We start from the raw sequence: 114,591 nt of genomic DNA, 5'->3' as shown, positions 1-114,591 counted from the left end.
TACGAGCTGCGCGATCCCGGTGACCAGGGCCCCTCGGCCGCCTCGCGGGACGCGATCGACGTCCCCGCCGGCGCGCCGCTGACCCGGTTCAAGCCCTCGCCGGACGGCACCCGCGCGGTGCTGGTGGCGGGTCCGGACAGCGGAGGCCAGGGCGGGAGCCAGGGCACGACCGGCCAGCCGGCGTCCGGCGCGCCGAGCCCCTCGCCCGCCGCCATGGTCTCGATCATCCGGGGCAGCGGCTTGCCGAAGGTGTCGTCGGACCCGTCCGCGCTGCTGTCCGACACCCTGGCCTCCGCCACCGACGCGGCTTGGGCGGACGGCCGCACCGTGGTGGTGCTCGGCGTCTCGTCGCGGAACTCGAACACGCTGAGGCTGTACAAGGTGTACTCGGACGGTTCGCAGGACTCGGTGATCAGCGATCCCGAGGACGCCCAGTCCGCCGCCAAGCACATCTCCGCCAGCACCAGCCTGATCAACGGGCGGTCCTCGTTGTGGGAGTTCAGCGACGGCGGCGACGCGAACACCAGCTACGTGTACTTCAAGGGGCGCGGCGGGGCCGAGAGCTACCAGGAGGTCGGGTCGAGTCCGGTCATCGCGACGGTGTTGCCGGACTGAGCCGGTTTTGGAGCCGGTTTTGGAGCCGGTTTTGGAGCCGGTTTTGGAGCCGGGTGGGTGCCGGGCGGGTGCCGGGTGGGCCGCGGCTTCCACTGGCGTGATCAACCGGACATACCCGATAATTCGTCCGCGCCGTCGCACGACGGGAGCCGACCGGCCGGGAGACGCGTCCGGTCGTACGAACGAATCTACGACCGGGGGGCCGATGGCGCTTGTCCGCCCGCTGTGGGCCGCACTGCTGGATCTCGCCGCGGAACGCGACTGCGGCGGCTGTGGACGCCTCCAGCCGTCCGGACGCCCGCTGTGCGGGCCGTGCGGCCGTCTGCTGGCCCACGGGGGACCCTGGCGGGCGCTGGCCGCCGTGCCTGGGACGCCGCGTACGCACGCGGTGGCGCGCTACGAGGATCCGGTGCGCACGATGCTGATCGCGTACAAGGAGCGCGGACGGTGCGACCTGCGGCGGGCTTTGGGTGGGGCCCTGGCCCGCGCCGTGGCGGCGACTGTCGACGGTGCCGGGAGGCCTCCCGCCGGGCCCTTGGCGCTCGTCCCGATGCCTTCGCGTCGTCAAGCGGTCCGCGAGCGGGGCGAGGACACCACCGCGCGCTTGGCGCGGGCCGCGGCGCGGGTGCTGCGCGAGGCCGGCGCCCCGGTCCGGGCGGTGCCGGCGCTGTGCCACGCTCGTGCGGTCGCCGACCAGGCCGGGCTGACGCGTGAGCAGCGGCGGGCCAACCTCGCCGGGGCGCTGCGGGTCCGCCGGGCGGTCCCCGGACCGGTCGCCGCCCGGTGCGGCGTGGTCCTCGTCGACGACATCAGCACCAGCGGCGCGAGCCTCGCCGAGGCCGCGCGGGCGCTGCGGGCGGCCGGGGTCCCGGTGCTCGGCGCGGCGACGGTCGCCGCGGCTCGCGTACGCGAATAGAGTAGAAATTCTGTAATTCATGACCGGCGGGTGTCCAGGATGTGAACATCCGTGGAATCCCGCCACCACCGGGTCCGAACTCCGGTCGAACGCCCTTCCGATCACTCGAATGGTCCAACAGCCCGCTCCGCGTCTTCCCTCCGGGCCGCAGCCGGACTAGCTTTCACCCATAGGCACTGGCCCGCGACAAGTGAGCAGGCGTGATGCGTAAGTTCCCGCACATATCCGGCCTCCCGCCGAGACGGCCCGTCCCTCGATGACGGCGACATCGTCCCCCTGACCTCCTTCTGTCGCAGCCGCGCCATCCGCAACTTCCGCCGGTTCCGCACCGGCTGTGACTTCCTCCCCTCCCATCGCCGGGCACGATCCGTCTCCGGCGTACGTTGGAGATCGACAAGAGAGCAGTACTCCGATCCACCCTCCCCGGAGGCGCCGCTGGACATATCACCTCCCCGACGCCGAAGCCGCAGGCCGCAGAGCCCGGCAGCAGATCTGGACGCGAGATTGGAGAACGCGCGTGGACATCGTCGTCAAGAGCCGCCATCACGAGGTGACCGACCGGTTCCGTCGGCATGTGATGGAGAAGCTGGCCAAGGTGCAGGAGATGGACGGCAAGGCCATCAGCCTCACCGTGGTGCTGGGAGAGGAGAAGAACCCCCGCCAGGCCGAGCAGAAGGACCGGATCGAGCTGACCCTGGACTGCCCGGGGCCGGTGATCCGCGCCGAGGCTTGCGCCGGCGATCCGTACTCGGCCCTCGACCTGGCCGCGGCGAAACTCCAGACGCAGATCCGCAAGGCGAAGGACCGGCGCAAGATCCACCGCAAGAGCAAGGCGGTCGCCGAGTCGATCAAGCATCTGCCCGCGATGGCGGACCTCCCGCCCGGCACCGAGCCGCTGCTCACGGCGGACGGCGCGTCCACGGACAACCCCGAGGTCGACCTCAAGCCCTACTCCGTCTCCGGCCCCTCGCAGGAGGGTCCCATGGTGGTGCGCGAGAAGACGCACTCCGCCTCGCCGATGACGCTGGACCAGGCGCTGTACGAGATGGAGCTCGTGGGCCACGACTTCTACCTGTACGTGGACAAGGACTCCGGCCTGCCGGCGGTGGTCTACCGCCGCCACGCGTACGACTACGGCGTGATCCGGCTGGAGCCTGGCGAGGTGAGCAGCGAGCTGGTCGGCGAGCCCTCGCTCATGAACGCCGAGGTGCGCAGCGCCGCGGCCAGTTCGCCGTCGGACCGGATGGCCGGCGCGCGACGCTGAGGATTCTCCGGCATTTTCTGTGGTTTTCGCGGCCGGAACCCCGGCCTTGATCCACAGCAGTACAGGACTCTGATCTCCTGGGACTCGTCGCGGGACCGGGGCCGTCCCGGTCCCGCGGGGGTTCCTCCGAGTGGCGATCACCCGTCCGGGTAATGTCAGGCCACCTCGCGAGGTGCCATCATGGTCCTGTGTCGGAAGCCATAAGAGTCCTCATAGCCGACGACCACACGCTTCTGCGCCGAGGCCTGGCGGTCGTCCTCGACACCGAGGACGACATCGAGGTGGTGGGCGAGGCGTCGGACGGCGCCGAGGCCGTGGTCAAGGCCGAGGAACTGGCCCCGGACGTGGTGATCCTCGACGTCCGGATGCCCGACACCGACGGCCTGGCGGCCTGTGCCGCGATCAAGCGCTCGGTCCCGGACGCCAAGGTCATCATGCTCACCTCCAGCGACGAGGAGGCCGACCTCTACGAGGCGGTCAAGAGCGGCGCCTCCGGCTACCTGCTCAAGAGTGTGCTCCCGCACACCATCCCGGACGCGCTGCGCGCCGTACAGCGGGGCGAGTCCCAGGTCAGCCCGTCGATGGCGGCCAAGCTGCTGACCGGGTTCGCGGCCCTGGCCCGCGGCGCCGAGGCGCCGTCGGCGCCGGTCCCGGCGGCCGCGCCCAAGCTCACCGACCGCGAGATGGAAGTGCTGAAGCTGGTCGCCACCGGCCGCAACAACCGGGAGATCGCCAAGGAGCTGTTCATCACCGAGAACACGGTGAAGAACCACGTCCGCAACATCCTGGAGAAGCTCCAGCTGCACTCCCGGATGGAAGCCGTGGTCTACGCGGTGCGCGAGAAGCTGCTGGAGATCACTTGAGATCCGCTGCTTGACATCGCGGGCACGGCCGCGCGTAGGTTCGAAGGCATGGACATCTCCGTGACGCTGCGGGACGCCGCCGACGGCGGAGTGATCGCGCGCACGGTGGTGGCCTCGGAGACCCTGCCTCCGGCCTTCGACGGCACGCAGATGCTGGAGGCGGCCGGCACGGTCTGGCGCGTGGTGCGCGCCGAGCCGGCCTTCCGCGAGGAGTACGAGCTGGTCGGCGGGCTGGAGCTGACGCTGCGCCGGGTGGAGCGGGTGGACGGCGACGGCTTCGCCCCGGCCGGCGACATCCCCTTCAGCATGTCCAGCATCAGCGACCGGCTCCCGGACCTCGCCGGCCCGTTGGACGGACGCTCGGTGCTGCTGGTCAAGGACGATCTGTGGCGCGACGTGGAGCTGGTCGGCCCGTTCGCCGCCGAGGCGGTCGCGGCCAATCTGGCGGCCATCCACCGGGTCCAGACCGAGTTCCGCTCCGGCCCCGGCTTCACGGAGATCCACCTGCGCGTGGACCCCGCCGAGCCGCTGGAGGGTGTCACCCTGACCGTGGAGGACCTGGCCGCGACGCTGGGCACCACCACCCATTTCGTCCGCCCGGTGGCCATCGAGGGCCAGGGCGTGGTCCGCGGCGGCTACGCCCTGTCCGTCACCGACGGCGTGCACGTCTACGGCCTCGTCGATCACGCGAGCCGGGTCACGGTGGCGGGCGTGCACCGCACCGGCATCGCCGACGCCGCGGTCGCGGAGGCGTTCGCGGAGCTGGCGCGGACGCGCGGGCTGCACCTGGTCGACTGGCGCGGCGGACTGCGGACGGATGACGCGGCGGTGCTGGCCGAGTGGTTCGGGGCGCCGCCGCAGCCCTTGTGGCGGTAGGGCCCGCGCCGGTCGGCCGAAGCCGGCAGCCGGGCCGTCAGGCCAACTCGGCCCGCAGTTCGGCCTCTCCGGTACCCGTCACCAGCTCGACCACCACGTTGTCGCATCCGACCCACGACGCCGCCTCGCGGAGCGCCTCGGCCATCGGCCGGGCGGCGGTCGGGGAGTCGAGGGACACCTTCTTGGCGATGAGCGTCTTGCCCTCGCGCTTGGGGTCCACCCGGCCGAGCAGCTTGCCCCCGGCCAGCAGGGGCATCGCGAAGTAGCCGTGCACGCGTTCGGCGGCCGGGGTGTAGGCCTCGATGCGGTGGACCATGCCGAAGATGCGCTCCATCCGGCCGCGTTCCCAGATCAGGGAGTCGAACGGGGACAGCAGAGTGGTCCGGTGGCGGCCGCGGGGGCCTCCGGAGGCGAGCAGGTCGAGGGCTGCCGGGTCCGCCCAGGCCGGCTGGGTCCAGCCCCGCACGGTCACCGGGACCAGACCGGTGCGGTCCATCAGCGGCTTCGCATCGGGGATCTTGAGGCGGTAGTAATCCGCCAAGTCGCCTATCGTGCCGACGCCCAAGCGCGCCCCGGCCAGGGCCAGCAGGCGGATGTGCGCCTCCTCGACGGTCAGCTCCGGGGCGTCGAGCACCGGCTTCGGCAGCGCCCGTTCGGGCAGGTCGTAGACCCGGCGCCAGCCGCGGCGTTCCACGCACACCACGTCGCCGGTGGCGAGCAGCTTCTCGACGGCGATCTTGGTGTCCGACCAGTCCCACCACTCGGCGCTCTTGCGCGCTCCTCCGAAGTCCGCCGTCGTGCACGGCCCCAGGTCGCGCAGCTTGCCGAGGACCGTCGCCGTGGTCTCGGACGAGGTCGCCATGCCCCAGCCGCCGTTCTCCCGCCTTCGGTAGTCCGCGCGGCGGTAGGCGAAGGTGGGCCACTCCTCGACCGGCAGGATGCAGGCCGCGTGCGCCCAGTACTCGAACGTCGACGCCCCGTGTGCCTCGTGGTTCCAGTACGCCTTCTCGACCGCTTCGCGGCCGACCGCGCCGAGCCGCGCGTACGGCACCAGTTCGTGGGAGCGGGCCAGGACGCTGATGGTGTCCAGCTGCACCGCCCCCAGACCGTGCAGCATCCCCTTCACCCCGGCTCGGCGGTCCGGCACGCCGATCATCCCCTGCGCGTGCAGGGCCAGGCGGCGGGCCTCGGCGGCGGAGAGTTCGGTGCGGGGCTGTGTCCTGCCCCCGAGCGGTACGGACGTCACCTTGGTCACGCTAGCGGTCGGCACCGACAAGTACGGAGGCCGGAATCCGCTAGCGCAGCTCTCCGGGCAGCACGTCGGCCAGCCACATGTCGGCCCGCCGTCCCCGGTGCTCGTGCGAGCCGCGCTGCTTCCCGACGATCGTGAAGCCGAGCTTCTCGACCACCCGCCGGGAGGCCGCGTTCCCGTCGAACGCCTGCCAGGTGACCCGGCCCAGCTCCAGATCCTCGAACCCCCACCGGACCACCTCGCGCACGGCCTCGGTGATGTAGCCGCGCCCGCGGGTCTCGGGGTTGGCCCAGTACCCGATCTCCGCAGTCCGCACCCCGCGGCCTTCGGAGAGCCTGCCGATCCCGCCGAGTCCGACCGCGCCGGCGATCCGGCCGGTCTCCTTCACGAGGGCGGCGAAGGTCGCCTCGTCCCCGGTGGCGAACCCCTGGGGGGTGAACTCGCGGACGAACCACTCCGCATCGCCGATCTCGTACGGTGACGGGATCGTCGTCCAGCGTTGGATGTCGGGGTCCTGGCAGATCTTGAAGACGGCGGGTATGTCGTCCTCGCGCCAGGGCCGAAGTACGAGCCGCGCGGTCTGCAAAGGGCCCTGGGGCAGCGGCGGAGCCGTCGGCCGGGAGGCCGGCGCGGGAACCGGCAAAGACCTTTCGCGCGTTTCCGGTACGTCCATCGCCCCACCGTAGGCGACCCGCGGCGGCCGTCTCCAGGGAATATGCCGATGATCATTACGGCGCGCTCTTCCCTTGGAGTGCAGCCCGTCGCATAACATGTTGGAAAAGGCGGGGCGGAGTCCTGCCTGCCAGGATTTCCACCCGGGCTTGGATCCGTAATCGAGGAGTTGTCTGCCGTGGCGCGTCTGTTCGACAAGGTCTTGCGGGCCGGTGAGGGGAAGATCCTGCGCCGCCTGGAGGCCATCGCCGACCTCGTCGAGGAGATCGAGGAGGACTACGTCCAGATGAGCGACGCGGAGCTGCGCGCTCAGACCGACGAGTTCCGCGCCCGCCTGGAGGACGGCGAGACGCTCGACGACCTGATGCCCGAGGCGTTCGCGGTGGTCCGCGAGGCCGCCAAGCGCACGCTGGGGCAGCGGCACTACAAGGTGCAGCTGATGGGCGGCGCGGCCCTGCACCTCGGCAACATCGCCGAGATGCGCACCGGCGAGGGCAAGACCCTGGTCGGCACCCTGCCCGCCTACCTGAACGCGCTGGCCGGCCAGGGCGTGCACATCGTCACCACCAACGACTACCTGGCCGAGCGCGACTCGTCCTGGATGGGCCGGGTGCACCGCTTCCTGGGCCTGAAGGTCGGCGTGATCCTGGCCAACATGACCCCGGCCGAGCGCCGCGAGCAGTACAACTGCGACATCACGTACGGCACCAACAACGAGTTCGGCTTCGACTACCTGCGCGACAACATGGCGTGGTCGCGCGACGAGATGGTGCAGCGCGGCCACTTCTTCGCCTGCGTCGACGAGGTGGACTCGATCCTCATCGACGAGGCCCGGACCCCGCTGATCATCTCCGGCCCGGCGGACCAGGCCACCAAGTGGTACACCGACTTCTCCAAGATCGTGGAGCGGCTGGCGCCGGACGTCGACTACGAGGTGGACGAGAAGAAGCGCACCGTCGGCATCCTGGAGCGCGGTGTGGAGCGGGTCGAGGACCTGCTCGGCATCGACAACCTCTACGAGTCCGTGAACACCCCGCTGGTCGGCTACCTGAACAACGCCATCAAGGCCAAGGAGCTGTTCAAGAAGGACAAGGACTACGTCGTGATGAACGGCGAGGTCATGATCGTCGACGAGCACACCGGCCGCATCCTGGCCGGCCGCCGCTACAACGAGGGCATGCACCAGGCCATCGAGGCCAAGGAGAACGTCGAGATCAAGGACGAGAACCAGACCCTCGCCACGATCACGCTGCAGAACTACTTCCGGCTCTACGACAAGCTGGCCGGCATGACCGGTACCGCGATGACCGAGGCCGCGGAGTTCCAGCAGATCTACAAGCTGGGCGTGGTGCCGATCCCGACGAACAAGCCGCTGATCCGCAAGGACCAGCAGGACCTGATCTACGTCTCCGAGGAGGCGAAGTTCGAGGCCGTGGTCGAGGACATCGCCGAGCGCAGCGCCACCGGCCAGCCGGTGCTGGTCGGCACCACCTCGGTGGAGAAGTCCGAGTACCTCTCGACGATGCTGCGCAAGCGCGGCATCCCGCACGAGGTGCTGAACGCCAAGTACCACGAGCGCGAGGCGGCGATCGTCGCCCAGGCCGGCCGCAAGGGCGCGGTCACCGTGGCCACCAACATGGCCGGCCGCGGCACCGACATCCAGCTCGGCGGCAACCCCGAGGACCTGGCCACCGCCGAGCTGTACCAGCGCGGCCTGGACCCGGAGGGCACGCCGGAGGAGTGGGTGGCGGCGCTGCCGGACGCCCTGGAGAACGCCAAGCGCAAGGTGAAGGCCGAGCACGACGAGGTCCAGGACCTCGGCGGGCTGTACGTCCTGGGCACCGAGCGCCACGAGTCCCGCCGCATCGACAACCAGCTGCGCGGTCGTGCCGGCCGCCAGGGCGACCCCGGTGAGACCAGGTTCTACCTGTCGCTGGGCGACGACCTGATGCGGATGTTCAAGGCCGGCATGGTCGAGCGCGTGCTGTCGATGGCCAACGTGCCGAAGGACGTGCCGATCGAGCACAAGATGGTGACCCGGGCCATCGCCTCCGCGCAGACCCAGATCGAGCAGCAGAACTTCGAGATCCGCAAGAACGTCCTGAAGTACGACGAGGTGCTCAACCGCCAGCGCCTGGTGGTCTACGAAGAGCGCCGCAAGGTGCTGGACGGCGCGGACCTCGAGGACCAGGTGCGGCTGATGATGGACGACACCATCGCCGGCTACGTCGACGCCGCCACCTCCGAGGGCTACGCCGAGGAGTGGGACCTCGACAAGCTGTGGACCGCGCTGGAGACGCTGTACCCGCTGTCGGTGACGGTGGAGGAGATCGAGGACGCCGCCGGCGGCCGCGACCGCGTCACCCGCGACGTGCTGGTGGAGGAGCTGACCGCGGACATCCGCGCCGGCTACGACGCCCGCGAGGCCCAGCTCGGCGAGCAGATCACCCGCGAGCTGGAGCGCCGCGTGGTGCTCTCGGTCCTGGACCGCAAGTGGCGCGAGCACCTCTACGAGATGGACTACCTCCAGGAGGGCATCGGCCTGCGGGCCATGGCGCAGCGTGACCCGCTGGTCGAGTACCAGCGCGAGGGCTACGCGATGTTCCAGGCGATGATGGACGCCATCAAGGAGGAGTCCGTCGGCTACCTGTTCAACCTCAAGGTCGAGGTCGAGGCGGTGAACCAGGAACCGCAGGCGCAGGCCCAGGCGCAGGCCACGGCCGACGCCCTGGGGGCGGCGGGCGGCCAGACCGTCCGGGGACAGGACACTGCGCCGCACCTGCACGCCAAGGGCCTGGACGCCCCGCGCCGCCCGGACCACCTGAGCTACACCGCCCCGACGGTAGACGGCGAGGGCGGCGTGATGCAGCGCGTGGAGTCGTACGCGGACTACCGCGGCGACGCCGCCCCGGCCGAGGACGCGGTCCAGGACGAGACCCCGCGCCGCCGCTCGTCGGGCAAGCGCAAGAAGCGCTGACCGCGGCAGCATGCTGAGCTGAATGGCTGACTTCCCCCGGGAAGTCAGCCATTTCGCTGTGCCCTGTGATCTTCTAAGGACTCGGTCAGTTCCTTCAGGGGAGGCGGTGGCGTGGCACCGGTGCGGTCGGTTCGGGCGGTCGGCACGGCCCAGGTCGGCACCCGCTGGCGCCGTGATAACAGGCCGGACTTCTCCGGTATCGCGGTGTGGCTGGACGCCGTGGCCGAGTTCGAGGTCGAAGACGAGACCCACCCCGCTCACGAAGAACCCGAAGACGAGCCGCATGCCGAGCCGGTGCCGTGGGTGGTGGACGCCGGCTCGCCGGAGTACGCGCAGGTGTGGCGGCCGCTGGCGGGAACCGGCCGGGAGCCGCGCCCCGGACTGTTGGTGTCGGTGGTGCGCGCCGGCGAGGTGGTCGCGTACCCGACGCCCTTGGCCGACCCGCCGGCCGGCGCCGTCGCCCGGGCGATGGCCCGGCTGAAGCGGCCGGAGCCGGAACCACGCCGTCCCGAGGTGCTGGCCGCCGAGCCCGAGTCGGCACCGGCGCCGCCCTCGGCGCCGCGTCGGCCGGCCGCACCCCGCAAGGATTACGGCGAAGTCAGGGCCCTGGTCGGCATGCTGGTCGAAGTCCTGGCCGGCCGCCGCGCCCCGGCCCACGCCGCCACCTGGGCCACGCCCGAAGTCCGCGGCAAGCTCCGCCTCCCGCGCTTCCGCCGGAACGCGACGCTCAAGTCGGTCCGCCTGTCCGACGGCGGCACCGGCATCGAGGCCCTGGCCCTCGTCCGCGACGGCGGCCGGACGCGGGTGGTGGCGCTGCGCTTCGATCGGGCGGACAACGGCCGGTGGCAGTGCACGGCGCTGCAGACGGGGTGACCGTCACCCAGCCCGCCGACGCACCGCGCCACCGATCGCGTCCTCGTCGCCGATCCCGTCCCCGACCTCGTCGTGCACCGTCCCGTGGCGTCGTCCGCGGCCGCGCACGCGGTCGCCGACCGGGGCGACCCGGTGCCGGTCCAAGGGCATTGAGAACTCCATCGCCAAGGCGGCCACGGCGAGCCAGGCGACTTCCCCCCAGCTGCGGAACAGGACCGAGCGGGGCTGCCAGCCGGGTCGGAACTTGGCGTTGAAGCGGTAGAGGGACTCCAGCATGATCCACGGGTCGAGGAGGTGGATCGCGCGGTAGGCGAGCCGTTCCAGCGGAGTGCGGCGGGAGCCGGCGTCCATGACGGGGCGGAAGGCCGCGAAGTTCAGGGAGATCTCGGTGACGCCGCGGTCGCGGGCCCAAGCCACCAGGTCGACGATCAGCCGTTCGTTCACGCCGTTGGGGCTGGTGGGGTCGCGGGGCATGACATCCAGGGACAGGGCCGTCGGGGTGCCCGAGGGGCGGTCGGCGCCGACCGGGTGGTAGCGCTGGAAGCCGACCGCCGTGCCGGCGGCGTCGTACGCGACGATCAGCAGGGCGTCCGGGTGGCGGGCCGAGGTGATGGCGTCCAGGTTCATCGCGAAGCCGTGCTCGGCGTGGCCCTTCAGCCAGCGCTGGTGGATGGCCAGCAGTTGGTCGGCCGCTTCGCCGTCGAGTGCGGTCTCCCGCAGGACCTTCGTGGTGATCCCGGCCTTGTGCGTGCGCCGCACCGCCTGCCGGACGTTCCGGATCGACCGTCCCTCCAGGGAGAAGCCCGCCACGTCCAGCATGACCTCGTCGCCGATGCCGATCTCACGCATCCCGTGCTCCCGCCACAGCGGCAGCAGCGCCTCGCGCGCGCCCAGCACGGCCGGGCGCCATCCACGCCGCCGGCACAGGGCCAGGAACTCGGCGACCGCCGCCTCCCGCGCGTCCGCCGCGCCGACCGGGTCGCCGCCGACGACGGCGGTGCCCAGGAACACGCGGTAGCCGATGGCGGCGCGGCCGTCGGGGGAGAAGACATAGGACTTGTCGTGCCGCAGGGCGAACGGTGCCAGCGTGTCGGAGTCGGGGTGCTGTACCAGGCGCCGCACCCGGTCGCGCTCGGTCTCGCCGCCCGGCCGCGGCGCGGGCGCCGGGGCCAGCACGCACGCCAGCACCGCAAGCAGCGTGATCCCGCCGAGCAGCGTCAGCCCGTGCAGGAACCACGACCGCCCTTCCAGGGTCATCGGCCCCGGGTTCGCTGTCAGCCCGTCGAACAGCTCCCGCCCCAGCCCCACCGGTGTCAGGGACCCGCTCAGGCGTCCGCGTTGCAGGAACAGCCCACCGCCCCCGACCACGAACGCCACGACGACCAGGCCCACGAACAGGTGGAACGCGGTCCGCAGCCGCGCCGGATCCGGCAGGGCGCTGAAGCGTGTCCGCGCCCCCCACAACGCCCACGCGAAGGCCGCCATCGGCACCAGCCGCCACGGCTGGTCCCAGGTGAGCAGTGACATGAGCGCCGACCACAGCACGGCCGCGGCGGTCAGGTACAGCGCCATCAGACGCCGTACGTGCAGGCCGCGGGCCAGCAGCAGGAGGGCCAGGCCGATGTGCACGGCGTGGCCGCCCGAGGGCGTCGCGCCGACGATCACGATGACCGTCCGCGTCAGCCAGGCCGGGGGACCGTCCATCGCGGCGTACCCGAACAGCGTCACGGCCGCCGCCAGAACCAGGGCGGCGAACGGCCACACGGCGAGCCGGTCCTCCGGGACCGTCACCCCGCTCCCGTGCCTCTCAGCCATGGGCAACAACCTCCCGTGACACACGAACGGCCCTCTCATGTCACGGTATTCCCGTCAGAAACACCGGCGCATCCGACATTCGGCTGTACTCGCCAGGAGGCGGGCGCTCTTCCGCCGTTAGAGTCGGACCGACGGACCACCCGGAGGGGAGTGACGCGATGGCCTCCACGGCGGTGCGCCGCGGCCTGGTGCTGGGCGGCGGCGGCATGCTCGGCGCGGCCTGGATGACCGGCGCGCTGACGGTGCTGTCCGAAGCCGTGGCCTGGGACCCGCGCGAGGCCGAGATGCTGGTCGGGACCTCGGCCGGGGCGGTGCTGGCGGCGCTGGTCGGCGCCGGCGCGTCCCCGGCGCACCTGCACGAGCACCAGCTCACCGGCCGCATCTCCGACGGCCCGCTGGCCGGCCTGGAGTTCGACTACGCGACCGCGGCCGGCGGCGCGCACCCCGAGCGCCCGCGCCTGCGCCTGGGCTCCGGGCCCCTGCTGGCGCGCACCGCTCGGCATCCGCGCTCGGTGCCTCCGACCGCGGTCATGGCCGCCGCCCTGCCGCCCGGGCGCGGCTCGCTCGGCGGCGTCGGCGACCTCGTCAGGACCCTGCCGGCCGACGGCGAGGGCTGGTCGCCGCACAAGGCGCTGCGGGTGGTCGCCCTGGACTTCACCACCGGCGAGCGGGTCGTGTTCGGCAGTCCCCGGGCGACCCGCACCCCGCTGGCCGACGCCGTCACCGCCTCCTGCGCGATCCCCGGGTGGTTCGCCCCGGTGGTCATCGACGGCCGCCGCTACGTCGACGGCGGCATGTGGTCCGCGACGAACGTCGACGTGGCCGCCAAGGTCGGCTTCCAGGAACTCGGCGAGCCGCCGCTCGACGAGCTCTACGTGCTGGCGCCCATGGCGGTCCGCGGCTACGACGGGCCGCCGCGCACCATGCTCGAGCGCGCCGTCCGCCGCTACCGCCGGGCGGTGACCCGGCGGATGCTCGCCGAGGTGCAGCGGGTCCGCGCCGAAGGCACCAAGGTCATCGTGTTCTGCCCCACGCCCGAGGACATCCGCGCCATCGGCTACAACCTGATGGACGGCGACCGGCGGCCGCACGTCCTGGAGACCTCTTTCAGAACCACCCTGGAACAGGTCGAGGCACAACGCACGATCCTCTGAGCCGGGCTCGGCCGCCGCGTCGCGGCCCGGGTCCGGCAGACGCCGAACCGCACGCGCGGAGGGGATAATGGCGCAATGCGCGTCTACCTTCCCGCGACCCTGTCCGCGCTCGCCGAGCTCCACAAGACCGGCCGTCTCAGCCCCGCGCCGCTGACGGCGTACGCGGTCACCCCGGCGCTGCGCGAGTGGTACACCGAAGGGGACAGCGAGGAGCTGGAGTACGCCGCCATGACCGACGCCGCGCGGGCGTCGCTGCGGCTGCTGGCCGACGCCCCGGACGCGCCGCGGCGCCGGGTCGTGATCGCCGCCGAGGTGCCGGACGCCCAGGCCGTGCCCCTGTACCACGGCTCCGAGCCCGGCCTGGTCCGGGTGTCCGCCGAGGTGCCGCTGTCCTGGGTGGCCTCGCTGCATGTCGACGACCCGGCGGTGCTCGACGAGGTGGCGCTGGCGGTGGTGCTGCTCGGCGCGGCCGAGGCCGGGGACGAGGACGCGGTGTTCACGGTGGACGGGATCGACGACCACGAACTGCTCTGGTACGCCACCCAGGAGCTGCCTGACCTGCTGGGTTGAGGCTCCGGCCGCACGCTCGCGGCAAAACCGGTTGGCGGTCGCCGATACCCTGGTGGGGTGACAGTGCCGAATGACCGCAAGCCTCTCCACCTCGTCTGGGACTGGAACGGCACCGTTCTGAACGACTTCGAGATCATCCTGCGCTCGACCAACGCCTCGTTCGGCGACCACGGCCTGCCCGCGATCACCGCCGAGCAGTACCGCACCCAGATCAAGATGCCGATCCGGGCCTTCTACACCGACATCCTCGGCCACGCGCCGACGGACGAGGAGTGGGAGGCGATGGACGCCACCTTCCACAAGTACTACGTCGCCTACGAGCGCGAGGCGCGGCTCTCCACCGGCCTGCCGGACCTGTTCCGGGAGTGGGCCGGCCGCGGCCACTCCCAGTCGCTGCTGTCGATGTACCACGACGACAAGCTGGTGCCGGTGGTCGAGCACCACGGGATCGCCCACCACTTCTCCCTCGTGCAGGGCACCAAGCCGCCCCGGCCGGCCCGCAAGGCCGAGCACCTGGCCGACCACCTGCGGCGCCTGGACGCCGAACCGTCCCGCGTGGTGCTGATCGGCGACTCCCCGGACGACGCCGCCGCGGCCCACAGTGTCGGCGCCCGCGTGATCCTCTACTCCGGCGGCTTCGCCGCCGCCGCGTCCCTGCGGGCCACCGGAGCCCCGATCGCGGACACCCTCACAGCCGCCGTGGCCATGATCGAGGAGCTCGCGGCCGAAGGCTGATGCGCGCGGGTACGTCGATCGGCGCAATGATCGGCGCAATGGTGTGGCGGCGGCATCCGCGCCGCGATGAGATGCGGATAACCCGGGCAGGCGATGCCGCCCACCCGCCACCCACCACCGCCCGTTGAGGAGACGCCACGCGTCGCAGTACCGAACGGGAGAGGAGCCTGCCGAGATCATGGCCGCGAACCAGCACGTCACCGGTGTCACCGTCGTCCCCGTCCCGTACAACGAACCGGTGCTCGCGTACCCGCCCGGCAGCCCCGACCGCGCCGCCCTGACCGCGAAGCTGGCCGAGCTGAGCGGCCTGCGGCACGACCTCACGGCGACCATCGGCGGGCACCAGCGGCCCGGCGGCGGCCGGCCGATCGACGTGGTCCAGCCGCACCACCACAAGGCTGTGCTCGGCACCCTGCACAACGCCACCCAGGACGACGCCCGCGCGGCCGCCGAGGCGGCCCGCGAGGCGGCCCCGGCCTGGCGGGCGCTGTCCTTCGACGACCGCGCCGCGATCCTGCTCCGGGCCGCCGACCTGCTCTCCGGCCCCTGGCGCGCGACGCTGAACGCCGCGACGATGCTGGGCCAGTCCAAGACGGTCGTGCAGGCCGAGATCGACAGCGCCTGCGAGCTGATCGACTTCTGGCGCTTCAACGTGCACTTCGCCCGGCAGATCCTGGCCGACCAGCCGCCCGAGAACTCGCCCGGCGTCTGGAACCGCGTGGACTACCGGCCGCTGGACGGGTTCGTCTACGCGATCACCCCGTTCAACTTCACCGCCATCGCCGGCAACCTGCCGACCGCCCCGGCCCTGATGGGCAACACGGTGATCTGGAAGCCCGCGCCCACGCAGCAGCTGGCGGCGCACTTCACGATGCGCCTGCTGGAGGCCGCCGGGCTGCCGCCCGGAGTGATCAACATGCTGCCCGGCGACGGCCTCGCGGTCTCCGAGGTGGTCCTCGCCGACCCGCACCTGGCCGGGATCCACTTCACCGGCTCGACCGCGACCTTCCAGCACCTGTGGCGGACCGTCGGCGAGAACATCGCCGCCTACCACGCCTACCCGCGGATCGTGGGGGAGACCGGCGGCAAGGACTTCGTGCTGGCGCACCCCTCGGCCGACAAGGCGGTGCTCAAGACCGCCCTGACCCGCGGCGCCTTCGAGTACCAGGGCCAGAAGTGCTCAGCCGCCTCGCGGGCCTACATCCCGCGTTCGCTCTGGGACGGCGCGGGTCTGCGCGAGGAGTTCTCGGCCGAGGTCGACGGCCTGAGCATGGGGGACGTCGCCGACCTGACCAACTTCCTCGGCGCGGTGATCGACGATCGGGCCTTCGCCAAGCACCGCCGGGTGCTGGACATCGCGCACAGCGACGACTCGATCCGGATCACCGCCGGCGGCACCGCCGACGACTCGGTCGGCTACTTCGTGCGGCCCACGGTGCTGGTCTGTTCGAACCCCGAGCACGAGATCTTCTCCACCGAGTACTTCGGCCCGCTGCTGTCGGTGTACGTGTATGACGACGCCGACTACGAGCGGGTGCTGCACGGCGTGGAGCACGTCACCCGCTACGCCCTCACCGGCTCGATCATCGCGCGGGACCGCGCGGCGGTGGCCGAGGCGATGAGCGTGCTGCGGTTCGCGGCCGGCAACTTCTACGTCAACGACAAGCCGACGGGCGCGGTCGTCGGCCAGCAGCCGTTCGGCGGGTCGAAGGGCTCGGGCACCAACGACAAGGCGGGCTCGCTGCTGAACCTGCTGCGGTGGACCTCGAAGCGGTCGATCAAGGAGACGTTCGTGCCGCCGACCGACTACCGGTACCCGTCGATGGGCTGAGCCGGTCCACGCCGCCGGCCACGGTCCGGCCGGCAGCCGCCTCCGAAGGGATCCGCGAAGTCCCTCACCGCCAGGCCGTGGAAGCCTGCTTCGCCAGGCCGACCACCGAGCCCAGGAAGTCGGCGATGGTCTCCAGCTGCCCGGTGTCGTATTTGTCGAGCATGGCGGTCGCGGACGTGTTCATCCCGGCGAACAGGCGGATGATCTCGCCGACCCGCTCGCGCACCGGCTGGATCAGCACCACGCGGCGGTCGTCGGGGTCGCGCTCGCGGGTGACCCAGCCCGCCTTCTCCAGCTTGTCCAGGATCCCGGTCATGGTGGCGGGGTGCATGCCCAGGCGCTGACCGAGCGCCTTGGCGCTCATCGCGCCGTCGCGCATCAGCACGTCCAGCGCCTTCATCTCCACGTCCCGCAGCCCCACCTGCTCGCCGGCCCGCAGGTTGAGCACCGTCATCACCACGCCCAGCTCCCGGATGCCGTCGGTGATCCGGTTCATGGTCCGGCGTCGCTCGCGGGAGGCCGCGGCGTCGGTGGATGATACGGAACTCATATGATACCTTCTTCGTATCGTACGGAACTCAAAGTAATCGTACCCGAGGGGGTCTGGCGTGTCTGCGTCCTTCCTATCAACCGGCAGGGGAAAGCTCATCCTGCTGCTGCTCTGCGGCGTCGCGTTCCTGGACCTGGTCGACGCGTCGATCGTGAACGTCGCGCTGCCCTCCATCCGCAAGGACCTTGACTTCGACACCCAGGGACTGCAGTGGGTGCCCAGCGGCTACCTGCTGACGTACGGGGGTTTCATGCTGTTGGGCGGCCGGGCCGCGGACCTGTTCGGCCGGCGCCGGGTGCTGGTCGCCGGGACCACGGTGTTCGGCGTCGCCTCCCTGGCCGGCGGCTTCGCGAACACCGCCGGGCTGCTCGTCGGGGCCCGGCTGGTGCAGGGCGTCGGGGCGGCGCTCATGATGCCCGCCGCGTTGTCGCTGCTCACCACCACGTTCAAGGAGGGTTCGGACCGCACCAAGGCGTTCGGTGCGTGGGGCGCGGTGGCCGGGCTGGCCTCGGCGGTCGGCGTGCTGGCCGGCGGTCTGCTCACCGACGGGCCGGGGTGGCGCTGGGTGATGTTCGTGAACCCGCCGGTCTGTGTCCTGATCCTGGCCGGCGCGTACCGGATGTTCGAGCCCGAGGACAAGCGCGTGTCGCTGAAGGGGCTGGACCTGTTCGGTGCGTTCCTGGCCACGGCCGGGATGCTGCTCCTGGTCTTCGCCCTGGTCAAGGCGCCGGATCAGGGCTGGGGATCGAGCCGGACGGTGCTGGAGCTGGCCGCGGCGGGCGTGCTGCTGGTGGTGTTCGTGGTCAACGAGCGCTTCACCGGCGACCCGCTGCTGCCGCTGTCGATCTTCCGGATCCGCGGTCTGGCCGCGGCGGACGTCACCCAGCTGGTCAGCGTCGCCGGCTTCATCTCCATGTTCTTCTTCCTCACCCTCTACATGCAGAACGTGCTCGGCTACTCGCCGATCCGCACCGGCCTGGCCTACCTGCCCGTCACCGGCGCGGTCGGGATCGGCGCGGGCATGGCGCCGAAGCTGGTGGCCAAGGTCGGCACCCGGCCGGTGGTGGTCGTCGGCTCGGTGATCGCCTCCACCGGCATCTTCCTGCTGTCGCGGCTGAAGGTGGACGGCGGCTTCGTCAGCGGCCTGCTGCCCGGGATGGTGGTCATGGCGATCGGCCTCGGATTCGTCTTCGTGGCGATCACGACGGCGGCCAACGCCGGCGTGCCGCACCACCAGGCCGGCCTGGCGGCGGCGCTGCTGAACGCCTCCCAGCAGGTCGGCGGCGCGCTGGGGCTGGCGATCTTCTCGGCGGTCTCCACGGCGCGGGTGAACCACCGGCTGGCGCACGGTGCGACTCCGCCGGCGGCGTTCACGTCAGGGCTTTCCCGGGCGTTGTTCGCCTGCGCGGTGGCGGTGATGTGCGGCGCGGTGATCGCCCTGCGGACTCGCAACGTGCACAGCGAGGCCGAGGCCGAAGGGCTGGCCGAAGTGGAGAAGCTCGTCGCGGTCGGCTGAGGCCGGAGAAGTCGCGGTAAGACGGTGAGGTCGACGGCGAAACGCAAGAGCCCGAAGTCCCTGCGGTAGCGTCTGCTATCGTAGAGATTTCGGGCACACAGATATAACCACCTGATGGTTATGCCCCGAATCTAGAATGTCGGGAGGCGTTTTGTCAAGGGGTACGGACGAAATCTTTCATGAGCAGCAGTACCTGAACCTCTTGTACGCCCGCCTCGACGCCCTGCGCGTGCGGGCCGGGGACCAGCTCGCCGGAGTCCTGCGGACCGAGCACGGCGGCACCCAGCAGGCCCGGACCGAGCGCGACACGTTCGCCACGGCCGGCGCCGGGCGGCTGGCGCAGCTGGACGCCGCCGAGGAAGGGCTCTGCTTCGGGAGGCTCGATCTGGACTCCGGCGAGCGCCGCTACATCGGCCGGATCGGGATCCTCGACGACGACGGCGACTTCGAGCCCCTGCTGCTGGACTGGCGCGCCCCGGCGGCGCGGCCGTTCTACGTGGCGACCTCCGCCGCGCCCCAGGGCGTGCGGCGGCGGCGCAGCATCCGCACGCGGTTCCGGACCGTCGTCGGGCTCGACGACGACGTGCTGGACCTGGACGTGGCGGTCGACGGCGAGGACTCCGGGCTGGTCGGCGAGGGCGCGCTGCTGGCCGCGCTGACCGCCGGGCGCACCGGCCGGATGCGCGACGTGGTGGAGACCATCCAGGCCGAGCAGGACCACGCGATCCGGTCGGAGCTGCGCGGTGTGCTGGTGGTCCAGGGCGGTCCCGGGACCGGCAAGACCGCGGTCGCGCTGCACCGGGCCGCGTACCTGCTCTACACCTACCGCGAGCGGCTGGTGAAGCGCGGGGTGCTGATCGTCGGGCCGAACCCGACGTTCCTGCGGTACGTCTCGCACGTGCTGCCGGCGCTGGGGGAGACGAGCGCCGTGCTGGCGACCGTCGGCGAGCTGTTCCCGGGCGTGCGGGCCTCCCGCGTGGACGCGCCGGAGGTCGCCGAGGTGAAGGGCCGCGCGGTGATGGCGGACCTGATCGCCGGCGCGGTGCGGGCCCGCCAGCGGGTGCCGGAGGACGCGCTGGAGGTCGTGTACGAGGGCGTGAAGTACCGGCTGGAGCGGGAGACCTGCGTCGCGGCGCGGGAGGCCGGGCGGACCGCGCACCGGCTGCCGAACTTCGGGCGCCGGGCCTTCGCCGAGCACATCATCGACGCGCTGGCCGGACAGGTCGTGGACCGGCTGAACGACGACCCGCACCGGCAGGAGACGCTCGCGCTGGTCAACCTGATCGCCGCCGAGCTCGGCGAGGAGCCGGCGGACATGGCCGACGGCGTGTTCCTGGGCCGCGAGGACCGGACCCGGGTCGCGGAGGCGCTGGCCGAGGAGCCGAGCGTGCAGGAGGCGCTGGACTGGCTGTGGCCGCAGCTGACGCCGCAGCGGCTGCTCGCCGAGCTGTTCGCGACGCCGGAGCTGCTGCGTGAGGCCGCCGACGAGGCGGCCGGGCTCGCGGGGGCCGCGGACGGCGCCCCGGTGCTGACGGACGCCGAGCTCGATCTGCTGCTGCGCACCCCCGGCGGCTGGTCCGCGGCCGACATCCCGCTCCTGGACGAGGCCGCGGAGCTGCTCGGCGACGTCGACACCGCGGCGGCCGCGCGGCGCGCCGAGGCGGCGCGGCGGGCCCGGATCGCCTACGCGCAGGGCGCGCTGGAGGTGGCCGAGGGCTCGCGGTCGATCGACCTGGAGGACCCGCGCGAGGAGATCGTCACCGCCGTGGACCTGGTCTCGGCCGAGATGCTGGCCGAGCGGTTCGAGGAGGAGGACGCGCGCAGCGTGGCCGAGCGGGCCATGGCCGACCGGACCTGGACCTTCGGGCACGTCATCGTGGACGAGGCGCAGGAGCTGTCGCCGATGGCCTGGCGGCTGCTGATGCGGCGCTGCCCGGCCCGGTCGATGACGCTGGTCGGGGACGTGGCGCAGACCGGCGACCCGGCCGGCGCGGCGTCCTGGGCGGAGATGCTGGCCCCGCACGTCGAGGACCGGTGGCGGCTGGCGGAGCTGACGGTCAACTACCGCACGCCCGCGGAGATCATGGCGGTGGCGGCCGAGGTGCTGCGCCGGATCGATCCGGGCCTGACGCCGCCGCGTTCGGTGCGGTCCAGCGGTGAGGAGCCGCGCAGGGTTCCGGTGCCGGCGGCTGAGCTCGTCGAGCGGGTCGCCGAGCTGGCGGCCCGGGAGGACGCGGCGCTGGCCGCCGGGACCGGCACCGACGGGGGCGACACCGGGCGGCTGGCGGTGCTGGCCCCGGCCGAGCTGGCGGCGGACGTGGCGGCGGCGGTCGCCGCGAAGCTGCCGGACGCCGGGTTCGGCCAGGACCCGGACCTGGAGCGGCGCACGGTCGTGCTGCCGGTGCGGCAGGCCAAGGGCCTGGAGTTCGACACGGTGCTGGTGGTCGAGCCGGACGCCGTCGCCGCCGCCGATCCGCACGGTGAGAACGACCTGTACGTCGCGCTGACCCGGGCCACGCGCCGACTCGTGATCGTGGAGTCCGAGGACTGACACGAGGACTGACGCGAGGACTGACACCCGTTCGCTGTGCGCGCCGCCGCTCGGTCCGTGACGGCGCGCACAGCACCACGGCCGGCGGCCTCCCCGGCGTCTATGCTCGGCGGCATGTTCGCTGTGAGCGCCGTGCGCATCGACCCCAAGGACCCGCTCTCCGGCCTCGAACTCGGGGAGCGCCCCGAGCCCGCGCCGCGGCCCGGCTGGACCGTCGTCACGGTGAAGGCGGCGGCCCTGAACCACCACGACCTGTGGACCCTGCGCGGCGTCGGCATCACCGAGGACAAGCTCCCGATGATCCTGGGCTGCGACGGCGCCGGCGTCACCGAGGACGGCACCGAGGTCCTGATCCACTCGGTGATCGACCCCCGGGACGGCGAGCCCTCGATCCTCACCGAGGCCTACGACGGCACCTTCGCCGAGCGGGTGCTGGTCCCGACCGCCAACCTGGTGCCCAAGCCCGCCGCGCTGAGCTGGGAGCAGGCGGCGTGCCTGCCGACGGCCTGGCTGACCGCGTACCGGATGCTGTTCCGCAACTCCGGCCTGCGCCCCGGCGACACGGTCCTGGTCCAGGGCGCCGGCGGCGGTGTGGCGACGGCGCTGATCGTGCTGGCCCGCGCGGCCGGGTTCCGGGTGTGGGCGACGTCCCGCAGCGAGGAGAAGCGCGCCCGGGCCCTGGAGCTCGGAGCGCACGCGGTGTTCGAGTCCGGTGCGCGCCTGCCGGAGCGCGTGGACGCGGTGATGGAGACGGTCGGCGCCGCGACCTGGGCGCACTCGGTGAAGTCGCTGCGCCCGGAGGGCACCATCGTGATCTCCGGCGCCACCTCCGGCGCGATGCCCCCGGCCGAGCTGACGCGCATCTTCTTCCTGCAGCTGCGCGTGGTCGGTTCCACGATGGGCTCGCTGGACGAGCTGAAAGCGCTGGTGCGGATGTGCGAGGCGACCGGCGTGCGGCCGGTGGTCGACTCGGTGTCCCCGCTGGCGCAGGCGCGGGCCGGGTTCGAGCGGATGGAAGAGGGCGAGGCGTTCGGCAAGATCGTCTTCACGCTCTGAGACGCGACGGCTAGGCGGGCGGGGCGGTCCGGTAGACGCTGCGGATCGCCCTGATGTCCGGCGCGACCTCGAACACTGAGGCCGGGACGTCGACGGCGAGGGCGGACAGCTCCCGCTTGACGCGCTTCGCGATACCGTTGCCGAGCATGAAGCGGGTCGGGGTGGCGGCACGCTGGGCGCCGTCGAGCAGGCGGAGCGCGCCGCGGCTGCCGATCTCGGTGTGGCGCAGGTCGAGGTAGCCGAGGCGGTGCCGGCCGGTGAGTGCTTCGGCGACGACAGCGGCGCCCGCCTCATCGAGCAGGTTGTCCGCGGCGCCCAGCACCGCGGCGGCCTTCACCCGCGCCGCGTCGAAGAGCTCGACACCCGCACCGGCGGCCGCCGCTATCAGCTCGGCCAGGGCCGCCGGACCGATGCCGTTGCTCGCGACCGACAGCCGCCGCAGGACACCCGCCGGTGCCCCCCGCAGAGCCTCGGCCAGCACGCGCGCGCCCGGATCGCCGAGGAACGCCGCCGACATGTAGAGCTCTGTGACCGCGCCGGCCGCCAGCAGCCGCGCCACCTCGCGGGCGCCGTCGGGCCCGAGCCGGTTGCCGCTCAGGTACAGCCGCTCGACGGCGTGGGCCCCGTCGCCCGCCTCGATCATCGCGTCCACCAGCACGGCGACGTCCCCGACCGCCATCCCGGTCTGCGTCAGGTCGATCGTCCGCAGCGCGGCTCCGGCGCGCACCGTCTCGGCGACCGCACGCACGCCGTCCGGGCCGACGGGGTTCCGTTTCAGCCAGAGCGCCTTCACCACCCCGGGCGACGCGATCAGCCGGCCCGCGATCTCGCAGACCCCGCCGCCGCCGATGTCGTTGCAGCCCAGGTACAGCGTCTCCACCTTCGCGGCCACCGCCTTGGGCGCGACCGCCGCCGCGCCGCCGTCCCCGAGGCCGTCGGTGCCGAGCAGCAGATGCTTCACCGGCCCGCCGCCCTCGGGCAGGGCCTCGGCGACCGCGGCGGCGCCGAGCGGCCCGAGGTCCTGCTTGCACATGTCCAGGCGGCCGTCCGGCAGGGCGGTGCCGGACGGGAAGTCGGTGCGGGCACGGACCGCCTCGCCGCGGCGGAGCCAGGCCAGGACCGGCGCCAGCTCCTCGGGCGGCCGCGGCTCGAAGCCGGTCACCACGCCACCGCCCGGTAGTCCTTGAGGAACACGCCGAACAGCGGTGCGCCGCCCTCGCCGCTGACGATCGGGTGGTAGATCCGGGCCGCGCCGTCGACGATGTCCAGCGGCGTGCGCCAGCCGGTCCGGGCGTGGCGGGCCTTGGCCGGCAGCGGCTTCTCGTCGGTGATCCAACCGGTGTCGACGCTGCTCAGGTAGACGCCGCGGGCCGCCAGCGCCTCGGCGCTGGTGCGGGTCAGCATGTTGAGAGCGGCCTTCGCCATGTTGGTGTGCGGGTGCCCCGCTGTCTTGTTCCGCACCTCGAAGCGGCCCTCCACGGCCGTGACGTTGACGATGTACCGCCGCGGGAAGGGCGAGCCGGTCAGCAGCGGCAGCAGCCGGTCGGCCAGCAGCGTGGGCGCGATCGCGTTCACGAGGTGGACCTCGAGCAGCTCGACCGGGTCCAGGTCGCCGAGTTCGGCCGACCACGAGTTGCGCGGCGAGGGATCGGGCAGCAGCCCGTTCTCGTCGACCCCCGCGAGCGACTCGGAGCTCTGCGAAGCGGGGGAGGCGCGCACCTCGCGGTACCCGGCGATCGGCGCCAGCTCGCGCGGCGGGCCGACCGCGCCCAGCTCCGCCGCCGCCCGCCGCTCGGCCGCGACCAGCGGCGCGTAGGAGGCCTCGGGCCGCCGCACCGTCTGGGCGGCGTTGTTGATCAGGATGTCCAGCGGCTCCCCGGCGGCGAGCAGGTCATCGCAGAGTTCGACCACCTGCCGCGGATCGCGCAGATCGAGGCCGGTGACGGTGAGCCGGTCCAGCCACTTCGGGCTGTCCTCGACCGCCCGGAAGCGGCGCACGGCGTCGTGCGGGAACCGCGTCACCACCCGCACCGCCGCCCCGTCGCGCAGCAGCATCAGCGCCACCTGGAAGCCGATCTTCACCCGGCCGCCGGTGACCAGCGCGCGCCGGCCGTCCAGCGGCGTGCGCGCCGAGCGCCACGCCAGGTTCTCGGCCGCGCACTCCGGGCACAGCTGGTGGTAGAACGCGGACACCTCGCCGTATTTCCGCTTGCAGACGTAGCAGCGCCGCTGGCGGGACAGGACACCGACCGCCCCGGTGTTCTCCGGGAGCGGGGTGTCCTCCCGGCGGTCGGGCGCCCCGGTCGTCGTGGCCGCCAGCAGCTCGCGGTCCGCCGCCTCCCGCCCCAGCCGCCGCTCGCGCTGGCGCTGCTTCCGGCCGTCGCGGATCAGGGACTCGGCGACCCGCTCCACTCGCAGCCGCACCGGATCGTCGGCGGGCAGCGTGGCGAGCGCGGACAGCGCGCGGCTCAGCTCGTCCGCGTTCATGTCTCAGCCCCCTGTCCCGCTCCCGCCCCGTCCATCGTGACAGTGGCGGTGGCGGTGGCGGTGACATCGGTGGCCCCGGCCGGATTCGAACCGGCGTTCCCCGCGTCGCTTGTGTCGTTCAGAGCGGTGCGCCTGCCTCTGCGCTACGGGGCCGCTCACGGAATCCTGGCGGAAGCCTGGCGTGCCCGGCAAGCCGCGAGGATGCCGACCCAGAACGCCTGCGCCTCCTCGGAGGCCCCGACCAGGTAGGTGGCGCGCAGCTTCGGCGGCAGATGCGCGGCGAGCCGGATCACCACCTCGCGCTGTTTCTGCAGCTGCGACAGCTCGGCGTTGGCGAACACCTGGTGCACCACGTCCGAGGCGTCGTCGCCCTCCGCGTTGCCGGCCAGGGCCCGGGCCAGCCGCTCCTCCCAGACGCCGACGTCGGCGGCCAGCTCCTTCAGGCCGGTGCGCTGCGATCCGGCCAGCCGCGCGGTCAGCGCGCCCAACGGCACCGGCGCGTACTCGCCGTCGCCGAGGTAGACCAGGCCGTGCTGCAGCGGCAGGCCGCGGCCGTGCAGCCGGATCAGCCGCTCCAGGGTGCGCTTGGTGATCCAGGCGCGGCCCTCGTCGTCGATGTCGTTCTTCCACCACTCCAGCACGGTCTCGGCGACCGAGCCGTAGCGGGCGATCAGCCACTCGTTGGCCGGGATGTCCTCCGGCGTGATGTCCAGCGAGGCGGTGAACCGGGTGGCCTGCGCGATGTTGTTGCGCGAGACCAGCAGTTTGCGGCCCACGTGGTAGGGCGGGTTCTGCAGGGCTATCTGGGCCCGCAGGTTCCGGATCGGCCGGCCGGCCACCGACCACTCCTGGGTGATCTCCATCAGCCGGGCGAACGCCGCCTTGTCCTTCGGCCGGTTGTACTCGTCCCAGACCACGACCTTCGGCTCGTCGCCGGTGAAGCCGGCGGCCAGCAGGTTGTCGAGGGTGCCGTCGGGGGAGGGGACCGGCGCGCACAGGTCCTCGACGCTGGTCACCGGCAGCGAGAAGTACAGCGGGTCGCGGCGCAGGCCCTCCTGCACCATGGCGCGCACCAGCTCGGTCTTGCCGCAGCCGGGCGGGCCCTGGACCAGCACCGCCCAGCGGTTCTTCAGCGCGGCCCGCACCAGGCGCCGCACCGGGTCGGCGACGGTGGCGCGGTTCGGCACGCCCAGGGCCGCGGCGATCGCGTCCAGGATCTCCGCGGTGCGGTCCACCTCCTTGGTGCGGCCGCCCTCGCCGGCCGGCAGCGCGAGCCGCAGCCGCGCGCCGTTGAGCAGCGGCAGGCCCCAGACCAGCGGGAAGCCCTCGGCGGCGTTGGCCAGGATGTGCTCCAGGGTGCGCGGCGACAGCAGCCGCCGGATCTCCGGGGGCTGCGACGCCCACACCCGGAACACCCCGGTCAGGTCGAACTGCCCGAACCGGCGCCGCAGCGCGTCCCGCCAGGCGGTGTCGTTGGCGGTGACCCGGATCGTCACCATCCGGTCCAGGATCGCGAAGTCGCTGCGGCGCGCCGCGGTCTCGGCCAGCGACTCGTTGTCGGCCAGGAACACGCCGATGCAGCCCAGCGCCCGCAGGTCGTGCTCGCCCAGGGTCCAGTTGCAGGCGATCTGCATCAGCTGCGACTGGATCGCCGGGCCGGCCTGCAGCGAGTCGTCGATCAGCAGCACGAACCGGCGGCCCGGCTTCAGCTGGCGCATCACCAGCTGCCGCAGCACCAGCTCGCCGCTGCGCGGGTCCCGCACCGGCGCGTTCACCAGCAGGTCGTCGGGCGCCAGGTTGGCCGCCGGGACGTAGACCAGCTCGGTGTCCTCGTAGGCGCGCCTGATGTGCGAGGCGAAGGTGGCGGTCTTGCCGATGCCGTGCTCGCCGAAGACCTGCCCGGTCTGGCCCAGGTCGATCATCGCGTCGATGAACGCCTCCAGCGCCGAGGGCCGCGCCGCGCCCTTCCCGTCGCCGCCGCGCGCGCCGGGCACCGCGGCCTCGGCGGGGTCGAGGCCGAGGTCCTCGTCCCCCGCGCGGGTGTGGTGCGCGGCGTGGTTCACGGTGTGCTCGCTCAACGGTCCCCCGTTCGTACCTTGTGACAGGCCATCTGCGGCGTGTGGTGCTCGGGCCAGTCGTCACCGTGTTCGGTGATCAGCCAGATCCACTTGTCCGGTTCGGCCGGCGTGATGTGCGGGGCGAAACCGTCGGTCACCATGATGACGGCGTCCAGCGTCTCGTCGAACACCTCCCCGTCCCGGTCCGCCGGCGTGCGGCCCTCCAGATAGTCCGCGACGACCTGGAAGCTGGTCCCGCCGCCGCCGACCAGCGACTGGCCGGGCTCGAACGGCGCCACCACGCCGTCGAACGACAGCCAGTGCGCCTCCACCCCGTCCAGCTGGCCGACCAGCGAGGAGATCCAGTCCAGGACCGGGTCCGGCATGGATCCGGAGGCGTCGACGGCGATCGCCACCACCCGCTTGTGCTCCCGGCCGCGCCGGGACAGGGTCGGGTCCTCGCCGAGCGCGGCCAGCACCGCCCCGCGCTTCTTCGGGTAGATCAGCCGCTCGCCCTCGGCCAGTTTGGAGGCCAGCACGTCCACCAGCCAGCGCTGCCACCAGTCCACCCGCCGGGTGCGCTGGGTCTGGCCGCGGATGATCCCGGCGCCCAGGTCGCCCCACAGCTTGGACAGCCGGTCGGTGGCGCCGTCGGTGCGGTCGATGAGGTCCAGCAGCTCCTCGCGCGCCGCCCGCACCCCGCGCTTGCCGGCCAGCAGCACGTTCGCCAGCACCTCGTTGCCGATCCGCTCGATGGTCTCCGGGTCGGCGAGCTCGTCCTGCAGCTCCTGGAGCAGCTCGTGGACGCACAGCGGCGGCGGCGCCGGCGGATCCTTCATCCGGCTCAGCTCGGTGTAGCAGCCCATGTCGGTCCGGATGAAGTCCTCGTAGTCGAACGGCTTCAGGCCCTGCTCGGTGAGGTCGGCGTGGTAGCGCCGGAACACGTCGCGCGGATCGATGCCGGTGGACTCGCCGTCCACCCGCGGCAGCGCGTCGCGGCGCAGCCGGGTCAGCGCGACGTGGTTGATGGTGGACTCGATGGCGATGTCGAAGACCGGGTCCTCACGCAGCTCCGGCTCGGTGAACAGGTGCCGCTGGATCAGGTGCCGCGCCTCGTGGAAGAGCACGAACTTCACGCCGTCCAGCCCGAGCTTGACGAAGAACTCGGGGTTGAACAGCAGCAGGCAGGAACCGTCGCCGGAGGCCATGACCGCCGCCGTCTCGATGGCCGTCGTGGGGATCTGGTGGGCGCACTTGGAGTAGATCCAGCCGGCGATCGCCGAGGACTCCATCCCGAAGTCGACGAGCGCGGCCTCCTTCAGCCGGACCGCCTCGGCGATCGTCGCCGGGTCGGCGGGCCGCCAGTCGGCCAGCGCCCGGCGGTCGGTGGCGTTCACCGGCAGGCGGCGGGAGCGGCGGTCGGAATCGCCGGACTTCATGCGTCGTCGCCCTCCTGCGCGGTACCCTCGCGGACCGGACGGCCGACCGGTCCCCGGTGCAAGTCTCGTACGCCGCGCTCCGCCGGTCGAACCGTTTGGTCCACAGTCTCATTCCCGAGCCGGTGAACGAAGCCGTTCATAGGGCTGCCCCGGCCTCCAGCTCGTCGAGCAGGCCGTACAGCGACGCGCCGGTCTCCAGCATCCGCAGCCAGCGCCCGGGGTGCCCGTCGAGGAGCGCCCGGACCCGCTCGGCGGTGTCGGGCCGGGTGGGGTGGAAGGCGGCGTCCCAGGCCCTTGTGACGCGCTCGGGGTGCCGCGTCTCGACTCCCGCGGCCGCCGCCTGGAGCGGGGCGTCGTCGTGGGCGGCCATCGAGGCGCGGACGGCGTCGTGCATGCGCTCCAGGCTGCCGGCGCGCTCCAGCTCCAGCGCCCACACCGGCTCGGGCCCCGCGGCCTCGGCGAGCCGGGCGTACGCGGCGATCCGGCGATCGGTCTCGATCACGCGGCCGCCTCGCCGCAACACGGTGTGCAGCACCTCCGGCGACCGCGACTCCAGCGCGGGGAGCAACAGGCCGGGCTCGGCGTCGCGGGTCACCAGCCGCCGTATCAGCCCCGGATAGAGCCCTCCGGCCGCCTCCGACCGCACCACCGCCGCAACCCGCAGCTCCCGCGACGCCAGCGGATGCAGATACACCGCCGCCAGCACCTGCGGCTCCGCCGGCTCCCGGTCCGCGAGCCGCCACAGCGTCCCCCCGGTCGCCGCCGGGTTGCGGGCCGCGGCCAGCCGCATCGCCGGCGTGCCGTGCGGACCGAGGGCGTGGTCGAGGAGGCGGCGGGGAACCGGGCCGCGGTCGAGGATGCGGGTGAGGACGCCGAGGAGGGCTCGGGTCTCCCGATCGGGAGATGCAGCAGGCCGCTCGGCGCCGTCCGCCGGCCCGCCGGCCACCGCGGCGGCCGCCAGCAGCCGATCGACCACTCCCTCCGGCGCGATCTCCAGCAACACCGCGGCCGGATCGACCCCGCGCGGCCAGCGGTCGGCGCGCCGGGCCGGCAGGCCCACGCCGTCGTCGACCGCGCGGACCAGCTCGGTCAGGCTGTCCTCCCAGGCGCCGACGCGGGTCAGCACCTTGAGCCAACGCGCCGGATCCGGGCCGATCGCCTCGGCGGCCGCAGCGCGCAGGTCCGCCTGATAGCGCTCCTCGGCTTCGGAGGGAATCCGGGAGTTGTGCGGGGCGAAGCTGTTGTCACCCTTCGCCGTGTAGTACTCCGTCAGACCCGGCGGGACGGGGGTCGCCAGGGCCAGCACGGCCGACGCCGGGGCCGCGTACTCCATCACGTCGCGCGCGCTCAGGGAGCCGTGCAGCAGGCCGCGGCGCAGCAGCTCGCGCAGACCGAAGTGGCGGGCCGGGGGGTTCAGCTCGCGGGTGTCGACCGCGGCGCAGATCACGGCCGCGACACCCGGCCGCGCCGTCCAGTACACGGCCCGCGGATAGTGCTCCTCAAGCAGGACGCGCGCGCTCTCGGGGATGTCCTCGCGGGCGGACGCCTCATCCAGCCCGCGTGACGTCATCTGGGCGGCCTGCGTGCCCTCGTCACCGTCGCCGAGCACCTTCGCGAAGGACAGGACGCTGTCCCAGTCCAGGTCATAGTGCTGCGACGCGACGTTCGGGGCGGTCCACCGGTCCGCGTCGTCGGCCGGCGGCGGCAGGGCGTTCGACTGGGAGCGCTGGAGGAGATAGCGGAGGTTCGCGGAGGTGCCCTCGTCACCGAGGAGGAGAACCGCCTGCCACTGGCTGTACCGGTACTGCGAGTCGTCGGAGGCCGCCTCGGCCACCATCGCCCGCAGCCCGCCGGTCCACACATCGTCCAGCCGCCGGTGATCGCGCAGTGTCTGCAACGCCCTCGCGACGCCGGTCAGGCTGCGCAGCCGGATGCCCAGCGGCAGGGCGAACGCGGCCAGGTCCGGATCGTCGGCGAACAGCGCGGCGTCCAGCAGCAGCCGCTCGATCCGCGCCGGATGCGGATGGTCGTAGCCGGCCAGACGGCGCTCGATGCGGTGCACCTGCCTCCGTACGAACCGGTCGACGCCCGGCGCGATCATTGGCCGGCCGTCCGCACCCCGGCGGTCCCGCAGCACCGCGCGCAGAACCCAGTCCCGCGGACGCGGCGCCAGGTCGTCCCGGAACAGCAGCTCGTCCACCGCCGGATCGGCCAACCGGATCAGCGCCCGCAGCACGGCGTCGGGGTCCGCGACCGTCTCGTCCGCGAGCGCCCGACGCGTCAGGGCGAGCAGCGCGGCCGAGCCCTTGTCCTCCACCGCGCCGGTACCGCCGCCGTCCGCGGCCCGCGCCAGGACGAAGTCGCTCACCGCGACCCCGATGGGCAGCGCCGCACTCGCGACCCCCGCAGCCAGCTCCGCGTCCCCGAGGGCGCCGAGCACCGTTGGCACGTCGTCCCACCCCGCGTAATGCAGCGCGTCGATCAACCCTGCGACGATCACCATGGCTCCCTCCCGCACGCCATGATGCCGCACGGATACGACGGAGCGCGCCGGGGCATCGTGTCCCCGGCGCGCGCCGCCACCCCCTCGCAACCGGGACCGTCAGCCCCGGAAGATGTCCCGCAGCTCCCGCGCGGCGCGCTCCAGCACCTCACGGGCCGCGGCCAGCTGGTCCTGCGTCACCGGGATGTCCGGCCGCCGCTCCCGCGCCATGGTCCGGATCTCGTCGCGGAAGTGCAGGAACGTCGAGCGCAGCTCGTCCAGCTGCTCCCGGTCCGCCCGGTCGCGGCTGCGCCGGCCGGTCCAGTCGTCGACGCTGTCCTGCGCCACCCGCTGCCAGCGCGCGGCCTCGTCCTGCCAGTGCTCGCGCCACTGCGCGGCCCACTGGTCCTTCCACTGTTCCTTCCAGTCGTGCTGGGCGCGCTTCCACTCCCGCCACTCGTCCTTGCTCCACTGCGAGCGGTCGGCCGGGGGGTGCGTCGATGCCCTTTCGGAACCGTGGCGCTCGCCCTGGTGGCCTCTGCCCATGCTGCCGGCGTCGTAAGTGGGGCGCTTCGACGACTCCGAGCGGGCCTCCGCGGCGGCGGCGCGCAGTTCCTCCTGGATGTGGCGGGCGGACTCCTTGACCTCGTCGCGGATCTCCTCGGCGAGGCTGCTCACGGACTCCCGGATCTCGGCCTCCAGCGCCGCCATGTCGTCGGCGCGGGACTCCAGCTCGGCGCGGCCGGCGTCGGTGATGTGGTACACCTTGCGCCCGCGCTCGTCGGTCTCGTGCCGGATCAGGCCCTCGCTCTCCAGACGCGACAGCCGCGGGTAGACCGTGCCGGCGCTGGGCGCGTACAGGCCCTGGAACCGTTCCTTGAGCTGCTGGATGATCTCGTACCCGTGCTTGGGGCTCTCGGCGAGCAGCTTCAACAGGTACAACCGCAGCCGTCCGTGTCCGAAGACGGGTGCCATCTAAAGGTCCTCTCCAGCAGTGTCGTGTCCCCCGACGGCGTCGTCCGCGCCCGAGTCCTTCAGGCCGGGGTCGACGGCCCTCCTCAGCAGCGTCATGTCCCCCGACACGGCCCGGGCCCGCAGCCGGCCCGCCCCGGTGCCCAGCCGGCCGGACAGCTGCCGGGGCTTGGCGAACGGGATCTGCCGGCTGCCGAACCGCGCCTGGTCCTGCAGGCCGTCGAAGGTGGTGACGGTGCGTCCGCTCATGGTGGACATGTCCACGTCCAGGTTGGCGTCCTCGGGGGCCCGGACGATGACCGCGCCGGAGACCACGTTCAGGTCCAGCCGCGGGGCGTCGGTGCCGTCCTCCAGGTCCACGGTGATCGCGCCGGAGGTGGTGCCGGCCTTGATCGTGTTGCCGGCGCCGAGCGCCATCACGGTGATCGCGCCGGAGACGGTGTGCGCGCTCAGGTCGTCGGTGACGCTCTCCGCGGTGATCGGCCCGGACACGGTCTTGACGTCGGTCGGGCCGTGCAGCTGGGCCAGCGTGATCTCCCCGGAGACCCCCTGCACCCGGGTGCGCTCGTGCAGGTTCGAGACCACCAGCGGCCCGGAGACCACGGTGACGTCCACCAGGCAGTCCGGCGGCACCTGGATCGAGATGTCGGCCTCGATCCTGCGTCCGTGCATCAGCCAGCCCAGCACGTTGGGCTTGAACTCGCCGTGCCGCACGACCAGCTCGCCGTCCTCGTCCTCGACGACGACCGGCTCGTCACCCTTGATCCGGGTCACGTCGACCAGGGCCGCCCCGTCCTGGCCGGCCCCCACGACGTCGACCTTGCCGGAGGTGCTGACCACCTTCAGCCGGTGGACGCCCTCGAAGGCGAGCCGCTCCGGCTCGCGCAGCTCGTGTCTCGTCATCGCCTTCGGCCCTTTCACGATGTATCGCGTCTCTGTTGGAGACGATATATCGCGTTGCTGGACTAAGCAAGCGACGTGCGCCCGGCGCTAATCCTCCTCGTCGTCCAACCGCGCCAGCCAGGTGGCCAGCCGGTCCACCGCGGCCTCGAACTCCGGGTTCAGGTCGGTGAACGTGCGCAGTTGTTCGGCGAGCCAGCCCAGCGACACCTCCTCGTCCCCGCGCCGCTTCTCCAGCTCCTCGATCCCCCGGTCAGTGAAGTACATCGCGTCTTCCTCCTAGACGAAAGGGTGGGATCCGCGCCACGGCGCGGATCCCACCCAGAACCCTGCTATGCGATCACGGATGTCAGCCGGTGAAAGCGTCCTCGACCAGCTGCGCCTGCTCCACGTTGTGCCGCTTGGCCGAGCCCACGGCCGGCGAGGACGCCGCCGCCCGGGAGACCACGGTCAGGCCCCGGCCCAGCGCCGCCGGCAGGTTCATCGCGATGAACGGCCACATGCCCTGGTTGGCCGGCTCCTCCTGGACCCAGCGCAGGTCCACGTCCGGGCCGTAGGAGGCGAGCGCCGCGGCGATCTCGGCGGCCGGCAGCGGGTGCAGCCGCTCCACCCGGATGATCGCGGTGTCGGTGATGCCGTCCTTGCGCCGCTTGGCCGCCAGCTCCCAGTAGAGCTTGCCGGAGACCAGCAGCACTCGGCGCACGCCGGCCGGGTCGACCGTGACGTCCGGCAGCACCGGCTCGAAGCGGCCCGAGGTGAAGTCGGACACCGGCGAGACCGCGTCCTTCAGCCGCAGCATCGACTTCGGGGTGAACACCACCAGCGGCTTGTGCGCCGGGTTGTGCACCTGCCAGCGCAGCAGGTGGAAGTAGGACGCCGGGGTGGAGGGCATCGCCACCGTCATGTTGTTCTGCGCGCACAGCTGCAGGAACCGCTCCGGGCGGGCCGAGGAGTGGTCCGGGCCCTGGCCCTCGTAGCCGTGCGGCAGCAGCAGCACCACGCCGGAGCGCTGGCCCCACTTCTGCTCGCCGGAGGAGATGTACTCGTCGATCACCGACTGCGCGCCGTTGACGAAGTCGCCGAACTGCGCCTCCCACAGCACCAGGGCGTTGGGCCGGGCCACCGAGTAGCCGTACTCGAAGCCCAGCGCCGCGTACTCGCTCAGCAGCGAGTCGTAGACCGTGTACTTGGCCTGGTCCGGGGTCAGGTTGGACAGCGGGGTGTACTCCGAGGCGTTCTCCCGGTCCACCAGGACGTGCTGGCGCTGCACGAAGGTGCCGCGCCGGGAGTCCTGGCCGGCCAGCCGCACCGGCACGCCCTCCATCAGCAGCGAGCCGAAGGCCAGGGTCTCGCCCATGCCCCAGTCGATGGTGTTGTCGGTGACCATCTGCGCCCGCTTCTGCAGCGGCTGCAGCACCTTGGTGTGCGGGGTGAAGCCGTCCGGCAGCGAGACCTGGGAGTCGGCGATGACCTTGACCGTCTGCTCGGTGATCGCGGTCTCCACCTGCGCCGGGTAGGGCTGCACGTCCACCGCGAAGGTCGCCGACACCGGGGCCTTGGAGACCTCCTTGGTCTCCGCGAAAACCCGCTCCAGCTGGCCCTGGTAGTTGCGCAGGGCCTCCTCGGCCTCTTCCAGGGTGATGTCGCCGCGCCCGATCAGGGCCTCGGTGTAGAGCTTGCGGACGCTGCGCTTGGCCTCGATGAGGTTGTACATCAGCGGCTGCGTCATCGACGGGTCGTCGCCCTCGTTGTGGCCGCGGCGGCGGTAGCAGATCATGTCGATGACGACGTCCTTGTTGAACGCCTGGCGGTAGTCGAACGCCAGCTGCGCCACCCGCACGCAGGCCTCGGGGTCGTCGCCGTTCACGTGGAAGATCGGCGCCTCGATCATCCGCGCCACGTCGGTGGCGTAGATCGAGGACCGCGAGGAGGTCGGCGAGGTGGTGAACCCGACCTGGTTGTTGATCACCAGGTGCACGGTGCCGCCGGTGCGGTAGCCGCGCAGCTGCGACAGGTTCAGGGTCTCGGCCACCACGCCCTGGCCGGCGAAGGCGGCGTCGCCGTGGATCAGCAGCGGCAGCACCGTGAACCCGGCCGAGGCCTTGTCGATGATGTCCTGCTTGGCCCGGACGGTGCCCTCCAGCACCGGGTCCACGGTCTCCAGGTGCGACGGGTTGGCCGCCAGCGAGACCGTGATCGTCGAGCCGTCCAGCGCGGTGTAGGTGCCGGTGGCGCCCAGGTGGTACTTCACGTCGCCGGAGCCGTGCATGCTCTTGGGGTCCAGGTTGCCCTCGAACTCCCGGAACACCTCGGCGTACTCCTTGCCGACGATGTTCGTCAGCACGTTGAGCCGGCCGCGGTGCGCCATGCCGATCGCGACCTCGTCCAGGCCGGTCCGGGCGGCGTCGGAGAGGATCTCGCCGAGCAGCGGGATGGCGGACTCGCCGCCCTCCAGCGAGAACCGCTTCTGGCCCATGAACTTGACCTGCAGGAAGGTCTCGAACGCCTCGGCGGCGTTCAGCCGCTCCAGGATCCGCAGCTGCTCGGCGCGCTCCGGCTTGGCGTAGCCGTGCTCCACCCGGTCCTGGATCCACTTGCGCTCGTCCGGGGACTGGATGTGCATGTACTCGATGCCGATGGTGCGGCAGTAGGAGTCGCGCAGCACGCCCAGCACGTCCCGCAGCTTCATCAGCTTCTTGCCGCCGAAGCCGCCGGTGGCGAACTCGCGCTCCAGGTCCCACAGGGTCAGGCCGTGGCTGACCACGTCCAGGTCCGGGTGCCGGCGCTGCTTGTACTCCAGCGGGTCGGTGTCCGCCATCAGGTGGCCGCGGGTGCGGTAGGACTCGATGAGCTCCTGCACGCGCGCGGTCTTGTTGATGTCGTCCTCGTGCGAGGCGCTGATGTCCTGGACCCAGCGGACCGGCTCGTACGGGATCCGCAGCGACTCGAAGACCTTGTCGTAGAACCCGTCCTCGCCCAGCAGCAGCTGGTGGATGATCCGCAGGAAGTCGCCGGACTGCGCGCCCTGGATGATCCGGTGGTCGTAGGTCGAGGTCAGGGTCATGATCTTGCTGACCGCGAGCCGGGCCAGGGTCTCCTCGGAGGAGCCGGCGTACTCGGCCGGGTACTCCATGGCGCCCACGCCCAGGATCGTGCCCTGGCCCTTCATCAGGCGCGGCACCGAGTGCACGGTGCCGATGGTGCCCGGGTTGGTCAGCGAGACCGTGGTGCCGGCGAAGTCGTCCGGGGTCAGCTTGTTGCCCCGGGCCCGGCGCACCACGTCCTCGTAGGCCTGCCAGAACTCGCGGAAGTCCATGAGCTCGGCGCCCTTGATGCTCGGCACCAGCAGCTGCCGGGTGCCGTCCGGCTTCACCTGGTCGATGGCCAGGCCCACGTTGACGTGCGCCGGGGTCACCACCGCGGGCTTGCCGTTCTCGGTGGTGTACGAGTTGTTCATCGACGGCATCGCCTTGAGCGCCTGCACCAGGGCGTAGCCGATGATGTGGGTGAACGAGACCTTGCCGCCGCGGGCCCGCTTCAGGTGGTTGTTGATCACCACGCGGTTGTCGATCAGCAGCTTGGCCGGCACGGCCCGCACGCTGGTCGCGGTCGGCACCTCCAGCGAGGCCTCCATGTTCGTGACCACGCGGGCCGCCGGGCCCTTCAGCACCGCCGTGGTGGCGGCCGCGGTGCCGGCCACCGCCGGGGCGGCGGTGGTGGCCGCGTCCCGCGGGACCTGCACCGGGGCGGCCGGCGCGGCCGGGGCCGCGGGGGTCTCGGAGGAGGCGGCCGGGGCCGGTCGCGCGGGTGCGGCGGGCGCCGGAACGGCCGCGGCGGGTGTGGTGGCCGACGTGTCGGAGGTCACAGTCACTTCGGGGTTATCAACCTTCGCAACGGGGGCAAGAGCCTGCGCGGCGGCAGAGCTGTCCGTGGGCTGGTAGTCGTTGAAGAAGTCCCACCACGCACGGTCCACACTCTCCGGGTCGCGCAGGAACTGCTGGTAGATCTCGTCCACCAGCCACTCGTTCGGGCCGAACTCGGCCAGGGTGTGTCCCGGCGTCGAACCCGGGGTACCGGCAGTCTGATCGGTGGGTGCCTGCTGCGACGGCTGTGGCGACACGGCGGTTTCCGCCCTCTTCCGCGTGGGTGCGTATAGGAGTGCACAGCGTCCACGAACGGGTCGGAACGTGGACGTCATAGCGGTCATCCAGGGTACGCCGGTATAGGGGGTTCGTGCAGGCGCGCCTCGGGTTAGAGGCACTGATCACACCGGTGAACGACGGAAAATCCCTCCATCTGACTACGCCGCCTGGTCCGGAGTGACCAGATTCACATCCCTTCGGGTACCCGGATTCCCCCGGGTTACGGCAGATCGACGCGGATGACACATCCCGGCGAACCGGACGCCCCCGCCCCCGCCCCCGGCGCCCCGCCCGGGACCGCCGGCCCCGCGCCGCACTCGGCGGGTTCGGCCACCGAGATCCGGCCGCCGTGCAGATCCACCACCCAGCGGGCGATCGCCAGCCCCAGTCCGGTGCCGCCGTCGGCGGCCTGCCGCGAGCCTCGGTCGAAACGGTCGAAGACCCGGACCCGCTCGCCGGGCGGGATGCCCGGGCCCTGGTCGCAGACCTCGACCCGGACGCCCCCGGCCTCCAGCCGCCGGGCCCGCAGCGTCACGGTGCCGTCCGGCGGGGAGTGCCGCACCGCGTTGTCCAGCAGGTTGGCCGCCACCTGGTGCAGACGCTCCCGGTCGGCGCGGACCGTCAGCGAGGCCGGGACGACGTCGACCACCGTCTTCGGGCGCGCGCCGCCGCCCGCGCCGCTCCCGCCCGCGCCGTCGCCGCGGGCCAGCATCTTCACCGTGGCCTCCCGCGCCACGGTGCCCAGGAACTCCTCCAGCCCCACGTCCTCCCGGTCCAGCGCGACCGCGCCGGCGTCGATCCGCGACAGGTCCAGCAGCGTGGTCACCAGCCGGCCCAGCCGCTCGGCCTGCTCCAGGGCCAGGCGCATGGTCGGCGGATCCGGCTCGGTGACGCCGTCGACCACGTTCTCCAGCACCGCCCGCAGCGCCGAGATCGGGGTGCGCAGCTCGTGCGAGACGTTGGCGATCAGCTCCTTGCGCTGCCGGTCCACCGCCTCCAGGTCGGCGGCCATCAGGTTGAAGGCGGCGGCCAGCTGGCCCACCTCGTCCCGGGAGGTGGCGGTGGTGACGCGGCGGCTGTAGTCACCGCGGGCGATGCGCTCGACGGCGTCGGCCATGGACCGCAGGGGGCTGGTCATACCGTGCGCCAGGATCTGGGTCACGATCAGCGACAGGATCACCGCGACGCTGACCACGTAGCGCGCCTGGATGCCGGCCGACACGCCGATCGCGGTGAAACAGCCGGCCACCGACACCGAGGCGACGACCAGCACGCCGAGCTTGACCTTGATGCTGTGGAACCGGTCCAGCGGCCGGACCTCGCGCGCCCGGTCGATGACGGTGCCGCCGACCTTGCGGGCGCCGACGGTCATCTGGGCGCGCCGGCCGTGCAGGCGGTTGACGAGCGAGGGGAGGGGCCAGCGGCGGCGGGGCCGATCGCGGGGCGGCTGCCGGCCGGGACGGTCAGCTTGGTTTTGGTGATCCGGGTGATCCGTGTGATCCCGGTGATCCGGGTGGTTCTGGTGATCCGGGTGATCCTGGCCCTGGTGGCCCTGGTGGCCCTGGTAGTCCTGGTGATCCTGCCGTTCGCCTTGGTTCGGCGAGACCGCCTGGTAGCCGCCGCGGGCCGCCGCGGCCTGCTCGTGCTGGTGGCCGGTGTTCGTGCTCATGCTCGTCCGCTCATCCGGTCATCGCCCGGCCGGTTCCAGCGGCTCCTCGGCCGCGGGCTCGGCCTCCAGCGCGTACCCGACCCCGTGCACGGTGCGGATCCAGTCCGCGCCGATCTTGCGCCGTACCGCCTTCACGTGGCTGTCCACGGTGCGGGTGCCGGAGGCGTCCATCCAGTCCCACACCTCGGCCAGCAGCTTCTCACGGCTCAGAACCGTGCGGGGCTGGCCCGCCAGGCAGGCGAGCAGGTCGAACTCGGTCGGCGTCAGGTGTGCCTCGTCCTGCTCCCGGCCCGCCCCGGTCCGGACCCGGCGCTGTGCCGGGTCGATCTCCAGGACGCGGGGCCCGGAGCCGCCGACCGCCACGAAGCGCAGCGGGCGGGGCGCGCGCGGCGTGGAAGTGCCGGGCCCGAAGCCGGTGCCGACGGCGCTCTCGCCGTGGGCCGCGGTGGCCCCGAGCTCGGTGGCCCGCTCCACCCGGCGCAGCAGCGCGTGCACGCGCGCGATCAGCTCCCGCATGGAGAACGGCTTGGTCAGATAGTCGTCGGCGCCGGTGCGCAGCCCTTCGATCAGGTCGCTCTCGTCGTCCCGCGCGGTGACCATCAGCACCGGCACGGCCCGCTCGGCCTGGATGCGGCGGCAGACCTCCAGCCCGTCGAATCCCGGCAGCATCACGTCCAGCACGATCAGATCCGGAGCCTGCTCCTGCGCGATCCGCACGGCGGACGGCCCGTCCCCGGCCAGATGAGTGGCGAAGCCCTCGGCCCGCAGCCGCGCGGCGATCGCCTCGCCCAAGGTCGGTTCGTCCTCGACGACGAGAATGCCCACCCGTCTCCCGCCACCGCTCGTCGAGGAGACGCTTCGCGCCGCTGAATCACTGGTCACCGGATCAGAATAGGCAAGGGCCGGTCGAGGCCCCCGAGAGGTGACGCAACGCGCACATTTTCGGCACACGAGTGACGGGTGTGACAGATGCGACCGAGGTGACGAGCTTCAGCCCACCGCGTCCAGATCCCGGGCGTAGTGCTCGATCGCCGGCCGGTAGCGCTGGATCCACGGATCGGCGCTCGTCGCGGCGAGCGTCTCCAGCAGCGTCCGCATCGCCTCGTGGTGCTCGCCGACGTTGTACAGCGCCATCGCCAGGAAAGTCCGCAGAGCGTTGTCGTCGGGGAACTCGGCGAGCCCGGCGCGGAACGCCTCGACCGCCTCCGGATACCGGCCCAGGCTCCGCAGGGTGCTGGCATGCCCGAGCCGGGCGCCGCGTCGGTCGGGTTCGGGCAGGCCGGAGCCGGCGAGTGCGCGTTCGTAGAACGGCACGGCCTCAGCCTCCAGGCCCAGCACGTCGTGGACCCACGCGGTCTGATACGCGACCTCGGCGTCGTCCGGCAGCTCGGCCGACAGCGCGATCAGCAGCTCCCTGGCGTGCCGCCGCTTCGCCTCGTCGCCGCTCGCCCGCAGGGCCACGGCCTCGGCCAGGCGCGCGTCCCGGTCGCCCGCGGAGGTGGTCATGGCTGCGGGACGGTCGCGAGCTGGCCGGCGATTGCCTCGCGGTCCTCGGGAGGCAGGGCCGCCAGCGCCTCGCGGCACTTCGCCGCGTACTCCTCGCGCCCGGCCGCGTCGCCGAGCGCCGCGTAGGCGCGGGCGACGCCCTCGTAAGCCGAGGCCAGCGTGAAGTCGGTCCAGCCGTGCGCCTCGACCGTGGCCAGGGCCTGGCGGGCGAACGACAGGGACAGCGCGCCGTCGCCGAGCAGAGCCAGGACGTGGCCGACCTGCCAGTCGCCGATGGCGTGTTCGCGCGCGCCCCCGGCCTCACCCCAATGGACGCGGGAGGCGCAGGCGAGCAGCAACATCCGGCGGTCCTCCTCGGGGCTGCGGACCGGCTGGTCGATCAGGGCCCACGTCGCGTTGTAGGTGCGCTTCGCCATGTCGCGATGCCAGGCCGCCTGTTCGAGCTCTGCCGTCTCGTCGTCGGAGAAGACCGTCATGGGCAATATTCTCGCGACGCCCGGTGTTCACCGCAGCCGCGAGGCCCGGAGCCGTGCGCGGCGATAGGGTCTCGGAGGGACGACAGGCACGTCGCTAGGAGGACGCCCGATGACCGAGAAGCTCACCGAACTGCCGCAGTGGAAGGCGCTGGAGGCGCACCGCGCGGAGTTCGACAAGGTGGACCTGCGGGAGCTGTTCGACGCCGATCCGGGCCGGGCCGAGCGGTACTTCGCGCAGGCCGGCGACCTGTCGGTGGACTACTCCAAGCACCTGGTGAGCGACGAGACGCTGCGGCTGCTGCTGGACCTGGCCCGGGCCCGGGGCGTGTTCGAGCTGCGCGACCGGATGTTCGCCGGAGACAAGATCAACCTCACCGAGGACCGCGCGGTGCTGCACGTCGCCCTGCGCGCGCCGGCCACCGAGCGCATCGAGGTGGACGGCGAGGACGTGGTCCCGGGCGTGCACGAGGTCCTGCACCGCATGGCGGCGTTCGCCTCGCGGGTGCGCAGCGGGGAGTGGACCGGCGCCACCGGCAAGCGGATCAAGACCGTGGTGAACATCGGCATCGGCGGCTCGGACCTGGGGCCGGCGATGGCGTACGAGGCACTGCGCGCCTACACCAAGCGCGACATGCAGTTCCGCTTCGTCTCCAACGTCGACGGCGCCGACCTGTACGAGGCCACGTACGACCTGGACCCGGAGGAGACGCTGTTCGTCATCTCCTCGAAGACCTTCACCACGGTCGAGACCATCACCAACGCGACGTCGGCCAAGAAGTGGCTGCTCGCGGGCCTGGGCGGCGACGAGACGGCGATCGCCAGGCACTTCGTGGCGGTGTCGACCAACGGCGAGGCCGTGGCCGCGTTCGGCATCGACACCGCCAACATGTTCGGGTTCTGGGACTGGGTCGGCGGCCGCTACTCCTACGACTCGGCGATCGGCCTGTCCCTGATGATCGCCATCGGCCCGGAGCGCTTCGAGGAGATGCTCCACGGCTTCCACACCGTCGACGAGCACTTCCGCACCGCGCCGGCGGAGCGGAACCTTCCGCTGCTGATGGGCCTGATCGGCATCTGGTACCGCGACTTCTGGGACGCGCAGACCCTCGCGGTCCTGCCCTACTCGCACTACCTGTCGAAGTTCACCGCGTACCTGCAGCAGCTGGACATGGAGTCCAACGGCAAGTCCACGCGCCGCGACGGCGAGCCGGTGGAGTGGCAGACCGGCCCGGTCGTCTGGGGCACCCCCGGCACCAACGGCCAGCACGCCTACTACCAGCTCATCCACCAGGGCACCGCGCTGATCCCGGCCGACTTCATCGGCTTCGACCGGGCGGTCGAGGGCACCGACCCGTTCGGTCAGCAGGACGCGCTGATGGCCAACTTCTTCGCCCAGACCGAGGCCCTGGCCTTCGGCAAGACCCGCGAGCAGGTCGAGGCCGAGGGCGTCCCCGCCGCCCAGGTCCCGCACCGCACCTTCCGCGGCAACCACCCGACCACCACCCTCACCGCGCCCCGCCTCACCCCCTCGGTGCTGGGGCAGCTGGTCGCGCTCTACGAGCACAAGGTGTTCGTCCAGGGAGCGGTGTGGGACATCGACTCGTTCGACCAGTGGGGCGTCGAGCTCGGCAAGGTGCTGGCGAAGAAGATCGAGCCGGAGCTGTCCTCGGAAGCGGAGCTGCACCACGACTCGTCGACGAACGCGGCGATCGAGCGGTACCGGGCGGACCGGGTCGCCGGGAAGTAGCCGGAGCTTCCCCAGGGCTGTTCACACCGGGCCCGTCGGCGCCTTCGGGCGGCGGCGGGCCCGGTCGCGTCACATCAGTGTTCGAGGGCGTAGATCCGCACCGTCCTGCGGTCCGGCAGCGCCACCGCGAGGTGCTTCCCGGTCGGGTCGAACGCGGGCCGCACCGTCGGGCACACCTCGTCGGGCAACCGGCCCAGGTCGATGTCCGGCCACGCGACGTCCCAGAAGCTCGCGGCGCCCGCGTCGCCGTAAAACGGCGTGCCGACCGCCAGGCCGCTCGGCGCGAGCGACCACACCGGGCGCTGGTCGGCCAGCGCCGGCAGCGCACAGGGCGTGGACCGCTCGGTGGCGAGGTCGCAGCGGATCAGCCCGGACCGGGTGTGCGAGGCGAACAGCGAGCCGCTGTCCGGGCTGAACTGGATGCCCAGCTCCAGGCGGGCCTCCGGGGCGGGGAACGACACGGCCACTTCGCCGTTGAACGCGCTCCACACCAGGATCCGGTGGTCGCCGATCGCCGCGACGTACCGGCCGTCGGGGCTGACGGCGACGTCGCCGATCTCGACGAGCCCGCGGTAGGGCATGACGGGCGAGAACGGCGCCTCGTAGCGCCGCAGGCTCAGGTCGTGGCCGCCCGAGCCCGCGACGAACATCTGCCGGGGGTGGAAGGCGAAGTGGCTGGCGATCACGCCGTCCTGGGACATCGGCACGCCGGCCGCCGTCCAGAACCGGAGCCGGTCCGGCCGGTCGCCGTAGCCGAGCAGGCAGACCACGTTCTGCTCGGTGGGACTGATCACGACCTGCCGCACGGGCCGCTGCGGACCGTTCGCGAACGTCCGGACGTCGCGCCCGTTCTCGACGATGTGCGCGAACCCCTCGCCGTCGCCGACCCCGAGGAGCCGCGACGAGAAGGTCAGGCACACGATGTCCGCGCCGATCGTGAACTCGGCGGACGGCGTGGCCACCACCGCCTTCGAGCTGCGCGGGGCCCGGCTGGGGCGCTCGCCGGCGCCACGGCGGGTGGTCTTGCTGCGCCAGTGGTCCTCCGAGTCCTCGGCCGTGTCTTCGGCGGCCGGAGCCGGGGCCGGGCTCGGCGGGGTGGGCGGCGTTTCGGAGGGACGGGAGCCGGCCAGTTTCGTCTGCGCGGTGAGCAGCGTCTTCTGTGCCGAGACGGTGGAGGGATGATCGGGACCGAGCAGGCCGACATACCCCGCGACGATCCGCTCCAGGTCCGCGACCAGCTCCGCCGAATAGTGCCGGCCGAGAACCTTGTCCGTGGCCTCCAGCAGGTCCATACCGATCTGCTGGAGAAGGGCGCGGTCGACGCCCAGCGGCTGGTCGGCGGGCTGCCGGGGCTCCGGCCGGGGCTCGGGCTCCGGGTCGGGGCGCCAGGGCTCGGCATCGGTCGGCGGGTCCGCGGTGTGCCAGGGCTCGACGACCCGGGTCCGGATCGTCTCGCCGGCCGCGTGCTCGGCGGTGCCGGGCACGGTGAACAACAGCCCGTCCGAGCTGCGCAGGTGCAGGACCGGCGTGCCCCACTCCAGGCTCGCGTCATTGGCCAGCGTGATCGCCGCCCGCCCGGCGCGCACGCACCGGTCCACCGGCTCTCCGGCGGCCAGCGCGCCGTAGAACTCGCGGCCGAAGACCGGAGCGGCGTCGTCGGTGATCGGGAACTGCATCGCCACCACCGCCGCCAGGCCCGCGTGCACCAGGGCCGCCGCCAGGCCCGCCTGGCCGTCCTCGGCGCTGCCCGCCGACGACTGGCAGGCGTTCAGCACCACCAGGCGCAGCGTGGGGTGCGCGCCCAGGATCGTGGCCAGCTGGCGCGCCGTCACCCAGTCGGTGCCGGCGCCGTCCTCGGCGGCGAAGGCCAGGCGGCCCGCGCCGGTCGCGGCGTCGAAGTCGCCATGGCCGATGTAGTGCACGATGTGCCAGTGGCGGCGCTGTGTCTCGGCCAGCAGCGCCTGCTTCGTCGCCGGGACCCAGGTCAGCTCCAGGAGGCCGGCGGCGCGCATCGGCGCCAGCGCCTCCTCCAGGTACGCCCGCTCGCGCTCGACGTCCAGCGCGGCCTGGTCGCCCGGCGTCGCCGCCATCGCCAGCACCCGCAACGGGCCGGTCACCGCCAGCGGCGGCACCGTGCGCAGGTCGCCCGAGCTGCGCGTCACCATGCACGCGCGGCCCAGGAACTCGCGGCGGTCCTCGCGGGCGTCGAACAGGAACTCCCACGGCAGTGCGGCCAGCTCCGGCGGGCGGATGCGCAGCGCGATCCGCACGTCGGCGCCCGCGGCCAGGGCCCGGCGCCGCAGCCGGGCCAGCTCGCCCAGGGTCTCGCCACCGGTCAGGGCGCGGAACAGGTGGTCGCCGACGGTGCGCGCGGCCTGCTCCATCGGGCTCACCGCGAGCCGGGAGCGTGCCGCCGAGGCCAGCACCATGGTGGGCAGCATCGCCAGCTGGGCGCGCAGTGCCGCGTCGGCCGGGTCCAGCGCCGCGACGGCGGTGTGGCTGCCGGTGCCGGTGGGGGAGTCGGGGTCGGGGTAGCCGACGGTGAGCCGGTAGCCGTCCGCGATCGGGTCGCCGACGTCGATCAGGAACTCGAAGGTGCCCGGTGCTGCTGTGCCGTGTGTCACTGCGCCCTGTGTCGCCACGGAGTGTGCCCCCCTCGAACGCGCCGTGAGCGCGATGATATCGGCGGGTCTCAGCGCTCGGGAGCGGGGTTGGGCCGCGAGCCGGGATGAATATCATGGGGACATGCGTTCTCCCGGCATGGACCCGACGGTGTTGCTCGTCGCGCGCCGCCATGTCGACTTCGGCCGGCTGGCCAGCGCGCTGTGTCGCCGGAGTGTTTGAGCTTCCCTCCCTGTTTTCCGCGAGCTCAGTACGCTCCCGTCCGCCCCGTTCCGCCTTTCCCTCCCAAGGAGAAGACCGGCCATGTCCGTCTCTGTGTCGATCCCGACCATCCTGCGCACCTACACCGACGGCGCCAAGCGCGTCGAGGCCTCCGGCGCCACCCTGTCCGAGCTCATCACCGACCTCGACGCCCGCCACCCGGGCCTGGGGGACCGTCTGCTCGACAACGGCGAGCTGCGGCGCTTCGTGAACGTCTACAAGAACGACGAGGACGTGCGCTTCATCGGCGGCCTGGCCACGCCGCTGGAGGACGGCGACGCGGTCACGGTCCTGCCGGCCGTCGCCGGCGGCTGAGCCGCGGCCATGCGCTACGACTCACTGCTGGACTCCGTGGGCCGCACCCCGCTGGTCGGGCTGCCCCGCCTTTCCCCGGCGCCGGACGTGCGGTTGTGGGCCAAGCTGGAGGACCGCAACCCCACCGGATCGGTGAAGGACCGCGTGGCCCTGGCGCTGATCGAGAGCGCCGAGAAGGAGGGCCGGCTCAAGCCCGGTGACACCATCCTGGAGCCGACCTCGGGCAACACCGGGATCGGCCTGGCGATGGTGGCCAAGCTCAAGGGCTACCGGCTGGTCTGCGTGATGCCGGAGAACACCTCCGAGGAGCGCCGTCAGCTGCTGCGGATGTGGGGGGCCGAGATCATCTCCTCCAACGCCGCCGGCGGCTCCAACGAGGCGGTGCGGGTGGCCAAGGAACTGGCCGCCGAGCACCCGGACTGGGTCATGCCCTACCAGTACGGCAACCCGGCCAACGCCCTGGCGCACTACCACGGCACCGGCCCCGAGCTGCTCGCCGACCTGCCGACGCTCACCCACTTCGTGGCCGGCCTCGGCACCACCGGCACGCTCATGGGCGTCGGGCGCTACCTGCGCGAGCAGAAGCCGGACGTGAAGATCGTCGCCGCCGAGCCCCGGTACGACGAGTTGATCTACGGCCTGCGCAACCTCGACGAGGGCTTCGTCCCGGAGCTCTACGACGAGTCGGTGCTGACCACCCGCTACTCGGTCGGCGCCCACGACGCGCTGCGCCGCACCCGCGAGCTGCTGGCCGCGGAGGGCATCTTCGCGGGCATCTCCACCGGCTGCGCGCTGCACGCCGCCCTCGGCATCGCCGCCCAGGCGGCGAAGGCCGGCGAGACCGCGGACATCGCGTTCGTCGTCGCCGACGGCGGGTGGAAGTACCTGTCCACCGGCGCGTACGAGGGCACCCTCGACGAGGCCGAGGACCGGATCGAGGGGCAGCTGTGGGCCTGACCTGACCGCTGGCTAGGATCGTCGCGTCCTGACTTAGACGGGGGTGGGGATCCATGAGCGGTATGGCACGGGCCATGAAGCTTTTCACGGCGGCGGCGACGGTCCTCGTCGCCGCCGCCTGCTCGTCGTCGGGGACGGTGGGCGTCGGCGGGGGCGGGAAGATCAATCTGGACAGGGTGAGCGCCGCCGACGCGATCAAGGACGCCAGCGCGGCGCAGATCGCGAAGCACAGCGTGAAGGAGCACCTCACCTACACCAGCCAGCGCCTCACCCAGTCGGTCGACTCCCTGCAGCGCACCGATCGGGCCACGCTGGAGTCCACGGTGGTCGACCAGGTCACCGGTGCGACGCAGTCCACGCACGGCGAGGTCCGCCTCGACGGCTCGGTCGCCTATGTCGACAATCCGGAGATCCCGGCCGCCATGCGGCAGAACAAGCAGTGGATCAAGCTGGATCTCGATCACCTGCCGCCGCGGGACTCCTCGGACAAGAACCTGGCTCTCTTCGCCGCGCTCGGCGCTTCGTACCGTGGTGCGGACCCTGTGCAGGGCTCACTGTTCGCTCTGGCCTATCCGGATCTGCACCGGGTCGGCGTCGAGACCCGGGACGGGCGCCGGTTGCTGCACCTGGCCGCCAGCGTCACCCCGGACACCCTGCCGGCGACCCCGCCGCCGGGGTCCGGGATCACCCAGGCGTACCTGGACCTGCGCCGCACTCAGTGGAAGGACCAGGGGCTCACCAAGATGAGCGTCGACTTCTGGATGGGTGAGGACGGGCTGGCGGTCGAGGTCAAGCAGGCCGAGTCCGGCACGTCGGGGGACAGCACCGGCGACATGACCCAGAGCGACTGGGGCGTGCCGGTCACGATCGTCGCCCCGCCGGCCGACCAGACGTACACCGTTCCCGCGCAGTGACGCGGCGTCGTCCGCAGCGCCCCGGCGCCGGGGCTGATCTGCGGCGCCGTTAAGATCACTGGGCTCTTACGCATTCACTATCAAGGGTGGGAAAGTTCATGCCCCGCAAGCAGATATGGTCCGGCGTCGCGCTCGCGGCCGCCGCGGCCGCCTCGCTCTCCGGCTGCTCCCTGAAGGCTTCCAGCGGCACGCCGCAGTCCTTCGCGCAGCTGTCCGCGCTCAGTGCGCAGGACGCGGTCAAGGCGGCGGGCCGCGCGGTGGCCGCGCACCCCAGCGCCAAGGTCCACGCCGTGCTCACGGCGCCGGACGCGTCGGAGGTCTCCGACGTCACCGCGACCTTCGACGAGCACCCGGTGCTGCGGGGCACGTTGACCATGGGCCCGGCCGACCCGTCGGCCGGCGGCGGGCAGGCCGTCCAGATCCGCTACGCGCACGACATCATGTTCATGAACGTGAGCGCCGACCCGTCGATGGCCGCCGCGATGGGCGGCAAGCAGTGGCTGCGCATGGACCTGGAGGCCCTGGCCAAGGACCCGCGTACCCGCGCCGTCGGCAGCGACGTGCTGGAGAACACCTCCCCGACCAAGGGCCTGACCCTGCTCACCGCGGCCAATGACCTGCACAAGGTGGGAGAGGAGCAGCGCGGAGGCGTGCAGACCGTGCACTACGCGGGCACCGTGTCCGGCGCCGACGCCATGGACCCGAACCTGGTCGGCCGCGGTCTGACCCAGGAGGCCGCGGACTCCGTCAGCGGCGCGCTGGCCGGCGGCGCGGTCACCACGCTCGGCTACGACCTGTGGCTGCGCGCCGACGGCCTGCCCGTCGCGCAGACCTTCACCGAGGTCACTCCGGTCGGCTCGCTGAAGGGCGAGATCGACTACAGCGACTGGGGCACCGACGTGACGGTGGAGGGCGTGCCGGACAGCCAGAGCGTGGACTTCCTGGACCTGGTGAACAAGACCTCCGGCGGCACCGGGAGCCAGGACGCGTCGGGTTCCGGCGGGGCGCCGGAGCCGGGCGCGCCGACGAGCGCGCCGAGCCCATCCGAGGCGCCGGCCGCGCCGAGCCCGACCCAGACGCCGACCGCGCCGAGCACGCCGAGCGTTCCGGCCACGCCGACCAGCCCGAAGCCCACCGGTACTCCGGCCACGCCCGCGACTCCGGCGACTCCGGCCACGCCGCGCTCCACCGCCACGTCGAGCTCCTCGGCCTGACGATCGCCTCCCACCCATGGGGCCGGATCGCGAAGCCGATTCGGCCCCATGACCTTTGCCGGGTACCGTCGAAGTGTGAGCGTGGATCAGACGGAGCAGGGCGCGGCGATAAGGACCGCGGGCCTCACAGCGTCGTCGCCTCGTCACCGCGCCGAAGCCGCCGAAGCCGCCGAAGCGGCCGAAGCCGCCGGGGACAGCGGGTCGCGCACCCATCTGATCCTCCCCGAGCCCGCCTGGCGCGCCCGCGAAGCCGCCCACGAAGCCCGCGTCGCCGCCTGGGTCGACCCGCACCTGCGCCGCCGCGCCGACAACGAGGCGCACCCGGTGATGGACTTCCTCTTCACCTACTACTCCCACCGCCCCGCGCGCCTGCGGCGCTGGCATCCGGGCGCGGGGGTGGTCCTGGCCGGTCCGGCCGCGCGGGAGCGCCTCGCGTGGCGCGGCTACGTCGAGACCGCCGACGGTGTCACCCTCGACAGGGCCGAGTTCACCGACGCCCGGCGCCGGACCGCCGAGTTCGTCCGCGCCCTGCTGACCGCCACCGCCGGACGGGAGCCGCGGCTGGCCTGTTTCGGCCTGCACGAGTGGGCCATGGTCTACCGCCTTGATCCCGGCCAGGTGCGGCACGCCGCGCGCCGCCTGCGGCTGGGGTCGGCCGGCACCGACGAGGTGGTCGAGACCCAGCGCATCCGCTGCTCGCACTACGACGCCTACCGCTTCTTCACCCCCGACGCCGAGCCGCTCAACACCCTGCGCCCCACCCGCGACGCGCAGGTCGCCAACGAGCAGCCCGGCTGCCTGCACGCCGGCATGGACCTCTACAAGTGGGCCTACAAGCTGGACCCCTTCGTCCCCTCCGAGCTGATCGCCGACTGCTTCGCGCTGGCTTCCGAGATCCGCGAGATGGACATGCGCGCCAGTCCCTACGACCTCGCCGAGCTCGGCTACCAGCCGATCCCGATCGAGACCGCCGCCGGGCGCGCCGAGTACGCCGCCGCCCAGGCCGACTTCGCGCGCCGTTCGGCGCCGGTGCGGCAGCGGCTCATCGATGTCTGCGACAGTCTCCTCGCCTGGGCCGGCCCCTGACCGGTTCCTGACCGCCACCGGCCTGTTCCGGAGCGCATCCACGCAGGTCAGGAGCATGTGTACGGGGCCGGGGCCGCACGTGAGGGAAAGCACCGTTGAGACAGTGGCCACATCTCCGGGCCCAATCGTCGGCCCGGTGAGCCCGGAGCCGTACTCTTTCACCTCATGGCCGCACCACCGCCTCCGCCCGCTCCCGCCGCCGACCGAGCACTCCGGGACGCCCCGATCGGGATCTTCGACTCCGGCTTCGGCGGGCTCACCGTCGTCCGGGCCCTGCTCGACCAGCTGCCGCACGAGGCGGTCAGCTACTTCGGCGACACCGCGCGCCAGCCCTACGGGCCCCGGCCCATCGCCCAGGTCCGGGCCTACGCCCTGGAGTGCATGGACCGGCTGGTCGAATCCGGTGTGAAGATGCTGGTCATCGCCTGCAACTCGGCCTCCGGCGCGGTGCTCCGGGACGCCCGCGAGCGCTACGAGATCCCCGTCGTCGAGGTGATCCGGCCGGCGGTGCGGCTGGCCGTGGCCGCCACCCGCAACCAGCACGTCGGTGTGATCAGCACCCGCTCCACCCGGCGCTCCATGGCCTACGTCGACGCCTTCGCCGCCGCCCCCCACATCCAGCTCACCACGCAGGAGTGCCCGCGCTTCGTGGAGTTCGTCGAGGCCGGCGTCACCGGCGGCGACGAGCTGCTCAAGGCCGCGCACGAGTACCTCGACCCGGTCGCCGCGGCCGGCGTCGACACCCTGATCCTGGGCTGCACCCACTACCCGCTGCTCACCGGCGTCATCTCCTACGTCATGGGCGAGGACGTCGTCCTGATCAACAGCGCCGAGGAGACCGCCAAGGACGTCTACCGCGTCCTCGCCGAGAACGCGCTGATGCGCTCCGACGACCTCCCCGAGCCGGTGCACTGCTTCACCAGCACCGGCGACGCCGACCAGTTCCTGCAGATCGGACAGCGCTTCCTGGGGCCGGAGATCGGCCACGTCCACCAGGGGCTGCTGCCCGCCGTGCCCCAAGATGCGGAGACCCCATGAAGCTCACCGTCATCGGCTCCTCCGGGTCCTTCGGAGGCCCCGGCAACCCCTGCTCGAGCTACCTGGTGGAGCACGACGGCCACCGCCTCCTGCTGGACTTCGGCAACGGCGCGCTGGGCGAACTGCAGCGCCACGGCGACATCTACGCCATCGACGCGGTGATCCTCTCCCACCTGCACGCCGACCATTGCGTCGACATGTGCGGGTACTACGTCGCGCGCAAGTACCGGCCCGGCGGCGACGGCCCGCTCCCGCTGCTGCCGGTCTGGGGACCCTCCGGCACCCGCGAGCGCATCGCCCAGGCCTACGACACCGACGACGCCGAGTGCGACTCCGTGTTCTCCTTCCGCAACGTGCTGGAAGGCGCCCCTGCCGGCGCGACCGGCAACACCTTCCGGAGCGGGCCGTTCACCGTGCGGGTGGACCGCGTCGACCACCCCGTCGAGGCCTACGCCATCCGCCTCGAAGCCGGCGGCCGCACCCTCGTCTACTCCGGCGACACCGGACCCTGCGCCGCCCTCGACCGGCTCGCCGACGGCGCCGACCTGCTGCTCGCCGAGGCCTCCTTCCAGGAGCCCCGCGACAACGGCCTGCTCGGGCTGCACCTCAACGGCCGCGAGGCCGGCGAGTGCGCCGCCCGCGCCGCCGCCGGCCGGCTCGTGCTCACCCACATCCCGCCGTGGACCGATGCCGAGCTCAACCTCGCCGCCGCCCGCGCCGCCTACGAAGGCCCCGTGAACCTGGCCACACCGGGCGCCGTCTTCCAGATCTGAGACCATGGAAGGGGAGCGGCGCACCCCGCCGCCCCCGCCCGGCCGCATCGGAAAGGAAACCACCGTGCCGACCACCATGCTCATCGTCGAGAAGGCGATCACCCAGCACGACCTGGACTACGTCGTCAGCCTCCACGAGGAGAACTCCGAGGACGGCCTGGCCCCGGAGAACTACGTGGTCGTGGTCCCGGTCGGCAAGGAGAACGGCAAGGTCCTGGCCACCCTCGACGACCTCGCCCTCGGCAACTTCAAGGGCGCCGAGGAGGACGGCCACGACGAGCCGCTCAACGAGGCCGTCGTCGAGGCCCGGGACATCATGACCGTCACCGTCGACGCCTTCCAGAAGGCCGGCAAGCGGGCCACCGGCGAACTGCTCGTCGGCCCCGCCGTCGACGGCCTGAAATCCATCGCCGCCAAGTACGGCGTGGACGAGATCATCGTGCTCACCGTGCCGCACCTGGTCGAGGAGTTCTTCCACCGGGACCTCGCCACCAAGCTGCGCAAGGCCACCGACCTGCCGACCCTGCGCCTGATGGCGCACGTCGCCCTCGACTAGCAGGACGACCGGCCCCGCCCCCCCCGGCCGGCGCGGTCCCGCACCGGGACCGCGCGGCCCCGGGCCGGTGGGCTAGGGTCTACACATGTCAGCAGCACGCGTCGACGGCCGCAAGGCCGACCAGCTCCGTCCGGTCACCCTGACCCGCAAGTGGTCGATCCACCCCGAGGGCAGCGTCCTCGTCGAGTTCGGCCAGACCAAGGTGCTCTGCACCGCCAGTGTCACCGAGGGCGTCCCGCGCTGGCTGCGCGGCAGCGGCAAGGGCTGGGTCACCGCCGAGTACGCGATGCTGCCCCGCGCCACCAACACCCGCGGCGACCGCGAGTCGGTCAAGGGCAAGGTCGGCGGCCGCACCCAGGAGATCTCCCGGCTCATCGGGCGCGCGCTGCGGGCCGTGGTGGACACCAAGGCGCTCGGCGAGAACACCATCATCGTGGACTGCGACGTGCTCCAGGCCGACGGCGGCACCCGCACCGCCGCGATCACCGGCGCCTACGTGGCGCTGCAGGACGCCGTGACCTGGATGCGCGACAAGAAGCTGATCAAGGCCTCCAAGGACCCGCTCACCGGCTCGGTGTCCGCGGTCAGCGTCGGCATCATCGACGGCGTCCCGATGCTCGACCTCTGCTACGAGGAGGACGTGCGCGCCGAGACCGACATGAACGTGGTCTGCACCGCCGACGGCAAGTTCGTCGAGGTCCAGGGCACCGCCGAGGGCGCGCCGTTCGACCGCGCGGAGCTCGACGCGCTGCTGGACCTCGCCGCCGGCGGCTGCAAGGAACTGGCCTCGCACCAGGTCAAGGCGCTGCTGAGCTGAGGCCGCCCGCGCCCGGCCACAAGCGTTGATCCACCCCCTGTGGAATTCTGCGCACCGCTCGCCTGCGCTACGGTGTGCTCCGATCGTCTTCCACAGGGGGTGGCTCATGCCGGCACGATTTCGGTCACCGGTCGCGCTCGCGGCCGTCTGCGTCTCGGGAACGCTCGCCCTGGGGATCGCGGGCTGCGCGTCGGAGGGGGTCGTCGGGGGCGGGGCGCCCGGCAACTCGCTGAGCCTGCCGGGGACCTCCGCGCCCACCGGGCCCGGATCCTCCGGCGCGTCGGCCTCGGGCCGGCCTTCCGACTCGGCGCCGTCCTCGAACCCCGGCGCGACGACTCCCGAGTCGTCCTCGGCAGCCGCGCCGTCCTCCTCCTCGGCGCAGCCGGCCGACCCCTCCGCCCTGGCCTCGTCGCTGAAGAAGCTGGACGAACTCTGGACGGACCCCGGCTGCAAGCTCGGACTCCGCGGCTTCGGCAACTACCTGACCGCCGCCCAGGAGAGCCCGGCCAAGGGCGACGACGCCATCCCCGCCGCCATCCGCGACCTGCGGGCCGGAGCCACCTCCTCGAAGCGCCCGGACGCCACCCTGGCCATGAACAACATGACCAAGGACCTGCAGGCCATGGCCGACGCCGCCAAGGCCGGCCAGACCCCGGACAAGGGCAAGCTCAGCACGGACTGGCAGATCATGGGCAACGCCTGCATGGGGTGAGAACCCCGGCCCCGGCTCCCTAGACTGGCCGCCATGCGCCAGATCGTCCTCGCCACCCGCAACGCCAAGAAGATCCGCGAACTCGAGCGGATCCTGCTGGCCGCCGACCTCACCGACATCACCCTCGCCGGCCCCGAGCTCTACGCGGCGCTGCCCGACATCCCCGAGACCGGCCTGACCTTCGCCGAGAACGCGCTGATCAAGGCCCGCGCGGTGGCCGCCGCCACCGGCCTGCCCGCGGTCGCCGACGACTCCGGCCTGTGCGTCGACGCCCTGAACGGCATGCCCGGCGTCCTCTCCGCCCGCTGGTCGGGACGCTTCGGCGCCCTCCCCGACGGCCCGGAACGCGACGTCGCCAACCTCCAGCTGGTCCTGGACCAGGTCGGCGACGTCCCGGACGAGGCCCTCGGCGCCGCCTTCACCTGCGCCGCCGCCCTCGTCCACCCGGACGGCACCGAGCACGTCGTCGAGGGCGTGATGACCGGCCACCTGGTCCGGGCACCGCGCGGCGAGGGCGGATTCGGCTACGACCCGATCTTCGTCCCGGAGGGCGAGACCCGCACCACCGCCGAGATGAGCGCGGAGGAGAAGGACGCGATCAGCCACCGCGGGCGCGCCTTCCGAGCGCTGGTGCCGCTGCTGAAGGGCTGAACACCTGGCGCGAACGCGACGGCCGCGCGCCGGATCCGGGAAGGATCCGGCGCGCGGGCGCTGTTCGAACCCCGGACTCCGGCTAACTACCGATCGTGCAGAGGTGGTCGACCTGGTTCAGGTCGGCCTCCAACTTCGGCTCGTCGAACTTCCCGCCCTCGATCGCGGTGTAGTCGTCGAGCACGGCCTGCATCGCGGACCGGACATCGTCCCGCTTCGAATCCGCGACGGCCTTCTTGAGCTCGTCGAGCATCCGCTGCACGTCGGCCTGCACCGCGCTGTCGTCCCCCTTGCCGTGGTCGGTCTCGATCTTCTTGCTCTGATCGACGATCGCCCGCTTCCCGTTGGTGCACCCCGGGTCCAACGCCGACGGCTTCGACCCGATCGCCACCCCGACCAGCACGGCACCCGCGGTCACGAGGATCGACAGCACCAGCGCGGTGATCGCGATCCCCCGCCCCCGCGCCTTCCCCCGCGCCGTCTTCACCATGCCGATGATGCTCAGCACCAAGCCCACCAACGGCACCCAGAACAGGCACACCGCGACGATCGCGACGCTGCTGGTCCCGGCGGGCTCCGACGGCGGGGACCCGTAGCCGTAGCCGTAGCCGTACCCATAAGGAACCGGCTCCGGCGCGGGACCCACGCCCGGCTGCCCCGGGTACCCGAGCTGCCCCGGCAACGGCGCCTGGCCGGGCGCCCCGGGCGTTCCGTCACCCGCGTTGGGACCCGGCTCCTGTGAAGGTGTGGACATTGCTCCCGCCCCTGACGTCGTTAGTCGACCTTCGGTCGTTGACGGACGGAGCATAGCGGGTGGCCACGCGGGGTGGCATGAAAGTGTGGTGGGGCTGACGAGACTCGAACTCGCACTGTCAGGACCCTAAAACCTGCCCCTCTACCAATTGGGGTACAGCCCCGCCACAGGCTATCGTGCGTCGTTCCAGCCGTCCAAAGCGTCGGACCCGGCTGCCACGTCGCCTAGGCCGCGTCCAGCCCCAGGTCCCGCCGCAGCTTCGCCACATGGCCCGTGGCCTTCACGCTGTACTGCGCCACCTCGATCGTTCCCGCGCCCTCGGCGTCGACGTCGATCACGAACGTCGAGCGGATCACGCCGATCATCGTCTTGCCGTACAGCTTCTTCTCGCCGTAGGCGCCGTAGGCCTGGAGGACTTCCTTCTCCGGGTCGGACAGGAGAGGGAAGGTCAGGGCGTCGCGCTCACGGAACTTGGCCAGCTTCTCCGGCTTGTCGGGGGAGAGGCCCAGGACCGTGTAGCCCTCCTTCTGGAAGGAGGCGATGTTGTCGCGGAAGTCGCAGGCCTGCTTGGTGCAGCCCGGGGTCATCGCCGCCGGGTAGACGTACAGGATCACCTTGCGGCCCGGGTAGTCGGTCAGGCTCACCGTCTTGCCGTGGTCGTCGGTGAGGGTGAAGGCGGGGGCGGTGTCTCCGGGGTTGAGTTTCACGGTGTCCAGGCTAGTTCCCCGGACGGACGGTGGGCTGTCAGTGCGATAACGTCACAAGAGTGAGTTCAGGAGAGAAGCTTCCGATCCGCATGCTGCACGACCGCGTGCTGGTGCGCGAGGACCCGGAGGCCGGGGACCGGCGTTCCTCCGGGGGCATCCTCATCCCGGCGACCGCGCGGGTGGGGAACCGCCTGGCATGGGCGGAGGTCGTGGCGATCGGGGCGAACGTGCGCACGATCCAGGTCGGCGACCGGGTGCTCTTCGACCCCGCCGACCGGGGCGAGGTCGAGGTGCGCGGCACCGACTACGTGCTGCTCCGGGAGCGTGATGTGCACGCCGTCGCCGCTGAGCGACTCGCCGAGGGTGACGGCTCCACCGGCCTGTATCTCTGACGCTCGAGACCCGGCACCGCCACGTCACGACCCGACCGCTCCCCGCCCGTTTCCGGCCCGCGACGAGTTACCCGTAGTCCGCCCTCGTCCCCTAAGGTCGAGGGCATGGCCGGTGTTCTCAGAGACGGTGCTGATCAGGCGACCGCGACGCGCACGCCGCAGTCCGCATCGGCCGGCGCCGCGCCGGACGGCAACGGCGCTCCCTCGCCGTACATCGGCGCCGCCTCCGCCGCTCCGGCCGAGCCCTCCTCGCTCTCGGCCATGCCCGCGGGCAGCTGGTTCGCCTTCGCCTTCTGGCTCGCCGCCGGCGCCATCTCCGCCTATGCCCTGGTGCGCGTGGTCTCCGGTCTCGGCAGCCTGCTGTCCATTCTGCTGCTCGCCGTCTTCTTCGCCACCGCCCTGGACCCGATGGTCACCAGCCTGGTGAACCGCGGCCTGCGCCGGAGCGTCGCGGTCACCCTGGTGGCGCTGGCGGTGCTCGCCGTGCTCGCCGGGTTCGTGGCGGTGATCTTCCCGCCGGTGGACCGCGAGATCAACTCCCTGATCGACGCCACGCCCGGCTACCTGGACGACCTCCGCAACAAGTCCACCTACCTGGGCCGGCTGGAGGACAAGTACCACCTGGTGGAGAAGGCCAAGTCCTGGATCGAGGCCAACAAGGCCGGCACCCTGGACCTGAACGGCATCCTCGGCGCCGGCAAGGCGGTCTTCTCGATCCTCACCGGCACGCTGACCGCGATCGCGCTGACCCTGTACTTCGTCGCGAACATGCCCGGCATCAAGCGCTTCTCCTACCACCTGGTGCCGGTGCGCCGCCGGCCCCGGGTCGCCGAGCTCACCGACCGGATCCTGGCCCAGGTCGGCAAGTACGTCATCGGGCAGATGATCATCGCCTCGATCGGCGGCGTGTGCACCTGGGTGTGGGCGATGGCGTGGGGCATCCCCTATCCCGCGGCGCTCGGGATCGTGGTCGCGGTGTTCGGCCTGGTGCCGGTGATCGGCTCCTCGATCGGCGGCGCGGTGGTGACGCTGGTGGCGCTGACGGTCTCGGTGAAGGTCGCCATCGCGACCCTCGTCTACTACGTCGCCGCCCGCCTCGCCGAGGACTACCTGGTCGCGCCGCGGGTGAACCGCCGCACCGTGGACGTGCACCCGATGGTGACGATCCTCGCGGTGCTGGTCGGCGGCGCTCTGTTCGGCGTGGTCGGCGCGCTGGTGGCGATCCCGGCCGCGGTCGCGATAAAACTCATCGCGACCGAAGTCCTGTTGCCGCGCATCGACGAGATGTGAGTCCGGCCTCGGATGAGGCATGATCTCCCCTATCGGGTGAGACCCGCGCCGCGGCTCGCGTGCCGCGTTCCGGGAGTCGGGTGGGACTACTAGTGTGGGCTTTCTAATGGGTATCAGACATGGCCGGTAAGGCCGATCTCGTCGTCCTCGGCGCCGGCCCCGCGGGCCTGGCCGCCGCCTGGCGCGCGGCGCGCCGCGGGCTGTCCGTGGACGTGCTCGAACGCGCGGAGACCGTGGGCGGCATGGCGGCCTCCTTCGACGTCGCCGGGTTCCGCGTGGATCTGGGCAGCCACCGGCTGAACCCGGACCTGCCGGAGCACATCGTCGCCGATCTCAGGTCCCTGATGGGCTCGGACCTGCAGACCCGCTACCGCAACGGCCGGCTGCTGATCGGCGACCGCTGGGTCACCTACCCGTTCAAGCCGCGTGAGCTGGCCAAGTCGATGCCGGCGGTGCCGATGGCCCGGGCCGCGTTCGACGCGCTGGCCACCACGTGGCGCGGCAAGAAGCAGACCGCCGCCGCCGAGAACTACGCCGAGCTCATGCGGGCCGGCTTCGGCCCGACCATGTACAAGCAGGTCTACGAGCCGTACGCGGCCAAGCTGTGGGGCCTGTCCGGCGAGGAGATCGACCTCGACCAGGCCCGCCGCAAGGCCGGGTCGCAGAACATGTGGGGCGCGCTGGTGCGCAGCGTCCGCACCTCGATCGCCAGCGAGTCGCTGGCCTACCTGTACCCGCGCCGCGGCTTCGGGCAGCTCTGCGAGGCGCTGGCGGACGCGGCGATGCAGGCCGGCGCCCGGATCCGGCTGGGCGCCGCGGCCGAGCACCTGGCGGTGGACGCCGACGGTGTGAACGTCACCCTGGCCCGCTCGGAGTTCCACAGCGCGGCCGCGGAGCGCGGCGGCTGGTCCGGCCAGCAACACTGGGCCGAGGGCGGCACCGACATCCGGGCCGGGCACGTGTTCTCCACCATCCCGGTGCCGCTGCTGGCCCGCCTGACCTCGCCGGGCGCGCCCTACGAGGCCGTGGAGGCCAGCGGCAAGCTGCGCTTCCGCGCGATCCTGCTGGTGTACGCGGTGCACCAGGGCGGCCGCTGGACCGAGTGCGACGTCCACTACCTCCCGGACGGCGACACCCCGGTGACCCGCATCTCCGAGCCGGCCAACCACCGCTTCTCGCCGGACGATCCGACCGAGCGCACCGTCCTGTGCTTCGAGATCCCCTGCGACATAGGCGACGATCTGTGGGCCGCTGACGAGGACCAGCTGGCGAACCTGATCCGGCAGACGGTGCGCCGTCTCGGCCTGCCGCAGCTGCGGCTGGAGTGGGTACAGGTCAAGCGGATGCGCCAGGTGTACCCGATCTACCACCGGGGCTACCGGGAGGCGCTGGCCGACCTGGAGAACTGGGTGGAGTCGCTGCCGCACGTGACGACCTTCGGCCGCCTCGGCCTGTTCACGCCGGACAACACGCACCACGCGCTGATGATGGGCTATGAGGCCGCGGACGCGCTGGGCAACGGCGAGTGGGACGAGCGGATGTGGCGGGAGGCCCGCGACCGCTTCGCGCAGCACGTCGTCGAGAGCTGACGCGCATGCCGTCCCGGGCTTTGTGATACGCATCACAAACCCCCGATGTCACAGCGCATTGTGAGGCATTAGACGGTATTCACCTCGTCGTTCTGTCAGTGCGTCCCTCTAGCCTGGACTCAATCTAAGGAGTCCTGAGTCTCAGCCTGAGGGGGCGCACGAGGCATGACGAGCACCACGAATCCGGGCGGTGACAGCCCGGTCGAGCATGACGGGGAGATGACGACCCCCGATCCCAAGCGCTGGCTGGCCTTGGCGGTGATCCTGTCCGCGGCCTTCATGGACCTGCTGGACGTGACCATCGTCAACGTGGCCATCCCGTCGATCCAGAACCAGATGAAGGCCGGCTACTCGGCGATCCAGTGGATCACCGCCGGCTACGCGCTGGCCTTCGCCGTCGTCCTCATCACCGGCGGCCGTCTCGGCGACATCTACGGCCGCAAGCGCCTGTTCCTCATCGGCATGACCGGCTTCACCATCGCCTCGGCGCTGTGCGGCTTCGCGGCCACGCCGGGCATGCTGATCGGCGCGCGGGTCCTCCAGGGCGGGATGGCGGCGCTGATGGTGCCGCAGGTCATGGCGATCATCCACGTGACGTTCCCGGCGAACGAGCGCGGCAAGGTCATGGGCATGTTCGGCGGCATCGTCGGCTCGGCCGCGGTCGCCGGCCCGATCCTGGGCGGCCTGCTGGTCCAGTGGGACCTGTTCGGCCTGCACTGGCGCCCGATCTTCCTGGTGAACCTGCCGGTCGGCGTCTTCGGCCTGATCGTCGCGTTCCGCGTGATCTCCGAGTCCCGCGCCCCGCACGCCACCAAGCTGGACCTGCCCGGCGTCGGGCTGTCGGTGGTCGGCCTGTTCATGCTGGTCTTCCCGCTGATGCAGGGCCGTGATCTGGACTGGCCGGTCTGGGGCTGGGTCATGATGGCCGCCGCGGTGCCGGTGCTGGCCCTGTTCGTGCTCTACGAGCGCCGCAAGGGCGAGCGCGCCGACTCGCCGCTGGTCGAGCTGAGCCTGTTCCAGTTCCGCTCGTTCGCCTCCGGCATCCTGACCAACCTCACCTTCGCCACCACGCTGGGCGTGTTCTTCCTGGTGTGGGCGCTGTACATGCAGCTGGGTCTGGGCTGGACGCCGCTGCACGCCGGCCTGACCGGCATCCCGTTCTCCATCGGCGTCTCGGCCGCGGCCGGCATGTCGGTGCAGTTCCTGGTGCCGCGGTTCGGCCGCAAGGTCGTGCAGTTCGGCGTGCTGCTGATGGGCGGCGGCATGGTGCTGTACATCGAGATGGCCAAGAGCCTGGACCTGTCCTTCGCGTCCTGGCAGATGGCGCTGCCGCTGCTGGTCACCGGGATCGGCATGGGCCTGGTGGTGGCCCCGATCTTCGACCTGATCCTGACCGACGTGCCGATGAGGGACGCGGGCTCGGCCTCGGGCCTGCTGAACACCAGCCAGCAGCTGGGCCAGGCGTTCGGCATAGCGCTGACCGCCCTGGTCTTCTTCAACATGATGGGTTCGCACGCCACCAAGGCCGTGGACGACATGAAGCCGGACGTCACCAAGGCGCTGGTGGCCGCCGGGGTGCCGGCGGCGCAGACCGACCAGGTCTTCGCCGGGTTCAAGCAGTGCACCGTGGACCACGCCAAGGAGAAGGACCCGAGTGACACGCCGGCGTCGTGCCGGCCGCAGCCGGGACAGGACCCGAAGGTGGGTGCGGTGTTGCAGGCGCAGGGTGCCAAGGCCGCGCAGCACACCATGGTCGACGGGTACGAGACCACGCTGTGGTTCGTGGCCGGCGGACAGTTCGTTGTCTTCCTGTTGATGTTCTTCCTGCCGAAGAACGTCCGGGCCAAGGGACCGGAGGACGGCGCGGACGGTGCGCCGAGCGAGTCCTCCGAGGATTCCGCACCGGTGTTCGCCCTCTGATAAACCCGGCTCAACCGTGTCATCCCGCCCCGGTGGACATCCCGGATTCCCGGAATGTTCACCGGGGCTTCTCGTCGGTCGGCCAGACTCGGGGCATGGCGCGACAGTTCCGCCCGGAGCGGGTCGAGTACGACGTTCTCACCGCGCACCCCGACGCCGGTGAGGCCGCCTCAGGGGCGACGAAGTGGGCCACGGCCGCGGTGGACGCCGTCGCGCCCGAACCGCTGGCCGGCCTGCCGGCGCTGAAGAACTACGCGCTCGGCGTGGTGCCGCGGCTGCGGGACTTCGCCGAGCACGTCGTCGACCCCGGCGGGACCGCCGACTCCCCGGCGCTGCGCTACGGCGCCTATCACAGTGTGCGCGCGATGATCCGGGACGGCCGGGGCCGGGCGCTGGCCGAGGTGCACGCCGACGGCCGCGCGCTGCTGCCCGGCGAACTCGACGCCGACCTGCGCGGCCGGCTCAACGGCCTGGTGAACGTGGGCCTGCCGATGGTCACCCGGGCCGTGGACCAGGGCTCGTACGAGAGCGCGCTGGAGTCGCTGGTGAAGGCGCGCGCCACCCTGAACGCGATGCTGCAGGCGGTGCTGAACATGGCCGTCTCCGGCCCGGAGCCGGTGTCCCGGGAGAAGCTGGCGCAGGCGCTGCGGGTGCAGCCCTCGGATCTCGACGGCTGGTATTCCGGGCGGACGCCGTAGGCTTGCGCGCGGGAACCCGGTGCTTCACAGTAGTGCCGTGCTACAGCCTGTAGCACTGGTGGGGGGAGAGTTCGAGGCGCTGCGGCTTTGCCGCACGTTCACCATCCGTTTCCCTACGCCGCCCGCGCCGCGCGTATTCTCCGCGCGTCGCCCGCATCGTCCATCCTCGGAGGGGAACGCGCCTTGTCCGGCCTCAACTATCTCGAAGCCTGCTCGATCGGGCTGCTGCAAGGCGTCACCGAGCTGTTCCCGATATCCAGCCTCGGCCACTCGATCCTGGTGCCGGCTCTGATCGGCGGCAGCTGGAAGACCGATCTGGACATGACCGCCAAGGACTCGCCGTACCTGGCGTTCCTGGTGCTGGCGCACGTGGCGACCGCGCTGGCCCTGGTGGCCTTCTTCTGGCGGGACTGGGTGCGCATCATCGGGGCCTTGTTCTCCTCGATCCGGGACCGCCGGGTGGAGACCCCGGACCAGCAGCTGGCGTGGCTGCTGATCGTCGGCACCATCCCCGTGGGCCTGATCGGCCTGGCCGCGGACAAGGCCCTGCGCACCCATCTGGGCAAACCCCAGCCCGCCGCGGCGTTCCTGCTCCTCAACGGCTTCGTCATCTTCGCCGCCAACTACCTGCTCAAGAGCGCGGGCAAGGGCCGCCACGCGGCCGACGACGACGCGCTCGCGCCGCACCGCGGCGAGTCCCCGGAGGTCGTCGCCGACCGGCGCCTGGCCCGGCTGGGCTGGAAGTCCGCGGCCGGGATCGGCGGCGCACAGGCCTTCGCCCTGCTGCCCGGCATCAGCCGCTCCGGCATCACGATCGTCGCCGGCCTGGCCCGCGGCCTGAAGACCGAGGACGCCGCCCGCTTCGCGTTCCTGCTCGCCACCCCGGTGATCCTGGCCGCCGGCCTGTTCAAGGCGCCGGAGCTGGCCAAGCCCGAGAACCACTCGATCCTCGGGCCGGCCGTCGTCGGCTCGCTGCTGGCCGGGGTCGCGGCCTACCTGTCGGTGAAGTTCCTGACCAAGTACTTCGAGAACCGCGACCTCAAGCCGTTCGGCATCTACTGCATCGTGGCCGGTCTGTTCTGCCTGATCTGGTTCACCGTCCACAAGTGAGCCGGTGTCCCCGGCGCGGCTCAACGGAACTCGTTGAGCCGGGTCCGGACGCCCAGCGCGGTCAAGCCGATGACGAGCACCGCCAGCGGATACGGCAGCCACGTGCACGACCCGATCCGGTCGCGGGCGGCGGGCATCAGCTTGTCGAACTGGGCCTGGTTGAGGTCGATGACCGCGTCGAGGTCCTTGGCGTAGGCGGTGAACGCCTGGTCCGACGTCCCGGGGGTGTCGGCGTTGGTGTCGAAGTCGACGGCGGCCTTCAGGTCCTGCGGCGTGGCCAGCGGCAGCGTGCGCAGACGGGCGTCGTCCTGGAGGTAACGGTCGTAGTCGTCGAAGGCGTTGACGGCCAGGACGCCCTCCGACGGGTATGTGATGTTCCGGAACTCCCGGCCGAAGCCGCTGGCGCGGTCCAGGGTCTCGGCGAAGAGGCCCTGTTCGTCCACGGCGGCCGCCTCGGCGTGGATCAGCGACTCGTAGCCGGCGAGGTCCGTCGCCGGCTCCCCGGCCACCCCCTGCGAAGCGGCCAGGAACGACGCCTCGAACCGCGCCTGCTGTCCGGGCTGGTCGTGGACCAGCAGCCAGCGGCTCTCGTCGGCGTTGGCGCCGGAACTCAGGGCCTTGGCCCGGCCCAGGGCCAGCACCGAGTCGAAGGCGTCGGACTTGGCGCTGTGGAAGTCCTTCGCGGCGCCGGCCGCCGCCGACGCGCCGCCGATCATGAACACCAGGGCGGCGACGGCGGCCGCGGCCAGCGCCGGGCTCACCATGCGCTGGAATCGGGCGGACAGGAACAGCTGCAGAGCCACGACGCCGCCCAGCAGCAGGACGCCGAACAGGATGAACCCGAGCCGTACCGAGGACAGCGAGTCCTGGGCCGAGGACGCGGAGTCGTCGATGGCGGCGGCGCTGCTCTGCTCGAGGCCGAGCGCCGTGCGCATCAGCCCGCCCTTGTCGTCGCCGCCGAACAGGATCTCGTGGGCGGCCAGGTAGTCGGCGACGACGATGCCCGGCGCCTTCCCGGCCTCCGTCTGGCCCTCGTCGTCGGCCAGCGTGCGGACGGCCTGCGCCTGGTACTGCCCGAATACGTCGGCCACCGAGTGCAGCTGGTCGAGCGCGTCCTTGTCGCCCGCGAGCGCCGTGGTGGCGGCCTCCAGGTCCCCGTCGGCGGCACGCCGGTCCCTCTCATAGAGGCTCTCGCTGTTCGCCTGCGGCACGTGCACCGTGGCGTCGCCGTTGGCCAGCAGGGCATTGAGAAGCTGCGCGTCCATGTCCTGAAGCTGGAACAGGAAATCCTCTGTGGCCCGTACGCTGGGCGCGTCGGTACCCGCGACGGCGGTGATCCGGGACCGGGCGTCCGAGGCCGCCCCGGCCGTCACCACGGCGGCGATCAGCGCGGCCGCGCCGACCGCGGCCGCCGCCGTGCGCAGGATGTTCGGCGTCGTCCAGCGCGGTGCGCGCGGGATGTGGATGAGATGATCGCTGGAGGTTGGTGCTGCTGCGGCTGCCCGGTGCGACATGCTGTGCTTGGGCGCCTGAGTGAGAGTCCCCGACACGCTCCGAACATAAATCCGGACCATGTGTGCGGGCAGGCTGGGACGCTTGTTTCAAACGAGATGCAAACGCCCGGCGCCCGGACCGCGTTTGCCGCTGTGGGCGCGGTCCTGGATGATCGTGCGGTTGTGCTGTTCCAGGAGACGATGAGAGGTCGCGGGGTGTCACCTCAGCAGGACGGTTCGGCGCCGGTCAAGGAGCGCGAGATCGAGGTCGAGCAGGCCGCGGTGGACGCCGCCTACGCGCGGCTGGCGCAGATGCGCGAGCAGGCCGCGCGCCGGGTGCGGGACAGTTACAAGGTGGCGCAGGGCGGGACCTTCTCGGCGCTGGTCGACCGGGACGTGCAGGTGATGGAGGCCGCGATCTGGGAGCGGTCCCTGGAGAACGCCTACAACGAGCTGGTGTTCGGCCGCCTGGATCTGAAGCCCGAGACGCCCGGCGGTGAGCTGGAGTCCTACCGCATCGGCCGGCTCGGCGTGCGCACCGAGGATCTGGAGCCGCTGGTCGTGGACTGGCGCGCGCCCGCCGCTGCGGCCTTCTACCAGGCCGCGCCGGAGGACCCGAAGGGCGTCGTGCGCCGCCGGGTGCTGCACTGCCGCGGCGACCGCGTGCTGGACATCGAGGACGACCTGCTGGACCCGGACGCGGCCCCGGAGGGGCTGCCGGTGGTCGGCGACGGCGCGTTCATCGCGGCCCTGTCCCGCACCCGCACCGGCCGCATGCGCGACATCGTCGCGACCATCCAGCGCGAGCAGGACCTGGTGATCCGCGCGCCCGCCGACATCAGCGTGGTGGTGACCGGCGGCCCGGGCACCGGCAAGACCGCGGTGGCGCTGCACCGCGTGGCCTGGCTGCTGTTCCAGCACCGGCGGCGCTTCGGGTCGCGCGGCGTGCTGGTCGTGGGGCCGAACCGGCGCTTCACCGAGTACATCGAGCGGGTGCTGCCCTCGCTCGGCGAGGGCGGCGCGGCGCTGCGCTCGCTGGGCGACGTGGTGCACGGCGTCGAGGCGGTCCGGCACGAGGACCCGGTGCGGGCCAAGCTCAAGGGCTCGCCGCGGATGGTGCGGATCCTGCGCAAGGCCGCGAACGACGCGCCGTGGGGTGCGCCGAAGGACGTGCGGCTGGTCTACCAGGGCACGTTCTTCACCCTGGAGGCGGGACAGCTGGCCGCGCTGCGCGAGCGGATGCTGCGCGGCAGCCGGCGGCCGAACGCGGTGCGCGCCGACGTGATCCGGGCGCTGCAGGAGGCGGCGTGGACCGCCTACCAGAACGCCAAGCGCGCCGCCGGCGACGCCTCACCGTACGACGAGTACCCCGACCTGTTCGAGGACGACAAGCGGACGTTCGTCTCCGAACTGCGCTCGCAGCGGCCGTTCGCGGACTTCGTGACCGCCTGGTGGCCGCAGCGCACGCCGCTGGAGGTGCTGCGCTCGCTCGGGGACCCGGCGTACCTGGCCGAGGTGTCGCGCGGCGTGCTCAGCGCCCACGACGCGCGGGTGCTGGCCGAGTCCTGGCGCGCCGTCGGCGAGGCCGGCGGCGGCCTGTCGTACTCCGACGTGGCGCTGCTGGACGAGTTGGACGCGTTGCTGGGCGACGGCCCGCGCAGCAGCCGTGCCGCCGCCGCGGCGAACCCGTACGTCGTCGACGGCGTCAACATGCTGACCGGCGAGGAGGTCGACGACGGGTCGGACCCGGAGTCCGGAGGCTTCCGGGAGCTGTCGACGTTCGGCGACCGCGCCGCGCACCGCGGCGCCTACGTGGAGGAGCCCGACCCGGACGAGTTCGGGCACATCGTCGTCGACGAGGCGCAGGACCTGTCGCCGATGCAGTGGCGGATGCTGGCCCGCCGAGGCCGGCACGCGACCTGGACCGTGGTCGCCGACGAGGCCCAGAGCTCGTGGGAGGACCTGGACGAGGCCCGGCGCTCGATGGAGCTGGCCCTGGGTGACTCACGGGAGCGCAAGCGCTTCGAGCTGACCACGAACTACCGGAACCCGGTGGAGATCGCCGACCACGCCGCGACGCTGCTGCACCGCTTCCTGCCGGACGCGCCGCTGCCGCGCGCGGTCCGCTCCACCGGCCGTCCGCCCGTTTTCTCGGCGAGCACCGAGGACCGCCTGTCCGCCACCGTGGAGGAGGCCGCACGGCGGCTGGCCGGCGAGGTCGAGGGCACCGTCGGCGTGATCGTGCCGATGACCCGGCTCGGCGGGTTCACTCTGGAGGACACGCCGGAGCGGGTGCAGGTGCTGGGCGCGCTGGAGTCCAAGGGGCTGGAGTTCGACGCGGTGGTGCTGGTCGACCCGGACCGGATCGCCTCCGAGTCGCCGATGGGACCGCGCACGCACTACGTCACCGCCACCCGCGCCACCCAGGCGCTGGTCACCGTTTCGGTCGAATGAGCGGACGGGGGGAACCGCAGGTGGGGGATCAGGCGTCCTCGATGTCGGAGGGGTCTGCGCGGACGGGGTCTGCTCGGGCGCGGCACGGCCGGGCACGGCAGAGGATTTAGGGGAGCACGGAAACGATGAGCGGCGACACGCCCGGCATAGCCGAGGTACCGAAGCACGCACCGGATGCCGGGCCGGACGGAGGGGGACCGGCTCTCGGGGGCACCGCGCCGGTCCGGGTGGCGCGGCGCCGCGCCCGGCGCATCCTGATGGTCCTGTCCGGGATGATGGTGCTGGTCATCGGCAGCACGGTGGCCTACGCCGGCTACTGGTACTACCGGATCAACCACAACATCAAGGGCGCTCCGCTGCACGGTGCCGTCGTGCCCCCGGAGCAGCTGGCCTCCGGCGGCGTCATCCAGCCGACCCCGGACGCCTACGGCAACCTGCCGATCAACATCCTGCTGATCGGCACCGACACCCGGCTGCCGGGCAAGGACGCGGACCTGGGCGGTTTCGTCGACGCCTCCGGGCGCGCCGACGTGGAGATGCTGGTCCACGTCTCGGCCGACCGCAGCAACGCCACCGTGGTGTCGCTGCCCCGCGACCTGATGGTGCCGATCCCGGAGTGCGTGGACGCCAAGGGCGACCACTACGGCGCCCAGAACGTGGGGATGATCAACTCGGCGCTGGCCGCCGGCCCCGGCTGCCAGGTCGACACCGTGGAGATGTTCACCCACGTCAAGATCGACCACTTCATGATGGTCGACTTCTCCGGCGTGGTGGACCTGACCAACGCCGTCGGCGGCGTCGACGTCTGCGTCACCAAGGCCGTGCACGACCCGGACTCGCACCTGGACCTGCCGGCCGGCACCTCCCAGGTCGAGGGCACGCAGGCGCTGGCGTTCCTGCGCACCCGCGAGGGCTTCGCCGACGGCTCGGACCTGTACCGGACCCAGGCGCAGCACCAGTACCTGGGCTCGCTGATCCGCAAGATGAAGTCCCAGGCGACGCTCGACGACCCGCTGCAGGCCACGCACCTGATGGACATCGCCTCCAAGTCGCTGACCGTGGACGACCCGATAGCCAGCGTCAACAAGCTGCTGGACCTGTCGAACACGCTCAAGAAGGTGCCGACCGAGAACATCACGTTCCTGACCCTGCCGACCGTCGCCTACCGGCCGGACCCCAACCGGGTGGCTCCGGACCAGGAGCTGGACGACCAGATCTTCTCCCTGATCGCCCACGACCGCTCGGTCACGGAACCGTCGTCGCAGAGCGGCCCGGCCTCGCCGACGACCGGCGGACCGACCGTCTCGCAGCCCGCGAAGCCCACCGGGAGCGGCGCGCCGACCAGTCTGGCGCCGAGCGCGGTGAAGGACGCGATCGTGGTGGAGAACGGCACCACCGCCGACGGCCGCTCCAAGCAGCTGGCCGAGACCCTGCGCGCGGACGGCTTCAAGAACGCCACCGGCGTCGGCTACTCCTCCAGCGACGTCGCCATCACCGAGGTCTTCTACAGCAAGGACCAGTACGAGGGCGCCGCCCAGGCCGTCGCGGCCGCGCTTCAGCTGCCGCCCGGCTCCGTCCGCCCCGGCGGCGACGGCAGCGCCCCGGTCGTGCTCCGGGTCGGCGCCGACTTCGCCAGCGGCGACGTGTTCAACCCGGCCGCACCGACCTCTCCGCCGCCGTCGGCTCTGCCGTCGGACGCCGCGTCGAGCGCCGACGTGGAGAGCGCGGGGGACCAGAACCTCTGCGTGACGGCGGCGCACTAGGTGGGAACGCGGAGTGCGCCCGGGCCGACTCGGCCCGGGCGCACTCGCTCGTCTCAGGCCGCCGGGCCCAACGGCCGACCGTTCACGGGGGACGACATGACGATCGACGTCGCCGTCCGGCCGACCGTCGACACGTCTTCCAGAAGCTCCTCCAGATGCGCGACGTCGCGCGCCGCCACCTTGAGGATCCAGCCGTCCACACCGACGAGATGGTGCGCCTCCAGCACCTCCGGCCGCTCCGTGATCCGGACCACCCGCGGATCCCGGAACCCGATGCCGCGGTCGGTGTCCAGCCGCACGAACGCCAGGATTCCGTAGCCGAGCCGAGTCGGGTCCACGGTCGCGGTGTAGCCGGTGACGACCCCGGTCTCCTCAAGCCTCCGCACACGCTCGGACACCGCGGCAGGGCTGAGGTTCACCCGGCGGCCGAGCTCGCTCAGCGACAGGCGGCCGTCGGCCTGGAGTTCCCCCAGGATCCCGACATCCACTTTGTCCAGCTTCGTCCGGCCCGCCGTGGAATCCACGGCGCCGCCGCCGGAACGCCGCGCATCCTTCGGCGGAACGGCCGGAACACCCATGATCGCCCCTTCGGTCGAAGATCGGCCGACTGTAACACTGAAGCATGCTTGGAACAGTGCACCTGCCGGCCTTCCTGCTCGGAGCAGTACTCATAGTCCTGCTGCCAGGGCCGAACTCGCTCTACGTCCTGTCCGTGGCCGCGCGCAAGGGCGTCCGCCGCGGCTACACCGCCGCCGCGGGTGTCTTCCTCGGCGACACCGTGTTGCTGACGGTCACCGCGTTGGGCGGCGCCTCGCTGCTCGGTCGCTCGCCCGCGCTGTTCGACGTCGTCAAGTACGTCGGTGCCGCGTATCTCGCCTACCTGGGCTTCGGGATGATCCGGTCGGCGGTCCGCGAACTGCGGGCCCGAGGGGCGGCCCGCGGATCGGCGTCGGCCGACGCCGTCGAGGCGACGCCGCCGGTCACGAGCGAACGCCCCTTCCGCAAGGCCCTGATCGTCAGCCTGCTGAACCCCAAGGCGATCCTGTTCGACCTCGCCTTCCTCAGCCAGTTCGTGGACCCGCACGCGGCCCACCCGACCGCGGCGTTCGCCGTCCTCGGCGTCATCGTCCAGACCCTGTCGGTCTGCTACTTGTCGGCGCTGATCCTCGGCGGCGACCATCTCGCCACCCGCTTCCGCCGTCGTCGGCGGCTCGCCGCCTCGCTCACCGGCGGCGTCGGCTCGCTCTTCCTCGGCTTCGCCACCAAGCTCGCCACCGCCTCGCTGGGGTGATCCGCCCTACCTGCGGAAGAAGTCCCGCACGTTCACCAGCAACAGCAGCAGTGCCGCGACCCCCATCGTGATCAGGAACGCGTCCCGGGCGTGCCGGGCCGCCCACTCCAGCGCGGTGATCAGGATCCCGCCGCCAACCAGGATCACCGCCACGCTCACCGCGGTGGTCATCAGCCGGCGGCGGGCCAGCGACTCCAGGCCCGCGAAGGCGACCAGGATCGCCAGCAGCGACGGGATCTTCGCACTGTCCTCCGGCAGCAGCAGGACCGTCGCCACCGTCAGGAACAGCAGCGGGACGCTGACGGCGGCCCAGATCTGCAGCAGGATGCCGTGGTGCTTGTGGTCGTCCGGGGTGTAGGGCTTGTGGGCGCGGGTCACGTGCGCCTGCGGATCCTGCGGGGGCACCCCGCCGCGGGCCAGGACGTCCTCGTGCACCGCCCGCTCCTCGGCCAGAGCGGTGCGCTCCCGGATCACGCTCATCACCGAGTTCTCGGCCACCCGCGCCTCGCCCGCCCGCTCCGCCGCGGTCCGTGCCGCCTGCGACTCCGTCCGCAGCGACAACACCTCCGCGTGCCGGTCGCGCGCCCCCCGCTGCAACAGCCCGATCTGTTCGTCGGCCTCGGCGATGCGGTCGTCCAGCTCGGCGATCCGGGCCTTCAGGCTGCGCTCCAGGCCGCCGTCGTCCGGCGCCACCTTGTGCAGCCCGGCCCAGCCCAGCGGGTCGGCCCAGGAGAAGCGGACGGTGCCGTCGCGCTCGTAGCGCGGCCCGGCCGGCGCCCGCTCGCCCCCGGCCCAGTCCCGCGTGTCCACGCCCCACAGGCCGCGGAAACCGCGCACCCAGGGCGTGTGGTCGTCGATCAGCACCGCCTGCCACTCGCGGTCCTGCCCCGGGCCGACCCGCACGCCGTCGCCGCGCGCGTAGTCGATGAACGGGATGCCGAACCCGTGGTCGTCGCTCCGGGTACGGCGCAGCAGCAGCTCCGCGCCGCGCTTCCACCAGCGGGCCGCCGTGCCGAGGAACCGCGGGTTCACGGTGACCAGGTAGTCGCCCGCGAGGAACGCCCCCGAGTGCGACCCCGCGCCGGCGAACACCACCGGATGCGTGCCGTCGACCAGCGTCAGCTCCGGGTCGTCCCACCGGCGCCGCAGATCGTCGCCGGTGTAGTCGTGCGACGAGAACGCCACCCAGCGCGGCGTGACCGTCCCGGCCTCGGCGTCCTCGACCAGGTAGACGGTGACCATCTCCCAGTCGGCCTCGTGGTCGTTGACACCGCCGAAGGTCGAGCGCCAGTCGTTGGCCGAGTAGAAGTACCAGTACTGCAGGATGACGTACCCACCACGCCGCAGCACCCGCCCGTAGTAAGGAGAAGCCTGCGCACCCCCGCCTTCGTGGTACTGCTCGGCGGCCTTGGTCATCACACCGCCCGGCACCGTCCCCCGGATCAGCAGGCTCAACCGCAGCAGCACGTCGATCAACCGGGCCACCAACCCGACCGCCGCCAACCGCCCGGTCCGCCGGATCCCCGTCGGATGTCCCTTCCGCCACCGCCGCACCTCCCGCCCCGACGCGGCCTTCAGCACATACCGCAGGAACAACGGCCGCTCCGGATGCTCGGCCGCCGCCGCGAGCAGGGCGGCCAGATCCAGCTCCCCGGCCGGCACCACCTCGGTCGGCTTCTCCGCCCCGACCCGCCACAGACTCGCCGCCGCGACATACCGCTCGATGTCGGTCGGCAGGAAGTACTCACCCTTGGTGTACGCCAACACGGGCTCATGGGCGCGCAGCAGCGCCAGATCATCCGCCGGACCGGCGGTGGCGGAAGCATCGACGGCAGTCATCGATGCGACGATATTCCGCCATGATCCCCGGCGCGCGCCGGGCCCCACCGAACGGGCAGCCTCCCCGCGACGGCCGACAGGCCCGGCCGCACCCCCTCGGCCGCCGGACCCGCCGCACCGCGTCTCAGGCGGCTCCTATCAGCCTTATGGCCAGCCGCCGTGCCGAGCGCCCGACCGTCCCGAGCCCGTGCGGGCCGTGTCCGGTCGCGCCGTGCATGGTTGCGCCGTGTCCGGTCGCATTGCGCCCGTCCGCACCGTGTCCGGTCGTGCTGAGCGCCCTGAACCCGCCGCCCACTCCGCTCGCCGGAACCGCGCCGAGACCGAGCTCGGTGCTGACCCCGGGCAGGTCGACGTCGCCGGTCGAGGCGCCGCCCGCGACCGCGGGCTTGTCGTTCCCGAGCCGGCGCTTGCCGTCAGCGGCGGCTGCGACCGCCGTGATCCCGCCGTAGCCCCGACCACCGGCCGCGCCCACGGCCCCGCCGCCGCTACCGCTCACGTTCGCACCGCGCCTTCGCCCTCACGCCGCCGCCAGCACCCGGCGCCCGCCGCGCTGCGCGTGCTGTGCCAGCCGCTGCCCGCGCTCCGCGCGCTCGGCCAGCGCCGCGAACGACGCCGCGGAGTGCTGCGCGGCGGGGGCCAGCGGCTGCTCGGCCGGCTCCAGGGTCTCCAGCTCGTCGCAGCCGTAGGCGCGGCAGAGCTGCAGTTCGGCCACGTGGACCACGTACCAGCGGGCGTGGGAGCCGTCCTCCTCCAGGGAGACCAGCACCTGCTGGACCACGCCGGTGCGCTCCTCGCCGACCACCTCGACCTTGGCTCCGACCGGGTGGCCGGCGGCGCGGACCGCCACGGCGACCTCGGGGGCCACACGCTCGGCGGCCAGGGCGCGGGCCGCGTGGTCGGCGGCGTCGTACTCGTCGCTCCAGGTGCGCCTCAGGTGGATCAGCACCCGGCCGATCGCGGCGGCTCGGGCGCCGGCCTGGGCGCGTTGTTCAGGATTGGCGTTCGGGCTTGTCGACGCGGCGTGCCAGCGGGCGCGGGCCACGCAGGCGCGCTGCTCGATCTCGTAGCGCTCCAGGCCGTCCAGCTCGGTGCGGACGGCGTCGTAGATCAGTTCCAGGCGGCGGGGGTCCATCGGGGGTGCTCCTCAGCGGGTTCGCGAAGCTCTCGGGTCGGGGGGAATCGCACCGGGAAGGGCGTACGCAGACGGCGTTGGCTGGTACGCCCCAGCGCATTCGGCGACACGGTTTATGGCGTCCGTGCGCGCCGGGATGCGTTACTCGTCGCGTGGAGTGAGGAGTCTTGTGACGAAGGGTGGCGATGAGGCTGAGGCTGGACCTCGAAGCATCAATACAGCGCCGCGAAGCGGCACCATGACGGGCGGTGGTGGGTGACGGGAGGGCTGTCATCAGAGTTACCTCTACATGTGTACGGCGGCTGGAAGGTGCCCTCCGGGTGAAGCGAGGGAGAACCCTCGTCCATCCGTACTGGCGGGCGATCGGACGTCAGCGGCCGCACATTCGGTGCATGCGGCATACGCGGCCGGCCAGATGGGATTTCGTCGTCCCAAGGCAGGTCGCGCAGCACGTGAAGCATGCGCCGGTCATGGCGCTATTAAACCATCCCGACCCCGGGGGGTTGTCAAGCGACGCACGTCACACCTGTTGGGAACCCTCGTGTCACACCCTCCAGGCGGTCCCGGCCATGACCTCGCCTCGCGCCTTGGCAACGGTGTGCCGCCTCACGGGCTGTTCACCGCGGCGCTACCGGCAATACGTCTAAGAGTATTGATTCAGGCTACTGAGTGCCGTTAGAGTGACTTGCCGGTTCCGTCGTATTTAGTGGCGACGGAGAGAGGTATGAGAGGTCATGGCAGGGACTGTCTCGAACATGGGCATCAGACTCGCGATCGTTTCCACGTATCCGCCGCGACGGTGCGGCATCGCCACGTTCTCGCGCGACCTGGCCGTCGCGCTCGCCGATGCCGCCCCGGACGTCCGCGTGGAGATCTGCGCGCTGGACCGGGACGGACTGGCCTACCCCGCAACGGTGCGGACGGTGATCCGCCAGGACGAGCGCCCCGACTACCGGCGAGCCGCCGCCGAACTGGCCGCCTCCGGGGTGGGCGCCGTCGTCATCCAGCACGAGTACGGCATCTTCGGAGGAGTCGACGGTGCGTGGGTCACCGACTTCGCCGCCGAGTTGCACCGCCTCGGCGTCCCGTATCTGGTGACGTTGCACACCGTGCTCTCCAAGCCGAGCCCTTCGCAGGCCGGCACCCTTTTCCGCCTGTGCCGCGACGCCGCGGCCGTGACCGTGTTCACCGAGACCGCACGCCGGCTGGCCGTCGATACCGGCATAGCGCCACCGGACCGGATCGTCCACGTCCCGCATGGAGCGCCGCCGCCTGGGAGCGGCGGCGACGTGCGCCCGGAGGTGAACGCGACTCTGGAGGCCCTGCGCGGCCGCCGGCTGCTGTCCACGTTCGGCCTGCTCTCGCCCGGCAAGGGGCTGGAGACCGCCATCGCCGCCCTCGGCCGGATCGCCGAGCGGCATCCCGACGTCACCTACCTGATCGCCGGCTCGACCCATCCGGAGATCGCCCGCCAGGAGGGCGAGAACTACCGCGACCTCCTGGTCCTCGCGGTCAAGGGCGCCGGCCTGGAGGACCGCGTGGTCTTCCTGGACACCTTCCTGTCCGACGCCGAGATCTCCGCGGTCCTGGCCCGCACCGAGGTCTTCTGCACGCCCTACCGCTCCCGCGAGCAGATCTCGTCGGGCGCCCTCACCTTCGCGCTGGCCGCCGGCTGCCCGGTGGTGTCGACCTCCTACTTCTACGCCGAGGACATGCTCGGCGGCGGCGCCGGCATCACCGTGCCGCCGGAGGATCCGGAGGCCTTCGCCGAAGCCCTGCACACGCTGCTGTCCGACCCGGCGCGCATGGAGCGCGCCCGGGAGGCCGCCCGGACCCTGGGGTCCGCGCTGCACTGGACCGCCGTCGCCCGCCGTTTCGCGGGCATCGCCCGGGCGGCCGCCGCCCGCCGCCCGCGTCCGCTGACCGACGCGATCCGCACCGACGCCGCCGGGGAGGCGCACGTGGACGTCCCGAAGCTGAAGCTCACCCACCTCAACCGGATCACCGACTCCGGCGGCATCGTCCAGTTCAGCGAGAACGCCCAGCCGGATCTGGGATCCGGCTATTGCGTGGACGACGTGGCCCGGCTGGCGATTGTGGCAGCCGGGCTTTGCACGATCCCGGTCCGGGATCTGCAGGGCACCGACCCCCACGCGTGGCTCGACACCTCCCTGGACTTCCTGGAGGCCGGCTACGACAAGGACGCCCTCGGCTCCCGCAACATGCGCGACGCGGCAGGGACCTGGCTGGACCAGCCGCATCGCGGCGACCACGTCGGACGGATGCTGTGGGCGCTGGGCGACGTCGCCTCCGGCGGCTCGGTCCCGGACAAGCTGCGCGAGCGCGCGGCCGGGCTGCTGGACGGGGCCCGCTCGGCGTTGCCGGTGCTGACCACCGTCCGCTCCACCGCCTACGGCCTGCTGGGCCTGGTGCGGGCGCCGGAGCCCACGGCCGAGCTGAAGCTCGGCGTGGCCCGGTTGGACGCGGCCCTCACCGCCACCGCGACCGACGACTGGCCGTGGTTCGAGGACGAGCTCACCTACGACAACGCCCGGCTGCCGCAAGCCCTGCTGCTCGGCGGCGAGCGGGCCGGGGACGCGGCGGTGATGGACCGGGCGCTGCGGGCCCTGGACTGGTACCTCGGGCAGGTCGGCATCGGCGCCGACGCGCCCGACGGCACCCTGCGGCTGGTCGGGAACCTGTGGCGGCGCAAGGGGGAGCCGCGGCCCGCGTACGAGGGCGACGAGCAGCCGATCGACGCCGCGGCGGTGGTCGAGGCGTGCGTGGAGGCCTGGCGGGTGACCGGCCGCGAGTTCTACGCCCGGCGCGCCCGGCGGGCGTTCGACTGGTTCCTCGGCGCCAACCGGCTCGGGATCCCGTTGTACGACGCGGCCAGCGGCGGCGGGCGCGACGGGCTGCGCGAGACCGACGCCAACCAGAATCAGGGTGCTGAATCGACGCTGGCGTACTACCAGGCGCTGCTGGCCCTGCGGCGGGCCGCGCTGGTGTGAGAGAGGGGCTCCGGGAGCCGTAGGGCCTTCCGGAGGACCCGGGCGCCCCGAGCGCGCCAGCGCGCCGTGCGCGTGCGTCCGGCACGGCCTGTGTGGCCCGCATGGCCTACGGCGTACAGGAAAACGGCCCCGTGCCGCCCTCCCCTGAGCAGGGAGCGGCACGGGGCCGTCTCGCGTCGTCTCGTCGACCGCGGGGTCATCGCCGCGACCGCAGCGCCAGCGACATCTGCGCCGCCCGCCGCTCCTCGTGCAGCTCGCGCTCGGTCGGCGCCATCGCCACCACCAGAAGCATCACCGTGGTGGTCACGCTGATGCCGACCACCAGTGGGGTCAGCAGCTGCGAGGGCGACATCCCGCCGGACACCGCCACGGAGGTCACCGGCATACCCGGCATCCAGCCGCTCGGGTCGGTCGCGGCGGTCGCCGTCACGTGCAGCGCCGTCATCCCGAGATAGTGCATGCCGGTCACCGCGACGCCCATGATGCCGGCCGCGCCGATGGTGGCCGGCAGGCCGCGCACGTGCAGCGCGAACCACAGCGCGGCGGTGGCCGCCCCCACCGCGACCACCTCGGAGGCGGCGACCAGCTTCACGTCGAAGTGCATCGACGGCGCCATGTGCAGCGCGGCCATGCCCAGGTAGTGCATGCCGGCCACGCCGGAGCCGGTGATGAGGCCGCCCACCAGCAGCGAACCGGCCGAGCCGCCGCGCGCCACGGCCAGCGAAAGGCCCACCGCCACGATCAGCACCGCCACCGCCAGGCTGACGATTGTGAGCAGCGGGTCGTAGCGGATCTCGGCGCCCGGCACCGTGAAACCGAGCATGGCTATGAAGTGCATGACCCAGATGGCGGTGCCTCCGATGGCCAATGAGGCCATGGCCAGCCAGCGGTACCGGGATGGGCCAACGGCGACGCGGGCGCGCGAGGCGCTCTGTAGTCCGATCGCCGAGCCTAGGAAGGACATGAAGTAGGCCAGCAACGGGGTCAGGGGACCGTAGGTGAAACCGTTGACGTGCACAGCGCGCATCCATTTCGGACGAAGGCGGACAGCCGGGGTACAGAGGGCCGCTGTCTTGGCTTCGCAGGCGCTTGAACTGCGTGCAGTCCGTCAACAGCCGAGCAATCATAGAGGTGGCGAAGGCGCGGCGCGCCGGGCGGCCCCCGCCAGCCCCACGTTGTGGCCTTCGTCACACAAACGGCCCTGGCGCCGCCCTGGCCCGCAATACGCAGTGCGTAGCGGGTCGTGGCGAAAAGACCCGGAGCTGCGACAGCCCGCCGTCATATGGAAACCCCATGTGGCGCCCGCGTTTAGCGTGTTGTCCAGACACGGTGTGATCACGGGCGCTACAGTCGGTGCTTTCCAGCGGCGAACTGTGCCGTTTGCGAAGATCGAAACCTGTTCGCAACCAGACCCCCTGTGAGGCAAAAGATGTCGACACCGCTCGGCACCACCAGCCCCCATGGCGAACTGTTCCGCCGGGAACCCGCCAACCCGATCCTGACGGCGAATGACTGGCCCTACCAGATCAACACCGTCTTCAACCCCGGCGCCACCACTCACGACGGTGAGACGGTGCTGCTGTGCCGCGTCGAGGACCGCCGCGGCCTGTCCCACCTGACCGTCGCCCGCTCGCCGGACGGCGTGCTCGGCTGGCGCGTGGACCCCAAGCCGCTGCTGGCCGACGACCCGGCCGACCAGACCAGCATGTGGGGGGTCGAGGACTGCCGGATCACCTACGTGGCCGAACTCGAGACCTACGTCATCTCCTACACCGCCTACGGTCCCTCGGGCCCGTGCGTGGCGCTGGCCACCACCGACGACTTCCAGTCGGTGGAGAAGCTCGGCGTCGTGATGCCCCCGGAGGACAAGAACGCCTCGCTGCTGCCCCGGCGGGTGGGCGGCGACTTCATCCTGTACCACCGGCCGTACTCGGCCCATGTCGGCGGCGCGGACGTGTGGCTGTCCCGGTCCAAGGACCTGCGCACCTGGAGCTCCCCGGAGCCGGTGATGGCCAGTCGCGAGGGCGCCTGGTGGGACGCCGCCCGCATGGGTCTGGGCCCGGCGCCGATCGAGACCGAGCACGGCTGGCTCGGCGTCTACCACGGCGTGAAGCAGATGGCCGCGGGGCCGCTGTACCGCGCCGGCCTCGTCCTTTTCGACATCGACAACCCGGCCAAGGTGGTGCGCCGCTCCCCGCAGTGGGTGCTGGGTCCGGCGGCCGACTACGAGACGCACGGCGACGTGCCGAACGTGGTCTTCCCGACCGGCCTGATCCACGATGCGGAGACCGGTGAACTGCGGCTCTACTACGGTGCCGGCGACTCGGTCATCGCCGTGGCCACCGCCACCATGTCCGAGGTCATGGATTACTTGCTGCAGTACGGCTGAATGAGACCTAGGGGGCCTGGGTCCTTTCCGCCCAGGCCATCCCGACGAACGCCAGCCCCAGCAGGATCCCGAAGGCCTGCCACGGGTTGAAGTGCTCCAGCAGCGTCCGCTGCTTGTCGACGAGGTCGGCGAACCACTTCGGGAAGTCGTAGGTCGGCAGGTGCAGCCACCAGTTGTTCTCCACGATCCCGGCCGCGAACGCCACCAGGACCGCCTGGTAGGGCCGCGCCAGCGCGGCGGTACCCACCGCGACGATCATGATCCACGGCAGCAGCCGGAACTCCTCGAACACGGCGTGGAACAGGTACGCCTCCCCGCCCAGATCCCACGGCCGGTAGCCGAGCGCCCGGAACACCGGCCAGGCCTTCCCGTGGTGCTGCGCGTGGTCCCCGATCCAGAACGCGGCCAGCTGCGCGGCGCTGATCGCGAACAGCAGCGCCAGGAACGTCAGCACGATCGACAGCAGCGCCAGCACGAATTCGCCCGGGGTCTGCGGCGCGGGCCGCAGATGCGGCCGGTGGCTCTTGTTCCGCCGGATGACGCGCACCGCGCGGCCGTGCTCCTCGGCGATCGCGCCGCGGATCTTCTCGATGTCGTGGTTCGCCATCTATGTCTGCTCCCAGTGGATCGCGACGGCGCCGCGGTGCAGCTGCTCGACGGCCGCGCGCCAGCCCTCCAGCCGCGCCATGACGAGATCCGGGTCGGCGGCGGGGTCGACGGTCAGGAGTGCGGCGTGGAGGCCGCGGTGGTCTTCTCGCAGGCTCGCCCGGAGCACGCCCACGTGCGGCAGGATGCGTGCCAAGGCCGCGCGGGCGGCGTCGAGCGGCTCGGCGGCGGGGACCGCGCACAGCCAGACGTCGTCGCGGTCCGGCCAGGCCACCCGCACCGGGCCGGCCGGCGGTCCGACGGTGGTGGCGGCGACGAGCGTGGTGGTGCGGCCGTCCTTCTCGACGGTGACGGTTCCGGATGAAGTCAGAGAACTGATTTCCGGCACGTGCTCCAAGGCCCGGGCGACCACCGGATCGAGTTCGCCGAGCGGCTGGCCCCGCCCCAGAGCGGTGACGATCGCGGCGGGCCGGATGCCGAACGCCGCCGTCAGGCCGCCGATGGTCGACCCGAACTCGCGCAGCGTCGCCTGGAGCACCTCGCTTCCGACTTCGGCGGCTTCGGGAGCGACGCTTTCCACATGCGCGGCAAGGGTTTCCGGATCGATCGGCTCGGCCGGGGCGACCTCGCCGCGGAGCTCCGTGAGGGTGTTCCGGAGCGTCGCCAGCCAAGCGGTGGCGGTCGGCGAAGGCGTGGGATAGAGGGCGCTCACGGCGAGTCCGTCAGGGCTCTGATGACGTCCACGTCGGGCTCCTGGAAGGCGCCCGGATCGGTGCGGCCTTCGGCTTCCCCGCACACCGGGCAGCCCGGCCGGCCCTCGACCGAGAGCCACAGCGACTGGTACGCGTACTGAGCCGGTGCCCCGCGCATCAGGTCGGCGAAGATCCAGTAGTCGGGCTCGTGACCGAAGACCGCGTACGTGGTCCCGGCCTTGAGGACGCCCTGCGCGAACCGCGCGGCGGCGGCTTCGTCGTCGGCGTCGTGCAGCAGCCCGAGCGCGATCTTCACGGCCGCGGCCGACACCTGGTGGATGTCGGTCAGCAGCCCCGGCTCGGCGATCAGGCGCCCGGTGCCGTAATCGGTGGCGGCGGCCACCGAACCGCTGGCCGTCTCCTGCAGATCCGCGCGGACGCCGCCGGTAGCGCAAGTGAAGCAGGGTGTTCCGGGCGTGGCGATGATGACCTCGCCGCCCTGAGCACCCTGATAAAGGCCGGGGAAGACCGCCGGCCGCCCGAGGTGGTGGGCGAAGTGGCCGAGGCGGGCCTGGGCCTGCGGATCGTCGGTCGCGGCGATCACGAGGTCCGCCTCGGCCACCAGCGCCGCCAGGTCCAGGTCCTCGTGCCGTGCCGTGTGCCGCGCGACCCGCGCCCGCGGGTTGATCGACAGCACGAGATCGGCCAGCGCCCGCGCCTTCGCCAGCCCCACGTCGGCGACGCGGTAGGCGCTGCGTCCCACGTTGGCCGGTTCGACGACGTCCGGGTCGACGATCGTGAACGCGCCGACCCCGCTGCGGGCCATCGTCTCGGCGACGTAGGAGCCCACCGAGCCGGCACCGACGATCAGGACCCTGCGTCGGGCCAGCGTCGGGGAGAGGAGGCCCCCGGTCCGGGCGAAGAGGGGCGCCGAGGCCGCATCGTGCGAGGCATCGTGCGATTCCCTCGGCCTGGGCCGTCGTGCGGTGCGCAGCGTCGGCACGGCTCCGGCCATCCGCTCCAGCGGCGGCAGGCTGAGATCCCACACCAGGGACAGCGGTCCGTCGCCGTCCTCCGCCAGCAGCGTGGGCGCCGTCGCCGGGAAGTCCGTGCCGAACAGGATCGTCACGCCGCCGAACCCGGGGATCCGCGCATGGGTGGCCAGCAGCGCCGCGCCCTCCACCTCCACCGCGGCCGGATCCGCCTCCGGCTGCACACCGGCTCTTCGCAGCATCCTGACGATCGGTACCACGACCGGCCGCACCGGCGCCACCTGCACGCCCTCCGCCGTCCGTTCCGCGCCGTAGAACGAGATCCGCGCCGGTCCGAGCCGCAGTTCGTGTCCGGCCAGCGGCGTGTCGACGTCGTGGGTGACGATCGGCGCCAGGTAGCGCGCCAGGTGCGGATTGAGCCGCAGCGACTCGGCGTACTCGGACCGGTCCTGCCCCGACGGCACCGGCATCCCGGCCGGATGCGAGTGCACGATCCCCTTGAACCGCGCCGCCGTGGCGGCCTCCCGCTCGGCGACCGCCGCGATGAGCCAGTCCGTGTTCTGATACCGGGTACCGGTCGTGGCCGCCCCGGCGTCGTGCAGGAAGCCGGTGACGTAGTCCAGCCCGGGCAGGCCCAGCAGCGCGCCGCCCTGTTCCGGCGCGACCGCACCGATCCGCGCGGTGATCGCGTCCAGCACGTAGTCCGCGACCCGTACCGGCGTCAGCATCCGCACCCCCTGCTCAGAGGTCGTATTCGACCTCGTTGTTCACCGAGAACGGGAACGGATACCCGGCCAGCACCACATCCATGCCCGTGGCCCACAACACCGACTTGGAGTAGGCCTCCTCCAGACTCGGCTGCCCGGAACCCCCATGCTGGCTCAGGCACAGCTTCCCGTTGGCGAACAGATGCGAGGAGTGCACCCCGAGCAGCCCTTCCAGCCGCGGCTCGACCAGCTTCACCTGATAGCTCATGCCGTCGAAGTACGCGAACATGGTGTACGGCCGCCCCATCTGCGACCGGAAGCTGTAACACCACCCGCGCGCATCCCGATGATCGATGAACCGCGTGTTCCGCGGCATGTGCTGCGCGGCCCACTGCAGGTCCTCGACTTCCCGCCCACGTACCCGCGCCGCGAACGTCCCGTGCTGCACCTTGCTCAAAGGACGCCCTGTGGGGGCGTCGCCGGTGTAGATCTCACCCTCCGACCCGACCGCGACCCGCGCCTTCGGATCCACCGGATACTGATCGCCCGACTGCTGCGCGCTCCGGATGATGTCGCGCAACCGGTTCAGGTCGGTACGTTCGACGTCCGTCATCGACTTCCCCTTATCGCACTGTTCTGCCGTGCGTTCTTCAGGGTAGGTCGGTCCGGCTCAGCCCGCCACCAGCCGCAATCCGTTCCGCCGCTCGTCCTCGGCCAGCAGCCGCTCCAGCTTCACCGCCGTGTCCGTGCCGGCCTGCGGATTGTGCAGGACGACCCGCAGGTCCGCGCGGTTCGGCACGGCCAGGACCACCGACTCGAAGTGCAGGGCTCCGACCTTGGAACTCAGGGTCTTACTACGCGCGCTGTTGTGGGCCACGTCCTGGCGCTCCCACAAGGCGGCGAACTCCGGGCTCTGCGGGATCAGGGCTTCCACCACTTCCTGGAAGCCCTCGTCGCCGGGGTTGGCGGTCATCTCCGAGCGGTAGCTCGCCACGACGTGCGGGGCCAGCTCCTCCCAGTTGGTCACGCTTTCGCGGTAGATGTCGTCGAGGAAGTACTGGTGCAGGCAGTTCACGCCCGGGTCGGTCATGCGCAGGGCCAGTTGCGCGGTGCGGTTGGCGACGACCATGTTCCAGTAGCAGTCGACGATGTGGCCGGGATTGGGCAGCCAGGCGTCGACGAGACGGACCAGGGCCTCGTCGACCGGCTGTTCGGCCTGGTGGGGGCAGATGGCGCCGAGCGGCGGCGGGTTCAGGCCGGCCAGAGCGTACAGGTGGCGGGTCTCGGCCTCGTTCAGTTTCAGCACGCGGCCGACGGCGTCGAGGACGTGCGACGACACCGTGATGTCGCGGCCCTGCTCCAGCCACTGGTACCAGGAGGAGCCGACGCCGGCCAGGACGGCGACCTCCTCGCGGCGCAGCCCCGGGGTGCGGCGCCGGCCGCCCGGGGCCAGGCCCACTTCCTCGGGCGTGATCTGGGCCCGCCGGGCGACCAGGAACTCACGCAGGTTCGCCCGTCGGACGGTGTCGGGATCCACCTGGACCGGGCCCGTCATCGACACAGCTCTCTCCCCTCGAGCAGACAGTGCACTCTATGCCCCGTGCGCTGCTTCCGCTGCTGCACAGCCTGGTGTAAGGACCACCAGGATAACTACGCGCTACCTTCGTTCTCTTCCCCGGCCGAATCCTGGATGCATGACAGACGTCCTCGACCGCCCGGCCACCGCCGGATCCGGCTCCGCGAACGGCGCGGCAGCCACCGCGAACGACACCCGCACCCCGAACCAGCAGGGCATGTCCACCCGCGCCAAGCTGGTGCTGTTCCTGCTCTGCGCGGCCAACTTCATGGTCGCCGTCGACTTCTCCATCCTGAACATCGCCGTCCCGAGCATCGGCGAGGACCTCGGAATCAGCGAGGCGAACCTGCAGTGGGTCTCCACCGCCTTCGCGCTGCCCTCCGGCGGCTTCCTGCTGCTGTCCGGCCGGATCGGCGACCTGGCCGGCCGCAAGAAGGTGTTCGTCACCGGCACCGTGCTGTTCACCGCCGCCAGCCTGATCGCGGCTCTCGCGTGGGTCCCCGCGATCCTGTTCGCGGCCCGCGCGCTGCAGGGGGTCGGCGCGGCGATGATCGTGCCGACCGGCATGGCGCTGCTGACCACCTCCTTCGCCGAGGGCCCGCAGCGGGAGCGGGCGCTGGGCATCAACGGCACCCTGATGACCGTCGGCTTCACCTTCGGCATGGTCCTCGGCGGGGTCCTGACCCAGGCCTTCACCTGGCGCTCGACGATGGTCCTGAACACGGTGATGGGCGCGCTGGTGCTGCTCGGCGCCCCGCGGCTGCTCAGCGAGAGCCGCAACGCGCACAGCTCCAAGCTCGACATCCCCGGCGCGATCACCGTCACCACCGCGCTGCTGGCCCTGATCTACGCGCTGTCCACCGCCGCGCAGGTCGGCTTCGGCCGCGCCGACGTCGTCGTCGGCCTGGTCGCCGGAGTCGCGCTGCTCGCCGCGTTCGTCGTCATCGAGGCCCGCACCGAGGAGCCGCTGGTCTCGCTGCGGATCCTGCGCCGCCGCAGCGTCGCGGTCGGCAACCTGGGCGGCCTGGTCACCTTCGCCACGATGAGCTCGGTGGTCTTCCTCGGCACCCTGTTCCTGCAGCAGGTGAACGGCATGTCCCCGACGCTGACCGGCCTGGTGTTCGGCGTGATGGGCGTGGTCGCCGCCCTCGGCGGGATGGTCGCCCCCAAGGCGATCGCCCGCTTCGGCGCCCGCGCCACCCTGGTCGGCGGGATGGTGTGGCAGGGCGTGCTGATCGCCCCGCTGGCCCTGATCGACTCCTCGAACGGCACCCTCCTGCTGCTGACCATCGCCGCGATCGCGGCGTTCGGCCACCTCGGTGCGATCGTCGCCTACGGCGTCACCGCCACCAGCGGCCTCAGCGACGCCGAGCAGGGCCTGGCCACCGGCCTGGTGACCACCTCCCAGCAGGTCGGCCTGACCATCGGCATCCCGCTGTTCAGCGCCCTGGCCTCGGCCCGCGCCGACAGCCTGCGGGAGGCCGGGCACACCGCCAAGGACGCCCTCACCGGCGGCATCCGCCTCGGCCTGGGTGCCGACGGTCTGGTGGTCCTGGTGGTCGCGGTCCTGGTCGGGCTGGGCCTGCGGACCGGCCGCAAGGTGAAGTCCCGGGCGGCGGGGATCTGAGGCAGCAGAAAGCAGAACGGCCCCGCTTCGGCGGGGCCTTTCGCCTTCCCCGACCGGGGAATCAGGCGTCCACCGACAGGATCCGCCCCTCCTTGATCGCCTTCAGCAGCGCCTGGTGGTCCGCCCGGGTCTGGTCCGCGTACGCCACCGCCCACCGCGCCATCGCCCGGTCGAACGAGTCCGCGTGGCCCAGATACGCGGAGATCGCCACGCGGTCCCCGGACCGCGCATGCGCCCGCGCCAAGACCTGCCCGCACAGTCCGGCGTAATTGCGCAGCATCTTCTGGTCGAGGCCGGCGACCACGGCCGACCCCTTCATGTCCCGAAGCTGCCGGATATAGAAGAACCGGCCCTCGGGCCCGGTCGCCCACCCCAGGAAGATGTCGCTGCTGGCCTGCATCAGCCGCTGCCCGCTCACCACCCGCTGCCCCTGGTGCTCGTGGCGGCCGGCCTTCAGATACGGCGCCAGCACCGATTCCTCGGCCTCCTTCACCTGCAGGAACAAGGGTGCCGACGTGGTGTCCCCGAGCATGAGCGCCATCGCGCACCTGGTTCCGACGCTCCCGACCCCGACCACCTTCAGCGCCGACTCCACGTAGCGGAACCGGTCCAGGAGGACTCTGCGATCCTCCTGGAGCGTCGCCCGATAGTCGGTGAACACCCGCCGGACGATCTCCTCCTCGGTGATCCGGTCGAAACCCAGCTCCGCGTACGGCACCAGTAGCGGCGGCTGGTAGCGGATCCGCGGCGTCCCGTCCGGACCCGGCTCGGTCAGCTTGCGCAGCGCCTGCACGCTGGTGTGCCGCTCGGCGGCGGCGAACGCCGACTCCAGCGCCTTGCGCCCGCGTGGGCGCTTCGCCTGCTTCAGCAGGGACGAGGCGTCCACGCCCTGGTACCAGACGTCCAGCTCGTCGGTCCGGGTCAGCTCCGCCATCATCGTCCGGTACGCCCACGCCGCGGCCTTGGCGGTGTCGTGGGCGCACGTGTCCGTGAACCCGTTCTCCCGCGCCGCCACCGCGACGCTCGCCGTCAGCCGCTTCACGTCCCACTCGAACGGCCCGGGCAGCGTCTCGTCGAAGTCGTTCAGGTCGAACACCAGCCGCCGCTCCGGGGAGGCGTAGAGCCCGAAGTTCGACAGGTGCGCGTCCCCGCACAGCTGCACCGTCAGCCCGCTGTTCGGCGACCGGGCCAGGTCCGCCGCCATGATCGCCGGCGCTCCGCGCAGGAAGGCGAACTCCGAGGCCGCCATCCTTCCGTACCGAATCGGCACCAGGGCCGGCACCCGGGTCTCCGCCTGCTGCTCCAGGATCGCCACCGGATCGCGCCGGTCGGCCGGAGGCGACCACTCCCCGGTCGCCGACCGGGAGATCTGCTTACGCGCCGCGCGTCCCACCGCCACCCGCGAGGACAGGCTCGATTCCGTCATGCGATCCAGGGTGCGTCGCCGGACCCCGCCCGGCATGCCGGTGGCCGGCCGGATCGGCTAATGGAGCGATCCGGTCGGCCACGGGAGTCGAGACGAGGCGGGGAAGCCGCGGCCCTGTGCCGCGGGACTCCCTCAGCGCTTGGCCGCCATCCCCGCCGCCTGCTTCGGGAGCAGGAAGGCCAGGCCCAGGATGGCCGCGATGACGATCACGTCCACCGCGTCCACCCACCGCATCGCGGTGACGAAGTCCCCGAACCCGCTCGGGTGCGACCCCAGCGCGGAGAAGAACACCGTGCCCAGCACCGTCACGCCGGTGGCGCCGCCGAACTGCTGCGCCGTGACCAGCATCCCGGACGCGGCGCCGGCGTTCTTGGACCGGATCCCGGCCAGCACCGAGCCCACCAGCGACGGCAGCACGAAGCCGTTCCCGGCGCCGACCAGCATCATCGACGGCAGCAGCTGCCAGGACGCCAGGTCCGTGCCGCGCCAGGCCAGTACCGCGCCCAGCAGCACCAGGCCGGTGGCGCTCATGGACGCCCCGATGGCGATCACCCGGGCCCCGTAGCGGCCCGACACCCGCCGGGCCAGCATCGAGCTGCCGGCGAAGGCCAGCCCCAGCGGTCCGAACAACAGTCCGGCGCGCACCGGGCTCATGTGCATCCCGCCCTGCAGGAACAAGGTCATGGCCAGCATGAACCCGCCGAACATGGCCAGCATCAGGCCGGACAGCGCCAGGCCCACGCTGAAGGTGCGCTCCTTGAACAGCACCAGGTCCACCATCGGCGACCCGCCGGCCCGGGCCAGCCGGGACTCCCAGCGCAGCGCCGCGATCAGCACCGGCACCGAGGCGATCAGCGAGATCCACGTCCACAGCGGCCAGCCCTCGGCCCGGCCCAGGATCAGCGGCGCCAGCGCCAGCCCGATGCCGGCCGCGATCCCGACCGCGCCGACCGGGTCGAACCGCGGCCGCTGCGCGCCGCGGGTGTCCGGCAGCCAGCGCAGCGCCAGCACCACCGCGACCGCCCCGATCGGCACGTTCACCAGGAAGATCGGGCGCCACGTCCAGTGGAACAGGTTCGCCTCCAGCAGCACGCCGCCGAGCACCTGCCCGGCCACCGAGCCGGTGCCGATGGTGGCGCCGAACCACGCCATCGCCCGCGGCCGCTCGTGCAGCGGGTAGATCACGTTGATCAGGGCCAGCAGCTGCGGCACCATCGCCGCCGCGGTCGCGCCCTGCACCAGGCGCGCCGTGATCAGCAGCGCCGAGGAGGTGGCGACGCCGCAGGCCAGACTGGCGGCGGTGAACGCGGCCATGCCGTAGACGAACATCCGCTTGTAGCCCAGCAGGTCGCCGAGCCGGCCGCCGGTGATCAGCCCGGCCGCGTAGGCGAAGCCGTAGCCGCCGACCACGAGCTCCAGACCGGCGTCGGAGGTGTGCAGGTCGTGCTGGAACGACGGGGCGGCGACGTTGACGACGAAGTAATCGAACATGGCCATGAACATGGCCGAGAGGATCACCGGCAGCATGCGCCAGCGGCGCGCGTCCGGTTCCGGGGAAGATTCCGCCGCTGACGGTGTTGAACCCGGTAGGGCGGTCGCGGTTATCACGCGTTCCGTGATGGCTGACACGGGCTGGCTCCATCGCATTCGCTCGAGGCCATCGGTTCGACGTTCATCGAACCGTTCGACTAACATCGAACTGTACGACCACTATCGAACTCAAGGCAAGCGGGTTTAGGCTGTGGCAATGGAATCCCAGGTCGAGCGCGACGAACTGGCGCACGCGGATCCGGACGCCGTGGACCTCACGGCGGTCCTGGCGGCGCTGGCCGAGCCGGCGCGGCTGAAGATCGTGCGCACGGTGGCGGCCTACGGCGGCGACGACGGCATCGCATGCCTGGACGTCTGGGAGAAGAGCGGGCTCACCGCCACCAAGTCGACGATGTCCCACCACTACAAGGTGCTGCGCGAGGCCGGCCTGGTGGTCATGTGGTGGGTCGGCGCCAAGAAGCACGTCCGGCTGCGGCGCGAACTGGTCGACGTCCGGTGGCCCGGGCTGCTGGACGCCGTGCTCGCCGACCAGGCGCCGGCGCACGGCTGAGCGGCCACGGGCCGCCGCGGTCCGGCATGGTTCGTCACGGTCCGTCATGGTCCGTCATGGCCCGTCATGGTCCGTGCCGAGCCGTCACGGGCCGTCGCGGTCCGTCATGGTCGGCCCGCGCCGCTACGGGTGCTTCGCGGCACCCTTGAGGGCCTTGTCGACCGCGTTCTTGGCGCCGTACACCGCGATCCCGACCAGGTCGAGGTCGGCGCCGAGCACCGCGCGCACCGCCGCGCGGTTGTCCGCGTCGTTGCCGGTCGCGAACATGTCCGCGGTGAACACCGCCACGTCCAGCCCGCGGGTCAGGGCCTTGGCGCGCGCCGAGGCCAGCGTCTCCTTGCCGCCCTCGAACACCATCACCGGCTGGCGGAACTCCCGCAGGTAGCGCTGCCCGTCGCCGTCTTCGTACGGCTCGCCGATCACCTCGGGACGCGCGGCGCCGATGCCGCTCACCAGGAACGCGGTGACGTTCAAGCGCTGCCACACCGCGAGGTCGTCCCGCAGCACCACGGCGATCTTGGTTTCGAACTTTTCCATATGCCGAGCATCCCGACCTGCGGCGACGCCCGTCTTGTACATTCCTGACATGGAGCGGGTCACGGCTTGGCGGCCGCCGGTGCCGGGTGTCGCGGAGGTCTTCCACGCGCACTTCACCGAGCACGTCTACCCGATGCACGCGCACGCCACCTGGACCCTGCTCATCGTCGACGACGGCGCCGTGCGCTACGACCTGGACCGGCACGAGCACGGCGCACCGACCGGCGTGGTGACGCTGTTGCCGCCGGACGTGCCGCACAACGGCCGCTCGGCGGACCCCGGGAACCCCGACGGCTTCCGCAAACGGGTGCTGTACCTGGAGCGGGACAGTCTCGGCCTGGACCTGATCGGCGCGGCCGTCGACCATCCGGCGTTCGTGGATCCCCTGCTGCGGCAGCGGATCCACCAGCTGCACGGCGCCCTGCGCCTGCCGGGGGAGGAGCTGGAAGCCGAGAGCCGCCTCACGCTGGTCCGTGAGCGCCTCCGCGAGCGGCTGGCCCCGGCCGTGACCACGCCGTCCGAGACGCCGTCCCCGACCGCCGCGCGTCTTCTCAGGGACCTGATCGACGCGCGGATCGTCGACGGCGTCGGCCTGGAGGCGGCGGCCGAGGAGCTGCACTTCCACCCCGCGCACCTGATCCGCAGCTTCACCCGCGAATACGGCATGGCCCCGCACCGGTATCTGACGTCGCGACGCGTCGACCTGGCGCGGGGCCTGCTGCTGGCCGGGATGCCGCCGGCGGAGGCGGCGACGGCCTCAGGATTCTGGGATCAGTCCCACCTCGCCCGGCACTTCAAGCGAGTCGTCGGGGTCAGCCCCGGCCGGTACGCCGGCGACGGCCGGGCCCCCCGCGGCTCCGCCCGGCTCGCCGTGCCGTAGGTCGCGCTCGATCTGTTCCAGGCTGCGGCCCTTGGTCTCCGGGATGAAGAACCGGGCCAGGAGCAACAGCACCACGTTGACCCCGGCGAACACCCACATCGCGCCGCCGATGCCGAGGTGGTTCTTCGCGGACATGGTCGGGAACACCGCGGTCACGATGCCGGTGGCGGACCACAGCACGGTGGTGGCCAGCCCGGTCCCGGCGGCGCGGGCCCGCAGCGGGAAGATCTCGCCGATCATCACCCACACCGTGGCGCCCCAGCCGAGCTCGTATCCGGCCAGGTACAGGATCAGGAAGATCAGGGTCAGAGTCCCCAGGGTGTCCTTGTCGTGCACGTTCTTGATGACCAGGCCCGCCGCGAACAGCGAGACCACCATGACCGCCGCGCCGATGGTCAGCAGCGGCTTGCGGCCCCAGCGGTCGACGACGAACAGCTCCCACACCGTGAACAGGAACTTCACCACGCCGAGCACGACCGCCGACAGCAGCGCGGTGCGCGTCGCGAAGCCCAGCGACTTCAGCATGGTCGGGAAGTAGGCGTTGATCGCGTTGACGCCGGAGAACTGCTGTCCGATCGCCAGGATCAGCGCCACGACCACCATCGGCCGCACCCACGGCTGCCACAGGTCCCTGATGCGCCCCCGCTCCTCGGTGTCGCGGCGGATGATGTCGCGGATCTCGCCGATCTCGGTGTCCAGGGCGTCCGCGCCGGCGCCGGGCCGCGCCGCGGCCAGGACCGCCCGGGCCTCGGCGTCCCGTCCCTTGCTCAGCAGCCAGCGCGGCGTCTCCGGGAGCACGGCCAGCCCGGCCAGCAGGATGGCCGCGGGGATCAGGGCCCCGAGGAACATCCCCTTCCAGTTGTCGTGGCCGCTCAGCGCGTAGTCCACGAGGAACGCGATCAGGATGCCGGTCACGATGAACAGCTGGTTCAGCGAGCCCAGCGCCCCGCGGGTCCGCGCCGGCGCCAGCTCGGCCAGGTAGGTCGGCACGGTCGCGGAGGACAGCCCGACCCCGATGCCGATCACGCCGCGGGTCGCCATCATCACCGGCCAGCTCCCGGCCAGCGCACACCCGAGGGTGCCGACGATGACCACACTCGCCGCCAGCATGATGGTCCGCTTGCGCCCGATCAGGTTGCACAGCCGCCCGGCCAGCATCGCGCCGGCCATGGCGCCGACTGACAGGCTGGCGGTGATCACGCCTTTCTGGAACGCGGACAGCTGCCACTGCTTCGCCAGCAGCACCAGCACCCCGGCGATGACCCCCAGGTCGTAGCCGAACAGGATGCCGCCGAAAGCTCCGAACGTGTAAAGGGTCGCGCGGTTCACCGGCCTGCGGGCGGCCGGAGCTGCGGGGGACGCGGAAGTCGCCATGGCGGAGACCGTGGCACCGGCCAAGGACCCTGACAAGGTGGCATCCCGTAACGATTCAGTAACATGGATGCCGTTCACATACATGAACATCATCGGAAACGGCCGCACCCTGGTCGGGGCACCAAGGCGCGCCGATCGGCCGCCTCCGCGAGACGGCCAGATCAGAGGCTTGTTTCAGAAACGCGCTCAGTGGCTCGGTAACTCAGTGGCTTGAGTTCGGCAGCACGCCGGCTCGGTGCGTCAGTGCGTCAGTGCGTTCGCGCGTCGGTGCGTCCGTGTGTCAGCGGATCCCGGCCCGCCGCAGCTGTTGGCTCAAGTCCTCAGCCACCTCCCGCAGCAGGGAGCCGACTCGCTGCAGCTCGGCGTCGGTGACCCGGTCGGCCGGCATCGAGCAGCTCATCGCGTCGGTGCCGGGGATGCGGAACGGCACCACCGCGGCGACGCAGGCCACGTCCGCGGAGCTCTGCCCGCGCTCCGTGGCGTACCCGCGCTCGCGGATGAACGCCAGCTCCGAGCGCAGCGCCTCGCGGTCGGTGATGGTCAGGTCGGTCAGGGCCGTGAGGTGCTTGGGGAGCACCGCGGTCAGCTCGTCGTCGGCGAGTTCGGCGAGCAGGACCTTGCCCAGGGCGGTGGCGTGGGCCGGCAGCGTGCGGCCGACCCGGGAGACCAGGTGCGCCGAGGTGCGCGACTCGCGGGTCTGGAGATAGACGATGTCCGCGCCGTTGAGCCGAGCGTAGTGGCAGGTGTAGCCGACCTGGTCGCGCAGGCGTTCCAGGGCGTCGGTGGCGTACGGCATCACCGGGTCGCGGTCCAGGTACGCGGTCCCGCAGATCAGGGCCCGCACCCCCAGCCGGAACCGGGTGCCGGCGTCGTCGGACTCGATCCAGCCCACGTCGCGCAGCGTGCGCAGCAGTCCGTGCAGCGACGAGCGCGGGATGCCGGTGTGGTGGTGCAGGTCGGTCAGCGACAGCCAGGCGTGGTTGGCGCCGAACGCCTCCAGCAGCTCCACGGCCCTCCGGGCCGACTTCACGCCCGCGGCGTCCGTCGTCGTCTGGATCGCAGTGTCGGTGTCCGCCATGAGGCCCCTTCGTCGACAGGTCTGGGGCCTCACATTACCGTCTGTGGCGACTTTCAGGTATATGGAAGTTGTTCACATATCTGAAGCACAGGCCTTCGGCACCGGCGGATCCCCTTCCCCTTGACCGCATGGGGCGCCGCCACTACCGTTCCAGCAGCCGAGCACGTTCACTCATCTGTCTTCGTTCACATATGTGAAACTCGTTGAAGCCGAGGCCCTCATGCGAACAGCGACACCCAGAACGGCCAGATCCGCCGCCGCCGCGCTCGCGGCCGTGGCGCTGCTGGCGTCCGGTACCGCGTGCGGTTCCAGCAAGTCCTCCGGAGCGGCCACCTCGAAGAACGCGAAGGCCACCGGAACGCTGAACGTCTGGATCCGGGGGGCGGGCGACTCGCCGAAGGCCTACCAGAAGATCTTCGACGCCTTCACCGCCCAGACCGGGATCAAGGTCTCGATCGGCAAGGCCACGCTCACCGACTTCGAGACCGCCCTCACCGCCGCGGCGTCCGCCCACCAGCTCCCCGACATGGTCCTCGACGACGCCGCGCAGCTGGGAAACTTCGTCTCCCAGGGCATCGTGCTGCCGGTCGACAAGAGCACGTTCACCGGCGCCGACCAGCTCACCGACCAGGCGTGGGCCTCCGCCGCCGACCTCAAGGGACAGACTTACGCCGTGCCCTTCTCGGCCCAGGCGAACGTGCTGCTCGTGCGCCAGGACTGGCTGGACAAGCTGGGCCTGCAGCCGCCGAAGACGTGGGACGACCTGGCCAAGGTGGCCCAGGCGTTCACCACCCAGGACCCTGACGGCGACGGCAAGAACGACACCTACGGGCTGGCCGTCCCCGGTTCCACCTCCCGCGGCTACACCTCCTGGTTCTGGTCCTCGTTCCTGTACTCGGCCGGCGGCGACTTCCTCAAGGCCGGCGGCGGCAAGTTCACCGCGACCCTGAACTCGCCGCAGGCGGTGTCGTCCGCGAAGTTCCTGGAGGACCAGGTGTGCACGAACAAGGACGTGCAGCCCTCGGCCCTCGGGGACGACACCACCGCCACCAACAAGGCCTTCCAGACCGGTGTCGCCGGCATGTACCTGACCGGGCCCTACGCCTACGCGACCATGGACGCCACCGCGGTCAAGGGCAAGTACACCGCCGTCGCGCCGCCCACCGGGCCGACCGGCACCGCCGGCACCCTCGCCGAGGGCACCGACATCTTCACCATGGCCGACAGCAAGCAGGACGAGGTGACCAAGCTCGAGGAGTTCATGGTCACCGCCGAGGCCCAGAAGCTCGGCATGACCGCGGTCCCGACCGCGACCATCGTCCGCCTGCCGGTGAACAAGAGCGTCGACGCGGCCCAGGCGCACGCCGGCGACTCCCGCTGGCAGCTGGCGCAGCAGGTCTACACCACCTCCGGCCACTACGAGTACGACAACGCCCCGAACTGGACCCAGCTGCGGCAGAAGATGTCCGACGACCTCAACAAGCTGCTGTCCTCCTGCGGGGACCCGAAGGCGGCGCTGGACGGCATGAACTCCGACGTCTCGGCGCTTCTGAAGCAGCAGGGCGTGGGATGACCGTCGGAACACGGAGCCCTGTGGCGGCGGATGGGGACGTGACCGTCCGCCGCCACAGGTCGGCGCCCGCGAAACCGCTGTTGCGCCGCCTGGGGCCGTGGCTCTACCTGGCGCCGCTGTTGCTGTTCATCGGCGTGTTCAAGATGTGGCCGCTGATCTGGGGCGTCTACCTGAGCTTCTTCCACGTGCGGCCGTATCTGGGCAACGAGTACGTCGGTACGGACAACTACAACAAGCTCTTCTCCGACCCGGATCTGCGCTCGGCCGTCGTCCATACGGTGTTCGACGCCTTCCTCGCGGTCGCCGGGTCCATCCTCGTCGGCTTCGGCCTGGCCCTGTTGTTGCAGGGCCCCGCGCGCCACGTCCGGATCCTGCGGACGGCCGTGTTCCTCCCGACGGTGATCGCGATGGTCGCCGCGGCCGAGCTGTGGACCACGCTGCTCTATCCGTCCCGCTACGGCGCCGTGAACTCGATGCTCGGCCGCGTGGGCATCGGGCCGGAGCCGTTCTTCTCCAGCCCGCACTCCTCGCTGGTCTCGGTGATCGCGATGCAGGTCTGGAAGCACGCGCCCTACGACATGGTGATCTTCGTCGCCGGCCTGGCCTCGATCGACCGGGAGATGTACGAGGCCTGCCAGATCGACGGAGCCACCCGGTGGCAGCGGCTCCGGTACGTGACCCTGCCCTCGCTGCGGCCGATCACCACGATCGTGCTCGTGCTGGGTGTCATCCGGGGGCTGCGCGTGTTCACCGACATCTGGGTGGCCACCAACGGCGGCCCGGCCGGGTCGTCGGAGTCGGTGGTGACCTATCTGTACCGGCAGTTCAGCCAGAACGACGACACCGGCTACGCCGCCGCGCTCGGCACCGCGCTGCTGGTCGTCACCGTCGTGCTGACCTGCCTGATGCTGCTGTGGCGGAGGCGCGAGGAGACATGAGGGCTCGTACCAGAACGGGCGTGTGGCTGCTCTACGCCCTGGTCCTGTTCGTGTTCGTCTACCCGCTGTGGACGCTGGTCGCGACCGTGTTCTCGAAGCGGCAGGCCCGCCTGGGCGAACTGATGACCGTGCCGCACGGGTTCACCGGCGCCAACGTCGCGCAGGCGTGGCACCTCGGCGTTGCCCGGGGCCTGGTCAACTCGTTGATCGTGGTGGCGGTCGGGCTGACCCTCCAGCTGGCGGTGTCCTCGCTGGCCGCCTACGCCCTGGCCCGTAAGCGGTTCACGGGCGCGGGCCTGGTCATGCTGGCGATCCTGGCCACGATGATGATGCCGGAGGAGGTGATCGCGATCCCGCTGTTCCAGGTGCTGGGCAAGATCCACCAGCCGTTCACCGGCGGCTCGCTGGTGAACTCCTACGGCGGGCTCATCCTGCCGCTGGTCGGCTGGGCGCTGCCGGTCTACGTGCTGACCGGGTTCATGAAGCGGGTTCCGATGGAGCTGGAGGAGGCCGCGCGCATCGACGGCGCGGGCGACTTCCGGATCTTCTGGCGGATCGTGCTGCCGGTGTGCCGGCCGGCACTGGGGACCTGCGCGGTGTTCGGGTTCCTGATGATCTGGGACCAGTACCTGCTGCCACTGCTGGTGTCGCAGACGCCGAAGATGGACACCCTGACCGTGGTCGTCACCAGCCTGCAGGCGTCGCAGGAACAGGGCGAGGGGGTGCGGCTGGCCGCCGTGCTGATCCTGGCGGTGCCCGGCGTGCTGGTCTACCTGGCTTTGCAGAGACTGTTCGAACGCGGCCTGCTCAGCGGTTCGCTCAAGGGATAAGGGAACTGATGCAATCACTGGTGGAGCGACTGGACGGGCTGCTGTACTTCCCCGTCACCCCCTTCGCGCGCGGCGCGGGCGACCGCGCCGGACGCGTCGACCTGGCCGCCTACCGCGAGCACCTCGGCTCGCGGCTGGCGTTCCTCGACGCGCCCGAGCGGCCGGGGCCGGCGGCGGTGTTCGCGTGCTGCGGCACCGGGGAGTTCTTCTCCCTGGACCTGGACGAGTACGCCGACTGCGTCCGGGTCGCCGCCGAGGCCGCGGCCGGCCGGGTGCCGGTGGTGGCGGGCATCGGCTACGGGGCCGCGCTGGCCGCCCCGTTCGCCGCCGCGGCCAAGGAGGCCGGCGCCGACGGGCTGCTGGTGATGCCGCCCTACCTGGTGGCCGGGGGAGCGGCGGGGCTCCGCGACCACTACGCCGCGGTGGCCGAGAACACCGACCTGGACCTGATCATCTACCAGCGGGACAACGTCACCTTCACCCCGGAGGTGGTGGCCGAGCTGGCGGCGGTGCCGAACATCGTCGGCTTCAAGGACGGCAAGGGCGACCTGGACCTGATGCAGCGCATCGTCTCGGCGGTCCGGGACCGGCACGGCGAGGGCGCGCTGCTCTACCTCAACGGCCTGCCCACCGCCGAGATGTCGCAGCTGGCCTACCGCGGCGTCGGCGTCCCGGGCTACTCGTCGGCGGTGTTCTGCTTCGCGCCCGACATCGCGCTGGCCTTCTACCACGCCTACCGCGACGACGACTCCGCGCTGGTCACGGCGCTGCTGGACCGCTTCTACCGGCCGTTGGTCGAGCTCCGCCACAAGGCCCCCGGCTATGCGGTGTCGCTGGTGAAGACCGGCGTCCGCCTGGACGGGCTGGACGCCGGACCGGTGCGCCCGCCGCTGACGGAACCGGCTCCGGAGCACGTCGAGCGGCTGGCGGAGTTGGTGGTCGAGGGCCGCCGGGTACTGGTCGAACACGGGATCGGCCCGGCGGTATGACCGCGCGTCGTGGAAGGGGCGGGACAGCACATGGCTGAGAGCGAGCACGGCAGGATCCTCATAACGGGAGCCGCCGGGGGAGTGGGCACGTTCCTGCGCACCGGGCTGCCGGAACAGGGCTGGACCGTACGGGGCTTCGACCTGGTGACCCCGCCCGATCCGGGCCCGGTGGAGTGGCGGACCGGCGACGTCGGCGACCCCGCGGCCCTGGACGAGGCGATGCAGGACGTCGACGTGGTCATCCACCTGGCGGGCATCCCGGTCGAGGACCGCTTCGAGCGCATCCTGAAGACCAACATCGACGGCACCTACCAGGTCTTCGACGCCGCCGTCCGCAACGGGGTGCCTCGGGTGCTCGCCGCGAGCAGCAACCACGCGGTGGGCTACTACGAGCGGGCGGACTTCCGCGACGCCCCGATCGGCGTCGACGTCCGTCCCCGCCCGGACACGTTCTACGGCGTCTCCAAGGTGTTCATGGAGGCGATCGGTTCCTTCTACGCCGACCGCCACGGTCTGCGGGTCGCCTGCGTCCGCATCGGGTCCTGCTTCGCGGAGCCGCGTTCCCGCCGGATGCTCGACACGTGGCTGAGCCCTGCCGACGGGGTGCGGTTGTTCCACGCCCTGGCCACGGCACCCGACCTGCGTTACGAGATCGTCTACGGCGTGTCCGCGAACAAGACCGCGTGGTGGGACATGGAGCCGGCACGCCGCCTCGGCTTCGAGCCGCAGGACGACTCGGACGTGTTCGCCGCGCAGGTCGAGGCCGCCGCCACCGACCTTCCCGACCCTGAGGACCCCGAGTACAAGTATCTCGGCGGGAGGTTCACGACCTTCGTGCCGCCGGAGGACTGAGGGCCGGGGGCTGGAGATCCGCCTGGAGCTCCGTCGCGTACGCCACGAGTAGCGCGCAGTTCGCGTCGGCCGGGATCAGCGGCCTGATCTGCGCCGTCAGAGAAGAACCCGCTGTCAGAGAGGAACCGGCTGTCAGAGGAGAACCGGCCGTCAGAGGAGAACCGGACTCGGACCGGGCGCCGTCCAGCACCACCAGGATCCGGCGCCCGGCCAGCTCGCTGCGGAACGCCGCAGCGAGCTCGTCGGTCGCGAACGGCGAGGTGTCGCCGGGCCGCTCGGCCGCGTCCAGGGAACGCAGGAACCTGCGGAGGATCGCGGCGGGCGGGATGGCCGGCGTGCCAACGAGGCGGGCATAGAGCTGACCATCGGGGAACTTCGCTGAAACCTGGTGCGCGGCACGGATCGCCAGCTCCGAGGCGTGCGGATCCTCGATGGTCACCACCACGCCCCGATACGGCTCGCTCGGCGGCGCGACGAGCGCGGCCACCACCTCGCGCGCGTCCAACGTCGCGTCGGCGAGATCGGGCGGCAGTTCCCGGGGAGCCCCGACCGCGCCTTCGCCGCCGGGCACCGTCTCCGACTCCGGGTCGCCGTCGGCCGTCGCCCGGCGCATCGTCCCCATCAGCCGGGCCTTCGGAACCTGCAGCGCGTCCGCGAGCATCTGCACCGTGGTCCGCCGCGGGCTCAGCGTCCGGCCGCGCTCCAGGCTGCGGATCGCCCGCGTGCTCAGACCGCTGGCGTGCGACAGCTCCTCCTGCGTCCAGCCCCGGCGCTGGCGCCACGCCCGGACCGCCTCGGCGAACCCGGAGTGGCCGTCCCCCTCTTCCACAGCGGCAGTCTGCCCGCGTGACGTGCGGCTAATCGTCCGCGCAACTTCCTCCGCACCTTCCTGGTCTCCGCCGACGCCGCGCGGTTACCTGGATGGCACGGGTTCCGCGACGTGGGACGGGAGGCGGCCATGATGGTGGTCATCGCGGGCATCGGGGCGGCGGTCGCCGTCGCGTTGGCGGGGCGGGCGGCGGTCGGCACCGCCCAGCGGATGCGGGCGTGGTACCGGGACAGCCTGGCCGGCTCCGCGATCGAGCTCGTCGTGCTGGCCGGCCTGGTCGGCGGCCTGCTCGGCGAGCTCTACCGGCGTATGCACTCCTGACCGGGCCGGGCGGCTGGGGAGCACTACCGGGGCTGCGACACCGAGTGCGCGGGCCCCTGGGAGTCGTTCATGTTCCAGGAGCCGTTGTTCCAGGAACCGCTCCAGATCCACGCGATCGCGCCGAGCACGATCATGATGATCAGCAGCACGCGCGCTCCGCTGCTCAGCAGCAGCGGACGCGTGGGCGAGACCCGCTCGGCGGCCCCGGGCACCTCGCCGAACAGCCCCTTCGGATAGGTCGGCGTCAGCATCCCGGCGTAGCCGAGGAAGCGCGTCTCGAAGCGCAGCGCGGCGCTGGTCGCGCCGAACACCGGCTCCGGCTGCCGGCCCTTGAACAGCATGATCACCCAGACGAAGAACGCGATGACGCCCCAGCCCTCCATCACGATCACGCTGAGGACCCAGGCGGGGATCATCAGGATGATGCGGAACAGCACCGCGGCCGGATTCAGCGCGGTCGCCGCCGGCACCTCGATCTGGATCGGGTAGCCGGGCGCGTCGAAGAACATGAACGGCGGGTACTCGTCCACCAGCAGCAGCACATAGCCGTGCACCCGGACCTGGTACCTCAGGACGCCGATCAGGAAGTCGCGGATCCCCTCCGGCAGCCTCCCGGTGAACAGCGCCGCGAACCAGCCGACGATGATCACGAAGAAGCCGGCCACCATCAGGAAGTAGGCGATGATCAGCTGCGGGATCGCCAGGATGAGACGGATCAGCACGGTCCAGCGCTTCTGGTCGCGCAGCCCGTGCACGTCCAGCTGCAGCTGCGGCTCGATCCGCATGCCGGCGTACGGGTCGCCGCCGCCCGGGTACCGCGGGTATCCGGGCTGCTGGCCGTACGGATTGCCCGGCTGCCCGTAGGGTGGCTGGCCGTACGGCGGCTGGTTCGGCGAGTCCGGCGGCGGCGGGGGAGCCGGCGGCAGCTGGTCGCTCATGGTGCCTCCTGGGGCTCGGCGTGCGGCAGGCGCTACCGCCCCATGATCACTCCGGCTCCGCGTCCTCACCCGTGGTACGGACCGAACGGATGACGGCGCGCCCACGCCGCCGCGTCGGCCGCACCCGCGGCGGCGTCTCCACCAGACCCAGCGCTTCCATCAGGTGCCGCGCGTCCTCGGCGTCCCGGGCCCGCGCCGCCAGCGCCCGCAGGGCCCGCTCCCGGATCTCCGGCGGGCACTCGGCACTGGAGGCGAGCTCGACGACCGTCCCACCGGACGGGAAGGCGAAGCTGTCCGTTCCTTTCGTCACAACCGGCCCATACCCGGCTCCGCGCCCCGTGAACGACCCAAGCCTCCGACCGGGGAGCCGGATGCCAGGCGTCTGGTCTAATCATCCCAATGAAAGCTGCCCTGCTGCGCCTGTCCGACCGCCTCTACGACGACGGCGCCGCCGAATACAACACCCTCCCCGCGGCCCTGATCGTCGCCACCCTGGTCACCGGCACCGTCGACGCGGTCAGCTACCTGGCCCTGGGGCACATCTTCGTCGCGAACATGACGGGCAACGTGGTCTTCCTCGGCTTCGCCGTGGCGGGAGCCAAGGGCCTGACGGTCTGGGCGCCGATCCTGGCTGCCGGCTGCTTCGCGGCAGGTGCCTGGACCGAGACCCGGCTGGGACGGCGTTCCGCGGGGGACGATCGGCGGCGCTTGTCGGCGGCGGTGGGGGCGCACGCCGCGTTCGTGACGGTCGCGCTGCTGATCGCGGCGTTCGAGGACGATGCGAAGACGTCGACGCACGCGCAGCTGACGGCGATCCTCGCGTTCGGCTTCGGGGTGCAGAACGCGGTGGTGCGGAAGCTGGCCGTGCCGGATCTCACGACCACGGTGCTGACGATGACGGTGACGGGGCTGGCTGCTGATCCGCTGGGGAAGGCGACGTGGCGGCGGGTGATCTCGTTGGTGTGCATGTTCGTCGGGGCGTTGGCGGGCGGGGTGCTGGTGCTGCACGTGGGTGTTTCTGCGGCGCTCGGGTTGGCGGTCGGGTTGCTGGTGATCGCGGGCGGGGTGGCGCGGGCTGGTTGCTGATCCGGCGGCTGTCAGCCCACACCGACCGACATTCAGGCCAACCCCGCCACAACACTCTGCATCTCCACGGGCATCTCGAACGAGAACTCCCCGCCGACCACCCCCGCCCGCAAGTCATGCACCGTCCACCCTCGCACCCACAACAACCGCGGCGGCAGCGCCCGCGGCGTGTCCCGCGCCAGCGCTCCGTTCAGCTCCCACAACGCGGCGGTGGCGCGCAGTGTCGCGTTCGACTCCAGCGGCAGCGTCACGAAGGCGTTGTCGTTCGTCAGCGTCACCAGGGCGCCGTTCGGCAGCGGGCGGCCGAGGGCGCGGTCCAAGCGGAAGACGTGCGCGGCGCCGGGCCAGCCCTGGCCGTTGACGGCGAAGGCCGGGGCGTTGGCGGTGGAGAGGTGGAAGCCCTGGACGTTCAGGGGTTCCACACCGAGGGCGTCCAGGGCGTCGTCCCATAGGCGCGCCGGGGGGACCGGCCAGGTGGCGGCCAGGTGGCGGGTGAGGACCAGGGCCTCGTCCTGCTGTCCCTTCACCACCAGTGCTGCGACCAGGTCCGGGTGGAAGTCCGCGGTGAGCGGGTCCTCACCCAGTGGTGTGCCGGAGGCCTGCACCACGATCCTCAGCCTGGACGGCAGCAGGCTCGGCGGGATGCCCGCCACCGTGCGGCATGCCGGATCAGAGCACGGCAGAACCCCCAACATGATCTTCCCCCCACCGAAAGAGCCCCCTGCGCCCCATCCCGAGCGCCGGGAGAGCTTACAGCACTCGGTGACCCGTCGACCGATCCGTGGAGCGGCCACTTGATCGAGCTGTGGCCGAACGCTTGGCCGACCATTGACCGACCCCTGACACGGTGAGACATTCACCGCTAGCCGACTGACTGAATCGCTTTATGCCCGGTCTCGTCACTCGCCAGGGAGGATCATGGGAATCGACCACGTCCAGCCGAGTAGAAGAACCGTCCTGCGCGGCGCCGGTGCTGCCGGAGCCGCCATCGGTCTCAGTGGCTTACTGCAACTGCGCGCCCAGGACACCGCCGCCGCAGCCGCCACCAAGACCAAAAACGCTTCATCGCCACCCGGTTCGACCACCGATCCGGCCGGTCTGACCGTGACCCCGCACGAGCCGTGGATGCACGGCTACCTGGCCAAGGACCTCGCCTCCTGGAGTCCCGCCACCGACCCCTACGCGAAGTACTTCCGCTCCCGCGTTCCGCTGGCGCCCCGCATCCCGGTCTTCGCCGCCACGCAGGCGAACCCCGCCCTCGCCTACGGCCCGCAGGTGCTGGACCTGTCCGACGACTACCTCGGCAAGATGGCCTACCGCGGCCTGCGCCACCAGGGCGACGTCACCCTGCGCACCAGCCGCTTCTGGCAGTACACCGACATCTACGCCTCCTGGCACGGCCTCATCACCGCCGACTCCACCCTGGACGGCAACGCCACCTACGGCGTCGTCAACATCCCGAACCCGGCGTGGACCGACGTCGCCCACCGCAACGGAGCCAAGTCCCTCGGCTGCTGGTTCTGGCCGCGCGGCGACACCTTCTCGCAGCTCGTCGTCAAGAACCCGGACGGCACGTTCCCGGTCGCCGACCAGCTCCTCGCGATGGCCGCCTACTTCGGCTTCGACGGCTACTTCATCAACCAGGAGGCCACGGTCTCCGCCACCGACGCCGCCGGCCTCATGGCGATGTTCACGTACCTGCGCGCCAAGGCGCCGTCCGGTTTCCACGTCCAGTACTACGACGCGATGCTCCCCAGCGGCACCCTCAGCTACCAGAACACCTTCGACTCGGCGAACGCTCCCTGGGTCCGCAACGGCACGACCCCGGTCTGCCACAGCATGTTCGTGAACTACGCCTGGAACGCCACCGCCGCCTCGAACTCCCGCGCCTACGCCCAGAGCCTCGGCCTCGATCCCTACGCCGCCGTCTACGTCGGTACCGAGTGCCAGGGCCGCGGCTTCGTCCAGTACGGCTACGACCCGCGTGGCAACTTCCCGGAGGGCGGCACCGCGCAGAACAGCTGGGGCATCTTCGGCGGCACCACCAACATCCTGTGCCCGCCCGGTGTGGACCTGACCGTTCCCGCGAACCAGGCCGACCGCTACGCCAAGGAGCGCTACTTCTGGTCCGGCCCCAACGGCGACCCCACTCGCACCGGTCGCGTCCGGCCGCCGTCGAGCTCCGACACCGGCACGCCTTACGACACCTACCAGGTCTGGGACGGCGTCGCGCATTACATCGTCGAGCGTTCGGTCATCGGCGCCTTCCCCTTCGTCACCCGCTTCAACACCGGCAAGGGTTTCGGCGTCTGGCGTGGCGGCGCGCAGATCAGCACCGGCCAGTGGGCCGACGCCGGCGTCGCGGACATCCTCCCCACGTGGCAGTGGTGGGTCACCGCCACCGGCTCCTCGGCACCGCTCACCGTCGACTACGACCTCACCACCGCCTGGGACGGCGGCGCCTCGCTGAAGGTCACCGGCGCTCAGAACGCCGGAGACACCAGCGTGATCCGGTTGTTCAAGACCGACCTCACGGCCAGTACGGCCACGACCACCCGCATCCGCTACAACGCCGACGCCGGCGGGAGCGGCTCCGGAACGAACCTCGGCCTCAGTATCGGCCTGGTGTTCGCTGACACACCGAGCCAGACCACCTGGCTCCCGATCGGCGCAACCTACAGCAGCGGCTGGAACACCGAAACCGTGTCGCTGAGCCCTTACTCCGGCCGCACCATCGCCGCGATCAGCCTGCGCTTCGCCGCCCCCTCCACCACCACCTACGCGGTGAACATCGGCGAGCTGGCGTTCCTCGACGGCACCGTCCCGACCCCCACGGCTCCGACCGCCTTCGCCATCGACGCCTCCTATGCCGACGGCACTGCCGCCGAGATGCTGCTGTCCTGGACCCTGGCACCGACAGGAGTCTGGTACTACGACATCCGCCGCCTCCGCCCCGACGGCTCGGTCGAAGCCCTCGGCCGCACCTACGACGACGTCTTCTACGTCGCCGAGATCGACCAGGTCGGCGGTGAGACGACCACGACGGTCCAGGTGGTCCCGGTCTCCCCGGCCGGGGACGAGGGCCCGGCCGCGACCGCCGTTCTCACCTGGACCGGCGGAGGGGGCGGCACGCCGGTGAACCTCGCCCTGAACAAGCCCGCGACCGGCACCGCGTCCGCCAACGGCAACGAGACGCCGCCCAAAGCGGTCAACGGCAGCGTCAGCGGCGGCCTGTCCGACAAGTTCTGTTCGCTGATCTCGCCGTCCTGGCTCCAGGTCGATCTCGGCGCGGCGCACACCATCAGCGGCTTCGAGATCGCGCACGCCTCCGCGGGCGGAGAATCAGTCTCCTACAACACCCGCGATTTCTCGATTGCGGTGTCGGCGGACGACAGCCATTGGCAGACTGTGGTCACCGTCACCGGTAACACGGCGGGCGCGACCACTCACCCCGTCACGGCGGTCACGGCGCGGTATGTGCGGCTCACCGTCACGAAGCCGACGCAGACCAGCGACCGGGCCACCCGCGTCTACGAGCTGCGAGTGCTCGGGACCTGATGACGGCCGGTCGCGTGTCGCTGTGGAATGGGGCTCGACACGCGGCCGGCTCCCTTCGCGTGGCCGGCTACGCGTTGAACCATCCCGGGATGTCGAACCGCATCTCCTGATCGGCGGTGATGGCCCGCAGCGCGCCCTCCAGCGCCGCCACCTGGTCCTCGCCGAGCCGCTCGGCCCAGCGCGCCCGCTGCGCGCCCATGATCCGGAAGGCCAGCTGCTGCACCTCCCGGCCGCGCGCGGTGAGGCGGATGATCTTGCTGCGGGCGTCCTCGGGGTCGGGCACGCGCTCGACGTAGCCGTCGCGTTCGAGCCCTTCGATGGTCTTGCCGGCGGCCTGTTTGGACACGCCGAGGCGGCGGCCCAGGGCGGAGGCGGTGATGCCGTCGCCGATCGCCTTGAAGGTGATGCCGTGCAGGGTGCGGATGTCCGGGTGGCCGGCCGCGGCGAGCTCGGCGTGGAGGTCGTCGACCAATGCCCGGAACCCGAGCAGCAGCAGAAGGGGCAGGTCCGAGCCCTGCGGGGGAAGTGCACTTGACACGATCGACAACCTCATTGTCTAGTTAGGACAACCGTGTTGTCGATCATAGGGGAGCCGTTCATGCCTGTCATCCGCACCGCCGACGCCCGGACCGCCGAGACCGCGTCCGCCACCATGACCACCTTGGCCTCGCCGACTCTGGGCGGCGCCGAGCGTCCGCTGTGGCGCGTCGACGTCGCCCCCGGGGCCCCGGCCGGGCCGCTGCACGTGATCAACGTGGAGCAGATCTGGACCTTCACCGCGGGCGCCGCCGACGTGGAGTGCGCGGGCGAGTCGTTCCAGGTCCGCGCCGGCGACACCGTCGTGCTGCCCGGCGAGGCCGAGCGCCGCGTGGTGGGGGACCCGGAGAGCGGCTTCAGCGCGATCGTCACCTCGCCGGCCGGGGTCCGCGCCTGGCCCTCGCCCCGTGAGGGCGAGGGCATGGTGCCGCCGTGGACCGTGTGACCCGTCAGCCGGCCAGCGTCCCGAGCGTCACGGTCGTGCTCTGCTTCGTGCCGTCCGGCGTCGTGTAGTCGACCTTGACCTGCTGTCCGGGCTTGAGCGTCACCAGCACCTGGGACAGCGTCGTCGGGTCCGGCGTCGGCGCGCCGTTGACCGCGGTGATGACGTCGCCCACCTTCAGCCCGGCCTTCGAGGCCGGGCTGTTCGCTTCCACCTCCGCGATGCCCACGCCGATGGGCGTCCCGGACCGGTCGACCACGCCGACCACCTTGACCCCGAGCGCGGCGCGGCCGGAGTCGGTGACCTTGCCGTTGGCGATCAGCTGGTCGGCGATCCGGGTCGCGGTCGCGGAGGGGATCGCGAACCCGATGCCGGGAGCCGCGCTGTCGCCGAGCTCGGGGTTGAGCGCCGCGGCCGAGGGGATCCCCACCACCTGGCTGGTCAGGTCCACCAGCGCGCCGCCGCTGTTGCCGTTGTTGATCGCCGCCGAGGTCTGGATGGCGTCGCCGACGGTGATGATGCTTCCGCCGGAGGAGTCCTTGGAGGTCACCGTGCGGCCCAGCGCCGAGACGATGCCCTGGGTGACGGTGCCGGTCAGGCCGAGCGGGCTGCCCATGGCCATCACGATCTGCCCGACCTGGAGCTTGGCGGAGTCGCCGAACTTCGCCGCCTTCAGGGTGCCGCCGCCGGCCCGGATCACCGCGATGTCCCCCGTCGGGTAGGACCCGACCAGCGAGGCGCTCAGCGGCGTGCCGCCGGTCGGCTGGGTGACCGTGAACTGGGTCGCGGTGCCGACGACGTGCGCGTTGGTGATGATGTCGCCCTTGCCGTCGTAGACCACGCCGGAGCCCAGCCCGGAGGAGGTACTGATCTGCACCACCGAGGGCAGCACGTCGGTGACCACCCGCTCGTAGACCGACTGCAGATCCGTGACCGCCGTCGGGCTCGCGGCCGCCGGCGAGGACGACGCGGCCGGCGACGACGAGGGCTTCGACTTCCCGTCGCCGCAGCCGGCCGCGGCCAGCACGAGCAGAGACGCCGCCACGGCGGCCGCGCGCCGGACGGGGCGGATCGGGCGCTGGTTCAACGGGACCTCGCTGCGTCGGGGGCGGGCACGGGGCGGGCTCGGGGGCGGGCCCACCGGTGGGCATGCACCGCCCGGGATCGGCGCAAACGCCGATGGCGCCGGACGTGTGAACCGCGCCGCGACCGGCGGCTGTGACACAATCCGGCGCAGTCGGCAACCAACAGGCGTGAGCGAGACGACGACGCAGCCACGACAGCAGCCTCGGATCCGGATCCGGAACGAACCAGCGCACCCGCCGGAGCCCCGACGGCCTCCGGCGGGCCACGACCCGGCCGTCGGTTTCGAGCACCTGTACCGGTCCCAGATCGACGCGGTGACCGCCTACTTCGCCCGGCGCAGCACCGATCCGCAGACGGTCGCCGACCTGACCGCGGACACCTTCGTCGAGGCGATCACCTCCTACACCTCCTTCGACCCCCGCCGCGGCACCGAGCGCGCCTGGGTGTTCGGCATCGCCCGCCGGGTGTTCGCCGAGCACTGCGACGCGTACAGCCGGCAGCGTGAGCGCACGGCCCGCCTGGCCGGACGCCGCGAGCTGGCCGCGGACCACGTCGAGGAACTCCTCGACCGCATCGACGCCGAGCGCGTCGGCCGGCGCCTGGTCGGCGAGCTGACCCGGCTGCCGGCCCTGGACCGCCAGGCGGTGGAGCTCGTCGACCTCGCGGGGTTGAAGGCCAAGGAGGCGGCGGGAGTGCTCGGCATCTCCCCGGGCGCGGTGCGCATGCGGCTGATGCGCGCCCGAGCCCGACTTCGCAGGGCGCACGAGCGCCCGGAACTGGAGGAAACGCCATGACCAAGTTCGCCGACCACCTGTTCGAGAACCTGATGGACGAGCACGGGGACGCGCTGACGGCCCGTCCGGTCGCGGCGTCCGCGCCGGTCGCGGCCCGCCGCCGGTTCGCCCGCCCGGCGTGGGCGTCCGCCGGCACCGTCGCGGCGGCCACCGCCGCGGCCCTCGGCTTCACCGTCTTCGGCGGCACGGCCTCGGCCTACGCCGTGACCGACAACCACGACGGCACGCTCACCGTCAAGGTCACCAAGCCCAGCGGCATCGCCGGCGCCAACGACCAGCTGAAGAAGATGGGCTCCCGCGTGGCCGTCGTCGAGGCCAAGCCCGGCTGCCCGTCGATCGACACCTTCCGCGCCCCCGGCAACGACGGCCACGCCCTGGTCGACGTCATGGTCAAGGGCGGCGACCCGAACTCCATCACGGTCTCCGCCTCGGGCCTGCCGAACGACGAGACCGCCCTGGTGGTCTACAGCTTCGACCACGACAAGGCCACCACGGCCATGGTGCCGGTCAAGGGCCAGGTCCCCACCTGCGTCAGCCTGCCCACGGCTCCGCCGCCCGGCGGTGTCGTGACCGACGGCCAGGGCGGCAAGGTTGACCGGGACGGCACCGGCGGCCACGGCGACGTGCCGGGACTGACCCAGAAGAAGTAGCACATGGTCAGCCCGCGATAGGCCGGTGACGAAAGGCGCCCCGGGTCGGTACTCGACATCGACCCGGGGCGCCTCCGGCGCCCGTCCTCTTCACCCGCCGAGGGCGTCGACCGCCGCGACCACCACGTCGTGCGGGATCAGCTCCATCGCGGCCAGTTCGCCCCCGGAGTCCCGCAGCGCGCCGGCCAGCCGCTTGGCCCACAACGACTCCCAGACCACGAACAGCCCCGCGGACCCGGGCGGCAACGACATCGCCAGGTCCTTCAGATCGTCCTCGCTGAGCAGTCCGAGGGCCTCGCCCTCGACCCGGTCCAGGGCCGCCTTCAGGTCCGCGGGGACGGTGTCCACCTCCATGTAGTGCGGCATGCCGTCGGGGCCGCTCTGCACGAAGGCCAGGTCGATGATCCGCACCGCGCCGCTCCCGACGACGTCCGCGAGCGCCGGGGCGAGGTCCTTGCTCAGCGTCCCGTCCGGGAACGCGACCACGGCGTATTGGACCGGCCCGATGTCCGTCGAATCCAGTGCCATCCCGATGCTCCTCGTCTGTGTCCGGGGGCTGCCCTCCCACCATCGCCGGGTCGGGTGGCGCGCGCAGCGCGTGCGGGCCGAACGGGGGCGATCTACGGTGACAGAGCAGGGGGGAGCGCGAGACGAAGGAGCTTCCCATGGTTATCGGACGTGCCAGGGTCCGCCGGGGCCCCGGGCTGGTCGGCGCGGCCGCCCGTACGGCGGTGGTGGCAGGGACGGCGACCGCCGTCTCCGGCCGGGTGCGGCGCCGCCAGGATGAGCGCTCGGCCCAGGCTGAGCAGGAGGCCGCATACGAGCAGCAGCAGCAGGCCGCGCCGCCGGCGGCCCCGGAAGCGTCCGGCTCCGACAACATCGCCGAGTTGGAGCGGCTGGCCGCGCTCAAGCAGCAGGGCGTGCTCACCGACGAGGAGTTCGCGGCGGCGAAGGCGAAGGTCCTCGGTCTCTGACCCACCCCCAGTCAAGCGCGAGCGGTCCCGTCCGGGCCGCTCGCGCTTCGCTGTCCACGGGCCTTCAGTGCCGCACGGCCGCCGACACCTTCGCCGTCAGCGACCCCGACAGCTTCCGGTTGCTCTTCGCGGTGGCGCGCGCCTCCCCGTGTCCCGGGACCCCCGAAACGTTGACCACCACCACGTCCTGCAACCCGCCGCCGGAGTCGTCGAAGATCACCGAGACCGTGTAGTCGTGGTCGGCGTCGGTCTTGTTCTCGACCGTGAGCTGCGACGCGGCATGCCCGTCGGCGTCGATGACGACGGGCCCGGCCGTCACGTCGCCGGCGGCCAGGACGCCGCCGCTGATCTCGGACAGCGCGGACGAGGCGGCCGACTGCGCCTTCGAGGCGAGGCTCGACGCGGACCCGCCGATGCCGGTCGGCGCCGGCCCGGGCGCGGAGCCGGACCCGGACGTGGAGCTCTTGCACCCGGCGAGCAGCGTGACGGACAGTCCGCCGGCGACCGCGGCGGTGAGGACGGAACGACGCAACGTCATGGGGAAGCCCTTCGGTTCTCCCAACCCCTTACCCCCAAACGCCGCGGGGCCACGGGTCCCCCGCACCCGGAACCCGATCCGGGGCCGCTCCGAGCGGGTCGGGTCGGTCCGTACCGCTTCTGGTCAAGGACCTTTCGCAGACTCTTGACGGACGGGCCGGGGCTTCAGTAGCGTACGCCCCGATCTCGTTAGGAAACTTTCCTAATTACGCAAGAGCACGTTCATCGCCGCCTCACCCGCACCGCCGATCCCGTGTCATCAGCCAAGCCCACCGAGGAGTCGGGCATGAGATCTCCAGACACGATCCGCAGCCCTCGCCCCCGCGCCCGCGCGCTCGGGGCGGCCGGCATCGCTGTCGCCGTCCTCGCCGGAGTCGCCCAGATGGCGACCGCGACCGGCGCCCGTCCACCGTCCGCGTCCGCCGCCGCGCTGTCGGCCGCCGCCGTCGACCCGGCCACCGGGTCGAGTGCCGTCCAGAACCTCGGCGCGAGCGCCGGCTGGAAGGTCCTGACCAGCGCCACCGCCACCCAGACCGGGGCCCAGATCTCCACGCCCGGTTTCTCCACCGGTGGCTGGCTGTCCGTCGCCGACGACGGCGGCGGCGCCCCGGGCACCGAGATCAGCGCCCTGCTGCAGAACGGCACCTGCCCGAACGTCTACTTCTCCGCGAACATGAAGAGCTGCTTCGGCCAGATGACGAAGATCGGGGCGGACACCATCGCCCAGTTCTCCGTGCCGTGGTGGTACCGCACCGACTTCACCCGCCCGCCGTCGGGCCAGTCCGCGCGCCTGGTCCTGAACGGTGTCGTCGGGACCGCCGACGTCTGGGTGAACGGTGCCCAGGTCGCCGCGGCCTCCGCTGTCACCGGCGACTACGTCAAGAACGTCTACGACATCACCTCCAAGCTGGTCTCCGGCACCAACTCGCTGGCCATCGAGGTGCACCCGAACGACCCGACCAAGATGCTCACGCTCGACAACGTGGACTGGAGCCAGATCCCGCCGGACAACAACACCGGCATCCAGTTCCCGGTGCAGCTGGAGACCGGCGGCCCGCTGATCGTCGAGGACGCGCACGTCAACCAGGACACCGCGAGCGACCTGTCCAGCAGCGCCCTCACGGTCAAGGCCTCGGTCGTCAACGTCACCGGCTCCTCGCAGACCGGCGCCGTCACCGCGACTGTTACGCCGCCCGGCGGCGGCGCGCCGATCTCCGTGACGCAGAACGTCACCGTCGCGGCGAACGCCACCTCGACCGTGACCTTCGCGCCCGCGAGCTACCCGGCGCTGACCGTGGCCTCCCCGCAGATCTGGTGGCCGTACCAGATGGGCGGACAGCCGCTCTACACGCTGGACACCTCGGTGTCGCAGAGCTCGACGGTCCTGAACTCGAGTTCCGAGACCTTCGGCATCCGCACCGTCTCCTCGACGCTGGTCGGGGCCGGCGGCGCCTCGCCGTCCGGGGTCCGGCAGTTCGGGATCAACGGCCACCCGCTGGTGATCCGCGGCGGCGGCTGGGATCCCGACCTGTTCCTGCGCTACGACCCGGCCGACACCGCGCAGCAGATAGCACTGATGAAGGCGATGGGCCTGAACACCGTCCGCCTGGAAGGCCACTTCATGCCGGCCGACTGGTACCAGCAGATGGACGCCGCGGGCATCCTGGTCAACACGGGCTACCAGTGTTGCGACTACTGGGAGGGCAGCTCGGCCGGGACGAACTACCAGAACACCGCGAAGTCCCAGGGCGCGATCTGGCGCAACCACCCGAGCGTCTTCAGCTTCCAGTGGAGCGACAACGCCCCGAGCTCCACGCAGGAGACGCAGGCGCTCAACGGCTTCGCCGCGGCCGACTTCCCCGGCCCGTTCATCTCCTCCGCCGAGTACAACTCGAGCTCGCAGCTCGGCGTGTCGGGGGAGAAGGAGGGGCCCTACGACTGGGTGCCTTCCAATTACTGGTACGACACCTCGCACTACCCCTCGGGTGACAGCACCCTGACCAACGCCGGCGGTGCCTGGGGCTTCGACAGCGAACAGAGCGCGGGGGACACGGTCCCGACGATGGACTCCATCAACCGCTTCCTGTCGGCCTCCGATCAGTCGACGCTGTGGCAGAACACCGGGGCGAACCAGTACCACGCCAACTACGAGGGCACCAGCCACAGCGGCTATGCCTTCGGCACGCTCTACAACCTGGACCAGGCCGTCTCCAAGCGGTACGGAACCTGGTCGAGCCTGGCGCAGTACGTGCAGGAGGCGCAGGCCCAGAACTACGAGGACACCCGCGCGCAGTTCGAGGCCTACATCGCGCACTCCACCAACAGCACGCAGCCGTCCACCGGCACCATCTACTGGCAGATGAACAAGGGCTGGCCCACGCTGCTCTGGTCGCTCTACAACAACGACTACGACCAGGCCGGCGCCTACTTCGGCGCCCAGCAGGCCAACCGTCCGCTGCACGCGCTGTTCACGCTCGACAACCACACCGTCACGGTCGACAACCTGACCGGCCAGACGCAGTCCGGCGTGACCGTCGAGTCCAAGGTCTACAACACCGCCGGCACCCTGCTCGACGACCAGACCTCCGGCTCGCTGTCGCTGGCCTCGCAGAAGGTCCAGAACAAGGTGCTGACCCCGAAGCTGCCCACCGGCTCCGGCACGGTCTACTTCGTCGAGCTGCTGCTCAAGCAGAACGGCACCCTGGTCGACCGCAACGTGTACTGGGACTCGACCACGCCCGACGCGGTGAACTGGAGCTCGACCATCCCGTCCGGCGGCGGCAACCCGCAGGCGACGATGAGCAGCTACGCCAATCTGACGGCGCTGCAGAGCCTGCCGAAGGCCACCGTCACGGCGACCGCCTCGACCTCCGACCACGCCGGCCCGAACGGCGCCGACAAGCTGGTCACGGTCACCGTCACCAACACCGCCTCGACCCCGACCGTCGGCTTCCTGCTCCGCGCGGACCTGCGGCGCGGCACGGCCTCCGGTGGCGAGCTGTCCGGCGACAACGAGGTGGCGTCGACGGTGTGGGGCGACAACGACGTCACGTTGTGGCCCGGCGAGTCCGAGACGCTGACCGCCACCTACAAGTCGTCCGACCTGCAGGGCGCCACTCCGGTGGTGAGCCTGTACGGCTGGAACGCCTCGAAGATCGACGTGGTCGCGGGCACCGGGACCGGCACCCCGAACGACTTCTCGATCGCCGACTCGCCGAGTTCGGGCACGGTGACGCAGGGTTCCACGACGACGGCGACGGTGTCCACCGCCGTGGTCTCCGGGAGCGCTGAGTCGGTCGCGCTGACCGCGTCCGGCCTGCCGTCCGGCGCCACCGCGACGTTCAGCCCGGCCTCGGTCACCGCGGGCGGTTCTTCAACGCTGACCATCGCGGCCTCGGCCGGCACACCGGCCGGGACCTACCCGATCACCGTCACCGGCACCGCGCCGTCCGCGACGCACACCACGAGCTACTCGCTGACGGTCGACTCCTCCGGTGGCACCTGCACTCCGGCGCAGCTGCTGGGGAACCCGGGCTTCGAGTCCGGGGCGACGGTGTGGACGCAGACCTCGACCCTCGGGTACACGCCGATCACCAAGTCGACGTCGGCCGAGCCCTCACGCTCGGGCTCGTGGGAGGCGTACTTCAACGGCAACAGCACCAAGGACACCGACACCATCGCGCAGAACGTGACCATCCCGGCCGGGTGCAGCGCGTCGCTGACCTACTGGCTGCACATCGACACCACCGAGAACACGACCACGGCCAAGCCGGACACCTTCAAGGTGCAGATCCTGAACTCCTCCGGCACGGTCCTGGCCACGGTCGGCTCCTTCTCGAACCTGGACAAGAACTCCGGCTACACACAGAAGACCGTCGACCTGTCCTCCTACGCGGGGCAGACGGTGACGCTGAAGTTCACGGGAACAGAGACGGACGCCAACGGCGGTACGACCAACTTCATCGTCGACGACACCGCCGTCCAGACCAGTTGAATCCCCCCACCCACCCCCACCACCCGAAAGGAACGAGCACTGTGAAGCGCTCCGCCAAGCGCGTGCTCAGCCTGGCCACCGGAGTCGGCACCATAGCCGGCTGCGTGGCTCTGATCACCACCCCGTCCGCCCAGGCGGCCGGGCCCGCGCACGCGTTCCCGTCCCACCAGACCTACAAGGTCGGTGTGATGCCGTCGGCGTCGCAGGCCACCCGCGACGCCGCGGTGCAGAAGCAGTACGACTCGTGGAAGGCCAACTACCTCGTCCACGGCTGTGCCAGCAACGAGTACTACGTCTCCACCAAGGGCGACGGCGACGCCACCAACAACGGCCCGGTCTCCGAGGGCCAGGGCTACGGCATGAACATCGTCCCGCTGATGGCCGGGTACGACGCCAACGCGCAGACCGAGTTCAACGGGCTGTGGCAGCTGGTCAAGGACCACGAAGACCAGTACGGCATGATGCAGTGGCAGTTGGACGGCAAGACGTGCAAGTACTACAGCGGCGGCACGCCCGACGGCGCCACCGACGGCGACCTGGACATCGGCTACGGCCTGATCCTGGCCGACAAGCAGTGGGGCGGCTACCAGGCCGACGCCCTGAAGTGGCTCGCCAACTTCTACGCCCACAACGTGGCGCCGGACGGCCACCTCAAGTGCGAGGACGACGGCCCGAACACCGACACCCGGCCCTCGGACCACATGATCGACCACCTGCGGGCGTTCGCCGCGTACGACACCGCGCACGACTGGAACAAGGTCATCACGCGCACCGAGGCGGTCGACTCCTCCCTGGTGAACAACTACTCCTCGGCCAACGGCCTGCTGCCGGACTTCGTCGTCGGCGCCAACGCCACGCCGTCGCCGGCCCCGGCGAACTACCAGGAGAACCAGCCGGACAACATCGTCGGCTACAACTCGATCCGCGTGCCGTGGCACATGGGCACCGACGCGCTGCTCAACGGCGCCACCACATCCGCCTTCGAGCTCAGTGACGCCACCAAGTGGTCGGCGTGCGCCAAGAAGGTCTCCGGCGGCGACCCGAGCAAGGTCTACCCGCACCTGAACCTCAACTGCACCGCGCACAGCACCTCGGACGTGGCCGAGGAGGCCGGCGACTCGATCGGCCCGTCGGCGATGGCGGCGGGGGACCAGGCCTGGACCGACAAGATCTGGAGCTTCCTGCAGACCAACCCCTACGGTGACGGGTACTACGGCGAGTCCATCAAGACCCTGGTCATGATCGTGATGGCGGGCGACTACTGGAGCCCGGCCGGATCCACCACCCCGCCGCCCACCGACGACTTCTCCCTCTCGACGTCGCCGGCGTCCGGGTCGGTGAGTCAGGGTTCTTCGGCCTCCACGACCGTCGGCACCGCTGTCACCTCCGGTTCGGCCGAGTCGGTCACGCTGAGCGCGTCCGGCCTGCCGACCGGCGCGACCGCGACCTTCAGCCCGTCCTCGGTGACCTCCGGCGCCTCCTCGGCGCTGACCGTCGCCACGGCCGCGAGCACGCCGGCCGGCACCTACACGATCACCGTCACCGGGACGGCGGCCTCCGGGTCGCACACCGCCACCTATTCGCTGACCGTCACCACGACCGGCGGCGGCACCTGCACTCCGGCGCAGCTGCTGGCCAACCCGGGCTTCGAGTCGGGGGCGACCGTGTGGGCCCAGACCTCGACGCTCGGCTACACGCCGATCACCAACGCGACCTCCGCCGAGCCCGCGCATTCGGGTTCGTGGATCGCGTACTTCAACGGCAACGGCTCCGCGGACACCGACACCGCCGCGCAGAGCGTGACGATCCCCGCGGGCTGCACGGCGACGCTGAGCTACTGGCTGCACGTCGACACCACCGAGAACACCACCACGGCCAAGCCGGACACGTTCAAGGTGCAGATCCTGGACGCCGCGGCCGCTTGGCACACCGTCGGCACCTTCTCGAACCTCGACAAGAACTCCGGGTACGCCCAGAAGACCGTCGACCTGTCGGCCTACGCGGGCCAGACGGTGAAGCTGAAGTTCACCGGCGCCGAGACCGACGCCAACGGCGGCACGACCAACTTCATCATCGACGACACCGCTCTGACGACCTCCTGATGTCCTGAGCCACCTTCTCCGGGAAAGCCGCCGGCCCCGACGCCTTGAGGGAAGCGTCGGGGCCGGCGTGCGTCGTCTTCTCCGCTCGGCGGGAGGTCAGTGACTGACCAGCAGTTCGTGGTCGAGCTCGACGAACTCCACGATCAGGTCGGCGAACCGGCCGGCGATCAGCTCGCGGTAGACCTCCGAGCCGGTGTGCGCGTCGTAGGCGGCCTGGTCCGCGAAGTGCTCGACGAAGAGCAGGTAGTCCGGAT

At 71.6% G+C, this 114,591-nt stretch carries 99 protein-coding genes, 2 tRNA genes and 1 pseudogene (2 of these 102 running past the window's edge); 55 read left to right on the top strand and 47 right to left on the bottom strand.

The annotated features are described in order from the left end of the window. The 5 genes from ABD466_RS08375 to ABD466_RS08355 form a co-directional block, all read left to right on the top strand. Positions 1-615 carry the end of an LpqB family beta-propeller domain-containing protein gene (locus ABD466_RS08375; protein ID WP_344656376.1) on the top strand. Its footprint begins 1,509 nt before the window's first position, so the window shows 615 of its 2,124 coding nt (coding positions 1,510-2,124); its start codon lies off the left edge, out of view; the stop codon is at positions 613-615. Between the two features lie 205 nt (positions 616-820). Beyond that, complete coding sequence (locus ABD466_RS08370) at positions 821-1,531, top strand: ComF family protein (protein ID WP_344656375.1); 711 nt, start codon at positions 821-823, stop codon at positions 1,529-1,531. A gap of 517 nt (positions 1,532-2,048) precedes the next feature. Next, the gene (hpf, locus tag ABD466_RS08365) at positions 2,049-2,795 is read left to right on the top strand and encodes a ribosome hibernation-promoting factor, HPF/YfiA family (protein ID WP_344656374.1); all 747 of its coding nucleotides are present in this window, start codon (positions 2,049-2,051) and stop codon (positions 2,793-2,795) included. Between the two features lie 152 nt (positions 2,796-2,947). Next, complete coding sequence (locus ABD466_RS08360) at positions 2,948-3,658, top strand: response regulator (protein ID WP_344656373.1); 711 nt, start codon at positions 2,948-2,950, stop codon at positions 3,656-3,658. 48 nt (positions 3,659-3,706) lie between these two features. Continuing rightward, positions 3,707-4,534, top strand: a complete 828-nt coding sequence (locus tag ABD466_RS08355; RefSeq protein WP_344656372.1) for a hypothetical protein — start codon at positions 3,707-3,709, stop codon at positions 4,532-4,534. A 37-nt stretch (positions 4,535-4,571) separates the two neighbouring features. On the opposite strand, the gene ABD466_RS08350 is transcribed toward ABD466_RS08355, so the two are convergent. Both ABD466_RS08350 and ABD466_RS08345 read right to left on the bottom strand, forming a co-directional pair. Next, positions 4,572-5,789, bottom strand: coding sequence for a winged helix-turn-helix domain-containing protein (locus tag ABD466_RS08350; protein WP_425558584.1), 1,218 nt, complete (start codon positions 5,787-5,789; stop codon positions 4,572-4,574). Positions 5,790-5,829: 40 nt separating this feature from the next. Continuing rightward, positions 5,830-6,459: a GNAT family N-acetyltransferase gene (locus ABD466_RS08345; RefSeq protein WP_344656370.1), complete on the bottom strand. Its 630-nt coding sequence runs from the start codon at positions 6,457-6,459 to the stop codon at positions 5,830-5,832. A 177-nt stretch (positions 6,460-6,636) separates the two neighbouring features. Here ABD466_RS08345 and secA point away from each other — a divergent pair, with 177 nt between their 5' ends. Beyond that, the gene (gene secA, locus ABD466_RS08340; protein ID WP_344656369.1) at positions 6,637-9,435 is read left to right on the top strand and encodes a preprotein translocase subunit SecA; all 2,799 of its coding nucleotides are present in this window, start codon (positions 6,637-6,639) and stop codon (positions 9,433-9,435) included. Between the two features lie 111 nt (positions 9,436-9,546). After that, positions 9,547-10,308: an Rv3235 family protein gene (locus tag ABD466_RS08335; protein WP_344656368.1), complete on the top strand. Its 762-nt coding sequence runs from the start codon at positions 9,547-9,549 to the stop codon at positions 10,306-10,308. A gap of 3 nt (positions 10,309-10,311) precedes the next feature. Here ABD466_RS08335 and ABD466_RS08330 read toward each other — a convergent pair whose 3' ends face one another. After that, on the bottom strand, positions 10,312-12,123 hold the full coding sequence (locus ABD466_RS08330) for a bifunctional lysylphosphatidylglycerol flippase/synthetase MprF (RefSeq protein WP_344656367.1): 1,812 nt from the start codon (positions 12,121-12,123) through the stop codon (positions 10,312-10,314). A gap of 158 nt (positions 12,124-12,281) precedes the next feature. On the opposite strand from ABD466_RS08330, the gene ABD466_RS08325 reads away from it, so the two are divergent. From ABD466_RS08325 to pruA, 4 genes are all read left to right on the top strand, one after another. After that, positions 12,282-13,277 (top strand): patatin-like phospholipase family protein, encoded by a 996-nt coding sequence (locus ABD466_RS08325; protein WP_344656366.1) that lies wholly within the window; start codon positions 12,282-12,284, stop codon positions 13,275-13,277. Positions 13,278-13,352: 75 nt separating this feature from the next. Continuing rightward, a complete protein-coding gene (locus ABD466_RS08320) occupies positions 13,353-13,847 on the top strand; it encodes a DUF6912 family protein (protein ID WP_344656365.1) in 495 nt (164 codons plus the stop codon). Positions 13,848-13,904: 57 nt separating this feature from the next. After that, positions 13,905-14,582, top strand: coding sequence for an HAD family hydrolase (locus ABD466_RS08315; RefSeq protein WP_344656364.1), 678 nt, complete (start codon positions 13,905-13,907; stop codon positions 14,580-14,582). A gap of 178 nt (positions 14,583-14,760) precedes the next feature. Beyond that, positions 14,761-16,413, top strand: a complete 1,653-nt coding sequence (gene pruA / locus ABD466_RS08310; protein ID WP_344656363.1) for an L-glutamate gamma-semialdehyde dehydrogenase — start codon at positions 14,761-14,763, stop codon at positions 16,411-16,413. A 64-nt stretch (positions 16,414-16,477) separates the two neighbouring features. Here the strand turns inward: pruA and ABD466_RS08305 are convergent, their stop codons facing one another. Beyond that, positions 16,478-16,963, bottom strand: coding sequence for a MarR family winged helix-turn-helix transcriptional regulator (locus tag ABD466_RS08305; protein WP_344656362.1), 486 nt, complete (start codon positions 16,961-16,963; stop codon positions 16,478-16,480). A 58-nt stretch (positions 16,964-17,021) separates the two neighbouring features. On the opposite strand from ABD466_RS08305, the gene ABD466_RS08300 reads away from it, so the two are divergent. The 3 genes from ABD466_RS08300 (at position 17,022) to ABD466_RS08290 (ending at position 22,086) form a co-directional block, all read left to right on the top strand. Continuing rightward, positions 17,022-18,479 (top strand): MFS transporter, encoded by a 1,458-nt coding sequence (locus tag ABD466_RS08300; RefSeq protein ID WP_344656361.1) that lies wholly within the window; start codon positions 17,022-17,024, stop codon positions 18,477-18,479. 136 nt (positions 18,480-18,615) lie between these two features. Further along, entirely contained in the window at positions 18,616-21,030 is a 2,415-nt protein-coding gene (locus tag ABD466_RS08295) for a HelD family protein (protein WP_425558583.1), read from the top strand. Positions 21,031-21,144: 114 nt separating this feature from the next. Continuing rightward, positions 21,145-22,086, top strand: coding sequence for a zinc-binding dehydrogenase (locus ABD466_RS08290; RefSeq protein ID WP_344656359.1), 942 nt, complete (start codon positions 21,145-21,147; stop codon positions 22,084-22,086). 10 nt (positions 22,087-22,096) lie between these two features. Here ABD466_RS08290 and ABD466_RS08285 read toward each other — a convergent pair whose 3' ends face one another. From ABD466_RS08285 to ABD466_RS08220, 14 genes are all read right to left on the bottom strand, one after another. Continuing rightward, positions 22,097-23,248 carry a leucine-rich repeat domain-containing protein gene (locus tag ABD466_RS08285; RefSeq protein ID WP_344656358.1) on the bottom strand — a complete coding sequence of 384 codons (1,152 nt, stop codon included), beginning with the start codon at positions 23,246-23,248 and terminating at the stop codon, positions 22,097-22,099. After that, positions 23,245-24,573: an SDR family NAD(P)-dependent oxidoreductase gene (locus ABD466_RS08280; protein WP_344656357.1), complete on the bottom strand. Its 1,329-nt coding sequence runs from the start codon at positions 24,571-24,573 to the stop codon at positions 23,245-23,247. Before ABD466_RS08280 ends, ABD466_RS08285 begins: the two co-directional genes overlap by 4 nt. Positions 24,574-24,643: 70 nt before the next feature. Then, positions 24,644-24,726: transfer RNA gene (locus tag ABD466_RS08275), tRNA-OTHER, on the bottom strand. A gap of 2 nt (positions 24,727-24,728) precedes the next feature. Continuing rightward, positions 24,729-26,495 (bottom strand): AAA family ATPase, encoded by a 1,767-nt coding sequence (locus ABD466_RS08270; RefSeq protein ID WP_344656392.1) that lies wholly within the window; start codon positions 26,493-26,495, stop codon positions 24,729-24,731. A 152-nt stretch (positions 26,496-26,647) separates the two neighbouring features. Beyond that, entirely contained in the window at positions 26,648-28,069 is a 1,422-nt protein-coding gene (locus tag ABD466_RS08265) for a vWA domain-containing protein (RefSeq protein WP_344656356.1), read from the bottom strand. A gap of 136 nt (positions 28,070-28,205) precedes the next feature. Continuing rightward, positions 28,206-30,572, bottom strand: a complete 2,367-nt coding sequence (locus ABD466_RS08260) for a hypothetical protein (protein WP_344656355.1) — start codon at positions 30,570-30,572, stop codon at positions 28,206-28,208. A gap of 99 nt (positions 30,573-30,671) precedes the next feature. Then, a complete protein-coding gene (locus ABD466_RS08255) occupies positions 30,672-31,526 on the bottom strand; it encodes a PadR family transcriptional regulator (protein WP_344656354.1) in 855 nt (284 codons plus the stop codon). Then, positions 31,527-32,426, bottom strand: coding sequence for a DUF4097 family beta strand repeat-containing protein (locus ABD466_RS08250; protein WP_344656353.1), 900 nt, complete (start codon positions 32,424-32,426; stop codon positions 31,527-31,529). 87 nt (positions 32,427-32,513) lie between these two features. After that, the gene (locus ABD466_RS08245) at positions 32,514-32,690 is read right to left on the bottom strand and encodes a DUF6104 family protein (protein ID WP_344656352.1); all 177 of its coding nucleotides are present in this window, start codon (positions 32,688-32,690) and stop codon (positions 32,514-32,516) included. 82 nt (positions 32,691-32,772) lie between these two features. Then, entirely contained in the window at positions 32,773-36,543 is a 3,771-nt protein-coding gene (locus ABD466_RS08240; protein ID WP_425558582.1) for a multifunctional oxoglutarate decarboxylase/oxoglutarate dehydrogenase thiamine pyrophosphate-binding subunit/dihydrolipoyllysine-residue succinyltransferase subunit, read from the bottom strand. Positions 36,544-36,785: 242 nt separating this feature from the next. Continuing rightward, positions 36,786-37,937, bottom strand: a complete 1,152-nt coding sequence (locus tag ABD466_RS08235; RefSeq protein WP_344656391.1) for a HAMP domain-containing sensor histidine kinase — start codon at positions 37,935-37,937, stop codon at positions 36,786-36,788. Positions 37,938-38,252: 315 nt separating this feature from the next. After that, entirely contained in the window at positions 38,253-39,116 is an 864-nt protein-coding gene (locus ABD466_RS08230; RefSeq protein ID WP_344656350.1) for a response regulator transcription factor, read from the bottom strand. A 108-nt stretch (positions 39,117-39,224) separates the two neighbouring features. Then, the gene (locus ABD466_RS08225; RefSeq protein WP_344656349.1) at positions 39,225-39,740 is read right to left on the bottom strand and encodes a tetratricopeptide repeat protein; all 516 of its coding nucleotides are present in this window, start codon (positions 39,738-39,740) and stop codon (positions 39,225-39,227) included. After that, the gene (locus tag ABD466_RS08220; RefSeq protein ID WP_344656348.1) at positions 39,737-40,216 is read right to left on the bottom strand and encodes a hypothetical protein; all 480 of its coding nucleotides are present in this window, start codon (positions 40,214-40,216) and stop codon (positions 39,737-39,739) included. Before ABD466_RS08220 ends, ABD466_RS08225 begins: the two co-directional genes overlap by 4 nt. A 109-nt stretch (positions 40,217-40,325) precedes the next feature. Between ABD466_RS08220 and pgi the strand changes: the two genes are divergently transcribed. Next, positions 40,326-41,963, top strand: a complete 1,638-nt coding sequence (gene pgi / locus ABD466_RS08215) for a glucose-6-phosphate isomerase (protein WP_344656347.1) — start codon at positions 40,326-40,328, stop codon at positions 41,961-41,963. Positions 41,964-42,037: 74 nt separating this feature from the next. Here the strand turns inward: pgi and ABD466_RS08210 are convergent, their stop codons facing one another. Then, a complete protein-coding gene (locus ABD466_RS08210; protein WP_344656346.1) occupies positions 42,038-44,587 on the bottom strand; it encodes a CHAT domain-containing WD40 repeat protein in 2,550 nt (849 codons plus the stop codon). 121 nt (positions 44,588-44,708) lie between these two features. On the opposite strand from ABD466_RS08210, the gene ABD466_RS08205 reads away from it, so the two are divergent. From ABD466_RS08205 to rdgB, 12 genes are all read left to right on the top strand, one after another. Beyond that, complete coding sequence (locus ABD466_RS08205; protein ID WP_344656345.1) at positions 44,709-44,807, top strand: putative leader peptide; 99 nt, start codon at positions 44,709-44,711, stop codon at positions 44,805-44,807. Between the two features lie 81 nt (positions 44,808-44,888). Beyond that, on the top strand, positions 44,889-45,161 hold the full coding sequence (locus ABD466_RS08200) for a MoaD/ThiS family protein (RefSeq protein ID WP_344656344.1): 273 nt from the start codon (positions 44,889-44,891) through the stop codon (positions 45,159-45,161). 9 nt (positions 45,162-45,170) lie between these two features. Further along, positions 45,171-46,118: a PLP-dependent cysteine synthase family protein gene (locus ABD466_RS08195; RefSeq protein ID WP_344656343.1), complete on the top strand. Its 948-nt coding sequence runs from the start codon at positions 45,171-45,173 to the stop codon at positions 46,116-46,118. Between the two features lie 74 nt (positions 46,119-46,192). After that, positions 46,193-47,032 carry an SCO4651 family lipoprotein gene (locus ABD466_RS08190; protein WP_344656342.1) on the top strand — a complete coding sequence of 280 codons (840 nt, stop codon included), beginning with the start codon at positions 46,193-46,195 and terminating at the stop codon, positions 47,030-47,032. A gap of 98 nt (positions 47,033-47,130) precedes the next feature. After that, entirely contained in the window at positions 47,131-48,246 is a 1,116-nt protein-coding gene (locus ABD466_RS08185) for an SCO4651 family lipoprotein (RefSeq protein ID WP_344656341.1), read from the top strand. A gap of 216 nt (positions 48,247-48,462) precedes the next feature. After that, the gene (locus ABD466_RS08180) at positions 48,463-49,332 is read left to right on the top strand and encodes a 3-methyladenine DNA glycosylase (RefSeq protein ID WP_425558585.1); all 870 of its coding nucleotides are present in this window, start codon (positions 48,463-48,465) and stop codon (positions 49,330-49,332) included. A 165-nt stretch (positions 49,333-49,497) separates the two neighbouring features. Then, a complete protein-coding gene (gene murI, locus ABD466_RS08175) occupies positions 49,498-50,370 on the top strand; it encodes a glutamate racemase (RefSeq protein WP_344656340.1) in 873 nt (290 codons plus the stop codon). After that, positions 50,367-51,143 carry an MBL fold metallo-hydrolase gene (locus tag ABD466_RS08170; RefSeq protein WP_344656339.1) on the top strand — a complete coding sequence of 259 codons (777 nt, stop codon included), beginning with the start codon at positions 50,367-50,369 and terminating at the stop codon, positions 51,141-51,143. Before murI ends, ABD466_RS08170 begins: the two co-directional genes overlap by 4 nt. 64 nt (positions 51,144-51,207) lie before the next feature. Beyond that, positions 51,208-51,699 (top strand): hypothetical protein, encoded by a 492-nt coding sequence (locus tag ABD466_RS08165; protein ID WP_344656338.1) that lies wholly within the window; start codon positions 51,208-51,210, stop codon positions 51,697-51,699. Positions 51,700-51,784: 85 nt separating this feature from the next. Continuing rightward, the gene (rph, locus tag ABD466_RS08160) at positions 51,785-52,516 is read left to right on the top strand and encodes a ribonuclease PH (RefSeq protein WP_344656337.1); all 732 of its coding nucleotides are present in this window, start codon (positions 51,785-51,787) and stop codon (positions 52,514-52,516) included. A gap of 106 nt (positions 52,517-52,622) precedes the next feature. Continuing rightward, the gene (locus ABD466_RS08155) at positions 52,623-53,228 is read left to right on the top strand and encodes a hypothetical protein (RefSeq protein ID WP_344656336.1); all 606 of its coding nucleotides are present in this window, start codon (positions 52,623-52,625) and stop codon (positions 53,226-53,228) included. Between the two features lie 33 nt (positions 53,229-53,261). Continuing rightward, complete coding sequence (rdgB, locus tag ABD466_RS08150) at positions 53,262-53,879, top strand: RdgB/HAM1 family non-canonical purine NTP pyrophosphatase (protein ID WP_344656335.1); 618 nt, start codon at positions 53,262-53,264, stop codon at positions 53,877-53,879. Positions 53,880-53,961: 82 nt separating this feature from the next. Here rdgB and ABD466_RS08145 read toward each other — a convergent pair whose 3' ends face one another. The 3 genes from ABD466_RS08145 to bcp all read right to left on the bottom strand — a co-directional run bounded on the left by ABD466_RS08145 (position 53,962) and on the right by bcp (position 55,349). Next, entirely contained in the window at positions 53,962-54,633 is a 672-nt protein-coding gene (locus ABD466_RS08145) for a DUF4190 domain-containing protein (RefSeq protein ID WP_344656334.1), read from the bottom strand. 86 nt (positions 54,634-54,719) lie between these two features. Further along, positions 54,720-54,796 (bottom strand) — tRNA-Leu (locus ABD466_RS08140). Between the two features lie 61 nt (positions 54,797-54,857). Next, complete coding sequence (gene bcp / locus ABD466_RS08135) at positions 54,858-55,349, bottom strand: thioredoxin-dependent thiol peroxidase (RefSeq protein ID WP_344656389.1); 492 nt, start codon at positions 55,347-55,349, stop codon at positions 54,858-54,860. A gap of 80 nt (positions 55,350-55,429) precedes the next feature. Here bcp and ABD466_RS08130 point away from each other — a divergent pair, with 80 nt between their 5' ends. The 6 genes from ABD466_RS08130 (at position 55,430) to ABD466_RS08105 (ending at position 62,339) form a co-directional block, all read left to right on the top strand. Then, positions 55,430-55,732: a GroES family chaperonin gene (locus ABD466_RS08130; protein ID WP_344656388.1), complete on the top strand. Its 303-nt coding sequence runs from the start codon at positions 55,430-55,432 to the stop codon at positions 55,730-55,732. Positions 55,733-55,837: 105 nt separating this feature from the next. Beyond that, positions 55,838-57,022, top strand: coding sequence for an AI-2E family transporter (locus tag ABD466_RS08125; protein WP_344656333.1), 1,185 nt, complete (start codon positions 55,838-55,840; stop codon positions 57,020-57,022). A gap of 119 nt (positions 57,023-57,141) precedes the next feature. Then, positions 57,142-58,611 carry a protoporphyrinogen/coproporphyrinogen oxidase gene (locus tag ABD466_RS08120; RefSeq protein ID WP_344656332.1) on the top strand — a complete coding sequence of 490 codons (1,470 nt, stop codon included), beginning with the start codon at positions 57,142-57,144 and terminating at the stop codon, positions 58,609-58,611. 165 nt (positions 58,612-58,776) lie between these two features. Beyond that, the gene (locus tag ABD466_RS08115) at positions 58,777-60,531 is read left to right on the top strand and encodes an MFS transporter (protein WP_425558580.1); all 1,755 of its coding nucleotides are present in this window, start codon (positions 58,777-58,779) and stop codon (positions 60,529-60,531) included. A gap of 95 nt (positions 60,532-60,626) precedes the next feature. After that, complete coding sequence (locus tag ABD466_RS08110; protein WP_344656331.1) at positions 60,627-61,229, top strand: hypothetical protein; 603 nt, start codon at positions 60,627-60,629, stop codon at positions 61,227-61,229. A gap of 183 nt (positions 61,230-61,412) precedes the next feature. Beyond that, the gene (locus tag ABD466_RS08105) at positions 61,413-62,339 is read left to right on the top strand and encodes an undecaprenyl-diphosphate phosphatase (protein ID WP_344656330.1); all 927 of its coding nucleotides are present in this window, start codon (positions 61,413-61,415) and stop codon (positions 62,337-62,339) included. 20 nt (positions 62,340-62,359) lie between these two features. Here ABD466_RS08105 and ABD466_RS08100 read toward each other — a convergent pair whose 3' ends face one another. Next, positions 62,360-63,889, bottom strand: a complete 1,530-nt coding sequence (locus tag ABD466_RS08100) for a hypothetical protein (RefSeq protein WP_344656329.1) — start codon at positions 63,887-63,889, stop codon at positions 62,360-62,362. Between the two features lie 159 nt (positions 63,890-64,048). On the opposite strand from ABD466_RS08100, the gene ABD466_RS08095 reads away from it, so the two are divergent. Together ABD466_RS08095 and ABD466_RS08090 are read left to right on the top strand one after the other, a co-directional pair. After that, entirely contained in the window at positions 64,049-66,286 is a 2,238-nt protein-coding gene (locus tag ABD466_RS08095; protein ID WP_344656328.1) for a HelD family protein, read from the top strand. A gap of 125 nt (positions 66,287-66,411) precedes the next feature. Further along, entirely contained in the window at positions 66,412-68,049 is a 1,638-nt protein-coding gene (locus ABD466_RS08090; RefSeq protein WP_344656327.1) for an LCP family protein, read from the top strand. 53 nt (positions 68,050-68,102) lie between these two features. Here ABD466_RS08090 and ABD466_RS08085 read toward each other — a convergent pair whose 3' ends face one another. Next, positions 68,103-68,627, bottom strand: a complete 525-nt coding sequence (locus tag ABD466_RS08085; RefSeq protein WP_344656326.1) for an Lrp/AsnC family transcriptional regulator — start codon at positions 68,625-68,627, stop codon at positions 68,103-68,105. A gap of 44 nt (positions 68,628-68,671) precedes the next feature. On the opposite strand from ABD466_RS08085, the gene leuE reads away from it, so the two are divergent. Further along, the gene (gene leuE / locus ABD466_RS08080) at positions 68,672-69,340 is read left to right on the top strand and encodes a leucine efflux protein LeuE (RefSeq protein ID WP_344656325.1); all 669 of its coding nucleotides are present in this window, start codon (positions 68,672-68,674) and stop codon (positions 69,338-69,340) included. A 6-nt stretch (positions 69,341-69,346) separates the two neighbouring features. Here the strand turns inward: leuE and ABD466_RS08075 are convergent, their stop codons facing one another. The 3 genes from ABD466_RS08075 to ABD466_RS08065 form a co-directional block, all read right to left on the bottom strand. Then, complete coding sequence (locus tag ABD466_RS08075) at positions 69,347-71,179, bottom strand: hypothetical protein (protein ID WP_344656324.1); 1,833 nt, start codon at positions 71,177-71,179, stop codon at positions 69,347-69,349. A 124-nt stretch (positions 71,180-71,303) separates the two neighbouring features. Beyond that, on the bottom strand, positions 71,304-71,675 hold the full coding sequence (locus ABD466_RS08070; protein WP_344656323.1) for a hypothetical protein: 372 nt from the start codon (positions 71,673-71,675) through the stop codon (positions 71,304-71,306). Positions 71,676-71,696: 21 nt separating this feature from the next. Then, positions 71,697-72,311, bottom strand: a complete 615-nt coding sequence (locus ABD466_RS08065) for a hypothetical protein (protein ID WP_344656322.1) — start codon at positions 72,309-72,311, stop codon at positions 71,697-71,699. A gap of 734 nt (positions 72,312-73,045) precedes the next feature. Here ABD466_RS08065 and ABD466_RS08060 point away from each other — a divergent pair. After that, on the top strand, positions 73,046-75,322 hold the full coding sequence (locus tag ABD466_RS08060; RefSeq protein WP_344656321.1) for a glycosyltransferase: 2,277 nt from the start codon (positions 73,046-73,048) through the stop codon (positions 75,320-75,322). 196 nt (positions 75,323-75,518) lie between these two features. On the opposite strand, the gene ABD466_RS08055 is transcribed toward ABD466_RS08060, so the two are convergent. Beyond that, a complete protein-coding gene (locus ABD466_RS08055) occupies positions 75,519-76,340 on the bottom strand; it encodes an MHYT domain-containing protein (protein WP_344656320.1) in 822 nt (273 codons plus the stop codon). 411 nt (positions 76,341-76,751) lie between these two features. Between ABD466_RS08055 and ABD466_RS08050 the strand changes: the two genes are divergently transcribed. Continuing rightward, positions 76,752-77,711 (top strand): glycoside hydrolase family 130 protein, encoded by a 960-nt coding sequence (locus ABD466_RS08050; protein ID WP_344656319.1) that lies wholly within the window; start codon positions 76,752-76,754, stop codon positions 77,709-77,711. A 7-nt stretch (positions 77,712-77,718) separates the two neighbouring features. On the opposite strand, the gene ABD466_RS08045 is transcribed toward ABD466_RS08050, so the two are convergent. Genes ABD466_RS08045 through ABD466_RS08025 form a run of 5 tightly spaced genes read right to left on the bottom strand, consistent with a single transcriptional unit; the run spans position 77,719 to position 82,263 of the window. Next, on the bottom strand, positions 77,719-78,318 hold the full coding sequence (locus tag ABD466_RS08045) for a hypothetical protein (protein WP_344656318.1): 600 nt from the start codon (positions 78,316-78,318) through the stop codon (positions 77,719-77,721). Continuing rightward, positions 78,319-79,029, bottom strand: a complete 711-nt coding sequence (locus tag ABD466_RS08040; RefSeq protein WP_344656317.1) for a hypothetical protein — start codon at positions 79,027-79,029, stop codon at positions 78,319-78,321. Beyond that, positions 79,026-80,729 (bottom strand): ThiF family adenylyltransferase, encoded by a 1,704-nt coding sequence (locus ABD466_RS08035; RefSeq protein ID WP_344656316.1) that lies wholly within the window; start codon positions 80,727-80,729, stop codon positions 79,026-79,028. The genes ABD466_RS08040 and ABD466_RS08035 overlap by 4 nt, the downstream gene beginning before the upstream one ends. 13 nt (positions 80,730-80,742) lie before the next feature. After that, positions 80,743-81,321 carry a hypothetical protein gene (locus tag ABD466_RS08030; RefSeq protein WP_344656315.1) on the bottom strand — a complete coding sequence of 193 codons (579 nt, stop codon included), beginning with the start codon at positions 81,319-81,321 and terminating at the stop codon, positions 80,743-80,745. A gap of 57 nt (positions 81,322-81,378) precedes the next feature. Beyond that, on the bottom strand, positions 81,379-82,263 hold the full coding sequence (locus ABD466_RS08025) for a helix-turn-helix transcriptional regulator (protein WP_344656386.1): 885 nt from the start codon (positions 82,261-82,263) through the stop codon (positions 81,379-81,381). Positions 82,264-82,402: 139 nt separating this feature from the next. Between ABD466_RS08025 and ABD466_RS08020 the strand changes: the two genes are divergently transcribed. Then, positions 82,403-83,911 (top strand): MFS transporter, encoded by a 1,509-nt coding sequence (locus tag ABD466_RS08020; RefSeq protein ID WP_425558579.1) that lies wholly within the window; start codon positions 82,403-82,405, stop codon positions 83,909-83,911. Positions 83,912-83,972: 61 nt separating this feature from the next. Here the strand turns inward: ABD466_RS08020 and ABD466_RS08015 are convergent, their stop codons facing one another. Together ABD466_RS08015 and ABD466_RS08010 are read right to left on the bottom strand one after the other, a co-directional pair. Then, on the bottom strand, positions 83,973-85,337 hold the full coding sequence (locus ABD466_RS08015) for a DUF2252 domain-containing protein (protein WP_344656314.1): 1,365 nt from the start codon (positions 85,335-85,337) through the stop codon (positions 83,973-83,975). 132 nt (positions 85,338-85,469) lie between these two features. Further along, entirely contained in the window at positions 85,470-86,840 is a 1,371-nt protein-coding gene (locus tag ABD466_RS08010) for an MFS transporter (protein WP_344656313.1), read from the bottom strand. Positions 86,841-87,084: 244 nt separating this feature from the next. Here ABD466_RS08010 and ABD466_RS08005 point away from each other — a divergent pair, with 244 nt between their 5' ends. Further along, a complete protein-coding gene (locus ABD466_RS08005; RefSeq protein WP_344656312.1) occupies positions 87,085-87,438 on the top strand; it encodes an ArsR/SmtB family transcription factor in 354 nt (117 codons plus the stop codon). A gap of 123 nt (positions 87,439-87,561) precedes the next feature. Here ABD466_RS08005 and ABD466_RS08000 read toward each other — a convergent pair whose 3' ends face one another. Next, the gene (locus ABD466_RS08000) at positions 87,562-88,026 is read right to left on the bottom strand and encodes a DUF2000 family protein (protein WP_425558578.1); all 465 of its coding nucleotides are present in this window, start codon (positions 88,024-88,026) and stop codon (positions 87,562-87,564) included. Between ABD466_RS08000 and ABD466_RS07995 the strand changes: the two genes are divergently transcribed. Next, a complete protein-coding gene (locus tag ABD466_RS07995; protein ID WP_344656310.1) occupies positions 88,025-88,855 on the top strand; it encodes a helix-turn-helix domain-containing protein in 831 nt (276 codons plus the stop codon). The two genes, ABD466_RS08000 and ABD466_RS07995, sit on opposite strands and share 2 nt — an antisense overlap. A gap of 12 nt (positions 88,856-88,867) precedes the next feature. Here ABD466_RS07995 and ABD466_RS07990 read toward each other — a convergent pair. Beyond that, positions 88,868-90,229: pseudogene (locus ABD466_RS07990) on the bottom strand (sugar porter family MFS transporter); the annotation flags it as partial. A 280-nt stretch (positions 90,230-90,509) separates the two neighbouring features. Then, on the bottom strand, positions 90,510-91,307 hold the full coding sequence (locus ABD466_RS07985; RefSeq protein WP_344656309.1) for an IclR family transcriptional regulator: 798 nt from the start codon (positions 91,305-91,307) through the stop codon (positions 90,510-90,512). A gap of 220 nt (positions 91,308-91,527) precedes the next feature. Here ABD466_RS07985 and ABD466_RS07980 point away from each other — a divergent pair, with 220 nt between their 5' ends. Genes ABD466_RS07980 through ABD466_RS07960 form a run of 5 tightly spaced genes read left to right on the top strand, consistent with a single transcriptional unit; the run spans position 91,528 to position 96,489 of the window. Beyond that, positions 91,528-92,880: an ABC transporter substrate-binding protein gene (locus tag ABD466_RS07980; RefSeq protein WP_344656308.1), complete on the top strand. Its 1,353-nt coding sequence runs from the start codon at positions 91,528-91,530 to the stop codon at positions 92,878-92,880. A gap of 38 nt (positions 92,881-92,918) precedes the next feature. Further along, a complete protein-coding gene (locus tag ABD466_RS07975) occupies positions 92,919-93,818 on the top strand; it encodes a carbohydrate ABC transporter permease (RefSeq protein WP_344656307.1) in 900 nt (299 codons plus the stop codon). Next, complete coding sequence (locus ABD466_RS07970; protein WP_344656306.1) at positions 93,815-94,648, top strand: carbohydrate ABC transporter permease; 834 nt, start codon at positions 93,815-93,817, stop codon at positions 94,646-94,648. The genes ABD466_RS07975 and ABD466_RS07970 overlap by 4 nt, the downstream gene beginning before the upstream one ends. Positions 94,649-94,656: 8 nt before the next feature. Further along, positions 94,657-95,637, top strand: a complete 981-nt coding sequence (locus ABD466_RS07965; RefSeq protein ID WP_344656305.1) for a 5-dehydro-4-deoxyglucarate dehydratase — start codon at positions 94,657-94,659, stop codon at positions 95,635-95,637. 30 nt (positions 95,638-95,667) lie between these two features. Then, the gene (locus ABD466_RS07960) at positions 95,668-96,489 is read left to right on the top strand and encodes an NAD-dependent epimerase/dehydratase family protein (RefSeq protein WP_344656304.1); all 822 of its coding nucleotides are present in this window, start codon (positions 95,668-95,670) and stop codon (positions 96,487-96,489) included. Here ABD466_RS07960 and ABD466_RS07955 read toward each other — a convergent pair. Continuing rightward, positions 96,461-97,318, bottom strand: coding sequence for a helix-turn-helix domain-containing protein (locus tag ABD466_RS07955; RefSeq protein ID WP_344656303.1), 858 nt, complete (start codon positions 97,316-97,318; stop codon positions 96,461-96,463). The genes ABD466_RS07960 and ABD466_RS07955 overlap by 29 nt on opposite strands. 129 nt (positions 97,319-97,447) lie before the next feature. Between ABD466_RS07955 and ABD466_RS07950 the strand changes: the two genes are divergently transcribed. After that, positions 97,448-97,639, top strand: coding sequence for a hypothetical protein (locus ABD466_RS07950; RefSeq protein WP_344656302.1), 192 nt, complete (start codon positions 97,448-97,450; stop codon positions 97,637-97,639). 23 nt (positions 97,640-97,662) lie between these two features. Here ABD466_RS07950 and ABD466_RS07945 read toward each other — a convergent pair whose 3' ends face one another. Next, a complete protein-coding gene (locus tag ABD466_RS07945) occupies positions 97,663-98,577 on the bottom strand; it encodes a DUF4389 domain-containing protein (protein ID WP_344656301.1) in 915 nt (304 codons plus the stop codon). Between the two features lie 46 nt (positions 98,578-98,623). After that, complete coding sequence (locus ABD466_RS07940) at positions 98,624-98,887, bottom strand: hypothetical protein (protein ID WP_344656300.1); 264 nt, start codon at positions 98,885-98,887, stop codon at positions 98,624-98,626. A gap of 89 nt (positions 98,888-98,976) precedes the next feature. On the opposite strand from ABD466_RS07940, the gene ABD466_RS07935 reads away from it, so the two are divergent. Further along, positions 98,977-99,663, top strand: a complete 687-nt coding sequence (locus ABD466_RS07935) for a YoaK family protein (RefSeq protein WP_344656299.1) — start codon at positions 98,977-98,979, stop codon at positions 99,661-99,663. A 32-nt stretch (positions 99,664-99,695) separates the two neighbouring features. Here the strand turns inward: ABD466_RS07935 and ABD466_RS07930 are convergent, their stop codons facing one another. Continuing rightward, positions 99,696-100,358: a hypothetical protein gene (locus tag ABD466_RS07930; protein WP_344656298.1), complete on the bottom strand. Its 663-nt coding sequence runs from the start codon at positions 100,356-100,358 to the stop codon at positions 99,696-99,698. A 223-nt stretch (positions 100,359-100,581) separates the two neighbouring features. Here ABD466_RS07930 and ABD466_RS07925 point away from each other — a divergent pair, with 223 nt between their 5' ends. Continuing rightward, a complete protein-coding gene (locus tag ABD466_RS07925) occupies positions 100,582-103,221 on the top strand; it encodes an endo-beta-N-acetylglucosaminidase (protein ID WP_344656297.1) in 2,640 nt (879 codons plus the stop codon). Positions 103,222-103,288: 67 nt separating this feature from the next. On the opposite strand, the gene ABD466_RS07920 is transcribed toward ABD466_RS07925, so the two are convergent. After that, positions 103,289-103,759 carry a MarR family winged helix-turn-helix transcriptional regulator gene (locus tag ABD466_RS07920; protein WP_344656296.1) on the bottom strand — a complete coding sequence of 157 codons (471 nt, stop codon included), beginning with the start codon at positions 103,757-103,759 and terminating at the stop codon, positions 103,289-103,291. A gap of 60 nt (positions 103,760-103,819) precedes the next feature. Between ABD466_RS07920 and ABD466_RS07915 the strand changes: the two genes are divergently transcribed. Next, on the top strand, positions 103,820-104,203 hold the full coding sequence (locus ABD466_RS07915; RefSeq protein WP_344656295.1) for a cupin domain-containing protein: 384 nt from the start codon (positions 103,820-103,822) through the stop codon (positions 104,201-104,203). Positions 104,204-104,207: 4 nt separating this feature from the next. Here the strand turns inward: ABD466_RS07915 and ABD466_RS07910 are convergent, their stop codons facing one another. After that, complete coding sequence (locus ABD466_RS07910; RefSeq protein WP_344656294.1) at positions 104,208-105,287, bottom strand: S1C family serine protease; 1,080 nt, start codon at positions 105,285-105,287, stop codon at positions 104,208-104,210. A 166-nt stretch (positions 105,288-105,453) separates the two neighbouring features. Here ABD466_RS07910 and ABD466_RS07905 point away from each other — a divergent pair, with 166 nt between their 5' ends. After that, positions 105,454-106,080 carry an RNA polymerase sigma factor gene (locus ABD466_RS07905; protein ID WP_344656293.1) on the top strand — a complete coding sequence of 209 codons (627 nt, stop codon included), beginning with the start codon at positions 105,454-105,456 and terminating at the stop codon, positions 106,078-106,080. Then, a complete protein-coding gene (locus tag ABD466_RS07900; RefSeq protein ID WP_344656292.1) occupies positions 106,077-106,730 on the top strand; it encodes a hypothetical protein in 654 nt (217 codons plus the stop codon). The genes ABD466_RS07905 and ABD466_RS07900 overlap by 4 nt, the downstream gene beginning before the upstream one ends. Positions 106,731-106,820: 90 nt before the next feature. On the opposite strand, the gene ABD466_RS07895 is transcribed toward ABD466_RS07900, so the two are convergent. Then, complete coding sequence (locus ABD466_RS07895; protein ID WP_344656291.1) at positions 106,821-107,258, bottom strand: DUF6325 family protein; 438 nt, start codon at positions 107,256-107,258, stop codon at positions 106,821-106,823. Between the two features lie 137 nt (positions 107,259-107,395). Between ABD466_RS07895 and ABD466_RS07890 the strand changes: the two genes are divergently transcribed. After that, entirely contained in the window at positions 107,396-107,704 is a 309-nt protein-coding gene (locus ABD466_RS07890) for an SHOCT domain-containing protein (protein ID WP_344656290.1), read from the top strand. 64 nt (positions 107,705-107,768) lie between these two features. Here the strand turns inward: ABD466_RS07890 and ABD466_RS07885 are convergent, their stop codons facing one another. Next, the gene (locus tag ABD466_RS07885) at positions 107,769-108,242 is read right to left on the bottom strand and encodes a hypothetical protein (protein ID WP_344656289.1); all 474 of its coding nucleotides are present in this window, start codon (positions 108,240-108,242) and stop codon (positions 107,769-107,771) included. A 285-nt stretch (positions 108,243-108,527) separates the two neighbouring features. On the opposite strand from ABD466_RS07885, the gene ABD466_RS07880 reads away from it, so the two are divergent. Then, positions 108,528-112,235, top strand: coding sequence for a glycosyl hydrolase 2 galactose-binding domain-containing protein (locus ABD466_RS07880; protein ID WP_344656288.1), 3,708 nt, complete (start codon positions 108,528-108,530; stop codon positions 112,233-112,235). Positions 112,236-112,276: 41 nt separating this feature from the next. Beyond that, complete coding sequence (locus ABD466_RS07875; protein WP_344656287.1) at positions 112,277-114,337, top strand: glycosyl hydrolase family 8; 2,061 nt, start codon at positions 112,277-112,279, stop codon at positions 114,335-114,337. A gap of 96 nt (positions 114,338-114,433) precedes the next feature. Here ABD466_RS07875 and ABD466_RS07870 read toward each other — a convergent pair whose 3' ends face one another. Then, positions 114,434-114,591 carry the 3' portion of a putative quinol monooxygenase gene (locus ABD466_RS07870; protein WP_344656286.1) on the bottom strand. 139 nt of this gene lie beyond the right edge of the window, so only the last 158 of its 297 coding nucleotides appear in the window; its start codon lies beyond the right edge, outside the window; its stop codon occupies positions 114,434-114,436.

This window comes from Catenulispora subtropica, from assembly GCF_039531675.1.
In the GTDB taxonomy this organism is placed as follows: Bacteria; Actinomycetota; Actinomycetes; order Streptomycetales; family Catenulisporaceae; genus Catenulispora; species Catenulispora subtropica.
The sequence above is the reverse complement of the archived record's forward strand: the minus strand, read 5'-3'. Positions and strand labels throughout refer to the sequence as shown.

What these genes read in the sequence shown, in the direction of transcription:
- ABD466_RS08370 (WP_344656375.1), top strand. Translation starts at nt 821, where the DNA reads ATGGCGCTTGTCCGCCCGCTGTGGGCCGCACTGCTGGATCTCGCCGCG.
- ABD466_RS08360 (WP_344656373.1), top strand. Translation starts at nt 2,948, where the DNA reads ATGTCAGGCCACCTCGCGAGGTGCCATCATGGTCCTGTGTCGGAAGCC.
- ABD466_RS08355 (WP_344656372.1), top strand. Translation starts at nt 3,707, where the DNA reads ATGGACATCTCCGTGACGCTGCGGGACGCCGCCGACGGCGGAGTGATC.
- ABD466_RS08345 (WP_344656370.1), bottom strand. Translation starts at nt 6,459, where the DNA reads ATGGACGTACCGGAAACGCGCGAAAGGTCTTTGCCGGTTCCCGCGCCG.
- ABD466_RS08330 (WP_344656367.1), bottom strand. Translation starts at nt 12,123, where the DNA reads ATGGCTGAGAGGCACGGGAGCGGGGTGACGGTCCCGGAGGACCGGCTC.
- ABD466_RS08325 (WP_344656366.1), top strand. Translation starts at nt 12,282, where the DNA reads ATGGCCTCCACGGCGGTGCGCCGCGGCCTGGTGCTGGGCGGCGGCGGC.
- ABD466_RS08320 (WP_344656365.1), top strand. Translation starts at nt 13,353, where the DNA reads ATGCGCGTCTACCTTCCCGCGACCCTGTCCGCGCTCGCCGAGCTCCAC.
- pruA (WP_344656363.1), top strand. Translation starts at nt 14,761, where the DNA reads ATGGCCGCGAACCAGCACGTCACCGGTGTCACCGTCGTCCCCGTCCCG.
- ABD466_RS08305 (WP_344656362.1), bottom strand. Translation starts at nt 16,963, where the DNA reads ATGAGTTCCGTATCATCCACCGACGCCGCGGCCTCCCGCGAGCGACGC.
- ABD466_RS08295 (WP_425558583.1), top strand. Translation starts at nt 18,616, where the DNA reads ATGTCGGGAGGCGTTTTGTCAAGGGGTACGGACGAAATCTTTCATGAG.
- ABD466_RS08290 (WP_344656359.1), top strand. Translation starts at nt 21,145, where the DNA reads ATGTTCGCTGTGAGCGCCGTGCGCATCGACCCCAAGGACCCGCTCTCC.
- ABD466_RS08280 (WP_344656357.1), bottom strand. Translation starts at nt 24,573, where the DNA reads ATGAACGCGGACGAGCTGAGCCGCGCGCTGTCCGCGCTCGCCACGCTG.
- ABD466_RS08270 (WP_344656392.1), bottom strand. Translation starts at nt 26,495, where the DNA reads ATGATCGACCTGGGCCAGACCGGGCAGGTCTTCGGCGAGCACGGCATC.
- ABD466_RS08265 (WP_344656356.1), bottom strand. Translation starts at nt 28,069, where the DNA reads ATGAAGTCCGGCGATTCCGACCGCCGCTCCCGCCGCCTGCCGGTGAAC.
- ABD466_RS08260 (WP_344656355.1), bottom strand. Translation starts at nt 30,572, where the DNA reads ATGGTGATCGTCGCAGGGTTGATCGACGCGCTGCATTACGCGGGGTGG.
- ABD466_RS08255 (WP_344656354.1), bottom strand. Translation starts at nt 31,526, where the DNA reads ATGGCACCCGTCTTCGGACACGGACGGCTGCGGTTGTACCTGTTGAAG.
- ABD466_RS08250 (WP_344656353.1), bottom strand. Translation starts at nt 32,426, where the DNA reads ATGACGAGACACGAGCTGCGCGAGCCGGAGCGGCTCGCCTTCGAGGGC.
- ABD466_RS08245 (WP_344656352.1), bottom strand. Translation starts at nt 32,690, where the DNA reads ATGTACTTCACTGACCGGGGGATCGAGGAGCTGGAGAAGCGGCGCGGG.
- ABD466_RS08235 (WP_344656391.1), bottom strand. Translation starts at nt 37,937, where the DNA reads ATGACCGTCGGCGCCCGCAAGGTCGGCGGCACCGTCATCGACCGGGCG.
- ABD466_RS08225 (WP_344656349.1), bottom strand. Translation starts at nt 39,740, where the DNA reads ATGACCACCTCCGCGGGCGACCGGGACGCGCGCCTGGCCGAGGCCGTG.
- ABD466_RS08220 (WP_344656348.1), bottom strand. Translation starts at nt 40,216, where the DNA reads ATGACGGTCTTCTCCGACGACGAGACGGCAGAGCTCGAACAGGCGGCC.
- pgi (WP_344656347.1), top strand. Translation starts at nt 40,326, where the DNA reads ATGACCGAGAAGCTCACCGAACTGCCGCAGTGGAAGGCGCTGGAGGCG.
- ABD466_RS08205 (WP_344656345.1), top strand. Translation starts at nt 44,709, where the DNA reads ATGCGTTCTCCCGGCATGGACCCGACGGTGTTGCTCGTCGCGCGCCGC.
- ABD466_RS08200 (WP_344656344.1), top strand. Translation starts at nt 44,889, where the DNA reads ATGTCCGTCTCTGTGTCGATCCCGACCATCCTGCGCACCTACACCGAC.
- ABD466_RS08195 (WP_344656343.1), top strand. Translation starts at nt 45,171, where the DNA reads ATGCGCTACGACTCACTGCTGGACTCCGTGGGCCGCACCCCGCTGGTC.
- ABD466_RS08190 (WP_344656342.1), top strand. Translation starts at nt 46,193, where the DNA reads ATGAAGCTTTTCACGGCGGCGGCGACGGTCCTCGTCGCCGCCGCCTGC.
- ABD466_RS08185 (WP_344656341.1), top strand. Translation starts at nt 47,131, where the DNA reads ATGCCCCGCAAGCAGATATGGTCCGGCGTCGCGCTCGCGGCCGCCGCG.
- murI (WP_344656340.1), top strand. Translation starts at nt 49,498, where the DNA reads ATGGCCGCACCACCGCCTCCGCCCGCTCCCGCCGCCGACCGAGCACTC.
- ABD466_RS08170 (WP_344656339.1), top strand. Translation starts at nt 50,367, where the DNA reads ATGAAGCTCACCGTCATCGGCTCCTCCGGGTCCTTCGGAGGCCCCGGC.
- rph (WP_344656337.1), top strand. Translation starts at nt 51,785, where the DNA reads ATGTCAGCAGCACGCGTCGACGGCCGCAAGGCCGACCAGCTCCGTCCG.
- ABD466_RS08155 (WP_344656336.1), top strand. Translation starts at nt 52,623, where the DNA reads ATGCCGGCACGATTTCGGTCACCGGTCGCGCTCGCGGCCGTCTGCGTC.
- rdgB (WP_344656335.1), top strand. Translation starts at nt 53,262, where the DNA reads ATGCGCCAGATCGTCCTCGCCACCCGCAACGCCAAGAAGATCCGCGAA.
- ABD466_RS08145 (WP_344656334.1), bottom strand. Translation starts at nt 54,633, where the DNA reads ATGTCCACACCTTCACAGGAGCCGGGTCCCAACGCGGGTGACGGAACG.
- ABD466_RS08130 (WP_344656388.1), top strand. Translation starts at nt 55,430, where the DNA reads ATGCTGCACGACCGCGTGCTGGTGCGCGAGGACCCGGAGGCCGGGGAC.
- ABD466_RS08125 (WP_344656333.1), top strand. Translation starts at nt 55,838, where the DNA reads ATGGCCGGTGTTCTCAGAGACGGTGCTGATCAGGCGACCGCGACGCGC.
- ABD466_RS08120 (WP_344656332.1), top strand. Translation starts at nt 57,142, where the DNA reads ATGGCCGGTAAGGCCGATCTCGTCGTCCTCGGCGCCGGCCCCGCGGGC.
- ABD466_RS08115 (WP_425558580.1), top strand. Translation starts at nt 58,777, where the DNA reads ATGACGAGCACCACGAATCCGGGCGGTGACAGCCCGGTCGAGCATGAC.
- ABD466_RS08110 (WP_344656331.1), top strand. Translation starts at nt 60,627, where the DNA reads ATGGCGCGACAGTTCCGCCCGGAGCGGGTCGAGTACGACGTTCTCACC.
- ABD466_RS08090 (WP_344656327.1), top strand. Translation starts at nt 66,412, where the DNA reads ATGAGCGGCGACACGCCCGGCATAGCCGAGGTACCGAAGCACGCACCG.
- ABD466_RS08085 (WP_344656326.1), bottom strand. Translation starts at nt 68,627, where the DNA reads ATGGGTGTTCCGGCCGTTCCGCCGAAGGATGCGCGGCGTTCCGGCGGC.
- leuE (WP_344656325.1), top strand. Translation starts at nt 68,672, where the DNA reads ATGCTTGGAACAGTGCACCTGCCGGCCTTCCTGCTCGGAGCAGTACTC.
- ABD466_RS08075 (WP_344656324.1), bottom strand. Translation starts at nt 71,179, where the DNA reads ATGACTGCCGTCGATGCTTCCGCCACCGCCGGTCCGGCGGATGATCTG.
- ABD466_RS08065 (WP_344656322.1), bottom strand. Translation starts at nt 72,311, where the DNA reads ATGGACCCCCGCCGCCTGGAACTGATCTACGACGCCGTCCGCACCGAG.
- ABD466_RS08060 (WP_344656321.1), top strand. Translation starts at nt 73,046, where the DNA reads ATGGCAGGGACTGTCTCGAACATGGGCATCAGACTCGCGATCGTTTCC.
- ABD466_RS08050 (WP_344656319.1), top strand. Translation starts at nt 76,752, where the DNA reads ATGTCGACACCGCTCGGCACCACCAGCCCCCATGGCGAACTGTTCCGC.
- ABD466_RS08045 (WP_344656318.1), bottom strand. Translation starts at nt 78,318, where the DNA reads ATGGCGAACCACGACATCGAGAAGATCCGCGGCGCGATCGCCGAGGAG.
- ABD466_RS08035 (WP_344656316.1), bottom strand. Translation starts at nt 80,729, where the DNA reads ATGCTGACGCCGGTACGGGTCGCGGACTACGTGCTGGACGCGATCACC.
- ABD466_RS08030 (WP_344656315.1), bottom strand. Translation starts at nt 81,321, where the DNA reads ATGACGGACGTCGAACGTACCGACCTGAACCGGTTGCGCGACATCATC.
- ABD466_RS08025 (WP_344656386.1), bottom strand. Translation starts at nt 82,263, where the DNA reads ATGACGGGCCCGGTCCAGGTGGATCCCGACACCGTCCGACGGGCGAAC.
- ABD466_RS08020 (WP_425558579.1), top strand. Translation starts at nt 82,403, where the DNA reads ATGACAGACGTCCTCGACCGCCCGGCCACCGCCGGATCCGGCTCCGCG.
- ABD466_RS08015 (WP_344656314.1), bottom strand. Translation starts at nt 85,337, where the DNA reads ATGACGGAATCGAGCCTGTCCTCGCGGGTGGCGGTGGGACGCGCGGCG.
- ABD466_RS08010 (WP_344656313.1), bottom strand. Translation starts at nt 86,840, where the DNA reads ATGTTCATGGCCATGTTCGATTACTTCGTCGTCAACGTCGCCGCCCCG.
- ABD466_RS08005 (WP_344656312.1), top strand. Translation starts at nt 87,085, where the DNA reads ATGGAATCCCAGGTCGAGCGCGACGAACTGGCGCACGCGGATCCGGAC.
- ABD466_RS07995 (WP_344656310.1), top strand. Translation starts at nt 88,025, where the DNA reads ATGGAGCGGGTCACGGCTTGGCGGCCGCCGGTGCCGGGTGTCGCGGAG.
- ABD466_RS08000 (WP_425558578.1), bottom strand. Translation starts at nt 88,026, where the DNA reads ATGTCAGGAATGTACAAGACGGGCGTCGCCGCAGGTCGGGATGCTCGG.
- ABD466_RS07985 (WP_344656309.1), bottom strand. Translation starts at nt 91,307, where the DNA reads ATGGCGGACACCGACACTGCGATCCAGACGACGACGGACGCCGCGGGC.
- ABD466_RS07980 (WP_344656308.1), top strand. Translation starts at nt 91,528, where the DNA reads ATGCGAACAGCGACACCCAGAACGGCCAGATCCGCCGCCGCCGCGCTC.
- ABD466_RS07970 (WP_344656306.1), top strand. Translation starts at nt 93,815, where the DNA reads ATGAGGGCTCGTACCAGAACGGGCGTGTGGCTGCTCTACGCCCTGGTC.
- ABD466_RS07965 (WP_344656305.1), top strand. Translation starts at nt 94,657, where the DNA reads ATGCAATCACTGGTGGAGCGACTGGACGGGCTGCTGTACTTCCCCGTC.
- ABD466_RS07960 (WP_344656304.1), top strand. Translation starts at nt 95,668, where the DNA reads ATGGCTGAGAGCGAGCACGGCAGGATCCTCATAACGGGAGCCGCCGGG.
- ABD466_RS07950 (WP_344656302.1), top strand. Translation starts at nt 97,448, where the DNA reads ATGATGGTGGTCATCGCGGGCATCGGGGCGGCGGTCGCCGTCGCGTTG.
- ABD466_RS07945 (WP_344656301.1), bottom strand. Translation starts at nt 98,577, where the DNA reads ATGAGCGACCAGCTGCCGCCGGCTCCCCCGCCGCCGCCGGACTCGCCG.
- ABD466_RS07935 (WP_344656299.1), top strand. Translation starts at nt 98,977, where the DNA reads ATGAAAGCTGCCCTGCTGCGCCTGTCCGACCGCCTCTACGACGACGGC.
- ABD466_RS07930 (WP_344656298.1), bottom strand. Translation starts at nt 100,358, where the DNA reads ATGTTGGGGGTTCTGCCGTGCTCTGATCCGGCATGCCGCACGGTGGCG.
- ABD466_RS07925 (WP_344656297.1), top strand. Translation starts at nt 100,582, where the DNA reads ATGGGAATCGACCACGTCCAGCCGAGTAGAAGAACCGTCCTGCGCGGC.
- ABD466_RS07915 (WP_344656295.1), top strand. Translation starts at nt 103,820, where the DNA reads ATGCCTGTCATCCGCACCGCCGACGCCCGGACCGCCGAGACCGCGTCC.
- ABD466_RS07900 (WP_344656292.1), top strand. Translation starts at nt 106,077, where the DNA reads ATGACCAAGTTCGCCGACCACCTGTTCGAGAACCTGATGGACGAGCAC.
- ABD466_RS07895 (WP_344656291.1), bottom strand. Translation starts at nt 107,258, where the DNA reads ATGGCACTGGATTCGACGGACATCGGGCCGGTCCAATACGCCGTGGTC.
- ABD466_RS07890 (WP_344656290.1), top strand. Translation starts at nt 107,396, where the DNA reads ATGGTTATCGGACGTGCCAGGGTCCGCCGGGGCCCCGGGCTGGTCGGC.
- ABD466_RS07885 (WP_344656289.1), bottom strand. Translation starts at nt 108,242, where the DNA reads ATGACGTTGCGTCGTTCCGTCCTCACCGCCGCGGTCGCCGGCGGACTG.
- ABD466_RS07880 (WP_344656288.1), top strand. Translation starts at nt 108,528, where the DNA reads ATGAGATCTCCAGACACGATCCGCAGCCCTCGCCCCCGCGCCCGCGCG.